The organism is Solibacillus sp. FSL R7-0668 (genome assembly GCF_038006205.1).
Classification (GTDB): Bacteria; Bacillota; Bacilli; order Bacillales_A; family Planococcaceae; genus Solibacillus.
Window position 1 is genome coordinate 2381419 of sequence record NZ_JBBOUU010000001.1, and the last position, 113692, is coordinate 2495110.

Sequence of the window (113692 nt, forward strand, 5' to 3'; positions counted from 1 at the left end):
AGCAAACTCGGACAAATGCACATAAGTATATGTAGAGCCACGTCCAATATCCTTATTGCCAGCAGTTACGGAACTAATACGAGAGCCATTTGCAAAGAATAATTCGTTGCGATTGTCTCGCCTTACTTTAGGGAATACATCGGGGAATTTACTACGAGGAATAGCATCGTTCATTAGTTTCAACTTTTCAAAGAGTGCTTTTGCTGAATCGCCTTTATATGAAACGATTAAAATATTTTCATTTGGTTTCGTTAATGCTCTCCATAATGCTCTAGCAAGTACAAACGTTGAAATTCCTGATTGTCGAGCCTTACCTATAATAACGAAACGATTATCTTTCATTAAATCATCTATCTCAAGTTGTGCATCGTTTAAGTCAAATTTTACGAATTGATTCTCGTTGTCTGTAATATAGATGAAATTCTTTGCAAAGAGTGGAAAAGATTCTAAAACTTTTTGTAATTTATCGTTGGCTGCCATTCATTACAACTCCAATTCATCATATGAATTAGATGTTTGCACAGGTTTAGAGGATTGATTGAATGATCTAACTTGTTTTTGAAGGTCTAAGAGCAACTTAATGCTCTTTTCATCCCCTTCAATTGCCTTTTCTGATACTACTTTATAAATTTTCTCTAAGTCAGTAGCCGTCTTAGATTCTATGTATAGATTGACTAACGCTAAATATTCGGGTGACTTTTCCCACTTCTTCATATAATCCAATGATTTAACATTTAACGTTTTGCAAATTTCTTCTTCTGTTTTACCTTTGACACGTACATTGAGATTAAATTTCCACAAGAAATATTCTTTCTTTTTCCATGTCAATTGATTTAATGCTTCATAAATACCCATTATTTTACCTCCTTAGCCAAATAAACGGCTCATTTCATCTGCTATCTCTTTACTTTGCTGTTCTTGCATCGCCTTATCTTTTTGGATTTGAGCGTTATATACATAATTAGGCTTAGTTAATTCCGTTTGCTTTTCTAGCAAGAACCAACTTGAAGGATTTACTCCATATCGGTTTGGCTCTAAATCATTTGCATTTACTTCTTCACCTTTTGCGTAAACTATGTATGTTCCTGAATGACAAGAAATAAGATTATATTGGCGTAATGCCTTGATGTATTTCTTTACAGTAGTTACTTTTAACCCTGTTTCACGTGCAAGACGTTCATAGCCAATGCCGTAAATCTCACCTTCTGTACAATCACATTTCCACTTTAAATATGAATATAAATAAAAACCTGTACTTTCTAAGTCAGAATTCGCCATACAGTACAGGAATGTTTTTACATCTAATTTTGTTGTGTTTGATAATTCAAAGAACGAGCCACCTTGATTGTTCAATGAAAACTCACCGTTAAATTTTTCATTTTCACCAACAAAAGCATATACAGGGAATTTGCAAGATTGATTCGTTTTGATGCCACGTTCTTTTCTCCATTGAGAACCGTAACCGCTAGTCATTTCATTAAAAGACGATAACATTGTAATTACAGGTTGGTTATCTTCCCATTCTTGAATTATTGGGAAATCAAAGATAGTTGAAGTCATACCCTCTTTATCAAGTAGACCACCATTTTTAATAATGTAATCTAATGCTTGTTGAGTCGGGCTATATCCTAACATTTCTTTGATTTCGCCTGTTTGTGGTACAAATTGGTCATACTTAGCGTAACGGAACATGTAATTTTGCAAATACAGATATGAAAAAGCAAATGAAATATGATTGTTTTTTAACTTTTTGGATTCTACTAATTTATGTAGCGTTGTAAAGTTACGATTGCTTAAATAAACCGAATCTTGACCTTTTATAAGATTGAATTTTGTTGCTAGTTGATTGAATTTTTCTTGATTAAACATAAATTGAACTCCTTTTAAGTGTAGTAAATTGAATTAAAATTGAAATTTATTATTGGAACTCTTTCTTTAAAGAATTCATCTTGTCCAATGCTTCAATAAGTGCCTGTGTACGCTCAAAATTGTACGAGAATACACCTTCCTTATCTGTCTTAAAGATAATAAAGCGTTGCCCTGTGAGCCAATGTAAGCCGTTTGCAAGTGCCTTATTACGAATTGAATAGTATTGTTTATCATTATTGTTTGTCATTATGAACCTTCTCCTTTTAATTGAAAAAGGTACACCTTGAAAGATGCACCTTAGTTAGTTTTTGAATTTAATACTGAATATTTAACGAAATTTTTAGAAGTAACCGCATAACACAATATGGATTCATCTCGACTAATATCATGTAAACGGTCTTTGCTACTTGAGTGTTCTGTAATTGGAAATAATAACCGAAACTTTTCTTCAGGAATATATAGTTTAAACCCAAAAATAGCCTCTACAAAATTACGGCTCTGTTCGTCATAAGTTACAAAACCATTCTCAAATTTAAGATTTTCCGAATATTGTTTTTTGAACTGCTCAAAATCATGCTTAGTATGACGTTCACAAAAATCAATTAATTCATCAAGCCCTAGTATTTTCATCCATTTAATCCATGTAGGCTTAAAGAAATCGTTATAGAATCCCATGTAAGCCGAATCAATGGATAATAAAAGCATTTTCCCTTCATCAGATTTAGGTAATTCTAAATTATAGAATGCCCACACCTGTAATGAAGTTGAAAATGCCATCTTTTTGCAATATGTACCGCCTGTTTGAGCGTTAATTTTGAAAATAGTATTTAGATTTGCACTATTAGGATTAAAATGAGAATTGGCATCAAGTCCCGTGACATGATTATCCCAACATAATTTTTCACCTGTCATGGCGAAATCTACCCCGATAAGTTTCTTTGCATTTTCTCTCTCAATCAATCCGATCCCTTCATGGAATGAAGCATAAGCATTGATATTATAGCCGTCCTGATAATGTAAGATTGTACACGCTAATACAGAATCTAAATCATGCGTCATGATTAAATCTCTATCTTGCTTTGTATGCGTCCATGCTGGGAATAAATCTTTTACTTGTTGATTATCTAATTGTTTAGTTTGTAATTTCATTGTTGTAGAATGAGTTCATCAATTCTACTTCAACTTTTTGGTATATTTGATTGCAGCAGGTCAATGTTACATTAACCTTAAATAAACATTATTTTAACTCTATTATTAGCGTCCACATTCTTATAGTAGTGAACTTCTCCTTTTACTCACGTGTTTACCAATTCACGGTTTAAAAGGAGAAATAGTTATATTTAATGCTCACTCTGTCACCTTCCATTTCTATAATTGATTAGTTGTCAGAATTGAATTGATAATTAATGATGAAGTTTTTATACTTCTCAACTTTTTTTACGTCCATATTGCACAGACCATGTTCCCATTTACTAATGAGTGATTGAGAACATTTCATGTATTCTGCAAGTTCACGTAATTTAATTTTTTTAGTTCTTCTCATTAAAAATAATTCTGTTTTATTCATTGTTATTTGCTCCTTTTACTCCAATTAAATTTTTGAATTAAAAAAATACCCTCCCCGAAATGGGGAGAGCATCTTAGTTATGTATTATTAAACTGTTAAAATTGCTACACCTTTTGGCGATGCAACCTTTAAAGAATATTCACCCACGATATGACCTTTTGTAGAATCGCCTGTTTTGGCTAATGCTTCGAATTGTGCTTCACGTAACGTTACCATATCAACATACTTGTCATTGAATAATACAATTTTATCGGCTGGTACATGCTTAGATAATACTAAATTTACTTGACCGTAGTTTGTATTGATTGTTTCAACTAAAAGACCGAAATTAGTCGTTTTGTGCTGGTATGAGTATGATGATTGGAAGTGAGTATCAATTTCTTCTTTGATGTCAGCATTAACAAATGCGTAGTATTGACCTTCTGATAAATCGTTGTCCCACATTTTACGCATACCCTGAAGTAACGCATCCACACCATTGCTTGCAGTTACAGCGTTAGCAGCGTCAGCCATTTCAATGATACCTGACATTTTACGGATGCCCGTAGTTGAGCCATCATCTTTTAAGCCATTGATTAAAGTTTTCTCAAGATTAATTTTTAATTCAAGTAAACGATCCGATACTTCTTCAGTGAATTTGTTACGTTGCATTGCTTCAGCAGTACCCGAAATTGATACGGCTTTCTTGAAGATTTGTAAAATATTATTCAATTCACGTTTAACTGATTCTTGGAAAACAGTAGTTTCCGAACCTTCCGCAAATGTAATATCATCCGTATTATCAATTGTTTTCTCGCGCCATGTGTACACCGTGCTCATTGCCTTTTCAACTGAACCTTTTGATAATAGTAAAGAAGTAAGAGGAGTCGCCTGAATACCTAATACCACCAATTCATTTGATAATGATAATTGTTCTGTTTCTAAAAATGTGCTTGATTTAATCATTTAATATTCCACCTTTTAATTTTATTTTTGTGTATATAAAAAGGACAACCCTAAATTGGATTATCCTAATTATTTCTTAAAAAAATTTGCTAATTTGAATCCTAGTGCCTTTTCAACGTTACCTTCATTAATTGCTTGAGTATATTGCTCTTGTTGTGCAACATTCGATGGCTGGTATGAGTGCTTAACTAAAATTTGATTGACTGCATTTTTGATAAATGCTACTTGCTCATTTACATCTGTAATTTCCAATAGACCATTGAATTCATTCAATTCTGCTTCAGCGAGTGCCGTTGTGAAGTTAGTACGTTCCATTGCCACATTAAGTGCATCCAACGTCTTGTCCTTCTCTTCAATGGATTTTTGTAACTCTGCTAATTGTGCATCAAGACGTGCAACCATTTCTTCATGAGTTTCCACCTGCTCGGCTTGTACCTCTTGTACTGAATCTACTGCTTGCTCTGTAACACCTGTTTCAACTACTACTTGTTCGTTTGTCATTTGTCTTTTCTCCTTTTTCTAATTGATTTTATATATTATAAAAGCCACGTATAGCAGCCATTACAACCAAAGTTGTTTTATTTTCTCCTTATTGCTATTTTATGTAATTACAAAATTTGAATAAAAAAATATAGCGTGCCAAATTAATGACACACTACATAAAAGGGGAGGCGAGCACCTAGAATAATCTAAGCACTCTAAATACATAATGTTTTGAAATTACATCAAAAAAATTAGCATTGATTAAAGGAGAAAAACTTTAATACTTGACAAAAGTAATTAAAATTTAAAGACACTAAACTTATCGGAATTTAGTGCCTTTATGATTTTAATTATTTTTTTATGTTTCTTCTATCATATACGTAATTGTACTCGACACCTCGCAAAGTCAATGGTATCAAGGGTGGTGAGGTGTGGGCTACGGTCGTTTCAATTATTTTTTATTTCTATCATATACGTTTTAAGATTGTATACCTAGCAAAGCCAATGGTATCAAGGGTTTGTAGAGTTGTCTGCTTTCTCGCTTTGTTTTATCTTCTACAATCCCACATATAAATCCATACAACGCTATTATAGCCACTTCAACTATCCACCTATCAAATACATATAAATATACTTAAAACCTCTGTACGAGCCTTGTACGACCTCACAGGGGTATATAGAGATGATTGTGAATAATAAGTAGAGCATTAGGAATTTCATTTCCTTCCTATAGGTGACACTTAAAACATTGTCATATCAAGGTTTGTAGATACTTTTTTGGAACATTTCTTGCAAAAATAGCCGTTTTCTGCAAATTTTCGAATGATTCATATGTTATCCACAGTGATAAATACCGTTTAAAATGATTACTTTTCATTTCCTTCCTATAGGTCTAACTGTAAATGTTGATATAGCAACGTTTGTGGTCACTTTTACTGCACTTTTTCTGCAAAAATAGCCGTTTTCTGCAAATTATTACTTGTACTTTAGTTTTATTCCTTTATTATAAATTCTTATAAAACGTATCAAAACCCTTATATATCAACGTTTTGAGAGTATCACACCCTTTGAAATATCGACTGTTTGTTGATACCAAGCATGTTTAAGGAATTAAAAATGGTAAAGTTTTAACAATTCTTCCTTTATTGTTTCAAGTGAGGAAATCGTCCACAAAGTCAATAGTATCAATGGTTTGCTAGTGATTTTAGTAAACCTTATTTCTATGTAATGTTATTAAAACAACCTTATCTAGCAGTCCAATTGTTTACATTTTATTTTCTTCCTTAGTAGGTTACACTACAAAAAACCTCGCAAACCTTACAGCCCCAACGGTTTCAAGACTTATGAAAAATTCAAATATGGCTCACTTGTTGATATATCAGTAGTTCAAAGGTTATTCAAAACGGTAGTTTATTCCTAAACTCTATTCATGCGCTCCAATTGGAAACATCAAATTTAATTAATCTGAATTGATTTTAGACGCTTTAGTATTCCACCTTACATTTCCCCTAGCAATATACTAAGTCCTCTAAAATCAATTGTATTTTAAGTCAGAATGGACGTTATTAATATTATGAATCCAATCCGATCACTACATGACCATATGCCCCAGCAGCAAGAACAGAAAATTATATTCATGTATACCCTACCTACTATACCAAATGTCATCGACTCTTGAAAGCCTTGTGGCTCTAAGGTTCATGAGGTGTGTCTGCTTTATAACCGATTCAAAATAATACCTCTTCCTACTATACCATTTGTCATCGACTCTTGAAAGCCTTGTGGCTCTAAGGTTCATGAGGTGTGTCTGCTTTATAACCGATTCAAAATAATACCTCTTCCTACTATACCATTTGTCATCGACTCTTGTATCCGTTGGGAGAGTAAGGTTTGAGCGGTGTGTCTGCTTTTCTTCCAACTGATATTCCACCTATTCATAACCATTTTCCTAGAACCATATATTTCTGACCTAATATAAACAAATGCTAATATTCATTATATTTCTATTCCTTCTACTTCTACTTCTACTTCTACTTCTACTTCTACTTCTACTACTTATAATATTAAATAGTAATAATATAGAATAGTAATATTTATTAAGAATTTTCACTATTGTTTATATTAGTTCGTATTTATATGGTTCTAGCAATTCCCCTTATATATCAAGGTTTCAACGTGCTTATAGTATTATTTACGCTCCATATTCAATTTATACTTGACATGTGATTGACGCTCTATTAAATATTTCGTATATACTGTAAATAATGCTTGACAAGTAGAACCACCTTTTCACCAGAATTGGCTTGAAGATAGGAAATTTGCTCGCAAAGTTGTTACCTACTATCTAGCAAACTAAATAAATAGTAAGTTAGATAATAAGTAACTACTCGATTTTCACCGTCATGGAATTGATGAGGTTTCTAGTCGTCTTGTTTTGTAGAAGGTTTTCACCTTTCACACTCTCACATTATTACAGTCCAATGTGTATGACTTATCAATAGTCAAATGAATGTGATTACCGTTGCCGCAACAACCCTGTAATCCACCATAGCCGTTCAATTGGTCGCTCTCACCATTCGGGGACACGCTAACAAGAAAGCGTCTGACTGTCTCCCTAGACTTATTTATTGCGTCGGCTAAGTCATAACCTGTCAAGTTTATTTTTGATTGGTGTTACTAGGTTTCCACCAAAGAGCAATTATGCGCTCATGCTACCTAAAAAAGGCATCAGCAAACACAACCTTTGACATTCTAATTTTTTTTAAGTAGAATGAAGGCATAATGACTCATATTTAGTTGTGAGTTACGCTATATGCTTGTGGGCAATTTTTAGCGTAGATATTTAATTGTAGAGGTCGTTAGTGTTCCACCACTAGCAACCTCTTTTTCTATTGGTCATTCAAATTTCATACAGTTCATAATTAACTTCTTGAAATGGCTGCTCCAATTCATCAAGTGAATATACACCGAAAAACTCTAAATAAATTTGCGTAATCATATCTAAATAACTCCTACAATTTGAGCATCGTATAGTTCACCTGTAATGTGATCTGATATTGTTACAGATGATAATTTAGATAATTCCTGTGCATTTTCGTCCGTAATAATCATTTCAGTTTCAGCGATATTATTAGTAAAAATTTCAACGCTTGCTACGTCTAATCCCAACAATGAACATTCATTTTCATAGCGTTCAAATGCTGTGAAATATTCCTTTTGATTGTCTGTTGTGATAATTGCCCCATTTGACATTTCATCACCTAATTGCGGATAACTGATTGCTGGTACTCCTGTGATTTTAAATGCTACTGTTTTCATATAAATTTCCCCCAATAATGCTTATATTTTTTTAATTGCTTTATTAATTTCATCTAAATCATGCTCATATTGGCTGTAATTACGTCCAACGGCTTTACAGTGTTCGATACGTTGCTCTAAATACAAACACGCATACGTAACACTATTAAGCATCACATCGTAATCTAGCGTGACTTTAATATCTTTAGTGCTTTTGACCATTTTTGTTTCCTCCTCAAATTTCAAGATTATTTAATGGGCTGTGTTTCTGATACTTACGTCCAATTTCCCTATCACTAAAGTCTAAATAGGCTTTCATTGTTGTTTCTACTGAAGCATGTCCTAGAATCCTAGATAGCGTTGCAAAGTCACCATTGTTCAATAAGTAATATTTTGCAAAGTTATTTCTAAGTAGGTGGGGATGAACATGTAATTCTACGGCTCTCCCTTTACGTCTTACAGTGGATTCAAAGTTTGTTACGGATAATTGCGTACCTCTTGACGTTGGGAATAGATATGGACTATCACTATATCTGTCTCGATGATAAAACCAACGTTTCAATTCGACTGATAATTTATGACCAAAATATACATAACGCTCATGACCATTTTTAGAATTACGAATCAGAATCGCTTTTGTTTTAAAGTCAACATCCTCGGGCATTAATGAACAACATTCACTTGCTCTAATGCCTGTATCAAGGATTAATCTAAGTTGTATCCATGTGCGGTACTCATGGAATAAAGTTAAATTAAATGAATTGAAGAACATTTTTAATTCCGCATCTGTTAGCAATTGTTTCTGCTTACGTTTCGGTTTAATTTTGTCTACATTGTCCATTGGGTTATCTTTAATCTCACGTTCCTTCTTCAAGAAGTTAAAGAACACTTTAATATTCCTTGTGTAATTCGCTATTGTGGTATCTGATATAGGCTTTTTAAAGTCATCTCTACGCTCGGGATAGTTTATTTCTAACGTCTTATCTCGAGCCGTTACAGTGTATTTGCCACGCTCACGTAAATATTGAATGTAGCGTCTAATATGCGATGACTTTACTTTTGCAGCATCATCAATATTTAATTCCTGTACTAAATAATTTTTGAACAGTGTTAACGTTTGCTCATAACTTTTTAAAGTTTTTACAGATAAATGTTTCGCATCGCAATAGAGCATGAAATTATCTATCTGTAAATCTAATTCAGTAATTTTACTATCAATGTTTGCACACAAAAAAGCACACCTCCATTTACTAGTTTTTTGTAAACCTAATAAATAAAAGTGCGCTTATTATTCACGCTTATTAATTTAGTTAATTATAGCCCTCAAAAGGTAGTTTATTGCTTAATACTTAGAATAGCAATTTATACCAATCACTTACAAACCCACTCACACCAACGTTTAACTCGCCACCATCTCAATACGAATCTTATCAGCAATCATGGCGATGAACTCTGAGTTGGTCGGTTTTGACTTCATATGGTGCACGGTGTAGCCAAATAATTCTGAAATGTTCTCATAGCTACCACGATTCCATGCCACCTCAATAGCATGACGAATCGCACGTTCGACACGGGAAGAGGTTGTATTGAATTTTTTCGCGATTTCTGGGTATAAAATTTTCGTTACCGAGCTTAATAATTCAATGTCGAAATACACCATTTGAATAGCTTCACGTAAATAGGCATAGCCTTTAATATGAGCCGGTACGCCGATTTCTTTAATAATCGCGGTAATTGTTGAATCAAGCTGACGCTGATCGATTTTTGCTCCCGTTGAAACCTTGCCAGCCGGACGCTTTTCTACCTCTAATGTTTTATTCGCACAATGCAAAATCTTTTGAACAAGTTGCTCAAATTCAAATGGCTTTAGCATGAAGTAAGATGCACCAAAGTTCACAGCTTGTTTCATCACATCTTCTTGACCGAAAGCTGTCAGCATGATGACTTGTGGATGGTCACGTTGATCATCGTTATATAGGGCTTCTAAAACGGCTAAGCCATCTAAATGTGGCATAATAATGTCTAATAATAATACGTCAACTGTATGCTCTTCTAACATTTTAATACACATTTTTCCATTAGCAGCAGTAGCAACAACTTCAATTTGATCATGGTTAGCAAAATAGGTTTCCATCATCTTTACTAATTCACGATTGTCATCTGCAATCGCAATCTTCACCTTTGTCAAACAAAATCCCCCTTTAAATTTGTCAAAATCGCTCTTCATTTTCATTTTCACTTTAATCATAACAATGATTCGCCATCGTTTCCACTTTGTGCCTAAACATTTGTGTGCAGTTTTAGTTATGTTTTGACATTTAATGAGGTTTCGACATAATCCAAAAAAATCCTTTTTATTCGGTAAAAATGAGTATCTAGTAGTATATTTTCTCTTTAAATCGACATAGATTTAGATGGAACCGGTTTTGTCGAATGATCTTTATGTATTATTTTATTAAGAAAAGTAAAAAAAGACTATACTTTTACGCAAAGTATAGTCAAATAGTTACTAACTAGGGCTTTTTTTCAGCATTTCGATAACAAGGATTCCTGCTCCTTTTGTCGGCTGTTCGACAAACATATGAGTAATTGCCCCAACAAATTGGTTATTTTGTATAATTGGACTACCGCTCATGCCTTGAATAATGCCACCCGTTTCGCGAATTAATCGCTTGTCTGAAACTTGAAACGTAAATGTCGTATCTGAAATTTCATCAATTTCGATATCGAATGTTTCAATTTTTTCGCCATCAATCGCCGTCAGCAATTGAGCGGTTCCTTTCTTTAATTGACCTTTATGCATAATTTCAAGCGGCTGATGCAAACTTTCTAGTAAAGGCTGCTCCCAATGTCCAAATATACCGTATAACTCATTACTATTGACTGTTCCTAAAGGTGTTGTTGCTTTATCGACAACAGACACTTTATAGCCTGGTTGACCGGGGATGCTTTTTTTCACTTGTGAGATGGATGCCTCAAAAATGGCACCGTTGTTGAATGTTGGCGGTTGCTTTAACGTGGAATCAATAATTTGATGACCTAATGCACCATATTCTAGTGTATTCGGGTCGATATAAGTTAACGTACCTACACCATCCGTCGCGTTTTTCACGAATGGTTTCAAGCGCTGTAATTGCTGCTTCGTCACGTTCAAGTCACGTGATTGTTCAGCATTTTCAACCGTTATTTGCGCTTGTTCATACTCAAAAAATTGTTCCAGATTTGCTACCGTTTTTCCGTTTATTTCTGTAATTCGATCTCCTTGCTTTAACCATTCCCCCGATTCAAGCAGTACATCATGCGACACATAGACGTAAGGCATTTCTAACTGAACGCCAATGGAATGCCCCATTGGAATCAGCTGCTTTGCGCTTACTTGTAGTGGAATACAGATCAAAAAAAGCATCACAACAATGGACCATTTTGCCTTCATAACTCACCTCCTCGATACCTTTACTATGTGGAGCTGTTACAGAATTATGAACGGTAAAATTTTGTTTGAATAGTAATTGAAATTTAAAAAGAGAAGTCTAATTTAACAGACTTCTCTTTCCATTACTTCATTGCGGTTTTGCGCTCATTTGCCAATTGAAGTAATTCTGAGGCATGCTGTAACGTTAAGTCCGTTATTTCTGCACCGCTCATCATACGACTAATTTCCTCAATACGTTCATGCTGCTCCATTTCCGTAATCGTTGTAAAGGTACGGTCATGTTCTACCTGCTTTTTAATGTAATATTGATAATCGGCCATCGCGGCTACTTGAGGTAAATGAGAAATACAAAGCACTTGGGAATTGATTGAAATGGCTGCAATCTTTTCGGCAATTGCCTGTGCCACACGACCACTTACGCCGGTATCTACCTCGTCGAAAATGATGGATGTAATACCATTTGACGAAGAGAAAATCGTCTTTAATGCAAGCATCATACGTGATAATTCTCCGCCTGATGCAACTTTCGGTAAAGACTTTGGCGGCTCTCCGACGTTTGTCGAAATATAAAAGGCTACATAATCCTTACCATTTGCATCAAAGTGGTCCAGCTGTTCAAAGTTCACGATAAATTGCGCTTTTTCCATATGTAACATGCGCAATTCATTCATAATCGCTTCACTTAGCTTCAGTGCATTTTGCTTACGAACGTCCGTTAATTGCTTGGCTAAGTCATTTAAATTTTCTTCCATCTGCGCCAATAATTGTTCATTTTTTTGCACCGCTTCATCACGATTTAGCAATTGGCCTAGCTCTTCTTCAATCTTTTCGTAGTAAGCAAGAATTTCTTCGACCGTCGTCCCGTATTTACGTTTCATATTTTGGTAAAGCGCCAGACGCTGTTCGACTTCGTTTAAACGTTCGGCATCATACTCTAGGTCATCTAATGCACTTTTCACTTGATAAGCTGCATCCTGTAGTGCATAAAAACTTGACGTTACAACTTCTGAGGATTCCTTAAACATCGAATCAAGGCGCATAATATCCTCTAAGGCATTCATCGCATTTCCGATATAATCTAAGCCATTGCCCTCACCAGAAATCGCTTCATATGCAAGATTCGCCCGCTCAAAAATTTTATGGAAATTCATGAGGCGTGTCCGTTCTTCAGAAAGCGCTTCTTCTTCATCTACGCGCAGTGCAGCCTGTTCGAGCTCTTGAATTTGAAATTGATATAAATCAATACGCTGTGCAGCACGTTGCTCATCAATACTTAATTCGGACACTTCTCGCTTTAATTGACGATATGAATCATACGCGTCATCATAGCTTGCTTTAATTGACTTTAAATCATGATGAGCAAATTGGTCTAATAATTGAATATGGAATTTTTCATCCATTAATTCTTGATTTTCATGCTGACCATGAATATCAATTAAGCTGCCACCAATTTCGCGTAAAACGGACAGTGGCACAAGCTTGCCATTCACTCGACAAATGCTTTTACCAGATTCATTTAAGTCTCGGCGTAAAATAATTGATCCTTCTTCTACATCGATGCCATGTTCTTCTAGCTTTAAATAAATCGGATGGCTTTCACTACTAATCTCAAAATGACCACCTAATTCGGCCTTTTTTTCACCATGGCGAATAAACTCCGTAGAGCCACGGCCGCCAGCTAAAATATGGACAGCATCAATAATAATCGATTTTCCTGCACCTGTTTCACCTGTTAAAACAGTTAAGCCTTCTGAAAAGCTAACAGTTAAATCATCAATAATTGCAAAGTTTCGAATGCTAAGTTCTTTTAACAATCGTTTCCACCTCGGTTTATAGCATATCTAATAAGCGATTTTTAATTTCTTCTCGGTCGTTTTCCGTACGACACAAAATTAAAATCGTATCGTCCCCACAAATCGTCCCGAGCACTTCTGTCCAATCTAAATGGTCTAATAATGAGCCAATCGCGTTCGCATTCCCTGGCAATGTTTTCATTACTAAAAAATGTGAGGCTCCATCCATTGACACAAATGCATCCGCAAGCAAGCGATGTAATTTTTGAATCGGATTAAAACGCTGATCTGCTGGTAAGCTATATTTATAACGACCATCCTGTAGCGGCACCTTCACTAAATGCAATTCTTTAATATCACGAGATACCGTTGCCTGTGTCACATTATAGCCTGCGCTTTTTAGCTGATCGACTAGGTCGTCCTGTGTCTCAATCTCATTATTTGTAATAATATCGCGAATGCGAATATGGCGTTGTCCTTTATTCACAAATGTCACCTCATCAAAGTATTTAATAATCTATGTATAATTACACTACCATTTGCATAAAAGAAATACAAGATAAAACCGTACATATGTTCAAAAATACCTTATTACCAACTTCCACCGAAGCCCCCACCATCCAATATGCCGATTATTTTATATCGTTAAGACTACTTCCTTAATGAATAATGATATTAAAAAAACGCAAAACAAAGGATTACCCTTGTTTTGCGTTTTTGTTATTTTAATAGCTCATGTGCTTCTTTGACAATGCGCTCAAACTCTGTAAATGCCGCTACTTCTTCGCCCTCATGTGGGTTGTAAAGATGGAATAAAAACTCAATATTCCCCTCCCCACCTGTAATAGGTGAAAATGAAGCATCCTTTACAACAAAGCCTACTTCACTCGCCATTTTTGCCGTTTCTTCTAATACGGCTAAATGTACTTTCGGATCGCGGACAATGCCCTTTTTGCCGACATTTTCACGTCCTGCTTCAAATTGCGGCTTCACAAGCGCCATCACATCCCCACCAGGCATTAATACCGTTTTCAATACAGGTAAAATTAACGCCAGTGATATGAATGACACGTCGATTGTCGCAAAATTCGGAAGCCCTTCTACCAAGTCTTCTGGTTTTGTATACCGGAAATTGGTTTTTTCCATTACGGTTACTCGCTCATCCGAACGAATTTTCCATGCTAATTGATTCGAGCCAACATCTAAAGCGTAGCAATGACGTGCACCATTTTGCAAGGCACAGTCCGTAAAGCCACCTGTAGATGAGCCAATATCAAGCATGAGCTTACCATCTACAGACATATTAAAAATTTGCAGTGCCTTTTCTAGCTTGAGGCCACCACGAGATACATATTTTAAATCGGAACCCTTTACTTGTAACGGTGCATCGATCGCAATTTTTTCGCCTGCTTTGTCAATGCGAATTTCATTGGAAAATACGAGCCCCGCCATAATGGAGCGCTTTGCTTTTTCACGCGTTTCACAAAGGCCACGCTCTACAAGTAATACGTCCACACGTTCTTTCGGTTGTTTTGTCATTTGTCTTTTAAACCCTACCTGACTGTTTTTTCGGTACAAGCTTTGTTATACGCTTTACCGCTTCATCTGCTGTTACATGAATTTCTGCAAGTAATAGGTCTACTTCACCGTGCTCAATAAATTCATCTGGAATACCGATGCGATCTAAGTTGATATTACGGTAGCCATGATCAAATGCAAATTCTATTACCGCGCTACCAAAGCCACCTTGTAGCATGGATTCTTCAATCGTTAAAATCGGCAATTCTGACTTCATAATGTCATGTAGCATCGCTTCGTCCATTGGCTTAATGAAACGAGCATTTACTACTCTTACAGAAATACCTTGCTCGGCTAATTGCTCGGCTGCATCCAGTGCCATACCAATTGTTGTACCAAATGTTAAAATAACAGCGTCGTTACCTTCACGTATTACTTCCCATGAACCAATTGGTAAAGCCTTCATTTCTACATCCATTTCAACGCCTAAGCCATTACCACGCGGATAGCGCATTGCGATAGGACCATCATTATATTCGAGCGCCGTTTTGACCATGTGCTGACCTTCATTTTCATCCTTTGGCATCATTAAGACCATATTTGGAATATGACGAAGGAATGAAATATCAAATACGCCTTGATGTGTTTCACCATCTGCGCCAACTAAGCCTGCTCGGTCAATACCGATGAAGACGTTTAATTTCGGTCGCGCGATATCATGGAGCACTTGGTCATATGCACGTTGCAGGAATGTGGAATAGATCGCTAAAAATGGCTTCATGTTTTGTGTTGCAAGACCTGCTGCCATTGTTGTTGCGTGCTGCTCTGCAATCCCTACATCAAAGAAGCGATTTGGGAAGTCTTTTTGAATCCCCTCTAATTTTGAACCGACTGGCATTGCTGGTGTAATCGTTGCAATACGCTCATCTTCTACCATACATTTGCGCACCGATTCGGCGACTAAGCTACTCCATGCTGGTCCTTTCGTAGCGGACTTAACAAAGGCACCTGTTTCCATTTTATATGGACCCGTACCATGCCATGTTCCTACTGTATCGTCTTCAGCTGGTTTGTAGCCCTTACCTTTTTTCGTCAGTACATGTACTAATACCGGCCCTTTAACTTTTTTCGCATATTCTAATGTTTTTTCGAGCGCCTCAAAATCATGTCCATCAATGGGACCTAAATATTTAAAGCCCATTTCCTCAAAAAACACACCTGAAACGACTAAATATTTTAAGCTATCCTTTACACGTTCAGCCGTTGCTGCTAATTTATCACCAACAACAGGGATTTTGTGCATTAATGATTCTAAATCTTCTTTTGCACGAGAATATTCCTTCGCTGTGCGCAGACGACCTAATACATCATGAAGCGCGCCTACATTCGGTGCGATGGACATTTCGTTGTCGTTTAAAATCGCAATCATATTTGTTTTTTCATGCCCAATATGATTTAACGCCTCTAATGCCATACCACCCGTTAACGCACCATCACCAATAATCGGTACAACAAAATTGCTTTCACCTTTTATATCACGTGCAGCTGCCATACCCATTGCAGCAGATAGTGAAGTAGAACTATGACCGGTTTCCCACATATCATGGTCACTTTCAACTAACTTCGGGAAACCACATAGCCCTTTAAATTGGCGTAGCGTATCAAATTGATCGGCACGGCCTGTTAAAATTTTATGGACATACGCTTGATGTCCAACATCCCACAAAAATTTATCCTTTGGACTGTTAAAAGCTTTATGCAAGGCAATCGTTAACTCGACAACACCTAGATTCGGCCCAATATGACCACCTGTTTTCGAGCATTTTTCGATTAAAAAGGCACGGATATCTCCAGCTAGTGCCTCCAGTTGCTTTTTATTCAAGTCTTTTAAAAAGGATGGACTAGAAATTTTAGTTAAATCCATCTCTACACACACCTTTTCATCAGTTTATTCACCGTTGTGTTTTTTCATTTAAGTGGTTTCAGAAGAATCCTCTCCCTGAACCACTCTCTATAGTTCCACAGGCCAACTTATACAGTTTTACTTATTATAGCAATGTCTAACACAAGACAAAAGTTTAACACACTTTAGTTAGTACGTCTCACAATATATTGGGCAAATTGCTGTAATAATGACGTATCAATACTTACTTTTTGTAATGCCTCCACAGCAAAATTATAGTGCTCATTCAATTTTTGTTTCGCACCATCTACTTTTAGAAGTGCAGGGTATGTACTCTTTTCTGCTGCCACATCTTTCCCTGCTGTTTTTCCTAATTGCTCGGATGTGCCCTCAATATCTAAAATATCATCTTGAATTTGGAATGCTAGGCCAATATGGTGTGCATATTCGACAAGTGCTTCACGGTCCTTTGTAGTTGCACCAGCTAACACAGCGCCGGCTTCAATACTAAAACGGAGGATCGCACCTGTTTTATTAACATGTACGGTTTCAAGCTCTTGTAAATTCAACAAGCGTTTTTCGCCATCCATATCTAAAATTTGTCCGCCAACCATTCCTTCGGCACCCGCCGCCACGCTTAATAAATGCACGAGCTCTAGCTTTTGCTCGGCTGATACATTTTCTAAACGTGCAAGAACACCAAATGCTAAGGTGTTTAACGCATCGCCTGCTAAGGTTGCCAGTGCTTCTCCATACACAACATGATTAGTTGGCTTGCCACGGCGTAAATCATCATCGTCCATGCAAGGTAAATCATCGTGAATCAGTGAATACGTATGAATCATTTCAACTGCCGAACCAACGATATAGCTTGCATCAAGTGATTTATTATACGCTTCACATACAGCCGCTACAAAAAGTGGACGAATTCGCTTCCCGCCCGCCTTTAATGAATAGAGCATTGACTCTTTCAAATGCGCTGGTGCTTCAATTTTTTCGACTAACTGATACATCGTCTCTTCGATTTTAGGTATATTTACATCAATAAATTGTTTTAAAGTTGCTTCCATTCCCTATTCGTCTCCGTTTCCTTGTTGGAAAGGCTTCTTTTCTCCATCTTCTCCAACGAGTGAAATTAATTGCTGTTCCGCATTTTGTAACGTATCATGGCAAAGCTTCGAAAGTTCCATGCCCTTTTTATAAAGATCAATGGCTTCTTCTAATGGAACGTCCCCTTGCTCTAATTTTCTTACAACATCTTCTAATTCTGTCATTGCTGTTGCAAATGTTGGTTTTGTCATTTCGCTTCCCCTTCCTTTTGCACATGCGTTTTGACAATTTTGGCCTCTGCAAAACCATCCTGGAATGTCATATTCACCACATCCCCTTTTTTAAGCTCATGCACTGATTTTACTACGTTTTGATCCTTATATGCCACACTAAACCCCTTGCTCATCAATGCGAGCGGATTTAATGCCTCTAGCATGCGTACCTGATTTTGGAACGCTAGCTTATTTTGGGCGAGCTGTTGCTTCATTGCCCGATGTAGCTGGTTATTCGTATGCTGTAATTGCTGTTTTGCCGCCTGTAGCTGATGTTGCGGCGAAAAGAGCTTCATTTTACTATCGACGGATTGTAGTTTTGCCTGCTGATTCAATAAATAAAGCTTTGTTGCATTTTGTAAATTGGCATCCACTTGTGCAAGTCTCTCTATAAAAGGACGATATAATCGCTCAGGTGTTGCAAGTGGATAAGAATTTTGTAATTTAGTTAAGCGACTGCGCTCAAAATTTAAACGCGATGTCATGACCTGATGCATAAAGGTTTGCTTTTGCAAAATTCGTTGAAATAGCTCTTGCTGATTCGGAACAGCGAGCTCAGCTGCGGCAGTTGGTGTTGGTGCACGTAGGTCGGCAACAAAATCGGCAATCGTTGTATCCGTTTCGTGTCCAACCGCACTGATGATTGGAATGCGGCTTTCAAAAATTGCCCGTGCGACAATCTCTTCATTGAACGCCCATAAATCCTCAATCGAGCCACCGCCACGCCCAACAATGAGCACATCACAAAGTGCTTGTCTGTTGGCCAAGTAAATATTTTCGGAAATATTCGGTGCAGCGCCTGATCCCTGTACTAATGTTGGATAGATTAAGATTTCGACTTGTGGGTAGCGTCGCGTGATGGTTGTGCAAATATCACGTATCGCCGCGCCAGTTGTGGCTGTCAGCACCCCAATCGTTTTCGGATATTGTGGAATAGGCTGCTTAAAATTAGGGTTAAATAAACCTTCTTTTTCTAAGCGCTCCTTTAACTGATTAAACGCGACAAATAGTCCACCAATTCCGTCTGGCTCCATCGTTTGTGCATATAGTTGATAGGCACCGCTTGCTTCATATATGTTGACATCACCGCGAATAAAGACCTTCATTCCCTCTTCCGGCTTGAATGATAATTTCGCAGCCTGATTGCGGAACATTGTTGCATTAATGCGCGAGCTATCATCTTTTAACGTAAAATAAATATGACCAGAGCTATGGATTTTAACGTTTGATAATTCACCTGTTACATAAACATCACGTAAATGTGGGTCGGCATCAAATTTTCGTTTTAAATATTTTGTTAGCGCTTTAACCGATAAATAGTTAGATGATGACAATGGCCCACCACTCCTTACGTACAAATAATAATTGGTTTATAAGCTAAAAATCACGATTTTGATCTACATCAAAATCGTGATTTTTGAAGTTAGATTATTTCCCTTGACGTTCTAACTCTTTTTCAGCTGCTTGTACAGTGTTTTCTAATAACATTGTAATTGTCATTGGACCTACGCCACCTGGTACTGGTGTAATATGTGAAGCCAGTTCGCTCGCTTCAGCAAAGTTCACGTCGCCTACTAATTTATTTTGTTCGTTACGATTAATCCCCACATCAATTACGACAGCGCCTTCTTTAATATGCTCTTTCGAAATGAAGTTTGGTCGACCAACCGCAGCGATTAAAATATCCGCTTGCTTTGTGAAAGATGGTAAGTCCGGTGTTTTTGAATGTGTATACGTAACCGTTGCATCTTTTTGTAATAGTAACTGCCCCATTGGTTTCCCAACGATATGGCTACGTCCTACGATTACCGCATGTTTTCCTGCGATTTCAATTCCTGAGTGTTCTAAAAGTTTCATCACCCCATAAGGTGTACATGGCAAGTACGTATCTTGTCCTAACATCATTTTCCCAACACTAATTGGTGAGAAGCCGTCTACATCCTTTTCTGGTGAAATGGCTTGGATGACCTCATCTTCATTAATATGTTTTGGTAATGGCAGCTGTACAAGGATACCGTGAATATCGCTACGTGTGTTTAATTCACGAATTTGTTCGAGTAAAGCTTGTTCTGAAATATCTTCTGGTAGTTTAATTAATTCTGAGAACATACCAATTTGCTCGCAAGATTTTTGCTTGTTTGCTACGTATGTTTTCGAAGCTGGGTTTTCCCCTACTAAAATAACGGCTAAGCCTGGGGTTACACCTTTCGCTTTTAATGCCTCTACACGAGTTGCTACTGCTCCTCGAATTTCTTGACCAATTTCTTTACCATTAATAATTGCACTTGACATGTTGTTACTCCTTCCAGTGATCACGACAATGTGGGGGCTATCATCCGTCCAAAAGAAAAAATCACCTTTGCGCGATAATAACCTTTCCAACTAAATCTTTTATATATTGTAAATCTTTATAGATGTAAATACATTGATTTTATTGCTCAGTAAATTTCGAAAGTACACCGTTAACAAATTTGCTTGATTTTTCATCGCCATACGTTTTGCATAGCTCGATCGCTTCGTTCATCACAACTTTATTCGGTGTGTCTTGTTCATGTAGTAATTCGTACACTGCTAAACGTAATACCGTTCTTTCAATTTTAGGTAGACGGCTCAGCGTCCATTTTTCTAACTTTTCTGTTAGCGCTGCATCAATTTCCGCTTGATTTTCAGTTGTTCCACGAACTAATTTGTTTAAAAAAGCATCTGACTTTTGTTCTTCCTCGAGAACATGACCAATTGCTTCTTCAATAGTAAGTTCTGTGCTGTCTAACTGAAACAAAGCTTGGAACGCTTTTTGTCGCGCTTCTGTTCGTTTCATCACTTTAAAGCTCTCCTTCATAAGTAGCATTAGTTCTTATCATAGCATATTTTTATTGTCATCGCACAGCTTGAATGAAAAATTTTCCGCGCAAATAACAATTAGTAGTACGGCTCCAATATGTGTTCATAAAAAAAACGACCGTTCAAATGAAACAATCGTTTTTGTACAAATTTTTTCTTGTGCTGCCAAATGATTTCACTGCAATTATTCGAAGCTAGTTATTCTGAAGCGGAATGATAATCGTACCAGTTTCGCGCTTGCCGTCTGTTGTTTCAGGGAACTCGAAAAGGTAGGTCGTTTCGGTTTTTGTTTCTTTTAGTACGACAAATTGGAATTGGCGTACATTGTGTAGAAAGTATTTAATGTCTTGCATCGCCATTAATTCTCCTACTGCTTCATAATGTGCTAATGCCTGTTCGAAATAGGCAATAATTACTTTCATGTCTTGTTCGTTCGCAATGCGAATAAAATCTTTACTCATAATGTCAAATACTCCTCAACTAGATTGCTTCTATTATAGCACAAAAGTAAAATACGCAAATTATTCACTTTCGCGCTAGTTACTTAAACACCTGAGCCGCCTTTACTGCTTTATGCCAGCCTTCAACTAATTGCTCGCGCTTCTTTTCATCCATTTTAGGCTGGAATTGTTGATTTAACTGCCAATGCTTTTGTACTTCTTCGATATTGTCCCAAAAGCCTACTGCTAAGCCGGCCAAATAAGCGGCTCCTAGTGCTGTCGTTTCATTAATGGCTGGGCGCTCTACGGGCACATTTAAAATATCGGATTGGAACTGCATTAAAAAGTCATTCATTACTGCCCCACCATCTACTCGAAGCGTTTTTAAATCGAGATTAGAATCTGACTCCATTGCTGCTAATACATCGCGCGTTTGGTATGCAAGAGATTCCAGGGTCGCACGAATGAAATGCTCCTTTGCTGTACCACGCGTTAAACCAAAGACAGCACCGCGCACCTCACTATCCCAATACGGCGTACCCAGCCCGACAAAAGCTGGCACTACAAAAACACCATCTGAGTCCGCTACACTTGTCGCATATGCCTCACTATCCGACGCCTTTCGAAACATACGAAGCCCATCTCGAAGCCATTGAATCGCAGAGCCTGCAACAAAAATACTTCCTTCTAGTGCATAGGTCACTTTTCCATCATAGCCCCATGCAATGGTTGTGAGTAAACCGTGCTCTGATTTTACCGCTTCCTCTCCCGTGTTCATTAGCATAAAGCAGCCGGTGCCATAGGTATTTTTCACCATTCCTTTTTCGTAGCAGCCTTGACCAAATAATGCCGCCTGCTGATCTCCCGCAATCCCTGCAATCGGAACTTGATGACCAAATAAATGCTTGCCTGCCAGTTCACCATAAATTTCCGAAGAAGGACGAACTTCGGGTAGCATCGATGCCGGAACCGTTAAGATTTCGAGTAGCTCCTCGTCCCATTTCAGCTCATGAATATTGAACATTAATGTACGGGAGGCATTCGAATAGTCTGTTACATGAACCGCTCCGTCTGTCAGCTTCCAAATAATCCACGTATCAATTGTGCCAAATAATAAGTCCCCCTTTTCGGCTTTTTCACGCGCTCCCTCTACATGATCCAAAATCCATTTAACCTTAGTTCCCGAGAAGTAAGCATCAATTAGTAGTCCTGTTTTTGCTCGAAATAAATCGTCATGACCCGCGTCTTTTAAGTCATTGCAAATATCGATTGTTTGACGTGATTGCCAAACAATCGCATTATATACAGGCTCTCCCGTTTTTTTATCCCAGACAACGGTTGTTTCACGTTGATTCGTAATGCCGATTCCTTCAATTTGTGTTGCCTGTATATTATTTTCCGATAACACCTTCGCAATGACCGACAAAATAGAGCTCCAAATTTCCTTTGCATTATGCTCTACCCAGCCTGACTTTGGGAAATGCTGTTTGAATTCCTGCTGTGCGGAAAATGCGACATCCCCCTTTTTATCAAATAAAATTGCCCGTGAGCTTGTCGTTCCTTGGTCTAATGCCATAATATATTTTTCCATGAAGCTCTCCCCTTTTCTAACGCATGCACCTTTATCACAAATATTATACGATTTTCACATCTTTGAGTGCTTTTTCGAGCCACTCGATTTGCTGCTGCTTTTCCTGATTTGACCATGATAAATAGCGTGCCATTTCCTCTATTACCAATCCTTTAAATTGCTCTACCAAATGAATATTGAAATATAACGCACCTGTTCTACGAATGAAAAAATCCGTTGCCGCACTCGCTGATTCATCATTCATCGCATAGTATAATTGACCATACACAATCGCTGGTAAATCACCCTTCGCCTGCGTGACATAGGCAAACACCTTATCCACATTTGTACCGTAATATTTGGCTAAATATCGGCTTTGCTCTTCTGATAAACCCATTTGTTGCCCCATAATCGTTCGCTTTTCAATAAAGCTTTCAAAAAATGTCGCGCCACTTATATCGCCGCCTGAAATCGGTAAGTGCTTCGTAATGGATTGGCCAAATTTTTTATTGAACTCTTGATTGAGCTGCTTGACGACGAGATCCACAATTTTTTCAGCCATTTTTCGATAGCCGGTCAATTTGCCACCAGCAATCGTGATTAACCCACTTTCTGCTTGCCATATTTCATCTTTACGTGAAATTTCAGACGGGCCTTTCCCTTCTTGATGAATGAGCGGACGCACACCCGCCCAAACCGATTCAATCTTTTCTAGCGTCAGCTTCAAATGAGGAAACATATCGTGAATAGCGTCAATCAAGTACCTTCTTTCTTCTAATGTTACCGTTAAATCCAAAGGGTCGCCATCAAAAAATGTATCCGTTGTCCCCACATAGGTTTTGCCGTCACGCGGAATGGCAAAAATCATCCGACCATCCTCTTTCGTATCAAAGTAAATCGCTTGCTGTAGGGGAAAATCCATTTCATCAAACACAAGATGCACCCCTTTTGATAACGTTAAGTGTTTTTCATCATCTGTCTGTTGGAATTTCCGTACTTCATCTACCCAAGGTCCAGCTGCGTTGACCACCTTTTTTGCTTTCACGATATAATTTTCGCCCGTCCATTGATCCTGCACTTCGATTTTCGAAAAGGCTAGGTTATTTGCTTGAATACCCTTTACCTTTAAATAATTGAGTGCTATAGCCCCATTCGCAACGGCTGCCTTCAGTACTTCAATCGTTAAACGCGCATCATCTGTCCGGTATTCCACATACATCCCACCGCCAAGTAGATTTTCCTTTTTTAGAAGCGGTTCCCTCGCGATCGTCTCATCCGCGGAAAGCATAAAGCGGCGCTCACTCTTTTTAACACCGGCTAATAGATCATAAATTTTTAAGCCGATTGAAGTTGAAAACGCACCGAATGTTCCCCCTTTATGAAAGGGTAACAGCATCCACACAGGCGTTGTGACATGTGGTCCATTTTCATACACAATCGCACGCTCTCGCCCTAGCTGTGCGACTTCTTTCATTTCAAATTGCTTCAAATAGCGTAAACCACCGTGCACGAGCTTGGTTGAGCGGCTACTCGTGCCTGCTGCAAAATCTTGCATTTCCGCTAGACCCACCTTCAAACCACGAGATGCCGCGTCTAATGCAATACCCGCACCTGTAATTCCCCCACCAATAATGAATAAATCAAATGTCTGCTCTTTTAATGCGCGATGCCTTTTTTCGCGCGATGCTGCTGAAAAATTCACCATCTTTTCTCCCTCCTTGCCAAACAAAGCTCATTCTTCTATACCCTTATTGAAGACCTTTTTTAAACACCTCTTATTGTGCCCAAATTTGGAAAGAAAAAAGGCCCTATTTCGTTTAACTACGAAATAAGGCTTCTTAGGATGATTATTTACTTATTCAGCTGTTGCTGTTTCGAATTGAATCCCTGTCACGTGAATATTCACTTCACTTGTTTCAATTGCTGTCATATTTAAAATAGCTTGGCGAATCGTTGACTGTACTTCTTTTGCTACTTTTGGAATCGCATAGCCGTATTTCACTGTACAAAATACATCAATCACAATCGTGCCTTCTTCTGACATTGCTGATTTAATACCTTTTGAGTGCACCTTTTTACCGAAACGCTCAACAACACCTGTTGTAAAGTTGCCGCGCGTTGCTGCCACACCCTCTACCTCTGTTGTGGCGATCCCAGCAATGACTTCGATCACTTCTGGTGCAACTTCAATTTTACCTAACTCTTCTTTACCAACTGGTGTTGGCTGCACAAATGCTACTGGTTGTTTTTCTGCCATGTTCCAAACATCCTCTCTTATGTAAACTAATCATTAAGGCTTACTGTTACCTAAGCTCAGTATACTACAATTCCCTACATCATGTCGGTTCAAAGCGCACTTTTTTTCGAAATAACAGCCAAGTAATCAATCATGCCAGTCAAATTGCGCCTGTGCTGGATCAACTTGTATCACTTCATATTCCTCGCAATAATGCTTCGCCACAAATAATATATCCTGACGCACTTGCAGCATAACCTCGGTATCATTCGTATTGACAAAATAACGTATTAACAAGCGGCATGCATTCGGTCGGATTTCGTCTACCGCCACATGGATAACCGTTTTGAGCGTTTTCGGATGTAAGGCAATTTGTTCACGTAAGGTTTCCACCAATTGCACCAGTTTTTCTTCGCTATTCTCGGTCGATAAAAATAAATAATGCTCCACTTTACGCTGTGTACGCTTTGATAAATTATAGATTGGACGGTTCACTAAATAGGAATTCGGCACATACACGAGCCCTTTATCCGATGTTTGAATGAGGGTGCTTCGTAAATTAATATCCTCAATGGTACCGTCAATTTTTTCGTCACCCGTCATGACCCAATCTCCAATTTGAAACGGTTTATCGAGCACGACACTCATACCACCAAATATATGCGCTAATGTATCACGTATACCAAAGGCAAGGGCAACTCCTGTTAAGCCAATCGCCGTTAAGAAACCATTTAAGTTAAAGTTCCAAAGCGATGCAATCGTAAACATCGCAATGACCATTACGACCACTTTGCTCATCCGTAAGAAAAAGGGCGTTAGTAAATCCTGATCCTTCCCCGTTTCAAAGCGCTCCGGATTTTTCAAATAAAAACTCAGCACATCATAAAGCGCTTTATATCCAAAGTACACATAGACCGAATCGATCAAATTACGTAATTTCGGATACGCAAACAAATCGACCTCTACTAAAGATGAGCAGGCAACGAGAAGCACAATGAAAATGAATGCATTACGCATAGAAGGAAAAATACTTTTCGTTATATCACTCATTACCGGATGCCCACGCTTTTCTAGCATCCGCGCGAATTTAAATACAATTGGTCGAATCACAAATTGGATGAGTAATAATCCAACAATTACAATTAGTAAAGCGGCTAACCCATCTGTCCACGTTGGCACTTGGACGGTTGGAATTAACCATTTTATCGAATCCCACAAAATCTTCACCTACTTTTTCACATTGCGAAAAAAATCATACCATGTGGGAATTTGTTTTGACTAGGGAAAGCATTAAAAACCACCCAAAATTTGCTTTTAGGTGGTAAATTCATTAGTGCGGTATATAAACAAGTTGTAATACAAATAAACATGCAAAAATATAAACGAGTGGATGTACATCACGGGCACGTCCTTTAAAAATCATGACAAGCGGATAGCTTATAAAGCCAAGTGCAATCCCTGTAGAAATACTTGAAGTGAGTGGCATCGTTAAAATAACTAAAAATGCTGGGAACGCATCTTCAATGTCATCCCACTTCATGTTTTTCACAACACCAATCATTAAACTCCCTACAATAATTAGCGCGGGAGAAGTGATCGCAGCAACACCGGATAACGAACCAACAAGCGGACCAAAGAATGACGCCACAATAAATAATACGGCTACTGTTAATGAAGTTAGTCCTGTACGACCACCAACGGCAACCCCAGAACCTGATTCCAAATAAGCTGTCGATGGGCTCGTCCCAAACATCGCACCAATAGTTGTTGCTAAAGAATCTGATAATAGCGCTTTTCGTGCACGAGGTAGCTTATCATTTTTCATCAAACCTGCTTGCTTTGCAACGCCAATCATCGTCCCCGTTGTATCAAATAACGTTACTAAAATAAACGAAAACACAACGCCATATAGTCCGTATTCAATCACTTCACGAATCGCATCCATTGGATTGAATACTAAAATCCCCTCTGGTAAATGCGGCATTGCCACGACTTTCTCAATCGTTAGTTGACCCGTCAGCATCGCAATAATCGCTGTGACAATCATCCCAATAAAGATGGCACCATTTACGTTGCGTGCCATTAACGCAACAGTAACAAATAAACCAATAATCGTAAGGAATGTCGCAGGCTCTGCAATATTACCTAGAGCCACTAAGTTTGAATCATTCGCAACAACGATACCTGACATACGCAATCCAATAAAGGCGATAAATAAACCAATACCCGCTGTAATGGCTAATTTTAAGTTTTCTGGAATGGCTGTAATTAATTTTTCACGAAACGGTGTCAAACTGATTAAAATAAAGATTAACCCCGCCACAAATACTGCTGAAAAGGCCGTTAAATACGTAATTTCTCCATTTGAAGCTAAAACAACGGTATACGTAAAATAAGCATTTAACCCCATCCCCGGTGCAACCGCGATTGGATAATTCGCACACAATGCCATCCATCCTGTACCAATCACCGCAGCAATAATTGTCGCCATAAATACTTGATCAATCGGCACGCCTGCATCTGCTAAGATAATCGGATTAACGATAATGACATACGCCATCGTTAAAAACGTTGTTAACCCTGCGAATAACTCACGCTTTACCGTCGTACCATTTTCATTTAATTGAAACATATTCATTCCTACTTTCAAAACACGAACATTATTTAAGAACTCAAATATAGTATTTGTTTTTCAGATGTAATGCAATCTATTTACCACGAATGCATCAATGTTATACTATTCCCTTTAGTCAGACTCTTTAGTAAACGAAAAAAATCCCTCAAACACCATGTGTTAGAGGGAAATAATTTTTGTATAGATTATGATTAAGCCTTAGCTTTCGCACCTAAAATATCATTTTCTTCAAGGAATTTCGTGTTGAATTTCGCTGATTGGAACACTTCATTGTTCATAAGCGCTTGGTGGAATGGAATGGTTGTGTTAATACCAGGTCCCGCTACTTCGAACTCAGATAAAGCACGGTTCATTTTTGCGATTGCTTCTTCACGAGTATCCGCGTGAACGATTAATTTTGCTACCATTGAATCGTAGTATGGTGGGATTGTGTAGCCTGCATATACAGCAGAGTCAACACGCACACCGTAACCACCAGGAACAACATAAGTTGCTACTGTACCAGCTGAAGGCATGAAGTTTTTGTATGCGTTTTCAGCGTTGATACGGCATTCAATAGCCCAGCCATTGATTTTAATATCTTCTTGCTTGAATGGTAGCTCTGCGCCAGAAGCGATTTTTAACTGTTGTTGTACTAAGTCAACGCCCGTAATCATTTCTGTAACAGGGTGCTCAACTTGGATACGTGTGTTCATTTCCATGAAGTAGAAACGGTCTTCTTGGTAATCATAGATGAACTCGATCGTACCAGCACCTTCGTAGTTACAAGCTTTTGCAGCTTTAACAGCTGCTTCACCCATCTCTGCACGACGCTCTTCAGATAATGCTGGAGATGGTGCTTCTTCCACAAGCTTTTGCATACGGCGTTGTACCGTACAGTCACGCTCACCTAAGTGAACAACATTGCCATGACTATCTGCTAAAACTTGAATTTCACAGTGACGGAAGTATTCGATAAATTTCTCTAAGTATACACCTGGGTTGCCGAAAGCCGCAGCTGCTTCTTTTTGAGTAATTTCGATGCCTTTTACAAGGTCTTCTTCTGTGCGTGCTACACGGATACCTTTACCGCCACCACCAGCTGTTGCTTTGATGATAACAGGGTAACCGATTTTGGCAGCCCATTCTTTACCTGTTTCGATGTCTGGAACGATACCAGTACCAGGAACTAAAGGAACGTTAGCCGCTTCCATTGTGTCACGTGCAACGTCTTTAATCCCCATAATTTTAATCGCATCCGATGAAGGACCGATGAATTTAATTCCCGCATTTTCACATGCCTCTGCAAATGCTGCGTTTTCAGCTAAGAAACCATAGCCTGGGTGAATCCCGTCAGCACCTGTTTTTTGAGCTACACCTAAAACAGCTGGGAAGCTTAAATAAGAATCTTTAGATAGTTTTGGACCGATGCAATATGCTTCGTCGGCTAATTTTACATGTAACGCTTCTGCGTCAGCTTCTGAATATACTGCAACCGTTTGAATACCTAGCTCTTTACATGCACGAATAATACGTACTGCAATTTCGCCACGGTTTGCGATTAATACTTTTTTCATTGGTATATGCGCTCCTTATTATTCAGCTTTAACTAAGAATAAAGGTTGACCATATTCTACTAATTGGCCATCTTTTACTAAAATTTCTACGATTTCGCCTTTAATTTCAGCTTCGATTTCGTTGAATAATTTCATCGCTTCTACGATACATACGATTGACTCATCGCCCACTTTATCGCCTACTTTTACGTATGCCGGAGATTCAGGGTTTGGAGCTTGATAGAATGTTCCAACCATCGGAGAAGTAATTTTATGAAGATCAGCTGTATCTGCAACAGGTGCTGCTGGTGCTGCTTCTGCTTTTGGTGCTTCTGCAACTGGTGCAGGTGCTGGAGCCGCTGCTACTGGAGCTGGTGCTGCTTCTGCTACTTTTTTAGGAGCTACAACTTCTGTAACACCGTTTTTCTTTTTAAGTTTAACTTTTGCCCCATCTGCTTCGTACACGAACTCGTCAATTGAAGACGCGTCCACTAATTTGATAATTTCACGGATTTCTTGAACTTTGAACATTCTTAACTCTCCCTCATTAAAAAGTAATTATGAATACAAACCCTATTTTATAATTTTTCCGACTATTTTGAAATACTTAATTTTATTTTTTAGAAAAAACGGTATAAAACACGACATTTCTATGTTAAAACAATGAATTTTTCTTCATACTGCTATATAACACATACAGGATTTTTGTATATTTATTGAATATTTTCAATTGAAAGGCTCGTAATTAACCGTTACTTTTACATCTTCATTCATTTCAGAGAGAACCATATAGACAATTTCATTGATCTGTTGTTTCGATACTTCATCTGACATCACGGTTACTTTTACATCCTGATCTTCCACTCGTACAAGTGCATCATCATAGCCCAAAGATTTGACGACCATCTCAAGCATGGCTTCTGAAGTTTCTAATTTTATTAGCTCTTCCATCTCATTAAATGCTTGATTTTTTTCTTCGGCTGTCAGTTCCGTTGAAGCCGCTTTTTGCGTTAATTGCTCACGAAGCTGGCTGCGTTTATTGCTTGCTTCTAAACGCATTTGCTGGAACATCTCACTTTCTGCTGTAACTGCTTGTGTGTCATTTTGACTGACGCCTAGGATTTCCGTTTCATCAATTGTATCATCGGTAAAAATCGATAATAAGTTAGGTGTATTGCGATCTTCCACAATATAAAACACAGAAATTACCGCCACTAAACTTGCTAATGTAAAGAACCATACTGTTCGTTTTTTTACTTTCACTTTGCTTCCTCCTTATGTTGCATCGCGACCACTTGTATACGATGCGTTGGTATTTGTAGCACATTGCCTACTGTTTGCTTCAATAACTGCTGAACATGTACATCCTGTGCACCCTGTGCAACAATAATGACACCAGCAATGTTTTGTTGTTGTGAAACAGCTAAAAATGATTTCTCCTTTTGCTGCTCATAATGAAAATAAACAAATACTTGTCCAACAGCCTCCATTTCACTTAGGATTTTTGCCAATTGTTGTTCGGGTATGTCCGTTTGTGCAGATTGACTACTCAAGTTCATTACCATATAAATCGACAGCACAACAATCAATACGAAAGCTATAAATAAAGGACGACTTGCTCGTGATTTATCCACATTTGTAAGCAACTACGCCCCCTTGCCTCATCGAATTCATCATAATGTATGAAGGTATACTGCTACTTATGCTAACAGCGATGCAATCGATGTAGTAAAAATTATAAATAATGCCAACTTCACATAGGTTTGCCATTCTCTTTCCTCAACAAAAAACAATAGACTACTTCCTAACAGCACAAATAAAAATAATTCAATCATGTACTCCCTCCAACGGACATTTGTGCAAAAAATATGCAGAGCAGTACAATGAAGACAATCGCAAAGCCTAATAATCCACTCACTGCACATGCCACAAATAACGTTTTTCCAACATCATCAAACAGGGCACTCATACGTGTATTGGTAAAAGGTTCAATGACAGCACCGATTACCTTAAAGGTGAGTGCATGTCCTAATAACATCATCGCTGGTGCAAATGCCGCACTAAAAACAACCGCTAAGAAAGAAACACCAATAAAGGATGAAACCATGGATTGCGATTTTTGAAAAAAAGACAAGCCTTCTACAATTAAATTTCCGATTAGTGGGATATTTTGCTCGATTAGCTTTTTGATGGGTGATTTGACCGCGTCATTAATTTGGATAAGTGCCGCTCCTGAAAACGTCAAAATCGATGTTAATGCTACAATTGCGGCAATGATAAAGCTTAAGACGGAGCTTCGAATTAAATCTGCCGCCTTTGCAAAGGATATAGTAGGAAAGATTTTAGTGGATATATCGAGTAATAGCGCTATGATCAGTGAAGGAATCAGCAGCTTGGTTGAGACAAATAATAAAAATTGAATGATAAAAATGACAATCGGATTCCAGGTTAGTAATGTAAAGACGGATTGCATCGTTAACAGCATCATCGAAAGAATCGGAATCACCGCGACAAAAAAGCTTTGCAAAACCGAAATCAATTCATAAAGCACGACAAATGCATCAATCACCTGCTGGCCAAAGCTTACAATAAACAGTAATACAAACAACTGCTCAATCATTACTATTTCGTTTGGCAATAGCGCAACAAATACTAAATAAACACCGACATAAAGCAAGCTTAACAATAGAATGGATAAAATGGATTGAAGTGGTGTGGCGAATAATCCTAGGAAATCTTCCATTACGATAGCCTTTCTAATAATTGAACAAAGGTTTGAAATGGTGTGGCAAGCTCATTCACCCAGTAAACAATCACAGTTAAGCGAATCGAAAGGGTTACTAACGATACATAAGCCTCATACTCCATCTGCTTCAAAAGTGCACAAAATAAGTCTTTACTTAAAAATAGCAGCGCCGTATAGAGTAATCCTTTACTATAGGGTACACTCTGAAACAATGTCGCCAGCTGCTGCCAAAGTGGATAAAGCTGTGTGCGAAAGATAAATTGCAAAATTACAAAAAAGAAGATGATGACGATAATGCTATGAAGCTGTTCAAATGATTGTTTCAGAAGAATGAGCAACACTAAAAAGACAATACTCGCAAATAAAATCATCATTAGCTAATAGCCGTTAACCACTGAAAAAATACGGCGATTTCTTGAAAAAAGAATTTCAAGAAACGAAGTAATTCAAGCGTCATATACAAATACGCAATAAAAAATAAAAAATAAGAAAATTCCTTTTTCCCTAGTTGTTCAAAAAATATATGAAGAAGTGCTATCACAATTCCCACACCTGCGACGCGTAGCACATCTTGTAGTTCCATTAAGCGCTCCTCCTTTACGACAAACTATATGCACCATCAAAAAATTTAAGACCAAAAAAAGCCGAATGAAAAGTTGATACCTTTCCATTCGGCTTACTCAATTCTGTTAAATGAAGCTATCAATAATTTCCTGTACCGATGCTTCCTTTGCTAAATAACTGTTTTCCCCCATCCAAAGTGATAAATATTCAGGTTTATTTTGAAGAACACTTTCTTTGCGAATATGTAAAGTTAAATAATGCTGAATAGGATAAGGCGCTACGACAGCATCTTGCAACTGTTCAGTAAATTTATTTTTTAGACCACGTGCATATTTACCGGTAAATGCTTTTGTGAGCGTTGTTGACTGCTGCTCAGAATTTAATACCGCCTGCTTATGTGCATTGCTTGCCTCACATTCAAAGGACGTTAGTAGAGCTGTACCAATCTGAACATAATCTGCCCCTAAGCTAAACATATGCTCAGCATGTGCTTTTGTCATAATCCCACCTGCAGCAATGACGGGGATCGTTACCTTGCCTTTTACCGCTGCGACAAGCTCAGCCGTCGTATTTAACTCAATGGACTCCGTGAATGAGCCACGATGCCCTCCTGCCTCACTGCCCTGTACGACAACTGCATTTAAGCCTGCCTGCTGAACAGCGATTGCTTCCTCTACTGTCGTTGCGGTACCAATCAAATACACATCCTCATCTTTTAAACGTGCAATCATCTCCGCAGCTGGCAATCCAAATGTAAAGGACACAATTTTGACACCCTCATCGATGATTGCTTGTACCTGTCCTTCAAAGACTTCTGTTGATACAACGCGCTGTGTATCTGGAATCCCTAGCTCTTCATAGATTGGCTGTAATGCTCCACGTGCCTTTTGTAACACATTAATATCAATACGCGGCTCTTCTTGTATAAATAAGTTGACACTAAAAGGCTTGTCCGTCAGTGCCTTTACTTGTTGGATAAAATGTTGTGTCTCTTCGCCATTTAAATAGCCCGCCCCAATGGAACCGAGCGCACCTGCTTCACTACATGCTGCAACAAATGCAGGCGTTGTAACCCCTGCCATCGGTGCTTGAATAATCGGTTTTGCTAATGAAAATTTTGTACGCATAGCTGCTTCACTCCTTTCTTTGATTATACTTAATTTCTCTATCATTTGCAGTCGTTCCCTCTATTTCGTCCCTATGACCTAAAAATTCCTTTTTCATTGCAAAAAAAAAGATAGAAATGCTGAATAAGACAGCATTTCTACCTTTCATTTCATTACGCACGTGATACGTAAGAACCTTCTTCTGTGTTAATGATTAATTTGTCGCCTTGGTTTACGAAGAATGGCACGTTTACCATTAAGCCTGTTTCCATTTTCGCTGGTTTTGTACCGCCTGAAGCTGTATCGCCTTTAATCCCTGGCTCTGTTTCAGCAACTTCTAAAACGACTGTGTTCGGTAATTCAATCCCGATTAACTCACCTTGGTAAGATTGGATGTGTAGCTCCATGTTTTCTAATAAGTATTGTAACTCATCTTCAATTTGAGCTTCTGCTAAAGTTGTTTGGTCATAAGATTCCATGTCCATGAATACATGCTCGTCACCTTGTGCATATAAATACTGCATTTTGCGGTTTTCGATCATTGCTTTTTCTACTTTTTCACCAGCACGGAATGTTTTTTCCGTTACGTTGCCGTTACGTAAATTACGTAATTTAGAACGTACGAAAGCTGCGCCTTTACCTGGTTTTACGTGTTGGAATTCAAGTACGCGGAATAAGTTACCTTCTACGATAATTGTTAAACCTGTACGGAAATCGTTTACTGAGATCATGAGTTATTTCCTCCAAATTATAAAATGATTAATTTTTTATCCGAATGATTTAAAATTTCATTACCTGTTTCTGTGATTAAAATATCGTCCTCAATTCGAACACCGCCAACGCCTGGAATATATGCACCTGGCTCGATTGTGACAACCATATTTGGCTCTAACACAACTTGCGAACGGAAATTCAGTCCAGGACCTTCATGCACTTCTAAACCAATCCCATGACCTAATGAGTGACCAAATGCTTCACCTAAGCCCTTTGTTTTCAAATAATCACGAGACACAGCATCTGCTTGTGCACCCGTCATACCTGGGCCTACTTTTTCTAATGCTAAAAGTTGTGACTCTAACACAGCGTTGTATATTTCCACTAGCTGATTAGAAGGTTGTCCTACAGCTACTGTACGTGTAATATCCGAAATGTAACCATTATAGTAAGCACCAAAATCAAGCGTTACAAAATCACCTGTTTCAATGATCTTATCTGTTGCCACTCCATGTGGTAACGCCGAGCGTAAACCACTTGCAACAATAATATCAAAAGATGAGCTTGTAGCACCTTGTTTACGCATGAAAAATTCTAATTCATTCGACACATCAAGCTCAGTAATACCTGGCTTGATGAAATTTAAAATATGTGTAAATGCATTGTCTGCAATTTCACATGCAACCTTAATAATATTAATCTCTTCTTGACTCTTAATCAAGCGAATTTTTTCAATTACACCTGAAAGTGGAACAAAATCAGCTTTTATGGCAGCTTTATACACTTCATACGTACCATATTGCATCGCGTCCTGCTCAAAGCCTAATGTTTTCACACCCATTGCGGCTGCTTGCTTTGCTACTTCCTCATAGATTGTTCCTTTATGTTGTTCAATGCGGAACTCCTTGACTTGTTCTGCCGCTTGCTCTGTATAGCGAAAATCCGTAATAAATACCGCATCATTTTGTGAAACGATGGCTACACCAGCCGTTCCAGTGAAGCCTGTCATATAACGACGGTTGTATTCATTAGTAATTAAAATGGCATCGACTTGATTGTCAATTAATGCTTGACGTAATTTTGCTAATTTCATATGTGCTTCTCCCCTTTTTTACGATTGTAAAAACTTGCGTAATGCTAACTCATAGCCAAAAGTTCCTAATCCACAAATTTGACCGATGCATTCTGCGGCTAGCTTTGATTCATGGCGGAAGCTTTCGCGTGCATGAATATTTGAAATATGTACTTCAATAACTGGTACATTCACCGAGGCAATGGCATCTCGTAGCGCAATACTTGTATGGGTATATGCACCGGGATTAAAAACAATGCCTGCAACCGCTGTATCTGCTGCCTCATGAATCCAGTCGATTAGCTGACCTTCATGATTGGATTGACGAAAATCGACGGTCGCCTCAAACTGTGCAACCAGTGCTTCACATTTATGTTTGACATCCTCTAGCGTTTCCGAACCATAAATTTCGGGCTCACGCTTACCTAAACGATTTAAATTCGGGCCATTTAAAACGAGATAGTTCATTTTTAGCGCTCCTTTTTACGTACTGACCTTTATTTTATCACAGAGTTTTCAGACTTCAATACTTTCGAATTACGAAATACTTATTTGCGAATCGAATGAGCCGTCTCCGTTAAAAAACGCATTACAATAAGGAGAAGGACTAGAAATGGCACGGATAGCTTTTTAATCGATGTCCATTCAATAGGAAGATTACGTACTTGCCATTCAACAAGGAATGCCAGAACAAGGCCAAAAACAATTGACACAACAAGCGGTGAACGAAAAATAGAAAGCTGAAATAGTGTTAATAAAACATACGCAACCGCCAATAAAATGAAAAATAAAACCATCCAGCAAGCAAGTGGTGTCCATTCTACTTTTTCTATTTTCTGTAAAAAATGAATCGGATTCCATTTTATTAGTTTAAATAAATGCAACCCCTTTAAACTGATGGTAAATACGAGCGCTGCCGCAACAGCCGTCATTAATTTTTGCATGATAGCTCCCCTTTCATAAAGATTAGTATGTTCACTTCAAAAAATCCTATGCCGATACGTAGTGCTTTTCTAGAAAATTTAGTACAATATGAAAATGAAACTTGCATAACAGACTTGAGTACCTTGCTGTGCAAAATAGATAAAGAGAGTGGTGTACGTAAAAGTGAGTAAAAACGCGCCAGTATATGGTGGACAGGCGCTTTTAGAAGGTGTTATGTTCACAGGACAAGATCATATGATTACCGCAATTCGTCGAAATGACAATTCCATTGATTATTTCCACGTGAAGAAAGAGAAAAAGCCGATCTATCAAAAGCTGAAGAAAATTCCTTTTGTGCGCGGTGTAGTAGCCTTGATCGAATCAGCAGGCTTTGGTTCACGCCATTTGCAATTTGCTTCCGATCGTTATGAGGTCGATCCTGGTGAGGAAGAAGATAATGCTGGTGAAGAGCCATCCAAATTGATGATGGTGCTAGGCGTTGCTGCCATTGGGGTATTATCCTTTTTATTCGGGAAATTCGTATTCACATTAGTGCCAATGTTTTTTGCTGAATTTTTAAAGCCTTGGTTCCCAGGAAAAACGACGCAAATTTTCATCGAAACCGGCTTTAAATTAATTCTATTATTAGCTTATTTACAAATAATCTCTATGACGCCACTCATTAAACGTGTCTTCCAATATCATGGTGCCGAGCATAAAGTAATTAACTGTCATGAGGCAGGACTAGAATTGACGGTCGAAAACGTGCAAAAGCAATCTCGCTTACATTACCGTTGTGGCTCAAGCTTTATTTTATTTACGGTGATTGTCGGGATGTTTACGTATTTCTTCGTACCCGTCGATCCGCTTTGGGTGCGCTTAGTTAGCCGTATTTTATTAATTCCTGTTGTCATTGGGATTTCATTTGAAGTGTTACAGGCAACAAATGCGGTGCGTGATATTCCGGGACTTCGCTTCTTAGGCTATCCTGGACTTTGGCTACAATTACTAACAACAAAAGAGCCAAAAGATGAAATGGTAGAAGTGGCCATCGCGTCCTTCAACAAGCTACATGAAGTAGAAAAAAACCCAGAAATCGCTCAAACATTAGCGCATGACTAATACAATGAAGGGAATGTACATCATTTGTGCATTCTCTTTTTTATTAGGAAATTTATTTAGCTACTCGAACTATTTTCATTGAGTTCGCAAAAGTGATTTGGCATAATAAAGTTAAAATTCAGTTTATTTTAAGGCAAGGAGTTTTATCATGAAAACCGTTTTTCAATTTGCATGGCGTTATAAATGGCCCGCGCTCATTGCATTTAGCCTCATGTTGCTAGAGCTTGCAAGTGATTTAATTCAGCCGCTTTTTATGGCGAATATTATTAATAAAGGACTATTAGAGGATAACTTCAACAGTGTGGCATTTTGGGGTGGGAGCCTATTTGTGCTTGCACTATTTTCACTGCTAAGTGGTGTGCTCAATTCGTTCTTCTCAGCACATGTTGCGCATAGCTTTGGCTTTGATTTACGAAAAGCACTTTATCGTAAAATTCAATCCCTTTCGATGGCGACGTATTTATCGTATCCCACATCTGGCTTGATAACCCGTTTGACAAGCGATGTGACGCAAACAATGAACATCGTCTTTATGATGCTACGAATCGCCATGAAGGCCCCCCTAATGGCAGTTGGTTCAATCATTATGGCCTTTGTCATCAATGCCAAGCTCGCCCTCATTTTATGCATTAGCTTCCCATTTTTAGTGCTATTTTTAGTTTGGATGGTCTCCATTGGCATTAAGCTATTTGCAAAAGTTCAAAACCGTTTAGATGGCGTCAACCGTCAGCTTCAGGAAGGCTTACAGGCTGTTCGTTTAGTCAAGGCGTATATGCGCGGGAATTTTGAGGCGAGTCGATTTCAACGTGTCGCTGAAGATTTAAAATTCGATACGGTAAAAGCAACACGCGTTATGGAGATTGCGCTACCAATTTTACAATTTGTTATGAATACTAGTTTATTGGTCGTCATTTGGGTCGGTGCGGATGCGATTCGAGCAAATGATCTTTTAGCGGGGGATTTAGCAGCCATCATTAATTACGCATTCCGCATGACTTCAGCGTTTTCGATGTTTTCATTTATCATTATTGCTTATGCCCGTGCAAAGGCTTCTGCTGAACGAATTGAGGAAGTGCTGATGATTGCAGATGGTACAGAAGAGATTGACGTATCTAGCCCCCCCTTTTTACCAAGCTTTAAAATTCGTTTCGACCAGGTATCCTTTCACTATCCAAATGCTACGGACGCAACATTACGCAATTTATCATTTACTATTGAAAGCGGAGAAAAAATCGCGATTATGGGGGCAACCGGCTCAGGGAAATCCACCATTTTACAGCTTGTTGAACATTTTTACGAAGCAACGTCGGGAGCTATTTTTATTAACGAGCAAAAAATTCAGGACATTCCCTTACAGCAGCTACGGCATTCCATTGCCTATGTCCCACAGCAATCGCTATTATTTTCGGGAACGATTTTAGAAAATTTACGCTGGGGACGTCAGGATGCTACTTATGAGGACATTATTGCTGCGACAAATAAAGCGCAAATTCATGAGTCTATTGAAGCCTTTGAGCATCAATACAACACAATAATTGGTCAGCGCGGCATTAACCTATCTGGTGGTCAAAAGCAGCGGTTAGCGATTGCACGTGCATTACTCAAGCCATCTGCGCTCTTAATTTTAGATGATAGTACGTCGGCACTTGATGTGAATACGGAGAAAAAACTATGGCAAGCATTGGACGAAGAGCGTCTCACAATGCTCGTTGTGACCCAAAAAATCCATACTGCGCAAACGGCAGACCGTATCATGCTCATTGATGAAGGAAAACTAAGTGGATTCGCTACGCATGAGGAGCTGTTGCAAACAAATGAATTATACAAGAAAATTGTCGCTTCTCAGCAGGAGGTGCTGGCATAATGAAATTTTTCAACTACAAACCGATTATTACAAAAGAGCAAATTAAACAAGCAAGCGGCAAAAAGAAAAAAGGCGCACGTGCCGAAAACTGGACATACACAATCAAGCGTATTTTAGATTTCGTCGCCGAGCAAAAGGCCTTATTAATCGTTGTGTTACTTTTAGTTGTGGCAAGCTCTCTCTTAGCACTCATCGGCCCATTTATTATCGGACGATTAATTGACCGCTTTATTGATGGTAGCTCTTTAAGCACGCTGGATTTATGGCTATACGGCTTAGCTGTAATCTATTTGCTGTACGGTCTTGCTAGCTATTTTCAAAACTATTGGATGGTCAGCATCGCACAGCAAACGGTATATCGTATTCGTACACAGCTATACGAGCATTTCTTTAAGCTGCCATTGCGCTTTTTCGATAAACGCAAGCATGGTGAACTGATGAGCCGCGCAACGAATGATATCGAAACAATTAGCTCCACATTAAACAGTGCGTTCATTCAAGTCGTTTCAAGTATATTAACGTTAACTGGTACGGTCGCTGTTATGCTTTGGCTAAGCCCACTGTTAACGCTTGTAACGATGCTTATTATTCCATTGATGTTTTATGGGATGCGCTGGATTACGAAACGGACTAGCTTGCTCTTCAAACAGCAACAAGCCGCCATTGGTGAGATGAATGGATTGATTGAGGAATCCATAAATGGGCAGCATGTCGTAAAGGCCTTTTCACAAGAGCAGGAAATGCTACGTCAATTCGATGAAAAAAATCAGCGCATTCGAACAGTAGGCTTTTGGAGTTTAACGTATTCGGGCTTCATACCAAAAGTGATGAACACATTAAATAGTTTAAGCTTTGCGATTGTGGCCTGTGTTGGCGGCGTTTTCGCGTATTATGGCCATATTTCTATTGGGACGATTGTTATTTTTACGGAATATGCCCGTCAATTCACCCGTCCATTAAACGATTTAGCGAACCAATTTAATACCGTGTTATCTGCACTAGCTGGCGCTGAACGTGTCTTTTTAATTTTGGATGAAAAGCCCGATCACGTGGCAGGCAATAACGTCCTCTTATCCGGTGATGTTCGATTTGATCAAGTATCATTCCAATACGATGCGGATGCGGTGAAGCCTACTCTTTCAAATGTTTCATTTACGATTGAATCGGGTCAATCGGTTGCGTTAATTGGGCAAACGGGCGCCGGGAAAACAACGATTATGCAGCTGTTAACAGGGCTCTATGAAAAGACTAGCGGACGGATTTTATTTGATGGTGTGCCCATTGAGGAAATTTCAAAAGCCCATTTACGTGAACAAATGGCCTTTGTATTGCAGGATCCATTTTTATTTGAAATGTCGATTAAAGACAATATCCGTTACGGTAAGCTGGATGCAACCGACGCGGAAATTATCGAGGCCGCTAAAAAGGCCAATGCGCATAGCTTTATTGAGCGATTGCCAAATGGTTATGAAACCATCATTTCAGGTGATGGCAGTCAAATTTCACAGGGACAAAAGCAGTTAATCTCCATTGCCCGTGCATTTGTCGCCAATCCGAAAATTTTATTACTAGACGAAGCGACAAGCAGCATTGATACCGTGACCGAGCTGCATATCCAGGCCGCGCTTGAAAAACTAATGCAAGGGCGAACAAGCTTTATTATTGCCCATCGCCTGAATACGATTTCGAAGGTCGATTATGTCATCGTACTCAATCAAGGAAAAATTGTCGAACAAGGCCCGCGTCATCAGCTCATTGAGGAGCAAGGGATTTTTGGACAAATGTTGAATGTTTAACGAAAAAATCGCTCATTTTGTGAATTAGGCAAAATGAGCGATTTTTTATTATACCTAAAGGTCGTTATTGTCTATAACTGTATCGATTTCTTGTCGTTTCTCTATATTTTGCAATGGATTTTTTAGTTGTTGGAACTGTTTATAATATTTTATAAGTAAGAATACAAGAATGAAAGATATGACTAAAAAGATAGCAACACTAATATACAATTCATGGCGAACCGCTTCTATTGTTGGTAAATCGACCGTAGTTGTTTGATTCGCATAGCAAAATTGAAGAAATGCTAGAAAATTGCTAAAACTATGTAAAAGGATTGGAACTACTATATTTTTTGTTTTTAAATATGCATAACCAAGCACACATCCTAACGCAAATGCGAATACAATATTAATTGGATTTAGATGAATAATACCAAAAATAACCGAAGAAATGATTATACTTTTTTGTGGACTCCATTTTAATGTGAATCGGCGTAATAAAATCCCTCTAAATAACAACTCTTCCCAAATTGGCGCGAGAATACAAATATTAATAAAAAATAAAACATAAACGATGAGCGGTGTATCCACAATCTCTAGAGAATTAAATTGAAATAAATCAAAAAATGAACGAATTTGCTCTTCAAATAATAGATAAAGAACGGATAATAATATAGTTGTTAAAACAACTGTGATAATTTGAAAACATGCGGTAATCGACAAATACCTTACCCAACGACCTTTAGACATCGTCATTTGGATGGTCTGCTCATTATAAGAAATATTCCATTTTTTTGTTTGAAACAAGATATAAGCTAAGCTGCAGATTGATACAATAAATGTAATCCATTCCTCACTTGCTGGTATTGTTAGAAAGAATAGCATTATAAAGCTTGTAATGAATATAACAATTGCAAATAGAACAAAATAACGTAATTTAAAATTCCTTAACTGTAAATAATCCATTTTGATGCACCTCCTAGTATTAGCATATCATGAATCAGAAAATTCAACCTAATATTTGGAAGTAAATTTTATTTCCTCTCTATCTACATAATGAATTGTATAATAATAGCCGAAATCATTAACGTTGCATAAAAATTTTTAACGTTTGTCAAAAGAGATAAAATACCTATTTAATATTAATTCCAGAATTTTCTGAACAATTGTTCTTCCTAGATTTTAAAAAAAGTCAACATGCGCATAAGCGGTAGCTCTTATCCACAAATTGTAAATTATTTACATCCGATACAGCTTAGAAAATTGGATCATACGTTAATTCGTCCAGATGTTCCACCTCTCTTTCGTGGAACTGTCTGACGATGTGCTGAAATTCTCTGTTCCAATCGTACTTTTTCCGTCCTTTTGATTTTCTGGTTGGCGCCCTAAATAGCGCTTTTATAAATACTTCAAATGGCTTAAAGAGTAGATTTTGGAGCGTTTCTTTTAAGTCTAAAAGAGGTCCATTATGGTTCAATTTCAGTTTTAATAATACCTGTAAGCAATACGTAATTAAGGCGATCCAAATTTGTGTATACACAGCGTTTTGACTTTTTCCGTAGAAGCTTTTGATTCTTAGATGTTGTTTCATCCATTTAAAAAACGTTTCGATTTTCCAACGATAGCGATAGAGGTCACCAATTTCTTTCGCCGATAAATCGAAACAACTTGTAAGAATGATAATTTCATTCCCTTCACTGTCCTTCGTTCGAATTAAACGTAGTGTATTCTGCATTTTCGTTCGGTTCTGCTCATCACCTAGAAAGACTTCTTGATCAGAAAAGATGTTATTTTCAACGTCTGGGACTTGTTCATTCAACACTTCGATTTTTGCATTTTTCTTCAGTCGTGTGATAAAACGAATTCCTCGATCGCAGAGTTTATCGTATTGTCGATAGTCCGTATAGCCTCGGTCAAACAGATGAATCGCATCGGAATCGACATCAATTAACTTGTTCATTTGCGTGCGATCTGCGTGTTTCGCTGGTAAAATGACCGCTTGATCAGGAAGTGTCACATCTTTTGTGACAACCACGCGCAAATGTAGACGAACGCCTGCCTTTGTTTTTCGAAACGTTGCCCAAGGATATTGGCTTAGACTCATCGACATCGTAGAAGAATCGATGACAAGTAATTTCCCAATATCACGAAGAAACGGTGAGTTTCCTTTCATTTTCACCTGAATGGAAACGGCGAGATGGCGAAAGACTTTTTCGAATATTCTAGGGGTGAGGCAGGATTGTTTACGCGAAAGCTGCGACGAACTAATGGCATCCATTTGAATAAATGTATGAAGTTCTTCGGTATCTTTCAGCTGTTTCGCTAATTTTTTAAGCGAACTTTTTTCATTCAATTGCGCAATGATGAACAGCTGAAGAAACTTATAAGCTGTCAACTTTTTAATGTAAGAGTCGAGATTTGAAACGTTCACAACTTTTAAAAATGTTTTCTCATCGAGTACTTTTAACAATTCATTTAATGTGGATTTTGTGGTATCCTTGTCCATGGGTAAGCTCCTTTAAATTGGGATTTGGACAGAACTACCAAACCTAATTATAAGGAGTTTTTTCGTGCAATGGAATACCTAATTTTGGGATATTTTTAGATAGAAAGACTCTTGATATAATGTGTTTTAAATTAATGCAATGTTAATGAGCCGAAATACAAATATTCCATGCATTCCGGCTATCTCAATTTGATTTTCCAATTACTCACGATTTCCGGATATAGTTGAATACACAACTTTCCAGCCTTGATCTGTTTTTGCAACTTTATATTGATTCACAATACTTTCAGACATCGGATCGGTAAATCGTAGCTTTGAGTTGTCTTTTGTTAACTGTGCAAAGCCCATTTCATAAATATCCTTTAATAAATGCTGCTTATTCGTCTTTGCAACCTGTTGCTGCCATTGTTCAAATGATGGCAATTCTTCTGTTTTGTCCAGTAATGCATACATCAATTGATAATCCTCTACATAATTTGCATATAAATACAAGCGGACAACTGTATTCACGGAGAAATTCTTTACTAATGCTTCCACTTTCCCCTTTGCGCGCTGTAATTGAGCAAATAATTGCAGCTCCTCGTCTGTTAATGTATTCGTTAGCTGTGTTAAGTCATAGCCCAGTACCTTACCGACCAATTGTTCTTTATTAATAATCCCCTGATAGGCATCACTTGCCCAGTTATCTGGAATAACAAGGAGCTCATCACGATTTGGTTTATCATATTTTTTCGACAGGCCTTTATAAATGCCGCTATCTCCGTCATATGTTGGCCACATGTAAAAGAGGCCGTCCAATTCTTGTAAATAATCTCCGTTAATCAGCGTATCATCGACTAAACTAATATTGCCATCGTCCGTTGCTAAAATACGACTAATTTGCAGCTTGCCTTCCTGTTCATATGCAATGACGTCCCCTATCCTATAGCTTTCCTGTGCATAATAATATGGATCAATGACAACTGGAAACTTTGTATATTCTTCATTGCCACGATGCATTGTAGGGTCCTCATAATGAAAAAGCTGTAAAGTATCAGCTATTGGTTCGATAATTGGCACAACCGAATCTACGCGGAATCGATGAGTTATTAAACGTGATTTCTTACCATCAATTACCTCGTACACTGGCTTTTCATACGTATCGACAAAACCAAACCATACACGTTCCCCTGCTTTCGATTCAACAATCGTTGCCTGCTCCTCTCCTAAATAAATTGCCTCTACTGCTGGATTGTCAATTATGCCAATTTTCAAATGGGCTGAGGAAACAACAAAACTCGTAGCTTTTGTCGAGAACGGTTCATTTAAAACCACTCGCTCATCCGTCCACCACCGCTGTTCTTTTTCATTATAATGTCCAAACGCAAAGTGAATCTCTTTTTCCTCGACAGTGTTTTCTTTCACAATAACAAACTCATCATTATTCGAACGGACATTGTGCTGCTCATATAGCACCTCTGTATTTTCCAAATGATTATCTTGGATAAACCTTTCGGCAAAGGATTCACGAATTTCCGGTTGCTCGGTTTCGGATGTGACAGGTTGCTCAGGTCCTTGTTCAATCAGTAGCAAAAATGAACTTGCCGCAACCACGCCTGCAAAAGTCGCGGCAGGAACCCATTTTTTTGCTTTCCGATTCGGTGCATGAACAGCTTGAATAACTGTACGTTTCCTGTCTTCACTTAATCCTTTTTTGGGCATTAGCTGCTTGCGTTCCTGTTGAAATTTATTCATGTAATAACTCCCTCCAATCCTCATTTGTAATATGTATCTTTAACCTTTCACGCGCTCGTCTTAATCGGGTCTTCACCGTATTGTCCGATAAACTAAGTAATATGGCGATTTCAGATGTCGTTAATTCCTCGTAATAATAAAGGATAATCATTTCCCGGTATTTCATCGGTAATTTCAGTACATATTGCATAACTTCACTTTGTTCCATAGGGCTTTGAATTTCATAACTAATCGGCTGCTTTAGTGTGATGAGCTTCATCAGCGTCCTTTTTCGTGACGCGAAGCTTCGTAAATCGTCATAGCATTTATGAATGGTCATTTTCGTTAAATATGTTTTTACACTTGCCCTTTGTTCGTATTGATCAAATGTTCTAAAAAACTGAATAAATACTTCCTGCACAATATCCTCTGCACGGCTCCAATCCTTTACATACATAAAGCTTAGCTGTAGCAAGTATGGGCTATGCGTATCCATATAGTGATGCATTTCTTCATTTGTTAGCATGCTTGCACCCCCCTTTTTTCACTACATAGACGAAAGTAAGCGCCCTTTCCGGTTCAAAATCTGTCAAACTTTCTTTGTATTTTTTTCAAATATCCACTACCATTAAAGCAAATGAAAGGCAGGGAATGACATGACGACTATTTTAATCGTTGAAGATGAACAACAAATCGCGCGTGTACTGCAGCTTGAATTATCATTCGAAGGCTACGAAACGATCGTGACACATACCGGAACAGATGGTCTACTTGCTTTTCATGAGCAGCCAGTCGACTTAATATTACTCGATGTGATGCTTCCTGAAATGAATGGCTTAGACGTATTGAAGCGTATTCGTAAACATAACGAAACGATTCCAATCATTTTATTAACAGCCAAAAGTGACATCCAAGATAAAGTAAATGGGCTCGATTACGGAGCGAATGATTATGTGACGAAGCCGTTTGAATTTGAGGAATTACTCGCTCGCATTCGTGTGGCGCTACGTTTTGCTACAAAGGCTGTCCCCCAGCAAGAGCAAGCACTCGTGTTTGAGGATATTACATTAAATGAACAAACGCGAGAGGTGTGGCGTGCGGGTCATTTAGTGGAGCTGACGGTGCGCGAATTTGATTTATTAACTCATTTTATGAAACACCCAAAGCTTGTGCAATCCCGCGAACAAATTTTGAATGCGGTATGGGGCTATGACTATTTTGGTGATACGAATGTTGTTGATGTGTATATTCGCTATTTGCGTCAAAAGCTTGACCAACCATTTCAGCTCCCATCGCTCCTCTATACAGTGCGCGGTATTGGCTATGTTTTAAAGGAAGCGACCCATGAAGCTTAACACAAAAGTAAATATTGTTTCGATCGCATTAACGATGATTATTTTAATTAGTAGCTTTACCGGTGTTTATTTTTTATACGAGCATTTTGCCATTACGACCGAGGCGGAGCAATTGCAAACACGCGCATTGGAACTTACAACAGCCATTAGTGCACTCGAGCAAACAGAAGGAATCGACACCGTATTACGTGCCTATATCCCTACAGAAGGTGCGATTATCGTGCGTGACGCAAACGACCAGCCCGTCACGCGTCTGCAAACAACGGCCGAAAAAATTGATATAACACTCCAGAAAAACGAGCTCTACACGGTCAAAATAATCGATGGCATTCCCTATATTGCAATGGGCACACCGATGATTTGGCCAGATGAGCAAATTGTCGAGGCAAAATTTATTCAACCATTACCGACCATTACCGAAAATTTAAATCGCTTATTCATCATTTTATTAGTAATGACTCTACTCGCCCTCATTCCGATTTATTTGGCGAGCCAATTACTCGTCAGCTTAATTGTTAAACCGGTTACAAAGCTTACAACAGCGATGGAGCGAAATATTCAGCAATCGAGTTTTGAGCAATTAGCCGTAAATAAGCGCTCAAAGGATGAGATGATGCAGATGACTGCCACATACAACCTATTAATGGCACAGCTAGAAGAATTACACGACAAGCAGCAGCAATTTATAGGCAATGCCTCCCATGAGCTAAAAACACCGTTAACCGTCATCGAAAGCTACGCCAAGCTATTAAAGCGGCGCGGCACCGAAAATGTAGCTGTTACAGAGGAGGCGCTGCAGGCTATCATTCAAGAAAGCGCGAATATGAAGCATCTAATCGAACAAATGCTCACACTTGCTAAATCAGCAGAAACAACAAAAATAACAGTTCGTTCATTTGAGCTCGTACCTTTTTTACAAGCGATTGCTGCCAATGTACAGACCGCCTATCACCGAGAAATTCATGTCAAAGCGCCTGATGCCGTTATTACAACGGATGAAGCAATGCTTAAGCAATTGCTCTTTATTTTTATTGATAATGCAAGAAAATATAGTGATGATGTCATTGAATTGCTCGCTACGATAGATGAGCAATTGCATATTCAAATTCGCGACCAGGGCATCGGGATACCCAAGCAAGATTTACCACATATCTTTAACCGCTTTTACCGCGTTGATAAAGATCGCAACCGAAAAACAGGTGGCGTCGGCATTGGATTATCCGTTGCACAGGAATTAGCACTGCACCTGCAAGCAACGATTGACGTGGAAAGCGAACTCGGTCAGGGAACGATTATTCGTCTATCACTACCACTTCATGGAGGACATTCACATGAGGCTTAAACCTATTTTACTAGTCGCTGCTATTCTTACACTAACGCTCGTTGTCATCCTTGCAGTAAAGCAATTGGCAACACCGCAGCAGCTCACCGTCGCTGAAATGAAGAAGCAAATCGAACAAAGCTATAACGCTGAAGTATTAACGCTTGTTGAAAAGTCTGAGCATTTCGTTGCCTCGTTTAAACAGAACGGCTCCATTTTTGAAGTGTCGATTGACGATGAAACCGGGCAATTATCCGAGCTCGTGCTTATTCAACAAAACAGTGCACCACCAGCCGAAAACAAGCCCGAACAGCAGGCGAGCCAGCCGCAACCCCCTACCGTTCTAACAAAGCAGCAGGCGATTGACATAGCACTGAAGGAAGTGTCTGGAGAAATCGATTCGGTTGATTTTGAGAATACGTCAGATGGCGGGTATTATTTTGTGGAAGTCGAGCAAGAACATCAGGAAATTACGGTTCAAATTCATGCCATTACCGGAAAAATTTTATCAATTCAATCGGATGATTAATTTTCTCATCAAATTCTAATTTACTTCTCATATTGTTCTCATCTTCATTTCTTATACTAAGCTTACAAACAAGTTAAGGAGCGGATGAAAATGAAGATGAACAAAAAATTAATAATTATTCCAGCATTATTACTCGCGATTGGCGGTGGGGCGGTACTTGCACAAACCAATTATTTTGAAGCAGCTGGATCCAATCCCAAAGTAACGGCTAGTGAAGCAAAGGCAATCGCTTTAAAGGAAATTGATGGTGAAATGATTAGTCTAGAATATGATGGCGATGATTTCAAGCCACATTATGAAATTGATATTGTTAAGGATCAAGAAAAAATCGAGCTCCACATCGATGCCAATAGCGGGGCTGTGAAAGTGACAGAGCGTGAAGTTATCTCGCAATACGTAAAATCACCGAATTCGACCGTTTTACCGACAACAACCGCTACGATCTCTGAGCAGCAAGCCATAGATATCGCGCTTGCTAAAGCTAATGGTACACTTACAGAAATTGAGCTAGATGATGAGGATAACACGCTCGTTTATAAAATCGAAATCCGCAACGGTAAGATCGAGTATGATTTCAAAATTGATGCTGCTAATGGTAACATTGTTGAATACAAAGAAGATTTAGAGGACTAACCCCTCCGTATTCTCTTATCCACTAAAGTAAAATAAGGCATGAATCGCAAGTACGGATTCATGCCTTTCTTTATGATGGTAGAATGGACTCAACCAATACTATGCTTTTAAGCTTGTGGAACTACTATCAAATGTGACACAGTCTCGCCCATTATGTTTGGAAATATATAAGCGCTGATCGGCTATCTCAATGAAAATCAGTTCATTCTCTACGTTGTCCTCTGCTGTTAATTCCACGCCTCCAATACTTATCGTCACAATTCCTTCCTTACGTCCTAAATGTTTGAATTGCGCCTCTTTTACGAGCAAACGAATCTCCTCAGCAATTTGCCACAAAGATTCCTTTGAATAATTGGGCAAAATAATAGCAAATTCCTCACCACCATAGCGGGCAAATTTCACATTCTGTGGTAAATTCGTTTGAATGAGCTGCACAATGTTTTTCAATAGCTCATCCCCAAGGACATGACCATAATAGTCATTATATTTTTTAAATTCATCCACATCAATCAATAATAAACCAAGCTGGCTATACGTCTTCTTTGCCTTGTAGAAATATTGATTCAGTAGCTCGTTAAACGTATGGCGATTATGAATGCCTGTTAACCCATCGATTAATGCTAATTCAGAAAGACGTTTATTCGATTCAGTTAGTTGCTGTGTTCGTTGCTGTACTTTATCTTCAAGCGTTTTATTCATTTCAAGCAATTCTTCATTTAGCTTTTTCACTAAAATCAACTGCTTTGCATGACGATAACCAATAAAAAATAAAATTAATAAGACATTTCCCGCAATCGTATACAGTGACATCGGTGGTGCTGTCATATAGCCCATCCCACTTAATAAATCAATAATTAAGCCTATAAAAACAAATATAACACCTAAAAATAACGGTTTCGCCAGCTCTAAATTGTGTTTCAATGCAAGGATAATAATACCCACACTATAAACGACAAATGCCAACATTAGAAACGAAGTACGGAAAAATAATGTTTGAAAAAATACCGGCTCCGTTACAAGAGAAATAATCGCTAATGTTGCTAAAATCGATACACTACCATAAATAATAACTTTTGATACAAGCTCTTTAAACAGCAAGTAAATAAACCAAACATAGAGTAAAAACACTAAATTCGTTGTCATATACTCCATTTTCGTTGCCCATATGTACGAAATATCAAACGGTAAATCATGATAAATAAATGGCACGCTAAATACCGAGCGAATGGCTACGCCCGTACAAAAAAAACCAAATGTCAACAATAGTTGTTGCCCTTTCGCCAATAAACCAATGACAAACGATAATACCCCAACAACTAATACAACGCCTGTTACAAATGAAACAACCATCCGTTCAAGATAATAAGCCTTGCTTAATTCATCCCACTCGCCTAACTTAAAGCCTTCTGAAAAACCACCTCGAATATGTTGGAAGCTTGATAGCTGTACAGCTAACGTGATTTGATGTTCGTTAAATGTCACTGGCAGTAAAAGTGGCTTTAAATCGGTGTCATGTTCGTTCGCAGACGTCCCTACTGTTCCAACCTCAGTTAGCAATTGCCCATTCGCATATATTTTCATTGCCCCGTATATGTATGGAATTTCAAGTGCAAGATTTTTACCTACATCTTGTTTAGAAATTGTAATTTCTTTCACAAAGGTTCCGTACGTCGAAACCTCCCCAGTGATTTCCTCAAATTCCACTGGTAAATCAACTATTGTATCTGCCAGCCTACCACCAGCCTCTGTTAATAATTGTTGGTCATAAAACTGCCAATCCGTATTGATTGACTCATAATCAATCCCCTTAGTAGCAGCATGTGTTTGCATAGGTAGTAACAGCGCAAAAATACATAGCGTGATGATAAATAGATAATCTAGTATTTTCACACAGCTAGCCCCCTGAGTATCAAGTAATTTATTTGTTCTACTAGTTTATTCATTAAATTTATTTCAGTATAGCATAACCTCTCTTTGCCTGTTACAAGCATTTTATAATATTTTCCATTATATTTAATTGCATCGTTTTTTGTTATGATGGTATGAGAACATATTAGAGGTGACATCATGATTTTAAAAAATAGCAATCGTTTATTTGTCGTAATCGGGCTCATCATTTTAATCATTGCTGGCCGTTACGTCATTATGAGCCAAGAAGTAGTGGAAATACCCACTGTACAGGTCGTAACGCAAACTGAGGTCATTCCGTCCGTTGCGGGGAGCTATTGTTGGCATTCGGCTGGTGAAGGAAAATGTGTAGATACAGCAGCGCCACACGAAATGATTGAAAGTAAGCAACTTCCATACGTAACTGTTGCACCAAACGAAACAATCGAATTTCAATATAGCCAAAAACCAACGAGTATTTCGGTACAACAATGGATAGAAGATTTTAACTATGAAGAAATTTCTACAAGCGCTCGCTTTACCGCCCCAAGCGAAAAGGGAACATACATCATTTCAAGCATAGCACGCTTTAGTAATGGAGACCGCACAGATTCGATTGCCATTGAAGTAAAATAACGATAAAAAGCATCACAGCTAGGCATAAAACCTAATTGTGATGCTTTTCGCTGGTGAAAAATAATTGTGTGCCTGAATAACAAGTGATTTTTTTCCAGCTAATTGCTTATTTGTATTGCAAAACTAAATAAACTAGCACAATGACAATTACTGTTGGTACAATAAATGTCATTAAGAAACGATAAACCTTATAGAAGCCCTCACCCATTTTACTGCCTTGTAATAGCTCCTTCTTTACGACTTGCTTATCCATAATATGAATAATGAAAATCGCAATGAGTAAGTTGCCAATAGGCAAAATCACATTCGACACTACAAAGTCTGTAAAGTCAAAAATATTACGCCCAAAAATCGATACATCCCCTAACGTACTATACGTCAACGTAGAAGGAATTGCCGCGATAAATACAAGCAGCCCGATGACCACTGTAATTTTGGCACGCGAAATGTTCCACTTTTCAACAACTGCCGCTACGATAATCTCGTACAAGCTAAATGAAGAGGTTAACGTGGCAAATAAAAATAAAACAAGGAACATCGCTAAAAATAGTTCACCAAATGGCATTTGTGAAAACGCAGCCGGCAGCACCATAAAGAGTAATGGTGGCCCACTTGTCACTTCCATATCAAAGGCAAACACGACCGGGAAAATGGCTAAGCCTGCTAAAAACGACACAAAAATACTTAAGCCAACGACAGAGCCTGCTGAATTCGGCAAGCTAACATCCTTCTTCAAGTACGAGCTATATGTAACAAGACATGAAAACCCGACTGCTAATGCGAAGAACGATTGCCCTAACGCATACAAAATCGATTCCCCTGTAATGTTCGAAAAATCAGGATATAGGAAGAACTTAATCCCTTCCATCGCCCCATCTAACGTAACCGCGCGCACTACTAAAATAAAGAACATAATGAATAATAGCGGCATCATAAATTTATTCGCTTTTTCGATTCCATTTTGAACACCTAACGCAATGACAATCACATTGGCAAGCGTAAATAACGCCAGTCCCATTAATGCAATCTTCGGTGTACCCGTCACTTGCCCGAAAAATACCCCGGGATCTACAGCTGGATCAATGACATTACCGACAACCGATACGCCACTATACACAATAATCCAGCCACCTACGACACTGTAAAACGAAAGCAGTAAAAAGCAACCGATGATGCCGAGCTTACCAATCCAAGCCCATGCTTTCGTATTGGGGGCTAGTATTTTATAAGCCGTTACCGCTTCCTTTTGCGCGGCACGTCCGATAATATACTCTGATAAGAGCATTGGTAAACCAATTACTAATGTTAATACGACAAAAATTAAAAAGAATGCCCCGCCACCGCTTTGACCGGCTACATAAGGCATTTTCCAAATCGCCCCAAGCCCAATCGCTGCACCGGCAGACGCTAATACAAACCCTAACTTACTTGACCACTGTCCTTTACTCTTCTCCATCAAACTCACTCCACTCAAACTGACTAATCTCTCAAGCATTTCGCATTAAGCGATTTGCTTTCTTCTACTATGTTGACCCGCTATTGCATTATTCAGCCAGAAAGCCAATCACTAAATTCAATCGCACTCCCACGCTGTTTTACCAGGCACTTGCAATAAGGTCGCCATCATTCTATAGTACCGAAAAATGATAATTAATCAATGTAAAATTATGATAGGGAGTGAAACCAATTTGACTAAATCCGGAATTTTAAAAAACAATTTATACATACCTTTTTAACTAAGGTGATTCATCACATAACAGCTTTTTCTCCCTGAAAATCTGTCAGTTCATTGCAGTTGAACTAGCAAATATAAATAAGTTGGAAGCATCAATGAAACATTTACAAAACGTAGCTTTCGCCAGCCGTTGTTATCATTTTGTTGCTCAATGAAAATATTCACAGCCATCATCACAAAGCTCACTACATAAATTCCTCCAATATGAATAGGTGCATTACCATTCATACCGCCAGCAAAAAGTAGAAATAGTACAAAAGCAAAACCAATTGTTACAATACTTTGTGTGTAATGTGAATGCATCGGTAGCTTTCGTTTCTTATCGCCATCGACTCGCATTTTCTTATCAATATATAGATTGCCTCCAAATAATAGGAAGAAAAGCAGCCCGAACAACGCATATTGCCATGGTTCCGAACGTGTTTGCTTAATCGGTATGATGTCAGAACCTTCTTGAACTTGATAATAGTTCCCAGTAGCAGCATCTTCATAATAAACTTTATTTCCCGCTAGATATTCATATAATACAAAGTCGGAACCATCGCTATAGGTAAAACGATACGATTTAAATACTTTTGGCTTTACGGATGGTTTATCAATGGGTTGCAAGGTATCAAGTATCGTTTGCATAACCTGTAAATCCTCTTTATCCGTAGTGCGACTAACACCTAAATAATAGATCGATTTCGGGTCGCCTTTACCATCTCGCTCTAAAATAGAGGTCAAATACGCATCTGAAGAAAGATGGACAGTTTTATCATAAACAGGCATCGTTGCAACTAAAAATAGCAAAAGCAGCACCATTGAAAAAGCAACAGCTGGTACTTGCCAATGAAATGGCTTTTTATTAAGGCGTTGTTCCATTTGTTCAAAATCAGCCTGTTTTTTATCATCACTAACTTTTATAGACTGCAAATTCTCTAGCTGCTTTTCATCAAACATCGCGTACCCCTCCCAATAACTCGCGTAACGCCCTTAAGCCACGCGCGGTATCATTTTTTACTTTGACTTCCGTTGTATTTAAAATCTCCGCCGTTTCTTTCACCGAATATTGCTCGATATAGCGTAAAATCACCACTTCACGGTAATTGGTTTTAATTTGCTGCAAAGCATGATAGAGCGCTTCATTATCTGCATTTTGAATCGTGACTTCTTCTGGTAGCTTTGCGGTAGCTATTGGCTCCTTTTTCAACGTAAAAAAACTGATTAATTTTTTCCTGCGATAATGATCGTACACTAAATTACGCGCAATTTTTAATAAGTATAGACGCTCATTTGTATCATAATTTTTTTGATAATAGCGGTAAAAGGTTTCTTGCAGTAAATCATGTGCTAAATGACGGTCATTTGTTAAGTAAAGTATGTATTTAAAAATCGCATCATAGTGCGTATCAAAGACGTCTCGTCGCAAAGTATCTCCCCCTCTCAGCTGTATAGACGAATGAGTGTAAGTTTGGAATCACTTTATTTGTGAAATTATGTAAAATAAAAACCCGAACATGGATTTCATGCTCGGGCAATTGGTTACACACCCATTTTACGGCGCGTATTACTTGTTTTCTTTGTTTGTTGGCTCTTCATTTTTTTCGTTGACGTATCACCTTTTAGATTGTTTTTACCGCCACCCGCATTGTTTTTCTTGGCTTCTAATTGCTGCTTTACAAGCTCTTGTAAGCTTAACTTTTTCTTTTCTGTTTGCTCAGACATTTGGCAAACCTCCTTTTAATTACATGTTCACTAAGTATAATGCAAAATACCTCGTTTTGTAAAAGGAATTCCGCGCATTTACACAGAAAAGCCCCCTACGAATTGTAAGAGACTTCCTGTGCTTTTTCATTAAAATAATAGCCGATGCCACTTTTAGTTTTTATCCACTTTGGTGAGCTTGGCTGTTCTTCAATTTTCTCTCGCAGTCTTCGAATATGTACATCGACTGTACGCTTATCGCCTTTCGTAAAATCAAGCATTTCTATAATTTCTTCACGAGACTTGATATCCCCCGGTTGTTCTAATAAGTGCAGCAACAGCTTAAACTCACGCTTTGTTAATGGAATCTCTACTTCTCCCTTATACACCTTGAGCATGACTAAATCCACTTTAAACGGACCAATCACTAGCTCTGATACACGTTCCTGTTGCTGTTGTGCTTTTTCATAGCGTTTTAAATGGATTCTTAAACGTGTCAAGAGCTCGCGAAATCCAATTGGCTTACGAATATATTCAGTGGCCCCCATCTCAAGAGCGAGCACCGCATCTAATTCATCTGTTCTCGAACTAATCATCATAATTGGGATATCAGATTGATAACGAATTTGTCGACAGATCTCGATTCCCTCTAGATCAGGTAATGTCCAATCGACTATGATTGCATCAGGTCCATATTGTACAAGCGCCTCTAATCCAAGTTTACCAGCTCTCTCGATACGCACCTCATAACCATCTTTGATTAAATATAGCTGCAATAAGCTCCCTAAATTTTTATCCTCTTCTACAACTAATATTTTTCTCGCCATTAGGGATTCCTCGCTTCTCTAGTTTAAGTCAAATTTTCTATCTCCCTTAACAATACCTGTCCTTTTTTAATATTCTGTACGAAATGTGTAAACTTTCTGTAAATTGTGAAGGCGGATTAGAATTTTGATACAACTAAATCGATTATTTTCAGAATGTTTAATCACATAGAGAATATTAGATTTTTTTGTACCTATCATGCAAATCCACGCTCAAATCTTGCCCTATTTCAAAATAATGATAGGTTCCTATTCCAAACACTTCATCATCGTTTTAGCTTCCTAGAAAAAGATATTTACATTACTTTTACAAAGTCTTAATTTCTATCCATTGGCGTCGTTTCCGTTATTGTTTTTTATTTCCATTACGTTATACTTAATTCTAAATCTTAAGTTAAGGACGTGAGCTTTATGTTTTATGCACCATTATTTGAACAAGACGTACCAGCGATTCTTCTTCCTTAACGGTTGAAGAAACTTTCTTCCGTTAGGCTCTACTTTTCAAAAAACGGAGGAATCAAGATGAATCAGAAACTATTAGGTGCTTTATTTTTATCAATTGCTGCTAGTATTTGGGGTGGCATGTACGTTGTTGTGAAAGTAGTAGTAGAGGTTGTACCACCATTCGAATTAGTTTGGATACGTTATTTCATTGCCGCGATTACATTAGCGATTATTGGGATTTTAACAAAACAAGTATGGGCAATTGCGAAAAAGGATTGGTGGATTGTATTTCTTGTCGCATTCATCGGGAATACGATTTCCATTGTCACACAAGAAATAGGGACGATGCTTTCCAGCGCTCAAATGGGGGCCATTATCACTTCGACAACCCCTGCCTTTATGGTATTATTCGCACGCTTTATTTTAAAAGAATCGTTAACATGGAAAAAGTGCTTTTCAATTGCACTTGCCACAATTGGCGTTGGAATCATTGTAGGAAGCAGTGGCATGGATCACGCTTTGCAATTGGGCGGTTTCTATTTACTGATTGCTGCGCTTACTTGGGCATTGATGTCCGTACTGGTGAAAAAAATTCCGACACAGTATTCACAAATTGTCGTGACAACGTACACTTCAAGTATTGCGGTTCTTTTATTAACGCCCATTGTTCTTCCAAGACTCGCCCAAGTAGACTTTCAAGCAATGCTGCACCCTTCGATTGGGGGCGGTATCCTCTATTTAGGTGTCATTTCAACGGCGTGTGGCTTTTTACTCTGGAATAAAGGGTTGCAGCTGATGAATGCGGCAAGTGGTGGGCTGTTTTTCTTTTTACAGCCAATTGTCGGGACATTTTTAGGCTGGCTGCTACTTGGCGAAACACTTGGCTGGTCATTTTGGATCGGCACCATCCTCATTTTTATCGGGGTCTTTTTAGTAATGAAAGAGGATGAACTTTAGTTGATGGGGGGTGTATCAATTGGGGATTTTATCATTTTTCTTACTTGCAATTTTAACGATTACTGCCATTTCCATTGAGCATGCAGTGAAGGACATCTCCAAGCAAAACGAACAAATTATTTCGCTACTTTCCAAAGATGAAGAGAACAAAAAACGCGCGGACATATGATCCACGCGTTTTTTCGTCTATTTGATTACAAGCCACATTTTAGCTGTGCGCCACAGTTTGTACATGTGTTACAGCCGCCCATTTCTTCTACCGTCCCTTGACGACATACTGGGCATGTGTTGCCGACCTCTGAACCGATTGTTACGTCTGTGTCTGTTAATGGTTTAATTGTATCCACTAATACGACTTGACGCTTCACCTGTTCTTCAGCTTGCTTTAATTCTTCAAATTCTAATTGTTCATCATTATTTGCTTCTTCAGCTTTTAGTGTTAATACTTGTGAATCACGAGAGCCGTCTACGTATACCGTACCGCCTTTTGCGCCGCCTTTGTATAGACGCTCATACACTTGCTGTACTTGTTCGACACCGTAGCCTTTTGGTGCATTCACTGTTTTCGAAATCGATGAATCAATCCAGTTTTGGATGATGCATTGTACATCGGCATGTGCCTCTGCTGAAAGCTCCATAGATGATTTGAACCAGCTTGGTAAATTATTTTCATCCGCTTCTGGATTCGCATCTAAATATTCCTTCACGATTTCCGCTTTTACTTCAATAAACTTCCCTAAACGACCTGAACGGTAATAAGTAAAGCTGAAGTAAGGCTCAAGTCCTGTTGCAACTCCGACCATTGTACCTGTGCTCACATTTGTTACTCTCTATTGAATAGAGGACGGGATTATTAGTACCCGTTCCATATGTCGCCATATGGGTCAGACTATATCATCAACCATTATTAGAATGTCTTTTTCTGTGACATGGATATTCACACAATGTAATTAAATTTGAAAGTTCATTTGCCTTTCTCCAGTCTCCTTTAAATTCTCTAAAAGGAGTTATATGATGTACAGAAAGTTGTTGTCCATATTCTTTCTCAGCGATTCCACAATCCTGGCAAGTATAGTGATCCCTTTTTCTTGCCTTTTTTCTTTGATTACGCCAATTAGGTCCATAATAGTCAATACTACCACCATTCCAGGTTCCACTTTTTTCACCTGTAAACAATTGGTTTTCAGCATAATAAATCGCCATGCATGCTTGTGAACAAAAGTTTAATTTTCTGAGAGTAGATGGTTTTTTTCAAATTCCTTAGAGCAGTGAATACAATTTAATTTAATTTGTTTTTTATATTGTATTTTTCCACGTTCACCGTTTGCTTTTCCCAAGCAACCTTTCGAACAATATCTTGCACTGTTTTCTCTATTTTTAGGAACCGTAAATTCTTGACTACATTGCTGACAAATTACTTTGACATCTTTTCTTAAATGCTGATTGATTAGATGCCCATTACTTAATTGGTATAATTTTTTGCACTCTACATTACAAAAATTTGTTTTGTTCACTGTAGATGGCTTTCTCGATATTGGCTGCTTACAATATGAACATTTCACTGTTACTTTTTTATTCATATCCTTCCAAAATTGGGGTGGATTTTTCTGCTGATAGTCTGTTTTACACGACCTTGAACAATACTTTTTCCGATCATACTGACTTGGCTTAACATGAATTTCTTTTCCACATTGAAGACAATTCTTTTTCATTTGAATCACCTCTGTCTGTTTTAATCATTATAAAACAAGAACAAATGTTCCTCAAATAAAATGGTTGCTCGGCATGTAGTCGTTGAGGGGTCAGCCACGACTTCCCTGCGGATTGTCTGGTAGGTTTTTAAACCAACACTTTTACATTTTTACCTTAATTAGCTGGCAAGGCTAGGTAGTAAAAGATACGCCAGGGTTTCCCGCATATAGCCAAGTTTACTCTACATTTTTACAAATATAGGGGGCAACTTGTTTACCCGTAGGTGCAACGGTTAATAAGTGTGAATTGCGAATACCACTTGCAATGACGCCTTCGCGAATATGCTGTGGCATTTTTTTCATGAAGCCCGTATGAATAAAGGCATCACGTAAACGCGCTGTTTCTGCTTCTGTTTCACCTTGTAAGAATGGGAAACTGCCGCGCTCTGTAGCTAATTCAATCGATTGTTCATAAGCGGCAATGGCAATTGTTTTAAAGATTTCATCAACAAGTGCATTCCCTTCATCTGAACCGTATTCTTTTTCACAGTAAATAAGTAAATCGGCAAGACCCATAACGCCAAGACCTACACGGCGTTCGCCAAGTGCTTGCTTTTTGTTATCTTCTAAGAAATATGGCGTTGCATCGATTACATTATCCTGCATACGTACGCCGACTTTCACCGTTTCACGTAATGCATCGTAATCCACTGTTTTTGTTTCCTTGTTTGCAAACTTCGCTAAGTTTACCGCAGCCAAATTACAAACAGAATATGGTGCTAGGGGTTGTTCCAATTTTTTGTTATCCTAAAGGCTTTTTATCCTCTAGTTCTTACACTTGTTTTTCGTGCAAGTTCAGCATACATTTTCATTGCATAAGTCTTTACAATGTCGCGGTCTCGTGGATCGATTATATTCTCAAATGATGAGGTTCACGATCTATGCGTTGCCCCTGTTAGTTCCTTTACTAACTAACTTCGGTTCGGATTGGCGTCTCAGCTTTCCCGCTTCATCCCGCGATTTTTAACGTGAGGCGAACTCCACCACACGGATTCGTCGCCACGACTTGCTGACCATATGCTTTAGCATTCGTCATGTCGTTGGCGTTATCAATGAAGAAAATTCCTGGCTCGGCTGCATAAGTTGCGCAAACATTAATTAAGTTCCACAGCTCTTTCGCCTTAATTGTACGATAGGTGCGCACTGGGTAGCCTAGCTTTTCCCACTCACGAACATCGCCAATTTCATGCCACTTTTCGTTATACTCAAGCATTTGTGACGGTGTGTAATTCGCCACATCTGGGAAACGTAACGGGAATTCCTCGTCATTTTCAACGGCTTTCATGAATTCTTTCGTTAATGTTACTGAAATATTCGCACCCGTTAAGAAATCTGGGTTATGAACAGAATACGTACCACCATCACGTAGCTTTGTTTCGGCATCGCGAATAATGGATTCATTAAAACCACCGAAGCCTTCGATGTTTTTATAATTGACAATCCCTTGATACATCGCTTCTTCTTGCTGCGATAAAGGCTTGAATTTTAACTTTTCTTTCGCTAGACGAATGATGGATTCATCGCTTGTATTTTCGATTAAATAACGTAAAATACGTGGATTTTGCATTTTTGAAATAATAAATTCTACAATATCCGGATGCCAATCTGCTAGCATGATCATTTGTGCCAATTTCCTTAGGCAGAGTCGTTACTTCCGCACTCTTTATGTCACCATAAAGTTGAGACCATATCTTGCGTATCTTTTACGCCCTCGCACTTCGGAGTGACTTCACCCCTACTCTACTCACTTCCGCAAAAAGCGTGTTTTCGATGGTCGTTGAACCTTCTCCTATACGGAGCTTGGCTGCTGATTGTCTTTGTCCCACTATCATTTTTAGGCATTCACGCTGACCATTTCTAGTTACGTTGTAGCTGATAGTGCATTTATAATACTTTTTTCAACAAACTCGAAATTATTCATAATGTCATCTTCCCAAAAACGTAATAATGTCATGCTCAGTTGCTTGGCTATTTCGTTTTTCACCAAATCTTTTGCACGAATACGCTTTTGTGTGTGATACCATTTAGTCTCATCTGGGTAGAACTTTGGATTTGCATGCCAAAAGTCTCCATCACATTCGATTAATATATTTGATTCCATTAAATAAAAATCAAATTGAACTTTATTTGTAATAAATGAATATTTATAAGGAATATTTTTTTCAATTAAAAACTTCTCAAGCCTTACTTCAATTCTTGTTTTGCGATAAGCTTCTAAACCTAATTGCTTTAGAGTAGCATTTCTAATTTTTGCAATTGTTTCTTCTGAATAAATACCCGTTTTCCCACTATTCCAAGAAGGTGTATTATTTTTTCTTCTTGTAATGGCGGTTTTCGAGATGATATTTTCAAAATGCTTAATTTTATCTTCTTCATTCATTTGATTGTGCCAATTTGATGTGTTTTTCGAACGAAGTATTTTTGCACATTTCTTGCTGCAAGTCTTCGTATTTCTATTCTTTTCATCAAATTTAGTCAAACAAACTTCACAAACTAAAGGAGTTCCTTTGCCACCACAGCTTATGGTGCAAAACAAATTCGGGATACCTCTTCGTAAGCTTACTTGTTTGTCACACAACTCATAACTACAAATTAGTTGTTTTTGGTCATAAAAGAATTGAATTAAATATTCATTTAAAGTTAAACCATGTTCATTTTTTAAATGTGAGGTAAATCTACCTTGCTTATTATGATTGATTTGAAAACCACATATTTCGCATGTTTGTTGAATTTTTGCATCATAAACTTTCATACGCCACCTCTTAATCAGTGTTCCATAATCCAGTTAAAGAGTTCCCAGCAATTCACGAGGTTTATTTAAAGACGAGGCACTAACAAATTTTACCACGTCTCGACCCACCCTGTTCCACAAGATGTGTCAGCTTTGCAATATCATCCAACCAGCTAACCGAGCCACTTGATTTACCGTTGACACCGCGCGCTAATGTGTTGCGGGGACGAAGCGTAGAACCGTTCGTACCAACACCACCACCACGGCTCATAATTTCCATTACTTGCTTACGGTGATCACTAATGCCTTCACGCGAATCCGCTACAAATGGCATTACATAGCAGTTAAAGAATGTTACTTCTGTTTCAGAGCCAGCACCATAAATAACGCGCCCTGCTGGAATGAAGTTCATCGCTACGAGCTGCTCATAAAATTTTTCAAACCATTCTTGACGTTTTTCTTCTGTCGTTTCAACAGAAGCTAAGCCTGTTGCATTACGCTTTGCAATTTGCTCATAATAAATTTCGAGTGGCTTTTCAATAATATCTAAAGAACGTTCAATTATGCCTGTCGTTTGCTCATCGCCCTCTAATACATGACGATAATCTTCTTCAATACGAATAGTGGCTGTTTTTTTGTCCTGATTAATAGCCTCGATAATCCCAAGGCCACGTGCCGGGAATTTTGGATCTTGTTTCACTGTTAAGACAACAAAATCTCCTGCTTTTAAAGTTTTCTTTTCCGTATCTTTAAAAGAATAACGGTCAATCATAACAAGACGTGAAACTCCTTTATGCGTAAGGTGCATATCCGATGTAATCGGGTGCACTTGCGGAAATAGTTCAATATCTTGATTGAGTTGATTGATTGGGATGGATTGCTCTATAACACTTGCCACCACTTAAGCCCCCTTTGAACGATTTAATAATATTAAAGTTCCCAACAAAAATGAGAATCAAACACAATATCTTGTGTTTGATTCTATAGGACTACCCCATATGTTGAGATGTTTTTATATACTTTTAAAAGATTACAACAAATTTTTTTTTCAAACAAGGGCTTGATTTTTTTAAAGTTTGAGTAAATGTAAGTATATCAACGTTTCGGGACCCAAAAAATTTTTTCAAAAAACTAAAACACATGTTCGTTTTTCACTTTTTATAATTCCACTCATCTGTATCATATTTATTTTTCATTAAATGTTCAACATATTGCTGTTGTGTTTCATTCAGTTTGTATGGCACCAGCTCAATATCAAGCGCTTCTTTAAAGCCATTTGAAAACGCATCAACACAATCCGCAATCGTAAAGGGTGTATCGACAAATTGATTCATCGCAACAGCCTTTTGAGGTAATTTTTTTCGCATTCGCTCTTTCGCTTCAGCCGATTCAAAATTAAACACCGACAGCAGTAGCTCCTCGTTCAAATCAAGCAATATCGCTCCATGCTGTAAAATAACACCCTTCTGACGTGTTTGTGCACTGCCTGCAACCTTTTTGCCTTCTACGACTAATTCGTACCAGCTAGGAGCATCAAAGCAAACCGCGCTTTTTGGTTTTTTTAAATCATCAAATTGCTCCTTCGTTTCTGGCACGCTAAAATACGCCTCTAAGCCAAGCTTTTGGAATCCTAGTAAAATACCTTCACTAATCACACGGTAAGCTTCTGTCACCGTTGCAGGCATATTTGGATAGCTTTCGGATACAATGACAGAATAGGTCAACTCCTGATCATGTAAGACAGCTCGCCCACCTGTAGGACGACGCACAAAGCCCAAGTTTTGTTCCTTTACGCTTTGTAAATTAATATCTTTATGTACCTGTTGGAAATAACCAATGGACAAGGTGGCAGGATTCCATTCATAGAAACGAATAACAGGAGGAATTTCGCCCACACTATGCCAATCTAACAACGCTTCATCTAATGCCATATTATATGCTGGGTGACACGGACCCGAATTGATAAAATACCATTGTTTTTTCAAAATTTCCTCGCCTCCAATTGTTCATTTTAACAAACTAGCTCGACTATCTCTAGTTCTTCTCTTATAATAGAAAGTACAGAAAGAAAGGGGCAATAACGCTGTGACAATTTTATACACCATTCTCGCAATCCTCGTTGTGATCGTTGCATATATCGTGATCAACTCGATGCGCTTAAAAAAAGCCGTAACAAATTTAACACAAGAACAGTTTATCGAAGGCTACCGTAAAGCACAATTAATTGACTTACGTGAACCAAAAGAATTCGAGGCAGGCCATATTTTAGGTGCTCGTAACATTCCGATGACGCAATTCAACACGCGCCATAAAGAAATCCGTCCAGACTTACCAGTATACCTTTACTGCCAAAACTCTGGCCGTAGTGCACGTGCAGCTTTAACATTAAAGAAAAAAGGCTACAGCCAAATTTACCAATTACAAGGCGGCTTCAAAACTTGGACAGGTAAAGTGAAATCTAAAAACTAACCTAACAAAGCTCTCTAGCAATTTAGAGAGCTTTTTTCGCGTTTCAAAATGAGTTTCTTCTATTATATAGTAAATATGTTAGAAGTCTTACCTCTGAATGTAAAAAAGAGCCAGTAGATATACTATCTGGCTCTTATATTAAATCAATTACGCCTCAGCGTAATTGCGTCCAGATTTTTTTCAAGCGCGCTTGAAAAACTCCTCTAAAAAATCTGTGACATCCGCCGGGGCATAATTTGATTCAGCTGAGGTTTGAATCATTACTGAATATAAATCGTATTGATAGCATTCATCCCCCACTTATAGTAGTAGGGGACTTTTGCTGAAGCAAATTATACTTCCTGTGCTACCGCTTCAGGCTTTGTGTAACGTAAAACTGGTGTACGTGCAGCACGTGTCTCATCTAAACGGTTAACAACAGTTGTATGAGGCGCTTCTTGTACGATTGCAGGGTTCTCAATTGTTTCCTGCGCAATTTGAATCATGGCATCACAGAATGCATCTAATGTTTCTTTTGATTCTGTTTCAGTTGGCTCGATCATAATCCCCTCTTCCACATTTAATGGGAAGTAAACTGTTGGTGGATGGTAGCCAAAGTCTAACAGACGTTTTGCGATATCCAGTGTACGTACGCCAAGTTTCTTTTGACGACGACCAGATAAAACGAATTCATGTTTACAATGACGGTTATATGGTAAATCAAAATGCTCCTCTAAACGACGCATCATATAGTTGGCATTTAATACCGCATATTCTGTTACTGCTTTTAAGCCGTCTGGACCCATTGAACGAATGTATGTGTAAGCACGAACATTGATTCCAAAGTTTCCATAGTAAGGCTTCACGCGTCCGATTGATTGTGGACGGTTGTAATCAAAGTGGAATGAACCATCTTCTTTTTTCACTAATACTGGCTTTGGTAGGAATGGAATTAAATCCGCCTTTACCCCTACAGGACCAGAACCAGGACCACCGCCACCATGTGGACCAGTGAATGTTTTGTGTAAGTTTAAGTGTACGCAGTCAAAGCCCATGTCGCCAGGACGTGCCTTAGACATTACCGCATTTAAGTTTGCGCCATCATAGTACACTTTACCGCCAACACTGTGTACGATTTCAGCCATTTCGATAATGTTTTCTTCAAATAAACCAAGTGTATTCGGATTTGTTAACATAAGTGCTGCTGTATCTTCACCAACAACGCGACGTAAATCATCTAAGTCAACTAAGCCGTCTTCACCAGATTTGATTGTAATTGTTTCAAAGCCTGCAACAGAAGCAGAGGCTGGGTTTGTACCATGAGCTGAGTCCGGTACGATGACTTTGTTACGGTGGCCTTCACCATTTGCTTCGTGGAATGCACGAATCATCATTAGTGCTGTCCACTCACCATGCGCACCTGCTGCAGGTTGTAATGTTACTTCATCCATACCTGTAATTTCTTCTAATGAAGTTTGTAAATCATATAATAATTCCATTGCCCCTTGAGCTGTTGACTCGTCTTGTAATGGGTGGAGGTTCGCGAAGCCAGAATAACGTGCAACCGCTTCGTTAATTTTTGGATTGTATTTCATCGTACAAGAACCTAATGGGTAGAAGCCTGAGTCTACACCGTGGTTACGACGTGAAAGTGCTGTGTAGTGACGCATAATATCTAATTCAGATACTTCTGGTAATTCCGCTACTTCCGTACGCACTAATTCTGCTGGTAATAGTTCTGTTAGGTCGAAATCAGGTACATCTAACGCTTCTAAATTATAGCCAACGCGACCTGGTTTTGTAATTTCAAAAATAAGTGATTGGTTTTCGTTAAGCATTGTAAGCCCCCATCTCCGCAACTAGTGCATCAATTTCTTCTTTCGTACGAATCTCTGTAACAGCGATTAACGCATGGTTTGCTAATTCTGGGTAAACGCGTCCTAAATCGAAACCACCGATAATGCCCTTTTCAATTAACTTTTTATTGATATCTGTAACGCTTGCAGTTGTTTTCACAACGATTTCGTTAAAATGTGCACCTTGATAAACGACTTCAAAGCCAGCCGCTTCAAATGCATTTTTCGCATAGCGTGTTTTCACGATGTTTTGCTTCGCCATTTCCTGTACACCTTGTTTACCAAGTGCTGTCATTGCCACAGAAGCTGCTAATGCCAGTAATGCTTGGTTCGAACAGATGTTAGAAGTCGCTTTGTCACGACGGATATGCTGCTCACGTGCTTGCAATGTTAATACATAACCACGACGGCCATCTTGGTCAACTGTCTCACCAACTAAACGTCCTGGCACTTTACGCATTAATTTGTTTGTCACGGCGAAGAAACCACAGTGGGGACCACCGAATGCTTCAGCAATACCAAAGACTTGTGCATCACCAACTGTAATGTCTGCACCTAATTTACCTGGAGGTGTTAATATCCCAAGTGCTAATGGGTTAGAAGAAACGATGAATAACCCTTTGGCATCATGCGTAATATCCGCTAATGGCTGTAAGTTCTCCACTTGACCAAAGAAGTTTGGATATTGAACGATAACACCAGCCGTTTGATCATCAACTAAGCCCTTTAATGCTTCGATATCTGTTACACCGTCTTTTGTTGGGATTGTAATGATTTCGATTGATTGACCATAGGCATAAGTCGCCACAACGTCTTTATATTCAGGGTGTACGGCACCAGAAACTAATAATTTTTTTCGACGTGTATGACCTGCCGCTAGCATACCTGCTTCTGCTAAAGCTGTACCGCCATCATACATAGAAGAGTTCGCTAAATCCATCCCTGTTAATTCAGCAATCATTGTTTGGAATTCAAAAATCGCTTGTAATTCCCCTTGAGAAATTTCAGGTTGGTATGGTGTGTAGGCTGTATAGAATTCTGAACGTGAAATGACATGGTCTACGATAATTGGTTTGTAGTGGTTGTATACCCCCGCACCAAGGAATGATACATTTGTCGCTGTATCTTTGTTTTTGGCTGCTAATTGTGCTAGCTCTTTCATTAAAGCAGCTTCCGATTTCGCTGCTTTAATATTGTATTGCCCTTTAAAACGTACTTTTTCTGGAATGTCTGCGAAAAGCTCATCGATTGTCGCAACACCAATCGTTGCTAACATTTCTTGCTGATCAAGTTCTGTCATTGGTAAATAACGATGTTTCATTACATAACCCTCTTTTCAAAAGTTTAATTTGGTGGATTGGAGCATATACATTTTCGTTAAAATCCACCTAAGAAAATAGACGATTCCGCGCTATTTTAGCACGAAATGGTATTTATGAACGTTTATAAAATGGCTTTTTCACAATTTGCGCTTTTGCAAGTTTTCCACGAATTTCAACTTCTATTTCATTTCCGACTTCTGCAAATTTTGCGTCAATTAAAGCTAAACCGATATTGCGTTTTGTCATAGGTGATTGTGTACCCGTTGTCACGATACCGATTTCTACACCGTCTTTAAAGACTTTATAGTCATGACGTGGAATCCCTTTATCAATCATTTCGATCCCTACTGACTTACGTGGCAACCCTTGTTCCTTTAAATCGATTAATGCTTGCTGACCGATAAATTGTGGATCTTTCGTTAATTTCACTGCAAAGCCGATACCTGCTTCAAGTGGTGTAATATCTTTTGATAATTCTTGACCATAAAGTGGTAAGCAAGATTCAAAGCGTAATGTATCACGAGCACCTAAGCCTGCTGCTACAACACCCTTATCTTTACCAGCATCTAATATTTTGTTCCACAGATCTGTGATAGCTGCCGGTGTACCGTAAATTTCAAAGCCGTCTTCCCCAGTATAACCAGAGCGAGATACAAGCACGGCATGGCCGCCAACTAGAACGTTCTCTTGGAAATGGAAATACTTAATCGTTGTTAAATCAGTATCCGTTAACGTTTGTAAAACCTCTTCAGCTAAAGGACCTTGCAATGCAATTTGAGCATAGTCATCAGATGCATTTGTTACGGTAACGTCACCTTCAACATGTTGTTGCAACCATTCGAAGTCTTTTTCAGTATTCGCTGCGTTGACGCAAAGTAAATAGCGATTGTCTGCTAAACGGTATGTTAATAAATCATCGACAACGCCACCGTTTTCATAGCAAAGCGCACTATATTGCGCACCACCAATTGCAATTTTTGAAATATCATTTGATAGCATTTTTTGTAAATAGTTTAGCGCATCTGGTCCTTCTACAAAAATTTCACCCATATGCGATACATCAAAAAGCCCTGCGCGATTTCGAACGGCATCATGTTCTTCTTTAATTGATGAAAATTGAACAGGTAATGCCCAGCCACCAAAATCAATTGTTTTACCACCATATTTTGCATATTCATCGAAAAGCGGTGTTCTTTTTAACTCATTTGTCATGTTCAAGTCCTCCTTATTGTTATGTATTTTTGCTAGGTTCATTCATTTTAAACCTCATGGAAAAACACTTTTGGTGCCAAAATAATGTTTTTCCTGTGGCTCGTAACATTCGCTATTTTATACCACAAAAAAAAGACAGACGAACCCCTTAGATAAGAGATTCTCTGTCCTTGCACCTGAAAGTTACACCGATTGTTGAATTCTGTTCACACAATTGGCTTTCCCCTTTGGTGGCTGCATTGTACTAATACAGCGCTCTCCAGAGTTGCGTCCAATACGAGTCTTTTTGCCTGAGAGATTCATAGCCCTTGCTATTTGCTCCTTCGGCGACGTGACTTCACGTTCTCTCCCCGTATCATCATCCGCGTTCACTATAATTCAATTATACATTAAGATTACTCTCAGCAATATCCTAACATTGAACACTATATAAACGCAATCTTTTTTTAAATTAAGTTAAAAGACGAACATTTTTTTAATAAAATTAATTTTCATTCGCCTTTCAGACGATTTACTTGGAACGCGATATACTCAACAACTTGGCGTAATGTACGACCCGCAGTTAAAACTTGAATATGGCCTGCCTCACGATAGTATTTCCGTCTGTTATTATACAGTTCCTCTAATTCTTGCTCAGTAGATTTTTGAACAATCGGACGATTTTTATCATGACGGATTCGCATATAAATATCTTCAAATTTTGCATCCAAAAAAAATACTAAACCTGAGCGACGCATAATTTTGCGGTTTACTTCATTGACCGCCACGCCACCACCAGTCGCAATAATGCATGCTTCATCACGAAAATTTCGTAAAAACTCTGTTTCAATTTCGCGGAATCGTGCTTCACCATATTTTTCAAATAGCTCAGGAATCGACATCCCCTGCTGTCGCACGATTTCATGATCCATATCATAATACGGCATTTTTAAGTAATAACTTAAACGTCTACCTATGGCACTCTTTCCGCAACCCATAAATCCTACTAAATATATTTTTCGCATGCCATTCACCTTCTTCTAATTACGACTACTCCATCTAATTTTACTCACTATTTAATATATTTATCGTAGCACGAACGTAAATAGATTCCAATGAATTATATATCTGAATTTGATTAGAAAATGTATTTGTATAGAATAAAGCAGCTCCTGTAACAATAAATAGCAAAAAAACGGCTAAAAGAAACAAAAAACCTCGTTCATTCACGAGGTAACGGACGAACAATAACCCTTTCTCGTAATTTCCCATCTTCTGTCACAACTTTCATAATAATCTCATTTCCGACTTGTTGATATTGGAAGCTTTGCACATTAGGAAGCATAATTTCATTCCCCCCTTTATTAGAACGTTTACGTACATGATTATGGGGCTGTTCAATAAAAAATGCGCGATTCTCTGGATCATTCGCTGCCTCAAACATTAATATTTTTGGCGACACCATTTCACCCGATAATGAATTTTCATTATATTGGTGCACATCATAAACAAAAAGTTCCCAATTCACATCTTGCTTGATATGATGAATATTTTGAAGTTCACGTAGCCAAATAATAATTAATAGACTAATCGAAGCAAATATTAGGAGCACAGCTAAATGAAACAAGCTTTCTAGTAACGTGAAGCCACGCTCATTTTTGATTTTAGAAATTAAATACATCTCTCCTTTATCACTCCATTTAGCTCATAGGTTACACAAATTTGCCCTTCGCTATAAATCCATGTATACAATGTTTCATTTATTTGCTGCTCACCTGAAATTTCCTCATAGCGCTTGTATTTTAAAGCAGCATTGAAGGCTACCTCTGCCGCATATGCCTGCTTTTGCTGAACGATAATCCTTTGCTCCATATTAAAGGTCAGCGGGATTATTGTGCCCGTTAGAAAGAACAAGATGACTACCGCTAGCAGCGTATCCACAAGAGTTAAGCCGGTCTGATTTTTCAATAACATCTTTCAATATATGCCTCCCTTTGCCCATATTAATTGTGAAGCGATATGCATAATCATTAAAATGATACATAATGGAACCACTACTACGAATATTTCCATTATTATTAAAAATGATTTTTGAATTTGTTGTTGATAAAAAAATCTCAATGCCCTCTGGTAATACTTGATCATAAAGGATTTCCTGACGATTCGAAAAGTTTCTGACCTTTATTTCACGGCAATTAAATACGCTAAATTCGTAATTTGATTTGGTCTCAATAGCCTTTACCTGCGCTAAGCGAATTAGCAGTTCCGTTTGGTCAATAAATTGCTCGTTTGTATAGTTCGTTAATTTTTCGGTTGTGAAAATCACGACCGTGGAACAAATAACGGTAAAAATTGCTAAAACAACTAGCATTTCGATTAATGTGAAGCCCCTCTCGTTTATTAAGTGATTCTTCATTGGTCTGTTTGCGACTTCGGTTTCGATTCCTGTTTTTCTGAAACAAATGCAATATGGTCACCGAAGCTGATTTCTGTATTATCAGGGCATTTAGGTGCTTCTTCTGTAATATAGTCCTTATCAAATAACTCCTGAAAGCCAGTCGGATACTTCCCTTCATTAATTCGATAGGCTTCAATTTGACCATTAAGCATTAACACATAGGAGTCACAGCCCTTCTTATCAATCGACGCAAAATGCTTGGACACATTTGGGATCGTGATCAATATTAAAACAGTAAATTTATAAGTTTTTCTTCTAAAACATTTCAATAAGTGTCAAAAGGGACTACCATTTATATAGGTAGTCCTTTGTTGTTTTACGATATAATAGAGCCGATACCAAACACGAATAATCCACCAACTGTTAGTATAATACCTAATATCATACCAATAGGTCCGAGAATACTTAAACCACCAACTACCGCGAGTGAGACCATCGAATAAATGGCACTTACGAAAATCATCATGAACCACGGCGATCCATCTTTAGCAAACTCGACGTACAAACCAATTTCGAAAATAATTACTCCTGCTAAAAATACTAATCCTACTATCCCTGACAGAATATCTTCTTGTGGTTCTTCTTGTACTTTCTTTTTCATCTCATTCACCCCTTATATTATTAATTTACAATATAAGGTTTTAAATCAAATAAAACAAGACCACTCAAAACGAAGTGGTCTTCTACTTTATTGGGCGTGAAATCGTTTAAATGCCGTTTGTTTACGCTCTTCGCTTATTTGTGCGTATCGCGCTGTAGTGTCGGCTTTTTCATGGCCCATCAGCGCTTGCAAATCAGCTAGTTCCATACCATTATCCAAACTCAACTGAGCAAATGTGTGACGCATTATATGCGGGTGCAGTGGCTTTTCAATATTAGCAGCTATCCGAATCTTTTTTATTTGATATTGTATTCCCTCATTGGTTAGCCTTCGAATCGGATGCCTTTGACTTACTATTAACGCTGGGCAATCATCAGTACGTTCTTTCAAGTACTTTCTTAAATAATACTTTGCCTTTTCGCTTAAGTAAACGCGCCTTTCTTTGCTACCTTTCCCGAATACGATTACACTTCCAGACTGCCAATCTATATCTTTAATATCTAATTTGCGCAATTCATCCAAGCGACAACCTGTGCTATAAAACACTTCTATCAAAGCTCTTTGCCGTGCATTTTTACACGCTGCACGGACCTTTTCTAGCTCTATTATGGTTAACCCTTCGCGTACCTTTTTCTCGGTTTTCGGGCGTTTAATTTTCAAACATGGATTTTTTAGAAGCTCCTCTTCTTTAACTAACCACCCATAAAAGCTTGATAAGATGTCCATTTTTGTCACTATGGTACTTGTTTTCAAATGACTATGCACCGATAAATATGCCCTAATATCTGCCGTGGTTGCCTGTAACAAGTTTTTATTCAAATAATTTTTAAAACGATCCAGCTCATATCGATAATTTTTAAGTGTATGGGCTGAATAATTTTCAATTTGCAATGAGCTTATAAACATGTGTACGTAGTCTGTATTATCGTTTTTAATCATTTCACTGTCTTTTGCTTCGATTTTGTAATTCGATAATAAGTCGTCTAAATAAAGTGCTAATTTAATTGGGTCATATTCAGCAGCTGCAACCATTTTTACAGTTGTTTCAATTTCATTTATTAAATGTAATTTACTCATGTTTTTCACTCCTATTCAATTTATTTGAATACCCTTTGCAATTCACTCAGATGATAAGCCTTTTCAACAGCTAATAACAGCTCACAATATTTCATGATACGAGCTAGACGCCTTGTGTGCTTATGAGCATCTGTGACCCGATTCAGTTGCTTCATTTTGATTCGAATGTACTCATTGCGTCGTTGAGTAGATTTCATGGAATTCTCCTTTCTGTATTTAAAAACTCAATCGCCGGCACTAAACTGGTTTAATACCAGCTGTTCAGTTTTTAAAGTTTGTATAAAGTTTTTTCTTTTAAGAATGTTTCAAGTTGTAAAGGTGTTAATTGGTGAATTCCCCAGTCAGGAAGGTCGTTGAAAGCACATGGGTATTCTTTATTATTGAAACGATCATTTAAGTTTCTTGCTTCTTCTTCGCTATCCACATATAGTACTCTGTCACCTTGTAAAAACATGCCACCCATTTCAATTCCATACTCTTCATCGATGTAAAATTTAATCATTTTTATTTCCTCCAATTAAATAATTTATTTGTTAAATTAATAATATATCTTTTATATAGATATGTCAAATAAAATATTGATTAAACAAATAAATTATATTAATATCTAATAAAAGGGGTTGATAATAGTGGAGTTAACAAAGGAAATTAAGAAAATGCTCGTAGAAAAGGATATGACAGCTACACAACTCGCTGAAAAAATCGGAATGTCACAGGGGAATTTGTCGACTAAAATGAAAAACGAATCATACAGCGTGCAAGATTTGATTAAGATCGCGGAAGCTACTGGCTACGAGTTGAAAATTAGCTTTGTAAAAGATGATATGGAAATTTAATTGCTTAAAACAAAATAAACCTTCCACCAATTTTAATAGTGGAAGGCTTTAATTCTGACTATACACGATGACTATTCCCCTTAATTCATTCTCCCTCTGACAAACTCAGATAATTTCAAAGGATTTTTTATTTGATCATAAAATTCTTTCGCCAGCTCTAAATTCGGAAACGCTTCAACGATGGCACTATTTTCGATGGCTTCTCTGAATTTCGTGAAGTCTGTTATACCGTCAAAATCAATATGCGCGTATACAATGCACACGTCATAATTACTTTTATCGAGACTGATGTTAATGAGTGTGGTGCCATTAACATCCGAATCCAATGTAACAGCTTCAAATTCTACTTCATCACCAAGTACCCATTTTTCCGTTTCAATTTTAATCATATTTCCACCTCCTGTTAACATTAAATTACAATAATTAACTTCACATGTAAATAGAATGTGCGAAACTGTCTATTTGGGCATGTATTCGACAATTCGACAAAATAAAAAAGCCACCCAATGATGAGTGACTTTTTCGTACATAATAAAAACGGTTTTTCAATCCACATCCCCACTGTTGAGAATGACATTAACGATTACATTATACCAAATTACCATATTGCTGCCACTATTTTTGTGTGATATATTAAAAGTGTCGCGAGAGCGTGGATTGAAACATATTATAGAGTATGCGTAATTGCATGACTACACAAAAAACCCACCAGGTATTAGCTTGGTGGGTTTTTGTTTTACTCATCTTGCTTCGCGAATTTGTTGCGCTGTACGCTCATGTAATAAGTGTACATATCCGATAAGGTAACGTTATATGCAATGTCCACATCAATAGTTGCTATACGTTCACCGATTTCGTCGATGTAGTACATAACATCATTTAGTTTATGTGAATATTGCGGTTCCAATGCGATTTTGTGAAGATATTCAAATACTTTAAAAGGCTCGCGTTTTAATTTTTGGTACAGGTTATAATTACCTTGTAAGCGCTGGCGATCATTGTCTAGTTTAAAAATCAGCATATCCACTAAAGCAATAGCCTCGGACAGATTACGCTCGACCATGTCGTAATACCAAGCTAGTTTTTCGGCTGTTTTAAGTTGGATTGCTTCAATTTTTGCTTCTCCTGACCAAATGCGTACAACTGTATTGTTAGGTATACCTGTTATTTTAGAGATGCGGTGAGCCACCGCACCCCACTCTATTAATTTTTGAATTTTTTCTGATGTAGTTAACATTAATTTTCCTCCTATTTGTTCGCTTGGCAATCGCCGTAGCAAAATTCACCACAGTGTTTGCAACGTAATGTTTCTTCTTTTTTCGCTGGCACCACAGTCTTTTCTAACGGACCAAAAACTTCTAGAGAAATTACTTCCGGCATTTCGATTTCAATTTTGCATTTTTTGCCCTTAAACTCGACTACACCCATACTTAACTTGTGTTCTTTGTACTTGCGATTTGTGTTCCAAGTACTGATTGATTCGCCGTTAAGTACTACTGATTCGATTTTTAAACCGTTTTCGATTGTTTCTACTAAATCGTCCATTGCGTTGCGAGTTTGTACTGCGCGAGACGTAGAATAAGTCATTTCAACTTGAGCGCCTTTTGATGTTGTCCATGATTTTACGATTGTATTTACCATTGCTTTGCTCTCCTCCCATGCGATTGAAAGAGATGAAGCTAAGTATTCGCGTACTTTACCGCCGAATTTTTTTACCCCTTGTTTAGCCAACGTCCAAGCACGTTTCATAATTTCCTTCATCATTTTCAATCGCCCCTTTTATTTTATAACCGTTAGCGGTTACTTGATAACTTTATTATATAACCGCCAACGGTTAATGTAAAGAGGTTTGATAAAATATTTTTAATTATTTTTATGTAAACGCAAAAAAGCCCGCCACTACTGCGATTAAACAGTAATGACGGGCTTTAAATTTGAAACTTTATCTATTAACCATATTATGAATCATCACAATAACTTCCTCACGAGTAGCTGGGCGCTTTAAATACGTACCATCCGATACGCCATTCGCTTTTGCCCATTCAACCGCTTCCTTTGCCCACGCTGCTGGTGCTGCATCTTTTTCGTAAGCTTCTTTTGCTATTGGTGTTTCCTCCTTATCACTTTTTAATTTATTCAAAGCATCTTGTATTCGTTGTTTAAATGAACCCCATCGTTTCTCATCTCGAATACGGTGAGGGCAATTTTTCTTGCTCCATTCATAATGCTGCTTTACGCGATCAATACCCCATCCATATTGATGAAGTAATTTAGCGATATATTGCACCGCATTTTCTTCCGCCGCTACGTACCGACTTCCACCACTTTTACTGTAGCAAATTTCGATACCAATTGATTTGCGGTTGCCATCACCTTGTCCATCGCCACAATGCCAGGCATTACGGTCAAATGGGATACACTGAATAGCCTCTTTGTCATCAATAGCCACATGATACGATACCTGGTTGTCATTGCGATTATGATATGCAGCCTCGTTAGCAGCAGAAGCATCATTCGCCGTATTGTGGACCGTAATATATTGCGGTGTCATTGCGTATGGACATTTAATTTTGTGCTTGTTAGCAGGCAACAAAACTCGTTTGAATGTGTAACTCAATTTGCACCCTCCTCATTTAATCCTGTTTTATCCTTAATGATTTTTAATAGATTTTTAACAAATGGCGGCATTGGCGCACCCATTTTAACGCCATTCTCTGTGATTGAAATAAACTCAATTGCAATGTATGCCCATGCAGCGCCGTCACCAATTGCACCGCCAAAAATATCAAACTCTGTATAGTGTAATGCTGCAAACTCAAGCGCATATACCATCCCGATTAAAACTAGTATATATAATTTACGTGCAAAGCCGTGCAGCCCAATACGGCTATTAAGCTCTCGATTGATGCCAGCTGCGACTAAGCCTGTGATGTAATCCACAAGCATAAATAAAATGAGGATAGACACCGCTACCCCCATTAGATCAAACATATACGATATAATTGCCCCTATTACTCCACTGATTAATGCTAATTTACTTTCCATTGCCCTCACCTCTACATAAAAAATAGCACTGCTCGGTACAGCGCGTTGCTGGTGTCTTGGTGTAAAAAATAACGCTAAGCCTATGCTTGCGTTTCTGTTTCCTCAATATAAGGTTCAGCGTATTGGAATAACCCGCGATTAAATAAAATCGAATCATTAAATAATATCCAATCTTGTTTATTCAATGAATCTGTTAAATCGGTAATTACTTTGTCGGTATCATCTACCGCAGTATAAAGTAATTCGTTATTTAATTTAACCACTACATTATTATCCTCAACCTCGATTGACTTTGCTTTTGCAATAAAACCGATAGTGTGTTTTGTAAAACTTTTATTACCGATTTTTACAGCAAATATATTATTTTTACTCATTAATGCCTTTAATTCAGGTAAATTTACATCTGTTGTCCAAAATTTAATGCCGTCTACTAATGAGACTAAATATTTTTGTTCCATTTTAAATTGCCCCTTTATGTTAATTTTACTTGTCCGATTGTTGTACCATTAACCTGTACATATAAAATACCACCCGATGTACTTATACCGATACCACTTGAATTAGCTCGAGCAACACCTTGAATACTATTTGCATATTGGAAGTTGACGTTACCGCCAATATTAACAGTCGACCCACTACCGCCTATAGTGGCGTTGGTATCTATTTTGACATTAGGAGCACTTAAAGTCATATTATACCCATCACTGACAAGACGTGCGATACCATCGAATATGACAGCTTTGGACCCACCTCCGTTAGGATTTAGATATATATTATTACCAATCGTAATGTCTCGTTGAACATTGATATTGGTTACTCCAGATATATCACCATTTACAATGACAGCACCATTCAAGTTAATTTTATCCGCTGAAATGGAAACGGCATATGGATCCTGGTTAATTAATGACGTAATTCGGCTACCTGTATAATCCGTGAAGGAGACGCGCTGCTGAATTTGGTTAGCCTGCTGCGTAATGCTGCTCTCTGCGCTCGATATGCGGGTACCCTGACTGCTAATAGTCATGTCATGGCTACTTACACGAGATTCAATTAATGATGCTGTTTGTGTAACGGACGACACGTCATTACGAATGTTTTGCATGTCCTTACCGATACTAGTCACACTTGCATTTACCTCACTACGGATTTGCTGGGCAGTTTGGCTAATGCTCGAATTGTATTCTGCCGTAATTTTGTTGTACTGTGCTGTGATGGACGTATTGATTGTCTCAACTTTTTGTGACATGTCTGTCCGTAATTCACGAGCACTCAATGAAATAGCGGCGTTGTATTCCGTAGTAACGGTTGTGTACTGATCTAATATTTTTTCTTCAGTCTCATGAAATTTAAAAGTCATATTTTTGTTAATGACTTCTTTCGTTTCATCGATTTTGTCTTTTGCATTGTTCTCGGTATCTTTTATTTGGTCCTGAAGCATTTCATCAGACGTTTTAAAAACGTAATTTCCTACAGTCGCGTCCGTTAAAATGAACTCCTCACCATTCCACTCATCTTTCATTTTTAAGATACGAGTTGTTATGGATAAATCATCTAAAGGTTCGTAAATCGTATGAATCGTTTCGCCCAGCTCGCAATCATTTCCGATTTGCGCAATGTCCAATTCGTACGATAAATCAATATCTTTAAATTCCCTCTCGGCACGCAAACGGGCTGTTTCATAATCCTCAATGCGTTCGTCATTAATGATGTCACCATAATAGGCACGTGCATAATTACTTGCTGTCGGACTTACAAATGTAGCAGTTTGACCATGGTCTTCTCCGTAATTAACAATAACGTGCGTCACTACGTCGATGGAATCGGATTTTTTGGTAACATTTTTTAGATTGTACGCATATCTATATTGCTTACCTTTGTCGCCACTCAAACGTTTTCGAAGTTGGATAATGCGACCAGGTAAAACTCTAAATTCCACCTTCAGTAATTCAGCAGCATCTTTTAAACATTTCCACCGATTTTTACGACCAAACTCTTTCAATAGCACGCTATCCAATCCTGTTTCATCCAAATCGAGAATAAATCCAGAACCATCAATAATAGTGGTTAATAAAGCTCTAGGTGTATAGTTACCGCTCAATAGCTCATTGAAAGGAACTCCTTCTAAATCCAATAAGATGTGCTGCGCATTCAAATTTTTGTAGTGCGACATTTCGGACTCTGCTTTAATACGCCACTCGTGCCCGTCTCCTGTAACGATAATTTCCTCTTCATTTAAAAAAGGATAAGCTGGATTGTTTTCTCGATTAATGACAATCATCGAAAGCTCGGGAATATCATTCACAGCAAACTCGCGCCGTGCTGATTTAATATGATTTACGGGATATTCCGTGCCACCACGTTTTACGGTTATCAATTTTTCACCCCCTTTTTAGTACAATAAAAGCACCCCCAATTATGAGAGTGCTTTAGTAAATATTTGGTGTTAAATTATTTTTAAGTTACTACGCATTTTGGAACTCACTACAAAAATGTAGATAAATGGCTATAAATCAACATTTATAGAGGTTTTTACACATTAATATTTACTTATGTGTAGTAACTTTTAAACTAGCACCCAATCCTCTGCAAGCATATCTGTTTGAGATGCCAACCAACCAATTACGATTGATCCATCAGCTGCTTTCATGTCGATGTGTGAGTTAATTTGAACGGTCTCTAGTGGTGAATCAGCAATTTGTAATGCAGCTTCATTACGTAAATTGCTCTTTGGAATATTGGTACCACGCACCAGGTAAATCCACATACCTTTACCGTTCCATCCTTTACGTGCCACCTTTTCTCCTTCTTTCAGGAAACTAATCGCCATACCGAAATCGAATTCAGCTTGCTGCTCCTTCATTTCTTCCGTTGTTAATCCGACAACACCTGCATCAACCATTGCTTGCTCACATTTTTCGCATAATTCGTATTCTACTGTTTCCATTTTCCATACCTCCAAAATTTTTGTATAGAAAAAAGCACCTTATTATAGGCGCTTTTTCTGTTCTTTCAATTCATCTAATAGCTTTTGGTCTTCGATAAATTCTTTCATTTGTGCATTGATCCACGTCGATAATTTAATTCCGTGACGAGAAGCATATTTACAAAACTGCTCGTACACTTCTGGCTCGATAGAAATATTTTGCCTTTTCATTGCTGCCAATGTAGTCAGTCCCTTCCAAAAGTTGCTAACTACATTGTCGAATAATGATAAATATTTATCAATACACATTCGTGTGTATTACTACACATTTTGTAACGATTGTTTATTTGTTTTTACGGCTATCAGGAATTAAATCACCGTATCCCTCAAGCTCTAAAATTACGTCCGTAGCATATTGGTATCGTTTGTATACGCTCACCTTGAAAATAGAGTTGTAGTCACGTCCATCGATAATTGATTGTGCAAAATATGCTGCCATATTAAATCATCTCCTAATCTGTAGTTGGTAATAATGATGGGATTACTTCGAAAAGTAATTCATCTATAATTGCTTGCTGTGAAGTTAATTGTTGCTTCAATAATTCTAATTCACTTGGTTGTATTATCGGATTATTAGCGTTAAAATCATCGATTTCCTCTTGCGTTAATCCTTCAATCCACTCACCGTTAACTAATACTTTTTTGTAAGCATTGAAGTTGTAATATTGTTGGTGCAACTCTTCACTAATCTCAATTGCATCAGTCGGTATCTTGTTTATATCATCGTTATAAAACCCGTTGACAGTGTTATCGTTATTTAAAACCACGTATTTTTTAACCATAATTACTTACACCCCTAACGCAAAAATCATGACATCGTGTGGATAGACTTTTGCACCTTCGTTATTTGTATAAATTCCGATAGTAGACAATGGAGTCGTGGGATTGAAGCTCGCACCAATCACACGTTCTTCACTAGTATAATTAATGGAATTACTTTGAGCAAAAACCACTAAAGATTGTTGCGTAAACGACACGGGTAAGAAGGTTGTATAAGCACCACCTGCATTAGTTGTAAATCCAGCCGGTATAGTCAACCATTGCAAAATCAGACCGTTAGGTAATTTTTGATATCCGTTACCGCTTAAATTCTGTACGAATTCGTCCAAATGCGTAGTAAGGTCGGTCTTAACTTGCTCAAGTGAATCAGAGAAAGTTGTTATATTTTTATCAAATGATTGCTTTGCTCTTTGAGGCGTCATGTACTTATCATTTGTGGCGCCAGCTTCCGCCTCCGCTTGTGTGGCCACTCCAAAGTTTTGTACATTACCTAGCGCTAACTGCTCAGCTGTAACTTGGTGAGGGTTGTCACCCGCTCCAATATGGTTATCTATAAGTGTTTTTAATACTTTACCAGCAGCAGCGGATAAACCTGCATCTGTCCGGTCGCTTGTTAAATTATTTATATAATCAATAATGAGCTGCACATTACCTAATTCATCCGGCTCAATTCCGTTAACCGTACTAACAGCACCGGACCCGTCAATTCCACCAGCTGCTAGTAATCGCCAGTTCACTCCGTCATCAGATGGTTGTACGCCTGATACTTCCTGCAATGCTACATAAGATGCGCGCCCAAAGCGGACAACATTAAAAGGCAAATAAATGCCAGCGGGATTGTACTCCCCCTTGAAATCTAACTGATCAAGCACCACAAGTAACTCCGCTAACTTTTGCTGACGAGTCTGTTCGGCTGCTTCTCGTGCACTTTCCGCTGTTGCTCGATTTTGTTCAGCTGTTTCTCGAGCTTGCTCTTTTAATACACGAGCCGCTTCATTTTCTCTGCGAGTAATTTCTTCTGTTCTACGTTCCGCCTCAGCTGACACCCGTTGACCTTCGTTTGTTACTCGTTGGCTTTCCGCTTGTACAATTCCGTTTAAATTGGTTTGTAGTGCTAGTAATTCCGTTTTTAAATTATTTAAAATCTGATTCATTTGGTCAGCATCGTCTGCAGCTGTTTCTGCTCGTTGCGCTGATGCATTTGTATTTGAAATTAAAATATCTAATTGCGCCAATGCGGAATTAATCTTGCCTGTTGCTGTTGTAGCATCTGACGTAGCATTTTCTGCATTCGTTATGGCTTCTTCAATTCTCGCCAATACTTCATCGATTTCTTCGCCACCAGCTAAGATTTTAATTTGTCCTTGCACCGCATTAAAATACCGCGTAATCCGATGCCAGTTTTCAAGCACTTTCAATCGCTCTTCTCGATCAAGAGGTGAATCGATATCATGCAATGGATATTTTTCCACCATTCAAAAACCTCCTTTACAAATAATAAAAAGGAATATCAAAACTAATTGATTGGACAGTACCGCCAGTCAACGAGAAATGATTATCCCCTTTTTTAATGGATATTAATTTTTTGTTTGTAGTGCCAGTAACGTGCTGATTGTTTTTTAGATAACTCACACCATCCAAAATGAAAGTATCACTAGCAGACATAGAGCCGTTAAACGTAACGGTATCGCCAGTGGAATTATTCTTTAAGGTGAAGCCAGATGGAAAAACACCTTTTATAATAATCTTCATTGGCATATGACGTGGATCTAATTTAACGTTTCCTAAATTTTTTATGGTAAATGAATTACTTGCAAATGTATATTGTGGCATAGCACCGTCCCACTCGAAACCTAGACCCCATGCCAATAACCCAATATCCCACGACTTTTCATTATTCTGCAAATCTAAACTTCTAAATGGTGTTTCACCAAATGGCAAATCGCTTGTTTCAAATTCAATAACACGCTTACCCTTTAACCAATTCCATTCGATTGCATCGTTATTGATACGTTCAACGCGCCATCGCTTGTACATGTGTGGTTTCCATTGCAATTGGTCAATAGCTTTTTTAAAGGAGCTCTCGCCCGGAATTTCGAAAGCAAGCCCTTTCGAAACCTGTTCATAAATATAAAAATCTTCTGCATCGTCCAATATTTCGGCTAAGCAATCACGCAGCATGATGGTATCCGTTTCATCAACTGCATCCAACAGAATTTTTAACTGCAGTTTACGAATACCATAATAACGAGTTGTTCGATTACGCCCAGCTCGTCCTTTAATATTTTCGGAATCGTATACAATGTCAACTGGCCCGACTTTAAGAATAGGAATGCCGTATTGCGTTAAATCAAAACGCTCCCCGTTCATTTTTTCGATGATGGTCATACGACATCACTTCCTTTTTTTAATGTTTAGTTTTGCTTTAGTTGCATCTGTTTCATCAATCCATGTTTTCACGGAATCGCCGTCCCACATTTGATTGACTGATACATTTACAGGTGCTTGAGCAAGTTCATTTTCGTTGTATAAAGAAGTATTTATTTTAGCGTTACCGTTAAACGATAGCTCCGGAACATTTGTAGTCGCGTTAAAATGCTCGCCCGAAAGGATACCCGACATCGAATTAGACACATCATTTACAATTCCTTGTAAAGTGGAATCTAACGAGCCTTTCATGGATTTGAAGCCGTCAATTAAACCTTGCATTGCCTTACGACCAATTTCAGGTAGAGTCGCTTCAAGATAATCAAATTCATCAACCGATCCATTAACCATTTCATCGATTTCTTTCAGCATTTCATTTTTCAACTTCTCTATTTCAACGATTGCATTTTCACGAAGTTTGATAATTTCATTTTCCATGTCTTCGCGGGCACTGGCTAATTCATTTGTTGCTTGAGCGCCAGCTAAATCCATTTTCGTTTTCCACAACTGCTCGTATTCGGATAATTGCTGCGACGACATATTTGCAAGTGCGTTAATTTCTGCAGCAGCTTTTGGGCCCATGTTCTGCAACTCTTTTAACAAAGCCTCATCAAGACCGAATGACTGCAACCTAAAGATGTCATTCATCCAATTGGACATAGTAGCGACTTGTTGGCGCATGTTGCCAATTAAATCGACTTGCTTATCAATCGACCCATCATCTTTATACGTAATCATTTCTGTGAGTTTAACCTCATCAAATAAGCCCCAAGTGTTCGCTAATGTTTCTTTACGAGCTTCGAACGTCTGTTGGTACTGATCGCGAAGTTTTTGCTCCTCGTCACCTAGCTTACTGTAAATATCCTGTACTTTGGATAAATAGTCAGAAGTAATATTTTTCAAATCTTCGTATAAAGTCTTTTTAGCGTTGTATAACTTTTCTTCGTACGCGACTTGTTGCTCGGTACCAAGTTTATACTGCGCCATATATTCTTCATACGCTTTTATCTGGTCGGCTAACGACATCATGCCGTACTCACGAGCCGCATCAATAAAGCTGATTTCGTTATTGAATTGCTCTTGCAAAATTTGCTGGTGAATATCGCTCGCATTTTTCAAGGCTTTATTTTTCGCGCCGGTACCGTCTTTTAAATACTTAGCTGCTTCTTGCCAATAACCATACTCCTCTTCAAGTGTTAAATCTGTCCACTTTTTATAGTCGGATAATGATTTTTCTAAGGCTTCGTAACGATCGGCTTGTTGCTTTTTGGACGTAGCTTTTACCGCATCTGACATGGTATTCATTAAGTTTTTAAAGACGGATGATGCTTTATTTACTTGCTTGCTATAGTCTAGCGTAACGCTATCCGACATCTTTTTAGCTGCTTCTTTTACTAAGTTAACATTGTCTAAAATTCCTTTAGCTACACCGGCGGGAATCCATTTTGACACGGCTGCCATCGTGCGCGAGGGACTAAAAATTTTCAACGGTCCTTTAAGCCAGTCAGGTATAAGGTTAGCAAGTTCAGATACTTTCTTTTTAACCCACTCGAAGCCAGAAGAGATTCCGTTAACAAGACCTTGAACGATGTTTTTACCAATAGTCGCTAAGTCGATACTCTCTAAGAAACTAGCGGCTTTATTCCATCCGTCGGTGATAGTTTTGAGGATATCCCCCATGAAACCGGAAATACCATCCCACATATCACCAAACCAGCCAACTACAGTGTCATAAATTCCAGCTACAGTAGTCGAAAAGAAGTTAGCAATTTTAGTCCAAATTGATTTAGCATAAGCCCAAATTTCATCCCAGTTTTTATAAAGTGCGATACCAATTGTAATTAGCGTTGTAATGATGGCAATAGCAATTCCGACCGGACCTGTAAGTAACGTAAATCCACGCATTAACAAAGGTAGTGCTTTGCTTGCGAGATTGGTAACGACGCCAATAAAGCGCATCACATCATCGATAATTACTCCGAAGTGAGGAGCTAATTTAGAAATGGCGGTTTGGACAGCACGGAAACCGTTATTCGTTTTTGTGATTGCATCTACAATTTGCTTTCCGAATAGTGTAACTAATCCTACAACTGGCGCCATCAACATCATAAAGCCGCCAATAAGTACAGGGATAATGCCAATAAGATTGCTGAACCACCCGTGCGTTTCCATCATAGCGTTCATCCATGCCAAGAATTTATTGACTAAATCCAAGATAATTGCACCAAATGGAGCCATTGCGATTCCAAGGTTAACAAGGAACTGCCATAAGTTTTTCAACAAGTCTAATACAGCAGGCGTAGATTCACGAATGAAATCTAAGAAACGTTGGAACGAATCGTTTTGATCTAATGTAGATGCCCATTCTCTAAAACCCTCTATAATTTCCGCAAGACTGACCATAAAATCACTAGCCATCCCACTGAATGCACTGAAAAACTCAACAATTCCAACAACCAAATCACCAAACATTTGGCTGATAAGTGGCATATGCTCTTGTACATATGAAATGAATTCTTGGAATTTTTCGCTTTCCGATAAACCTGCTGACCATTCAGCAAAGGATTCCATCATCAAGTTAAAATTCTCCGTCCATGCAGCGGCTGCAGGAGCTAACGCGGCAATCAAAGAACCTAATCCCGCTACCAAGTAACCGATGCCAGTAGTGAAGTTTTCAAAAATAGATGGACCGAATTCATTAAAGGCTTCAAAGATAGCTTGTATTGGCTCTGTATTAATCGAGCGATTGAACGAGTCCATTAATTTAGCTGCGCTATCTGCTACACCTAAAATCATAGGCTCAAGGGATTTTAAGATTTCCGATGCACCTTGCATAGCGCTTGTAAATGCACTTAATACGGCACTTTCTGTTTTAACGACCAATTCGTCATATACATCAATAAAGCCGTCCCACGCATCACGAGCGCGTTGCTGTTCTGCGGTTAGCTTAACCGTCTCGTCAAATAAATCTTTGATAGTCGGAATGGCAACTGCTGCTAGTCCTACGAAACCAATAGCAGCAATACTAAGTGCTGACGCCAATATTAAAAATTGCCCAGCTAGTACGCCGACCATTACACCTAGCGAACCAATCAAACCTACCAACGTACTGATAAGCTGTGAAAGAATAGGAAGCAAGGCAATCATTGCCCCAGATAATTGTGTTGAAAGGATTTCTCCCCAGTTTCGCATTTGGTTAGCAACACGAGCCATGTTGTTTTGAAACTCGTTATACTTCAATTTGACACTAACTAAAATTTCTTTTGCATCAAGTGTCCACAACCGTGCATAGATCATATAGAGAGCACGTGTAAATGCACTTGTATCTAAATCTACCTCTACATCCACATTGGTTCCGTCTAAGTCTTGCGCTAGTGCTCTGACACGTAACAGGTCGCGTCTGAAATCACCAATAATTGCTTCAATTTCAACGTCAATAACCGAATCGTCAAGATTTTCCGCCATTGCGTAAACTTCCATCAAATCACGCATAAATTCTTTCCATGCCAAATCGACTTGCACCGTTAAATCTTCGCGATCTAAATCAGCCATCTCGGAACGAACTCGTTGCATTTCTGCATGAAATTCGCCTGCCGCTAATTCTAAATCGACATCTACCCCTGTTGCCAATTGTTCAATTTCACGGTCTACTTCTCTCATTTTCCGTTGAAATTCTCGTATATTGGCACCGACGTGCGCTTCAAAGCGTTCTTCCACCATCTCACCTCCTGCTTACTTTTCTTTTGGAACAATTGCTCCACGCCAATCGAAATCTTTCAAACCATCCTTCATGCGATTGTATAGTGTAAAGTCTGCTTCTTTTTTAGGTTTACCACCTGAAAGAATTTGCTTACGTGCTTGCTTAGCGTCAAAGTATTTATCAGGTCCTTTAGGTCGCCCTTTTACTGGACGAGAAACAATACCACTCACCCAAGCAGCTTGTACGGCTAATTCATGTGCATCGATAACGGCTAAGTTAGCCCCTTGTATGCGGTTTAACCACTGTTTATATGTCCAGCTATACATTAACTGTTCATCGTACACACCTAGTAATCTAGCGGTTTCGCGTTCAAAATCATCGTAGCTTAATCGGTTGTCGTTTCGATTAGCGTTTTGCCCGTAATTTTCTGATAACCTGTGTTCAGACGCTTGATCATTAACTCCGCTTTTTGCTCGTCTAACTCGTCTGTACGCAGCTCTTTTACGAGACTCATATTCTCCACGAATTTCGCTAACTCGTTGCGTGAAAAAGCCGAGCTGTCGATAGCCTCAAATACTTCCGCAAAGATTTTTGTTGCGTCATCATCTTCATTCATTCGATTATCAATGGCTTCTAAAATGTCGTCAAAATTGCCCTTAAACTGCTTATCTTTCACGGCAATTTTATTAGCCATTTCAAACACTTGAGCTAAAGTTTCAACGTCCATTTCAATCAGCTGCGGCAATACCTTAGAAATACCGCCGGATAGTTTTTCTTTGCCTTTTTTCGCGTCCGCATCATCGTTATCTTTAATGAATTTATTAAGGACTTTATCCAGCATAATCGAAAACTTCAATTCAAATTCTGTACCTTTAATAGTTAAAACTGCCATGTATATATCAACCTTTCATATTTGGGATTTAAGATAAAAAGAGACGAGCATTAGCCCGCCCTTTAAAAAATATTTATTTTGTTGCTTACGGTCCTGGTGGTGCTTCGGCCTTTTTACGATTTAAATGGTCGCCAGTGTATTCACCTGGTGACTCAAATCCAAACTCAGCGAACTCTTCAAGACCATCGGGCAATGTATCAAATTGACCTTTAACCATCTTTATTTGAATAGCTAATTCAGATGAGATTTCTTCAACGCCCTCATAAGGATAAGTGAAAGAAAGCTCCCCAAGCACCGCATAGCCGAATGATGCATCGTACTTGTCGTCAGCGTTTTTCTCTGTATCGACAATCCAAATTTTCACCTCAAGCCCTTTTTCCATAGCACGGCGTAATTCTTCTTGTCCCTCGTCACCTTTCTTAAATAAAAATGACGCTGAAATTGTTTCAGCTAAAGTACCGATTTGTGTAAACGACCCCATTTTAGAGCCTTCTGTTGAATTCGAACGGCTCATTGAATGCTCTAAATCACGTTGTAAACCGGGCACCAAAGCATCTGCACCCAGTACATTGTCTACCGCTTGGATTAATAAGATTTTTTTACCCAAGAAAATTCCTCCTATACTTTTAATAGTTTGTAGGTACATGAAAGGACACCATGCTTTACATCAACATTGGTGTCCTCGAATATACGTTCATTTGTAATTTTCACTTGCATTACTTGATAGCTGGGCATTAGCAATTTGAAGCGTAACGCCTGTTTCACCGCTTGTAATAATAAGGCCGGTGTATGATTCCCATATTCACCTGTAAGCTGTTGATTGTGCCATATATGCAACGTTAGGCTTACGTCTACTAATGAATGCGGCGCAACGTAAACCTTTGAAATAACAGGTGCATCAATATGGATATATGGACTTAACGCATCCTCGGGAATGTAGTCATACAATCGCCGGTCTTTTTCTTCTGCTGCCATTAAATCAATCGGCATGAGGGCTAACAGGTCACTGTCGCTCGCTAATCGTTGCACAATGGCACTCTGTAATTCGAGTAATGGTGAACTCATACTGTCACCTTCCTAGCTTTCTCATTTCATTTTTAAAATAATCGCGTGCAATATCAACAGCAGGAAACCAAAATGGCTGGGCATGCATACCTTTTGTCCATATCCACAATGGTTGTCCATTTTCGTCAAGACGTCCTTTGGGATCTAAATAGCCCCACGGTGTTTTACGACCATTTCCTTTCACTGCGTAAATACCCGTGCCGAACTCGATATAAATCGCGTAATGAGCGCCAACTGTGACGATTGCCGTCAACCCATCAGCAAGAACGGTGACTTCAATTGACCGTTTCAAATCACCTGTATCATGTGGAGCTCTCGCAACTGCCTCTGTTTTCAAAAGTTCGGCCGTTTCAACAACTATTCTTTTAACATCAGCAATTATATTGTCTCCCCATCTATCAAGGGCTTTTGAAAGTTGCCTGTTACCGAATCTAGTAATACCCATCAGGTCACCTTCTTTAATGGGATGCGTAACACTTCATGCATGCCACCTTGGTCTTCTGTATCGCCCGACATGACATAGTCAATTCCTTCATATTCGATGCGCACTGTAGTCGGAATTTCTTCGCCGTATTCGCAATATAAATCCCGATGAATGGTGATGCCGAGCTTACTTGCTTCGACCAAACGGTTCGTTGATGGCGTATCTACAAAACAATCTACATTTCTTTCAGGTACCCATTTCTTAGTGACTCCGCCAGAACCATTAGGAACATTCTTTAGCACCTTCAATGTTACTTCATGCGGAAATTCATCGTACATACTACCACCGCACCTTTCTATAAGGCTTCAATGGCTTATAAATAATGGACGGGATTTCTTCTGCAAAAGAATAAGCCACGCTCCCCATTTTGCGGGAAACGAGGCCTACTTTTAATTCGTAATATTGAGCCGCTTTTGCAATGAACAATTTTACTGCTGATTGTTTTTTACGGTCGGCATCTGCTGCCATATCAAACAATTGATTACACCAGGCACAAGCAACGTCATATAGAACTGGTGCTAGCTCCGTGTAATGGGCTGTACGTTTAGCATTAGTTTTTTCACCGGCTAAAACGATTAAATGAGTGATATCTTCTTCATTCGGTTCCCACATCATCAACACCACCCAAAAGCAATTCAATTAAATCTGCTTCATTCATTCTGGAATAACCTTTTAAGCCGCGTTCTTTGCATAACTCTTTAAGCTCTTTTACGCTCATTTCAGCGATGGATGTGAACTTAGGTGAGTCGATTGGAACACCGTAGCCACGTGTGGTCGGTTTACGGTTATGATAGCGACGTAATAACATAATCAATCACCCCTTTAAGGTCCAGCAGTAATTTTTACAACACCATTATCGTTAAATAAATTGATGCCGTAATGAGCGTTTGCGGCTAATACATGTGTACGAGCTAAAATATCATAGTCCGTTTTTACATCAACTTTTTTCTTGTTAATAATTTCAATCGCGCCGATTTTTTGTAGGAAACTTGTTCCTTCTGTTAATCGCTTTGTTTTAACGATATCTTTAACACCAACTACCTCAGCGACTTGCCCTTTTGTGATGGCTGTTTCTTGCGTTTTACCACCCACCGTAAACAAGTTCTTCACTAGTTTTGTGTAGTCTTTTGGGTGGATAAATAACACTAATTCCGTTTCATCTTCATCGCCAAATACATCGATGGCATCTAAGATTGCTCCTGGTGTAGTAGGTGCACCTGTAAACGATAGTAGTGAGGTGTTTAATGCAGCTAAGTAATCGATTTCGATTTTATCGGACATAGCTAATTTCAATTGGTTTTCTGCTTCAGATAACGTACCAGTAACGTTTGTAATGATGGCGGTTTGAGTGACTTCGATAGCTTTACCCGCCTCTTTAACAGTCACTTGCGTAGTTGTCATAGACATTTTAGTTGTATCCATTGCCACACCTTCAACTAAATCTGCCGCTGCACCAACATAACCGTATTTCGGTCGTGTAATTGTGTCACCTGGTACACCAACTAAAGTATCGTCCATTTTGGCATATGGAGCAAAACGAATGGCTTGCGGTAATTTGGCTGAAATTTCATCAGCCATTACCTCGGGATTGATTAGATCCGACTTCTTTGTTTGGGCAAAGAATTGTAACCCGTGTTGTTTGTTTAATGGCAAAATTAAATCAATTGGTTCTGGTTTCATAAATTTTGGTTGTTTCATTTTCATTCTCCTATTCTGTAAGTGATTTATAAAGCTCGTAATTCGTGTTATAAAGTTCCGTTTTTTCAACGATGTTCATAGCAGCGAACTGTTCTTTTGTGATTGCCGGCTTTCCACCACCATCTGGATTAGGTGGAGTTTGACCACGTAATCCATCTTTAACAAATAAATAATCATCAGACGCTTTAAGGGCAGTTAATTGCTCATCCAATCCGAGCAATTTGTCACCATCTAATTTAATGGCATCCAAATCAAGATTGGCTCGTACACCTTTAATGTTTCGTGCTTTTGCATCACGTAAAGCCCCATCAAGTGCATGGTCAAAATCGCGTTGTTTTAGCTGGGCTTCATACTCTGCTTTAGCTGTTTCATTAGCGGTTTGTAAATCAGTGATTGTAGTTTGAAGCGCTTTTACGTCTACCTTTTTAAGTGCTTCTAGCTGGGTATCTCGGTCAGCTAATTGCCCTTTTAAATCATTTACCTCCTGAATCTTTGTATCAAGGCGAGATTTGGGGATCATTTGACCATAGCCCTCAATTACTTTATCTGCTTGCTCATCCGTTAAACCCATTTCGACTAACTGCTCTTTTGTAAACATATAAATTCCTCCTATTTCGCATTATCGTAGTACGCACGATAGGTTTTTCACCCATTCTCTTAACGTCTACAGGTGTCCAAAAGACGAAAATAAAAAGCCGTATCGCTACGACTCAAAAATATCGTTGTATAGCTGTTGTGTAGCTTCTTGCAAGGTTTGCGTTAATTTTTGTTCAGCTTCCTCACCTAAATCCTCTGTAAGCTTTGCAATTTTATACTGCAAAAACGCTAGTTCGCTCGGTGTCAAAGTTGTTTCAATTTCAGAAATATTCATCCCCACTAACGCTGTTGCTAATAGAATTAATTTTTGGGTTTCATTCACGTTTTTTCACCTCTCCTAACCTGTCATTTTCTTATACCAATCTTCATAACTGATATAGCTGTCAAAAACAACGGACGGCGCATTAACATTCTTGTCAGCTTTAGCAAGCGCCTGCGCAAACGTTAAATCTTCATCATCCATGTATTTCTTAACCATATCTTTAAATCGTTTTTGATAGTTTGGATCGTTAAAATTACGTCCTCTCCGTACAGTCGGCAACATCCCATTAACCAAATGGATCACCATACAGCGGCAATTAATATCCATATCTGCGCGCATCCACATCATCGGACCTTTTGCTTTCAACTTTTGGTAATGGAAATAACCGTCTTTATCTGCACGTTGGCCATCCAACTTTCTATGAGATGAACGTACACGAAAATCTAATGAGCTCGCCCACATTTTTCCCATTGTTGCATATTTACTAGCTTGCTCCGATGCCTTTTCAGCTGCAACAGACTGGGCTCGTCCAGCTTCAGTACGTGCTACAGTAATTGCTTTAGTTCGGCTAAATCCCATCTTTCTTTCGATTTCCCTCGCGATATCCCAATAGCTATCACCGCGGATAAGAGACTGTGTAATTAATATCTGCAAATCATGAACAATTTGATTGCGATGATTTGTGAGCACTTTAGGTAGCGATAAAAATTCAATTGGATTAACTAACGCAGCATTAATAACATTAATGGACGGCACTTGGAAACCCATATCGATGGACGAAAAAACCTCGAACAAATAAGCATGCTGCAAATAAGTCTCGAGGTATACCGTTTTTCTCATATCTGCTATTTCTTTGATGATCACCTTGTATTCATCAGATGCCAATTCCGTAATGCGCTCAAAAAGGCTGTGCATACGATTGTATTTATTTAGATCAGTGTAAGAGAGCTCACCCTTCACCTGATATTTCTTATACATTTTTTCGATGTCGCTAAGAACCTCTTTCAACATCTTTGCAAAGACTAAATCTAGCTTTGTTTCTGCATCAGCGATTAATTTATTGACCTGCTTGCGAATCTCTAATTGATTCATAATTATTCACCGTCTTCAAAATCATTATCGAGTGGTGGGAGGCGTGAATTAAATTCATCTTGTTCACGCTTCAAACGCTCCTGTTCTTGCGCTGTATCTTTTACCCAAGGGTGATTTTCGCGAATCGTTTCGTTGGAAATGATGCCGACAGAATTATTAGCCATCTCAATGATTTCTTTTTCATTCGTGAGCAACATTTTATTAAATGTGTACGTAACATCACGAGAATCAAAGTCACCCACATTTGCCTCTTTGCAATAAACCTCAACAAAAAACATGAACTCTCGCAATGCAAGCGTAAATTTGCGCTCAAGCATTGAAGCCTTCATGTCCAATAAGCTGTATAAATGTTCTAATGCAACACCGCTTGGAGCATCACCGATAACGTCAGGACTTGGGTCAACGCCTTGTCCAGACGTAATGATATTTTTACGCAGCATTTCGGCTTGCAAAGAATAGGCATCGGTCGGTACCTGCGCGTTGAATGTTTTAATATCGCCATCATCATCTAATTTAACGGTTTTGAAGCGCTTCAAATTGGTACGGTACTCTTGCAAGTTCGTTCCTTCATAGCCAACAAGTGCCGTAAACACTTCAGGCATATCAGACAACGTATTTTGTGCATCGCTCACAAGTAGCTCAAATGCATCAATAGCACGCTTGTTAAAATGCAAATCGCTCAATTCCTCTGCATTGTTCGCAAATTTAATAAACGGTACTTTACCCCATGATTTCCCCTGAGCACCGTCAGCACTATAAAAATGCGCAGCTGGATTAATTTCTTGCTCGGCATCCAAATAAATCTTATCGTCAATGATTTCGTAATAAGTGACATCATCAGCTGTCCACAATTCAAGCTTAATTTGCTTTTCGCCAACATGATAAAAACGGATAACGCCAACTAATTTGTTGCGCTGCTTGTTATCGTATAGTGGGATAACATTTTCAGCATCAGCAATCATGTAATCAAACTCGCCATCTTCATTGACGAAAGGGTGAAGCCATTCAAGCCCTTTGTTCGATGCATTTTTAATCAATTCGGGTAACGTATCTTCCCAGCGCTCTCCGATTAAATCCTTTAGTAGTTCCAGTTGCTTGGCGTTATCGCTATTGCTGCCGAATACCATCGGCTCCCCGGCTAAATAAGCAACCTTTTGATCAACTAGAATCTTATGCAAGCCACTCGGAATCTTTTCGTTAGTTGCATCTGGATCATTAACTTTTACCTCATCGATATACGTGTAAATAGGACGGCTTAAAATATCGGATTCATTTTTGTAGTAGCGTGGACCTTGTAACATCTTGCTACTGTCAAAAGCATCGTAAATCTTTTTAATTTCATCGGTAACTTTTGGGGCATTTTGTTTAATATGCTCCACTAATTCATCTGTGTGCATTCTCATGCGGCACCTCCTTATGTTAGGAACGAAAGCCCCTTCTTATTCTTCATATCTTCCTCAAACGCATAGCGCGTGGCGTCAATCGTATGATTATCCTTATCCTCTAAACGCGGGATAGGATTGCCATCACGGTCTGTCTGATAATCAATATTTTCGAACTCCCTCGCAATATTTGGCGTGCGTAATGGGTCAATGTAAATGGCGTCTAAATCATCTAACCATTCCTCACCGTACTCCACCGAGTCAGGGCCTTTTTTAACTGGATAAATCTTTTTAATGCCTAGTTCATTCTTTAATTCTGCATTCGATTTCGGCTCGGCGCTCTCAGCTGCAATACGGTCATTCTCATAGCCCTTTGCATGTAACTTTTTAGAAAGTTCACGGTTACTAATCTTAACGCCATACACTTCATCAATCGCAAAGATAGCATTTTTCTTCTTGTCGTAATGCCAGCGCACGAATGCAAGCGGGTCCGTAGCATATCCATAGTCAATCCCATTCCGGATATTATCAAAGGCTGCTACCATTTCATCTGTAATAGAGCCTTTTTCAATGGCCAAATTATCAAATGGTACAACACCCGAGCCGATTGCTTCGCCAAGATATTCCCAGCGGTAACGTAATTCATTACGCTCTTTAGCCGCATTCGCTTCCTCGATAAACTGTTTTGAAATGAACGGGTTATCGAGATACGTTGAATGGTGAACAAATGTATTCTTAGGCTGGAACGAGCTCTCAAACTTTTTATTTACCCATGATTGCCTACGTTTCGGTGGATTGTAACTGTAAAAGAACTTATAAAAAAGACCATCATCCAATTCGCCACGTAATAACGAGTTAGTGATAGTCGTAATTTCATCTTCTGTTTTAAATTCAGCCATTTCCTCAATCCAACCAAGTGTAAACGGAAACTGTGCACTTTTTAATGATTTAATTCGCGCTGGGTCCTGTGCACCTCGGAAAATCATATAGTTACCACGTGGAATGTAAGTAATACGCATAGGTGACTTGTTGATTTTGAACAGATGCGAAACACCTTGCTCATGAATGGCCCATTTCATTTGCTCGAAAATAGAGCCTTCAATGGTATTGTCCACCTTACGAATACCCACTGCATTTACTGGGTAACGCATAAGTAACTGCGTAATTATGTGCGCTATATCTGATGATTTACCACTACCACGACCACCCTTACAGACGATGTGAAGGATTTCTTCTGCTAATGCAGCTTTCCAAATTGGGTGGAAGGCTTTTGGTAATAGTTCTGAAAGCTTTTTAACTGCCATTGTTATCACCGCTTATATCGTCTACGAAAATAGGTGTGACATTGGCATTGATTTCTTGCTTGTCTGTGAAAAGAGCGTATCGTTTCCCGATCAATTCAGCTGCACGGATGCGCTCAGTGGTTGTTGGTGGCATGTATTCTTCAATCACTTGCGCACCCTCACCGATACCACGCAGAACCGCAGAACGAGCTTCACCACGTAAAACAGAAGTCAATAGCTCCATCACTTCTTCCTGGTCAGCGATACGTTGAGATTGGATTTCTTTCATCCGATTTTCTATATAAGCAGAAACATTAGTATTTTTTAGTAATTTGTCTGTATTCTGCGCTGCGTACTTTTGGCTATATCCAGCCTTTTTTGCAGCTTCTGTCGCATTTCCTAACTCAATATAGTAGTCAGCAAAAGCCTGCTGTTTTACTGTTAATTTACGTTCAATCAATGGCATCACCTCATTATGCTAATTGCTGAATATAGTAAAAGAGCCTCACTAATTACAGCGAGACTCTAACTTTAAGCGTTTATTATACTTTTTATTTCTTCTGCAGTTAAGTTATCATTATATCTGTCTGCAGTATCTTTCCATAACATCACCATTCGACTATACTTTTCCACTCTGTTGCTATGAGAGTTATAACTAAAAGATTCGTTTTCTTTTAATTCTCCGAAACGGTTATAGTCATCTAAAAAGAATTGTGCGAAAGAATAATATTTTCCTTCTTCATTTCCATCGAACCCTTTGAAAGCAACGTCGAAATCTGTAATATTCTCTTTATCTTCAAGTTGTTCATATGAAGTATTTAAAACCCTATACATTTGAAGTACATCAATCACAAAACCCCCTTGTTCACTACTCATAGGTTCCGATAAACGATTGCTAATCTCTGAATATAAAACTTCATATCCATTCGCTAAAATATCCCTACATTTCGAATAGTAGTTATCTTCAGGATCTAATTTCGAAAGTATGTCATATTGATTTAACAATAATAATCTTTGTTCATCATTCATTTCCTCACCTCCCATCCGTTAATATTGTAAGATAAATGGAAGGTAAAGAACATCATACAATTTTGACATAACAAAAGACCACACTCAATTAAGAATGTAGCCTCATGCGAAAGGAGGTTATTCAAAATGCCCCGCGATAGCTCTCTGCAAAACTATCACACTAACATCATATAACGGATTTGCAATAGGTTCATTAATTTCATTTTGATTTAATTAAAGTGAAATTAAAAAATCTCAGAGAAATATTTGATAGTTTTCATCAGTGCCGCATGTCTATTGTAAATTGTCCCTTTTGCGTATCCCGTTTGGTCTGCAATGTCATCAAATGATTTTTGTTCAATGTATCTCAAGTATAATATTTGATTATCCAGCCCTTTGAATTTGCTCACAGACTTTTTAAAATCATCCATCTCATTCATCTTGTACGCAAGCTTATATTCTAATCCTTCAATAATTTCTTCAACCTTAGCACCTCTACTTTCAGGTGTTAAAGAGTACCCGCCTAGATCATTTACATTCAGCCATCGACTTAATTCTTTTTTGCTTCGTTCTAATTCGAATTCAATTTCATCAACTTCTTGCTCTAATCCGCAATAATCATCTACCCACTTGAAACGCGTCATTTCTTCACCGCCCTTTACTGTGTTTTCTTCGTATCTGCATAAACATCTTCCAGCCATAGGAACAGCATCACCAACTGCTTATTAACCAATTGATTGTTGCCGTATTTTTTTGAAAGCTCTCCAATCGAATCCGAAACCCACTTCCAAAATACTTGGCTCTCCATTGAATGCTGCATGGCCATCTGGTTACATTGTTCAATCCATGTAGCGACTTCATTAAAAAAAGTACGATAGTCCAATCAAATCGCCTCAATTCGAATATAGATGCCGGGAATCTTTGCCCAAAACTTTTCGACAATCTCAGAAGCTACTAAAGCATCATCTTCCCAGTATCCACAATCTGTCATGCAATCCTTTAACAATTTTTGAAGGTTGTCGGTATCAGGCTTCGTATATTTGTATTCGCCATCATGGTGATCCGCAGTAATAGGAAAACACCACTTCACCATTAAACGTAAAGTCGAATTATATTTTAAAGCTGGTGTATGTTGGCCAAGGTGTCCCATTAACTTTGCACGTGCTGCCTTTAATTCTTCTGGCTCATAAAATGCCGGCTTACCATTTCGAACAGTCACTTGCTTTTGCTGGTGCGTAGTAGTTGGTGGTTTCATTGGCATAAAAAATTCAATCGTCATTTACTCACCTCATTAGCAACGGGTCTTGTTCCAATCCCTTGTACCTTAGTGCCACGATATTTAATTGCACAATCTGCATGTTGTAATCGCCATGAACCGTAACTTCTTTCGAAATGCCCTTCGCCCTTTTCAACAAAAGTTCCGCATCTGTAGCAATAACCAGGATATTTATTTCTCACTCATCATCATCCTCCCAATAGACGCCCTGCCATTTTCCTGTAGTTGCATCGTAAATAATTTCACCTTTGTTCTTAGCCTGATCATAAACATATTCAATCAATGCCGGTCTTTCGGCTAACCACTTTAGCACTTCACTTTTACCACGGTTGAATTCTTCACTTGGTAATGTGTGGTATAAAGGTGGCATATTTGCAGCAGTCATTAATTTTGCATTTCTATTTTTCGGCTTTCTATTTTTTCTTACCATTTTTGCATTCCCTTCTTTTTTTATTTTTTTACGCGCGCCTATCGTAGGTAAGAGAAAAATGGTGTGGCGGGCAAAGCTTAAGCCCACCACTTTTTTTCTCTACGATTTACCGATTAGGGAAATTCTAATATTATAGGAGATAATATTACCCTGTTTCCCTGTGAAATTGTCGAGAATTTCCCGAGAATTTCCCTACCTTAGTGAGTTAGTAAGGATTGAAGGAAATGAAGGAAATTTACCGACTTTTTCCCTGTGAAATGAAATCGACTTTTTCCTTCTTTCCCTATGAAAACGGATTATTACCTACTTGTTTAGTATGGAAAGGAAATTCTCGATAAAACTACTTTTCCTTCCTTGTAACGTTCCCTTCATTAATATCGAATTCCCCGTGCTCTTTAATTCGATTTCGAACGGTCCTTTCTGTTATCCCCATATATTCTGCCATTGCCTTTATGGTAATTTCTTCATCTATACTGCAAGCTTCATAGGCTGCATCGACTGCATCATTACGTGCTTTTTTGGCTTCTTCAGGTGACTTCTTCTTGTCAAAATTTTGTTTCCAGCTCGGTTTGCTTGGCTCATCTAGCTTAATATCTTTCAAGATGCCCGTTTCATCAATCCGATGCACCGGATACTGGAACCACATATTAACAGCTTCAAACTTTGGATATTCACGTAGCGTACCCTCCACGCGCCAAGCTGAACGCATATTGATTGTTTGGACGGCTCGACTAATTTCGGCTTCGGCTCGTGCTGCAATCGCTGGATCTGTTAAAATACGTTTCGCATGAGTATACATTTGGGAAACGCTCTGCTCATCATCTGGCCCAACATTCTCGTCAAAATAATTGAAATTCACTTGCTTAATCGCATTGCTATAAACCTCGCATGTTACTTTTTCAGCCTGCTGCTTTAAAATATCTTCACTTAATTCTAGCTCTACTAAATCAATAATCGCGTCTGGGTCTCGTGCAAATACACCTGAACCAGAAGAACGGTCCATCGATTTTTTACCGCCCTGCCCACCTTTAGAATGATGGTGACAATATATAACGCTAGCGCCTAACTCTGTTGCAACTTTGTCGAATTGATTCGTGAAATGGGCCATTTGCTCTGCACTGTTTTCATCGCCTGTTAAAACTTTATAAATCGGGTCAATGATTACAGCAGTAAAGCCTTTTTTCTGCGCGCGACGGATTAACTTAGGAGCAAGTTTGTCCATTGGTACTACCTTCCCACGCAAGTTCCAAATATCGATATTGCGAATATTATTTGGTCGTAAGCCCATCGCCTGGTATACATCTTTGAATCGATGCAAAGCACTTGGGCGATCTAGCTCAAGGTTGACGTATAATACTCTGCCTTGTGTACATTGCCAATTCAGCCACTTAACGCCCTCAGCTATGGCAATTGATAAAGCAATAAGCGAGAAGGATTTGCCCGCTTTTGATGGTCCAGCAATTAACATCTTGTGGCCTTGTCGAAGAATGCCTTCAATAATTGGTGGTGAAAGCTCAGGTAAATTTTCAAATACATCCTCTAGGCTCTCGATATCTGGTAAGTCATCGTTTAAATCCTCAATCCATTCGTGCCACTCTTCCCAGTCGGCTTTACCAATATTCGTATCAATGATGAACTGCTTTTTACCGTTGCGAACAATACCAGGCAAACGACTTAATCGAGAAGGATTTCGATTTTGATTATCTAAGCTCAGACCATTCTTTTTACACACGTTATATAAATAGTCCACTCGTTTACGATATTCGTCATAATTCGGAGCATCTACACGCACGATTGCGTGAATACTACGTTTTCCACTGTGGACGAGTACAGCAATAGGTAGCTCTAATTCTCGTAAAATTGCATTCTGTTTATCAATGGCCATATTGTCAGATTCAACTAATGCATACCGAAAATCGGATACGTTCTCATTTTTCACGCCTTTTCCATCTAAAGGATTGAAACGGATCCAGGCGCCGGCTTCCTCTTTATAGTCACCAAGGACAGAACCGATATCACCTTCACATTTATTTAATGCCTCAATTAACTGCCCAGCCGTTCTGTCCGAAGCCCCTTTTGTTGGCTTATAAATACTTTCGCCAGTTTCCTCATCTGTTATTGCATACGTTTCAGTTACATAGCCCACGTTGTCAGTAGACTGGAACAGCGCTTCTAAATAACGGGTAATTTCACTAACGGGATTCCAATGAACCGGTTCAACAATTTCCTTGCCTTCAATCCAGTTTTTATCAATGAACTTATAATCTGCATCTGCACTGATTTCATCATTCCAATCAAGCTCATGAGCATTTTCATCGCTTAAATACTTTGGCTGCCATCCGTTATCCTTGGCCATTTGCGTAATAGTTGCACCGGTAATGCCATTACCCTCGAATGTTGTCCATTTTTTGAAGCATTCGCCCGTTTTATAACGGCTATCTGAAACACTCCAGCTATCCCAATCAGCTGCGGTATAGCCCTCTGTTTTGAGAGCCATACCGACATTTAGCCATTCCTGATAATCGAGCATTGCAGGATCTATATATTTAAGAAGAGGAATTAAATCCATTTTATTTTCCAAATAACTCACCAACTTTCCCTTGCGTTAATTGCTTATAAATCGCTTGATTTAACGAATACGCCATTGACCATTTGACCAGTGCGCCCCTTAATTTCGTCGTAAGCGCATTGCAAGCATTCATGTAACGTTAGATTATTTTGTTGTGCAAGAATGATTAGTGTTACAACCACATCACCGATTCCATCTTTTAATGCATCTTTGTCATTGCGAGCCAATGCAGCTGCAACCTCACCAACTTCCTCTGTTACTTTTAAAAATTGTTTACTGGAATCAGCTTGGTGTAAACCTTTCTCGATTGACCATTGCCCGACTTGTGATACTAATTTATCCATTAACTTATTTCCTCCTCGTCATTTTCCAAGATTTCTAAGATCATGGCATTTTTACTATTTTCAACTTTTCGTTCATATGATGGTGTGCGCATAAATTTCAGCGCCCCCATCGTTTTACCTGTCTGTTCTGCGATATCTTCGAGGGAGCCAATTGCTAGCAAATTATCACCCTTGTATAATGCGTATTCGACATTTTTATAACTTCGCTTTGGCATAACACTTTGAGTAGCTGCGCGTTTGTAATCCCATTTCAAAGATTTAACACGAACTAAAAATGTTGTTGTTGGTATGCCGTTATTTTTAGCGATTGCAAGCCATTCATGGTGATTTCGATATTCCGCCAACTCTTTCATAGTCTCTACCTCCACAATTTTATTTACTACTCATAATGTTCATTGTGTTTAATAGACCTAAGCTCGTACATCCAAGCGCATTGCTTTTATTAATCGTTTTGATATACCGTTGGCATAGGCATCCATGCCAATACCTCACTTACATCAGGTAACAAGATATTGCCAATCTCTCCAAAATGAAATGCATATCCCTCGGCATAAGGCATTTGTATATAATAAACAGGGTATCTTAATTCTAAACGACCTCTAATATGATCTTGTACCGTGCATATAATACATTCCCCGAGCGGTGGTGATTTTTCATTTATCGGTGTCCAATCATTCATTTTTATTCTTCCTTTCTACGTATAATTGTTCAATATAATCCATTCAGTTCATACCAAAATTTAACCTCAACCTCTTTTTCTTGAATTAATCCGTACCGCTTGGCAACTTTATATTGCGTGGAATCGCGATTTAAACTAACCACATACCCAGCAATAATCTTTCTCCAGGATTCTAAAGGCATTGAATGCTTGTTAATATTACAAGATGCACATGCTGGAACTAGATTGCCTTCGTTATCTCGCTCCGGGAAATGAGGTTTACCTGTAACTAAATTTCTCACTACTGGCTCGAAATGATCAGCATGCCAACCTTTTTCACCTAATTGACAACCGCAATACCAACAATGCCCGTTCGACTTGTCCCAAATTGCTTGTCTCTTTTTATTCATCGCCATCCATTAGCACCTCCCCTTCCTACAAAAAATTGTTCTATAATGAACAAAATGCTTATTCTTCAACTTTAAAATAATCGTCAACGTCAATATCATCAACATCTGCATTACGACAAGCATCTGACCAATCAATGGCTGCATCTAATATTTCATTTTGCTTTTTCCAACTTAAAGCTTCCCATTGTTCTTCGGTATAATTAACTGAAACAGAGTAATTTACTTTTAAAGTAGCTGTACCTTCAACTTTGATTTTTGGCATCGTTAATTCTCCTTTACTTTGCTGAAAAGTTTATTAATTTGGACCGCAATTAAGCCGCTTGAGCCGCATTTTGGACCGATAAAAATGGCTGCATGATAAAAAGTGCAGCCATTTTTATCCTATCCTTTGTACTCAGCAGGATTAATCCCATCTGGAATGCGCCAACCGTTTGCGGCAATGCGGTCAATTAAACACTTAGCATTATCAAATGACCACGTTCCTACATGATTGAAGCCACGGCTTTCTAAGAAACGAATTTGTTTTGGTGTAGTAAGCCCTTGTTCACGACGCTTTTCAATGCGGTCTAATAATTTACTTGCTTTACCGGCATTATCAATTTGGTCAGGGAAAATGCCCATTTTCTCCAGCTTCTTAATTTGCTGATCGCTCGCTGGTCCCATTTCCCAACCAAATGAAGGAACGTAATTGGCTAAGTCTTCTGCTTGGATGCTCATTTCGAATTGCAAAGGGTCTACTAAAGCACGTTTTCGCTTCTTCATTTCAGCTAGTTGCTTTGCTAATGCTTCCTCACGTTGAGCAACTGCATCTTCAGCAGCTTGTTGCTCGACAACTTCTAAATCTAAGGGGATGCCAGCTTCTTCAATTTGCTTCGTCATCAATTTAGCCACTTCATCATTTTGTGCAATTAAATGGGCAGGATGACATAATTCATGGCGCTCTGTATGCCATAGGAAATCGAGCAATAATAAATCTTCTTTACCAGGATGTAACCGGGTACCACGCCCAACCATCTGGCTATATAATGCTCGTACTTTTGTTGGTCGTAATACAACAACACAATCAACAGAAGGACAATCCCAGCCTTCAGTGAGTAGCATAGAATTACAAAGCACGTTATATTTATCATTATCAAAATCTTCAAGTATTTCTGCACGGTCCTTGGATTCACCATTTACCTCAGCTGCACGGAAACCTTTTTGATTCAAAATTTCTGTGAACTTCTGGCTCGTCTTTACTAATGGAAGAAAGACGACAATTTTACGGTCTTTCGCAACTCGTATCATTTCATCTGCGATGGATTCTAGGTATGGATCTAGCGCTGAACCTAATTGACTTGTACTAAAATCACCTGCTTGCTGTCCGACTCCAGATAAATCTAATTTCAGTGGAATTGTTAGTGCCTTAATCGGACTTAAATAGCCACTTTTGATTGCCTTTGGTAAGGTGTACTCAAAAGCTAAACTTTCAAATACTGTACCTAAATTTTTCATATCGCCTCGGTCTGGTGTAGCTGTTACACCTAGAACATTAGCTTGATCAAAATAATTCAATATGCGTTGATAGCTATCTGAAATACAATGATGAGCTTCGTCAATGATAATTGTGTCAAAGAAATCCTTTGGAAAGCGCTCTAATCGGCTTTCACGCATCATTGTCTGCACACTACCCACCACAACACGGAACCAACTGCCAATAGACGTTTCTTGTGCTTTTTCTGTAGCTGTTTTAAGTCCGGTTGATTTCTCTAACTTATCTGCTGCTTGCTCGAGTAACTCTCCTCGATGCGCCAATACAAGAACGCGCTCGCCTAATTTCACACGATCTTCAATAACCTTACTAAATACGATAGTTTTACCACACCCAGTAGGTAGGACAAGGAGCGTCTTTTTGACGCCCTCTGCCCATTGTCCATGAATGGCTTCACGTGCCTCTTCTTGATAATCACGTAACTGCATAACCTACCTCCTAAAACTGTCCTGGTGTAAATCCGCCGCCACCTTGTTGTGGTGGATTTGTTGGAAATGGCTGTTGATACTGCTGTTGTTGCATTGGTTGTTGCTGATACTGCTGCTGAGGTGGCGCTTGCTGATATTGTGGAGACTGTTGCACTGGTTGTTGAGATGGCTGACCTTGACCTACCATGTCTTCAGCAGAATAAAACTTACCGACTTGATTGTTCGTTTTTTCTGTATTGTCTTTCCCCATATAACGATTGATTTCAAGCTTCAACCGTCCTTTTGCGCCGATGACAGCATTCCAATTCATGCGTAACTTCTCACCTTTTTTCTTTTGACCAATTCCTGCAAAGAAGTTAGAAAGTAATCCCTCTGTTTTTGTATGCAGGAATAAATTGTGAAAAATTGTAACGTCACCGTGCTCGGGTGAATGTACTGTCAGTTCTAATTTTGCTTGGTTACAAGCTGGCATTTTCACACTTCCTTGGAAGCGAGCACGTTCAAATTTAGCAACTGTAAAATCGTAATCTCCTTCAGGGAGCAGTATAAAGTCACTACCATCCTTTTCAATTTCGTCTTCCCAACCTAATTCGCGTTCATTCATTTTTGTTTTCCTCCTAAAATTTTATTAAAATGGTAGATTTGCTTCACGAAGCTCTAATACCATTCCGTATACTTGCTGCCATGCAGCCACTAATACACCATCAATAAAGCCTGGATCATAATTCATGATTGGTGTGCCCATTGGGTAATAGCCTTTATTGCTAACCACCGCTTGAATCTCTGCTTCAGATACATTATTCGGAATCATTAAATCCTGTAATGCTTTTGGAATAGCTGGATTTAATTGCACCGGTTGTGGTTGCTGAACAGGTGGCTCCGATTGCGTTGGTGCTTGTTGTTCTGGAACCGGTTGTGGAACTGTTTGTTGTGGCTGCTCTACATGTACCGGTGGTAATGAAGACCACGTTTGTGTTACTTGTGCCGGTTGTTGCTGTTGCACATTCACCTCAAAAATATGGGCAATTTGTGCATAATCTAATGGCAACTCATCTGGTAAACCATGACGATTTTTAGCGTCCCAAGCTGGGTGATGCGTTGTATACATTGTGCGTGTACCACCTTGCGCTTTATGCTTGCGCCCTTTATCGTCTGTAGCCACGCTGTACGTTTTGTAATTAATGAAAAGAACCATATCAGCCCATTCTTTTACTAGTGATGATGTACGTGCTGACGTCTTTTTACCGAGCTTCAATTCGTAACGATCATACGCGCCCATTTCGTCGGGCTGCTCAAATTTACGAATTTGTGCGTGAGCAGTTAAAACGATGTTAATACCTTGGTCTACGATGTCTTGTAATAAGTTAAGGAAGCGGCCCATTTCCTCTTCTAATTTGATATAACCCGAACCATAGCCGAAATCTTCAATACTTGTTTTTTGATTGATATTACAAATATGTTCAATTGCCATGCGTTCCGCCCAATCGACTGTATCAATTACTAAAGTTTTAAATGGTCGATTTTGCTTTACGTAATCAAGCTGTTGCAACATAAACGACCAACTTGTCGGCTTGTCAAATCGAGCTACATCCATATTTCCAGTACTACCTTCAGTATCGATAAAGCCAGGTTCCGGAAATTGAGCCGCTAATGAGGATTTTCCAATACCCTCAGGCCCGTATAAAACAACTTTTTGCGCAGTGGCAACTTTACCTCGCGTAATATTCATTGATAATCCTCCTTTTAAAATTCACCTGGTGTCCATTTAGGTGATTCTATAACTGGTGCTTGTTGCATTGGCTCAGTGAATGCTGTGCTATTTTGACCAGCTACATAGCCATCTTCAATAATGATGCTGCATTCTTCCCCAGTGCTTACACGTGTTGCGATTGCTTGTAAGCCCTCTTGCTCCAGCCATTGACCAAACTCCTGTAATGTCGCCATATCCATTTGCTCAAGCTTGTCCAATAAAATGAAGCCACAATCCGGCTTGAGCTTACGGACAATTGCTGTCGATACTTTTAACTGTTCTGCGCCCGACATGTTATCCCAACGTTGGCCGTTATAAAGAAGATCACCTTCAGCAACTGATAATCCTGGTAGTGGTAAATCTGCATTACTTAAAAGTTCTGACTTTTGGTGTCGTACTTCCTCAATACTTGCCGTTAATAAGTCGTACTGCTTTACGTACTCTTGCGCATCCATTTCAGCTTTATCTTTATCAAGATTTGCACGTACACGACGATTAATCTCATCGTTTTCTTGGATATTTGCTTCAAGTTCTTCCGTTGATTCATCAAATAAATCGAGCGCTGTTTTTTTAGCAATCTCCAAATCTTGTGCCGTCTTCGATAGAGCCATTTCAGCATTAGCCAACTGTTGCTTTAATCGTTCAACCTCCTGCGCCTGGAACGTATACTGACGTTCGTAATTTGCAAGTTGCTCACGTTTACGTTGATTTTCACCGTTGCGGGCTAGAATTGCCTGTTGTTGCTGAAGCAATTCAGAAATAGAAACAGGCTCTTTCGGTACATCTGGAAAATACGGCTGCTCTAGTGCGAATTTTTTCTTTTGGTCGGCAATACGTCCAATAGCGAGACGCTCGTTATAGAACTCTTTTTCCTGTTGTTCTAATTGATGTAATTGCTGACCTACACCAATAATTTGAAGGAGAATATTCGCCTTTTCTTTGCTTGTAGAATTCATAAATTTAGGTAAATTAATGGCCAACTCTTCTACGAAACTATCAAGGAGCTGTTGACCAGCCTTTTGTCCATTTGGATCCGTAACTTTTAAATCTGAATTCTTACCTTTACGCTCGACGATTAAGCCATTCGATAACGTAATTTGTAAATTTGGCGGAATGAGAGAACCTTCACGCGTTGCCTGTGATGGCTTATATTTATTGCCGCCTAGCGCCCATGCGATTGCATCTAACACACTTGTTTTCCCTTGGCCATTATTACCACCAACAATCGTTAACCCGTTTTGTGTTGGCTCAATTTTTACAGCTTTTACACGCTTCACGTTTTCGATTTGAAGCTTATTAATCTTAATTGTCATTATTGTCCTCCTCGTATTTTTAACCCCTGTCGTGCTAAGGCATGAATTTTTTCATAAGTAGGATTGAAGCTAGTCAATCCATTAGTAATCGACTCAATTTCTTTCAAAGTATCTAACAATTCAATGAGTCTACTTTTTGGAATCGTTACAGTTTCAACTTCTTTTTCAGCCATTGTCATTAACACCTCTTTTCGTGGTATAATGGCTTTGAAATTTGTTATTTTGAGAGCCTAAACCGGTGCAACGGTAAGGGCTCTTATTTTTGTTGTAGGGCTCGGCGTGCGATAAATCCACCGTCCGCATGTACTGATGAACGTGCATGCATATCAACTACAAAATGATTGTTTTCATTTGCATAAAACTGAAGCGCTTCACGTAATACATTGTTTTGGAAGCTTAAATCATAAATTTTTGCTAACGCTTGAAAAATGCTACTCTTATGAATTTGTTCAATTTCTGCATGCAATCTATTAAGCTCCTCATTGACGATATGAAACAATACTTCATCAACGCGCTCGCCCTTTTCCTTGTACTCGTTAAGCGCTGTACGTGCATCCATTCACTTCACCTCGATTCCGATAAGACCTAATTGAAAATCACGGACAAACTGATGGAATTCCCACCCTTTACTTATAAAACCGTTATCAACAAATACATCCCCTAGCCAATCCAGTAACGCGTCATTCATAAAATCACCTCACTTAATTAATTTGATAGCGCGTGCAATCGCCTCGGCCTCGTGAGGACTTTTCACATTATCCACAAGCTCTTTTAATACATTAATCACTTCCTGCTTTTCCGTGTCCGGTTGATATTTTTGCAGAACGATTTGGTTGTCATTGATGAAAATTTCTAAACCGTCCTTTTCTGCAATTCCCAAATTACGGCGTAATTCGATTGGTAAAACCACACGTCCTAGCTCGTCAACTTTGCGTACGATACCTGTTGATTTCATTGTTTTCTCTCCTTTTTTATTTTTATTGGTTCAGGTAAAATCGTTGAACCTAACGCTCCCTTTGAAACTTTCAAATTACACTTTTTGTACAAGTATGAAGGGAACTTTCCGTTTAATACCCTAATGCATTCTGCACGACTACCACTTGCATAGACAGTTTGAGTTTCTTGTCCAATTGCATGAAACACCTCGTTAACCACCTTTACCAATTTTTATTAAGGTTTTTATAAAAATCATATAAACCGCGTTTGCGTAAATCGAACACTTTTGTACGAATGGTATGTTCTGTTTTTCCGATAGCAAATGATATTGTCCTAATTTCATCAATTTCATAAAATTTGCAAATGTACTCTAAATCAGATTCGGTAAATGACTTACCATGTGAAAAATGAAAGTCTGGATGAAATTGCATGCGACCGAATCTGTCATAAGTGATATCTTGGTCGATTACTTCCATAAATCCACATTCACCCCTTTGTCAGCTGCATAAACAGATCCTTATTGCCTGTTACTAACGACTGATCAATTAAATGTTGACGGTTAGCTTCTTCCATTTCAGCCACCAACTTAACAGTATCTGGGGCTAAAAATATGCCGTCTTCTTCCACATAGCCGTGATATTCTACTGCAATAGTTCGTACTGTTGATAAAATGAAAGCCTTAAATGAATCCATGTTTAATCCTCGCTTTCCTCATAAATTTTCACTTCAAGGTCAAACTCTGGATTTTCAACTTCAAGCTCGTCTGCAATAATTTCTTCGACTTCACTTACTGGACGTAGTTGGCCTTTGTAGTAAATTTCTTGCTCTTCGCAAGCAGCGAGTAAAGCCGTTAAACTTGCTACTAAAATAAGCGTGCTTTTCTTCACTTAATTTCACCCCCTCTCGGCATTAATGCCATCAATTTTTACATTAAGAGCTAACAACGCGTAACGTATGCCCGCTTGCATACCCTCTTGGTAACCTTCCCAATGTGATGACGGGGCTTTTTGGTGATATAGCTTAACCAGGGCATCAATTAACACTGGATCGTGCTCAACTGAAGCTTGCCCCTCAACTTCGAAATGAATCATCTTTCTTTCACCACACTTTTCATTGCATCTGGAACGTATTCCATTAATAACTTGACCCGTTCGTCCGCTGACATGCTGCGCCATTGGTTTAAGTTGATTTTCAACTGATTGCCCCCTTTTTGAGCAATGAAATTCCTTGGGCTTCAAGCTTCGCGATGATAAGCTCTAACTCCTCATTCAACTTCATTGCGTAATCTGCACCGAAATGTTGTTCGTTCTTATTTAACATGACTTTTAAATAAGTACTTAATTGCATATTTTCCTCAAGTGTGAAGTTACTCATATGCTTTACTCCCCAATCCGTCATGCACCGCTGCCCACAATTCTCGCAAATTCTTTTTACCATCACCCCACTCACGTAAGAGCTGCATTGCCAACGATTCGTTAACACGTGATAGTTCTGATAATTTTTCCGGCAAGAACGCGCGCATTTTAACCAGTTCCATATTGATGGTTTTTTCTAGCATGAAAATTGCTCCTTTCCTTTTGATGCATGCAAGGTATTTCTAGTCCATTTCCTTGCGCCCCGTTGATGGGAATGATGTAAAGACACTTTTGATTAAATCGTGCATGTTAATTCGTTAAAACTACAGAATTTCTGTACTTGACCCGCAAAAAAAATAATACTATCAAATGGGACATTAACATTTTTGGCAAATTCATATCCCTGATCCATGCGTAAAATTCGTCGATACTTTTCATATTGAATATACGTTTTTTCTGACATGTTCATTTTCTCTGCCATTTCAATTTGAGTTAAACCTGCTAAAATTCTAGCTTGCTCCAATGTATATCGCATAGTAGCTCACCTCCTGAAAATAGAATACTACAGAATTTCTGTAGTTACAAGTGATAAAAACAGATAATCTGTATTTTTAAAAGTATTTGAATCAAAAGTTTCAGTTTTACTGTACAAAATTACAGATTAACTGTACAATGAAAATATAAGGAGGTGAAATCATTTTGAGTGTTGGACAAAAAATAAAGGCCTTAAGAAAAGAAAAAGGGCTTACGCAGAGTGAACTAGCCAATAAACTTAATGTAGTATCTACCGCTGTATCAGCATGGGAGAGAGATGCAAATAAACCAATGATGGATAAACTAACGATAATGTCAGAATTGTTTAATGTTCCAATTTCACATTTCTTTGATGTAGAGATTCCATCAAACATAATCCCTTTACAACCAAACATAGTACAAGTTCCTATCATTGGGAAAATAGCCTGCGGAGATCCGATCACTGCTGTGCAAAACATTGAAGGATATACTTATGAGTTTGCTGATTTTCTGCCTAAAGGTGAAATTTTCGCTTTAATCGCTAAAGGTGACAGTATGGAACCTACTATTGCAAACGGATCTAAGGTACTTGTAAGGGCACAATCAGATGTAGAAAATGGTGAATTGGCAGCCGTATTAGTAAACGGTGATGAGGAAGCAACTTTAAAGAGAGTGAAGAAACAGGGCGACACCATATTACTAATGCCCGACAACCCAGCCCATGAGCCGATTGTTGTCACTGAAAGTAATCCAGCACGAATCATAGGAAAAATAGTAAGAGCAATAATGGATTTTGATTAATTAGCGCTAATCAATCAAACACGAAAAAGAGCTGGCCCATTTGCCGCTCTTTTTTACTACTAAAATGAAAGGAGAATACAAATGGCTCAGGAAATCAAAGCAAGAAACGTATTGTGTGTAGCGATTTACATTCGCGTATCCACTAAAGGCCAAGAAGACAAATACAGTTTAGCTGCACAAGAACACGAATTGACACTTTATGCAAAATCGCAAAAATGGACAATAGTAAAGATATTTAAAGATGTAGATAGTGGAGCTAAATTTGATAAAAAAGGGCTCAACGCTTTACTGGATTGTGTAGACGATGGACTTGTGGATATTGTACTTGTAGCTGACCAAGACCGCCTATCTCGCTTGGACACAATAGACTGGGAAATTCTAAAAGATGCACTTCGCGAAAATAAGGTTAAAATTGCCGAACCTGGAACAATCATTAACTTAGAAAATGAAGATGATGAATTTCTATCGGATTTGAAAAATATTCTTGCGAAGCGTGAACGAAGAAAAATCAGACGGCGATATATGCGTGGTTTACGTCAATATGTACGTGAAGGTGGAATCTATGGACGTATCCCCTATGAATATCTTTACAATAAGCAAACGAAAGAGTTATCGATAAATGAGCAATTTGCGTGGGTTATACCATTCATTGACGATTTATTTTTACAAGGTTTCGGGACATCCAGCATTGCAACAGAGTTAAATAAAATTTCACGCACACCTGGTGGCGCCAAATGGCATGCTAATACGGTTTATCAAAGGTTGCGTAATCCTGCTTATTGCGGTGATTACAGTGTGACTTTCTCAAATGGCGAAACAATTGTTAATAAAGAAAAATATCCGCAGTTGCGAACAGTAGAAACGTTTGAACGTATAAAATACTTGATTGAAACCAATACAAAACCATTTCCCACAACTCGCAAAAACCATCACCCATTGGCGAGACTGCACATCACATGCGCTGAGTGTGGACGCAAAATAGCATTACAACAAGGTGAGAAATCCCAGTACGGTGGCTATCGATGGTATTTAGCACATAATTTCGGACTAGCAACTCCATGTCCATTAGACCAAAAGTATAATGCTGTACGTATTACGCGTCCGCTTGTATTAGCTGTTAAAAATATTTTATTAAGTGAGGACACAGCGAAAAATTATCTTGATATTGAATTTAAAGACGAATCACAAATCGCTCTGCTCGAGCAAAAAATATTAAATTTGCAAAAAATGATAAGTGATAATAACGGTAAAATCGACAAGTTGCTGGATTTATATTTAGATACTAAGTTAACGAAAGATAAATACGAAGAAAAAGTAAATTCGATAGAAACTGAAAACAAAAGTTTAAAAGTTAATTATGATGAGATAAATACAAAAATCGAATTGATGAAGGCAGAAAAATATAGCTATGATGCTCTAATTGAAAATTTAGCTGTAGTAGAAGAGCACCTTTCGACTATCCATCGAATCGATACCGAATACAGCGAGAAAGATAAAGAAGATTTGATTGCAGCGTTATTTGAAAACGCGCTTCTTTCACCTGCAGATAATACGATTACTTTTAAATTCACTACGTTTAATAATTTTCCTATCGATTTAACGGTTGCCATCGATGAAACGAATCAGGAATATGAAGAACGTTTATTACAACAGCAAAAAGAACGCTACAATTCCACACAAGCGATTTTGGATGCCCAGCCTACCCCAATTAGCTTTATGGAGTTAAAACGTCTTACTGGATTAAATGCACAGACATTACGGTTAGATGAAGAACGCTTTGGAACATATCGAAATATGAAATTAGGTAAAGGCAGCCCTGAAAGAAAAGCCGAAATTGTAAAAGGTATTAAAAGGCTGATTTCAAAGAATCCAAACATAACGAGCTTAGATATTGCGAAGGAATTAGGTAGTTCTCAAGGAACAATTCTAAAATATATTAAAGAGAACAATTTGCGCGAAGGTAGACAACGCAAGGGTTAAGGGCGTATCATGCGCCCTAACACTCATTGATATGATAAATGTTTTAAATTTATATATTCTCAACGGATATGATAAAAAGTACCACCAACATCTCTACTAAAGTAAATCCATTTTCGTTTTTCATGATTTTCACCTCGTCAAATAAATTCAATTACATCATACATTGGTAATAAAATGCTTAAATAGGCAGCGATTACACATACAGCAATGATTAAAAATAACAAAGGCTGAATGATGGCTAATGATTTGGCAATAATGCTTTCTAATTTTTCGTCTAGCAAATCACAATATAAAACAAGCTCCCTCCCCAACAAGCCACTAGCTTCACCATGTGCAATAAAATGCTCGAATTTCGGATAAAAATAACCCACGATTTGGACTGCATTGGCTAAAGTATCACCAAATATAAGCCGCTGCTGTAAGATGTGCGCAATATAGGCAATCTGCTCTTGGTGCTGCTGTGATTTTAATTGCTCGAATGCCTGTTGCAAAGACAGGCCCGCCAACAATAAGTTTCCAAGATTTCTCGAAAACTGCCGCGTTAAAACCAATCGCCAAAATAAACTAAGAAAAGGGATTCGAAATAATAAATTTAGTTGTAAATCCACACGCTTCTTTTTTACATAAAGAGCAAAACCGAGCAAGGAAAAGATTATGACCATACTAAAAATCACAATGAAATCAGGGATGTGTAAGAAAAATGTAGACCACTCGATGCTTGTTGTTGCGGTTTCAGTAGCTCTAGAGGAAATGACTGAGGACATATTCGGTAAGAAATACGTACGAAATGCTAGAAATAGCAGCACCAAAAATCCAAACAATATTAAAGGATAAGTTAAAACTTTCAAGAGCTTGGCCTTTGCTTGCTGTTGAAAGGTGAGCTGCTTGGCCACAATGTGAATCGTTTCATTTAATTGACCCGAAAC

140 protein-coding genes, 3 pseudogenes and 2 riboswitches (2 of these 145 running past the window's edge) are annotated in these 113692 nt (G+C 38.5%); of the genes and pseudogenes, 14 read left to right on the plus strand and 129 right to left on the minus strand.

Features of this window, described 5'->3' with window-relative positions; translation table 11 throughout:
* The 42 genes from MKX47_RS11780 to MKX47_RS11985 all read right to left on the minus strand — a co-directional run.
* Positions 1–480, minus strand: the start of a protein-coding gene (locus MKX47_RS11780) for a terminase large subunit domain-containing protein (RefSeq protein WP_340774331.1). It extends 1107 nt beyond the left edge of the window; 480 of the gene's 1587 nt are visible here — the first part of the coding sequence; it begins with the start codon at positions 478–480; its stop codon lies off the left edge, out of view.
* A gap of 3 nt (positions 481–483) precedes the next feature.
* Positions 484–855: a hypothetical protein gene (locus tag MKX47_RS11785; RefSeq protein WP_340774333.1), complete on the minus strand. Its 372-nt coding sequence runs from the start codon at positions 853–855 to the stop codon at positions 484–486.
* Positions 856–867: 12 nt separating this feature from the next.
* A complete protein-coding gene (locus MKX47_RS11790; protein ID WP_340774335.1) occupies positions 868–1869 on the minus strand; it encodes a hypothetical protein in 1002 nt (333 codons plus the stop codon).
* A gap of 49 nt (positions 1870–1918) precedes the next feature.
* Positions 1919–2116, minus strand: a complete 198-nt coding sequence (locus MKX47_RS11795) for a hypothetical protein (RefSeq protein ID WP_340774337.1) — start codon at positions 2114–2116, stop codon at positions 1919–1921.
* Positions 2117–2166: 50 nt separating this feature from the next.
* Entirely contained in the window at positions 2167–3018 is an 852-nt protein-coding gene (locus tag MKX47_RS11800) for a hypothetical protein (protein ID WP_340774339.1), read from the minus strand.
* Between the two features lie 229 nt (positions 3019–3247).
* A complete protein-coding gene (locus MKX47_RS11805) occupies positions 3248–3436 on the minus strand; it encodes a helix-turn-helix domain-containing protein (protein ID WP_340774341.1) in 189 nt (62 codons plus the stop codon).
* Positions 3437–3523: 87 nt separating this feature from the next.
* Positions 3524–4381 carry an SU10 major capsid protein gene (locus MKX47_RS11810; protein WP_340774344.1) on the minus strand — a complete coding sequence of 286 codons (858 nt, stop codon included), beginning with the start codon at positions 4379–4381 and terminating at the stop codon, positions 3524–3526.
* A gap of 69 nt (positions 4382–4450) precedes the next feature.
* Positions 4451–4882 (minus strand): hypothetical protein, encoded by a 432-nt coding sequence (locus tag MKX47_RS11815; protein WP_340774346.1) that lies wholly within the window; start codon positions 4880–4882, stop codon positions 4451–4453.
* A gap of 1627 nt (positions 4883–6509) precedes the next feature.
* The gene (locus tag MKX47_RS11820; RefSeq protein ID WP_340774347.1) at positions 6510–6782 is read right to left on the minus strand and encodes a hypothetical protein; all 273 of its coding nucleotides are present in this window, start codon (positions 6780–6782) and stop codon (positions 6510–6512) included.
* A gap of 1082 nt (positions 6783–7864) precedes the next feature.
* On the minus strand, positions 7865–8182 hold the full coding sequence (locus MKX47_RS11825) for a hypothetical protein (protein WP_340774349.1): 318 nt from the start codon (positions 8180–8182) through the stop codon (positions 7865–7867).
* A gap of 21 nt (positions 8183–8203) precedes the next feature.
* Positions 8204–8383, minus strand: coding sequence for a hypothetical protein (locus MKX47_RS11830; RefSeq protein ID WP_340774352.1), 180 nt, complete (start codon positions 8381–8383; stop codon positions 8204–8206).
* A 13-nt stretch (positions 8384–8396) separates the two neighbouring features.
* A complete protein-coding gene (locus tag MKX47_RS11835) occupies positions 8397–9368 on the minus strand; it encodes a tyrosine-type recombinase/integrase (RefSeq protein WP_445683613.1) in 972 nt (323 codons plus the stop codon).
* Positions 9369–9560: 192 nt separating this feature from the next.
* Positions 9561–10388, minus strand: a complete 828-nt coding sequence (spo0A, locus tag MKX47_RS11840; protein ID WP_340777800.1) for a sporulation transcription factor Spo0A — start codon at positions 10386–10388, stop codon at positions 9561–9563.
* Between the two features lie 282 nt (positions 10389–10670).
* The gene (locus tag MKX47_RS11845) at positions 10671–11594 is read right to left on the minus strand and encodes a SpoIVB peptidase S55 domain-containing protein (protein ID WP_340774354.1); all 924 of its coding nucleotides are present in this window, start codon (positions 11592–11594) and stop codon (positions 10671–10673) included.
* A 122-nt stretch (positions 11595–11716) separates the two neighbouring features.
* Positions 11717–13408 (minus strand): DNA repair protein RecN, encoded by a 1692-nt coding sequence (recN, locus tag MKX47_RS11850; RefSeq protein WP_340774356.1) that lies wholly within the window; start codon positions 13406–13408, stop codon positions 11717–11719.
* Positions 13409–13424: 16 nt separating this feature from the next.
* On the minus strand, positions 13425–13874 hold the full coding sequence (gene ahrC, locus MKX47_RS11855) for a transcriptional regulator AhrC/ArgR (protein ID WP_340774358.1): 450 nt from the start codon (positions 13872–13874) through the stop codon (positions 13425–13427).
* Positions 13875–14107: 233 nt separating this feature from the next.
* Entirely contained in the window at positions 14108–14926 is an 819-nt protein-coding gene (locus tag MKX47_RS11860; RefSeq protein WP_340774360.1) for a TlyA family RNA methyltransferase, read from the minus strand.
* A 7-nt stretch (positions 14927–14933) separates the two neighbouring features.
* Complete coding sequence (dxs, locus tag MKX47_RS11865; protein ID WP_340774362.1) at positions 14934–16829, minus strand: 1-deoxy-D-xylulose-5-phosphate synthase; 1896 nt, start codon at positions 16827–16829, stop codon at positions 14934–14936.
* A 164-nt stretch (positions 16830–16993) separates the two neighbouring features.
* Entirely contained in the window at positions 16994–17878 is an 885-nt protein-coding gene (locus MKX47_RS11870; RefSeq protein ID WP_340774366.1) for a polyprenyl synthetase family protein, read from the minus strand.
* 3 nt (positions 17879–17881) lie between these two features.
* Complete coding sequence (locus MKX47_RS11875; protein ID WP_340774369.1) at positions 17882–18109, minus strand: exodeoxyribonuclease VII small subunit; 228 nt, start codon at positions 18107–18109, stop codon at positions 17882–17884.
* Positions 18106–19464 carry an exodeoxyribonuclease VII large subunit gene (gene xseA / locus MKX47_RS11880; RefSeq protein WP_340774371.1) on the minus strand — a complete coding sequence of 453 codons (1359 nt, stop codon included), beginning with the start codon at positions 19462–19464 and terminating at the stop codon, positions 18106–18108. Before xseA ends, MKX47_RS11875 begins: the two co-directional genes overlap by 4 nt.
* A 94-nt stretch (positions 19465–19558) precedes the next feature.
* Positions 19559–20422, minus strand: coding sequence for a bifunctional methylenetetrahydrofolate dehydrogenase/methenyltetrahydrofolate cyclohydrolase FolD (gene folD / locus MKX47_RS11885; RefSeq protein WP_340774373.1), 864 nt, complete (start codon positions 20420–20422; stop codon positions 19559–19561).
* A 139-nt stretch (positions 20423–20561) separates the two neighbouring features.
* Positions 20562–20948 carry a transcription antitermination factor NusB gene (nusB, locus tag MKX47_RS11890; protein WP_340777803.1) on the minus strand — a complete coding sequence of 129 codons (387 nt, stop codon included), beginning with the start codon at positions 20946–20948 and terminating at the stop codon, positions 20562–20564.
* Between the two features lie 217 nt (positions 20949–21165).
* Positions 21166–21432 carry an aminopeptidase gene (locus MKX47_RS11895; protein WP_340774375.1) on the minus strand — a complete coding sequence of 89 codons (267 nt, stop codon included), beginning with the start codon at positions 21430–21432 and terminating at the stop codon, positions 21166–21168.
* A 79-nt stretch (positions 21433–21511) separates the two neighbouring features.
* Positions 21512–23002, minus strand: a complete 1491-nt coding sequence (gene glpK / locus MKX47_RS11900) for a glycerol kinase GlpK (RefSeq protein ID WP_340774377.1) — start codon at positions 23000–23002, stop codon at positions 21512–21514.
* Between the two features lie 43 nt (positions 23003–23045).
* Positions 23046–24686: a glycerol-3-phosphate dehydrogenase/oxidase gene (locus MKX47_RS11905; RefSeq protein ID WP_340774379.1), complete on the minus strand. Its 1641-nt coding sequence runs from the start codon at positions 24684–24686 to the stop codon at positions 23046–23048.
* 150 nt (positions 24687–24836) lie between these two features.
* Positions 24837–25238: an Asp23/Gls24 family envelope stress response protein gene (locus MKX47_RS11910; RefSeq protein ID WP_340774381.1), complete on the minus strand. Its 402-nt coding sequence runs from the start codon at positions 25236–25238 to the stop codon at positions 24837–24839.
* A gap of 126 nt (positions 25239–25364) precedes the next feature.
* Positions 25365–26444 (minus strand): mechanosensitive ion channel family protein, encoded by a 1080-nt coding sequence (locus tag MKX47_RS11915; RefSeq protein ID WP_340774383.1) that lies wholly within the window; start codon positions 26442–26444, stop codon positions 25365–25367.
* A 103-nt stretch (positions 26445–26547) separates the two neighbouring features.
* Positions 26548–27849, minus strand: coding sequence for an NCS2 family permease (locus tag MKX47_RS11920; RefSeq protein WP_340774385.1), 1302 nt, complete (start codon positions 27847–27849; stop codon positions 26548–26550).
* A 194-nt stretch (positions 27850–28043) separates the two neighbouring features.
* Complete coding sequence (gene accC, locus MKX47_RS11925) at positions 28044–29408, minus strand: acetyl-CoA carboxylase biotin carboxylase subunit (protein WP_340774387.1); 1365 nt, start codon at positions 29406–29408, stop codon at positions 28044–28046.
* 18 nt (positions 29409–29426) lie between these two features.
* A complete protein-coding gene (accB, locus tag MKX47_RS11930) occupies positions 29427–29918 on the minus strand; it encodes an acetyl-CoA carboxylase biotin carboxyl carrier protein (RefSeq protein WP_340774390.1) in 492 nt (163 codons plus the stop codon).
* A 195-nt stretch (positions 29919–30113) separates the two neighbouring features.
* Complete coding sequence (locus tag MKX47_RS11935) at positions 30114–30650, minus strand: SpoIIIAH-like family protein (protein WP_340774394.1); 537 nt, start codon at positions 30648–30650, stop codon at positions 30114–30116.
* Complete coding sequence (locus tag MKX47_RS11940) at positions 30647–31033, minus strand: hypothetical protein (protein ID WP_340774396.1); 387 nt, start codon at positions 31031–31033, stop codon at positions 30647–30649. The genes MKX47_RS11935 and MKX47_RS11940 overlap by 4 nt, the downstream gene beginning before the upstream one ends.
* Before the next feature lie 54 nt (positions 31034–31087).
* A complete protein-coding gene (locus MKX47_RS11945; RefSeq protein ID WP_340774399.1) occupies positions 31088–31222 on the minus strand; it encodes a hypothetical protein in 135 nt (44 codons plus the stop codon).
* Positions 31219–32130, minus strand: coding sequence for a stage III sporulation protein AE (locus MKX47_RS11950; protein WP_340774402.1), 912 nt, complete (start codon positions 32128–32130; stop codon positions 31219–31221). Before MKX47_RS11950 ends, MKX47_RS11945 begins: the two co-directional genes overlap by 4 nt.
* Positions 32130–32507: a pyruvate formate-lyase gene (locus MKX47_RS11955; protein WP_340774404.1), complete on the minus strand. Its 378-nt coding sequence runs from the start codon at positions 32505–32507 to the stop codon at positions 32130–32132. Before MKX47_RS11955 ends, MKX47_RS11950 begins: the two co-directional genes overlap by 1 nt.
* A complete protein-coding gene (locus MKX47_RS11960) occupies positions 32507–32716 on the minus strand; it encodes a stage III sporulation protein AC (RefSeq protein ID WP_340774405.1) in 210 nt (69 codons plus the stop codon). The genes MKX47_RS11955 and MKX47_RS11960 overlap by 1 nt, the downstream gene beginning before the upstream one ends.
* 106 nt (positions 32717–32822) lie before the next feature.
* On the minus strand, positions 32823–33824 hold the full coding sequence (locus MKX47_RS11965) for an NAD(P)H-dependent flavin oxidoreductase (RefSeq protein ID WP_340774406.1): 1002 nt from the start codon (positions 33822–33824) through the stop codon (positions 32823–32825).
* A gap of 152 nt (positions 33825–33976) precedes the next feature.
* Complete coding sequence (gene efp / locus MKX47_RS11970; RefSeq protein WP_340774407.1) at positions 33977–34534, minus strand: elongation factor P; 558 nt, start codon at positions 34532–34534, stop codon at positions 33977–33979.
* 17 nt (positions 34535–34551) lie between these two features.
* On the minus strand, positions 34552–35610 hold the full coding sequence (locus MKX47_RS11975) for a M24 family metallopeptidase (RefSeq protein ID WP_340774409.1): 1059 nt from the start codon (positions 35608–35610) through the stop codon (positions 34552–34554).
* Between the two features lie 18 nt (positions 35611–35628).
* Positions 35629–36057, minus strand: a complete 429-nt coding sequence (gene aroQ, locus MKX47_RS11980; RefSeq protein WP_340774413.1) for a type II 3-dehydroquinate dehydratase — start codon at positions 36055–36057, stop codon at positions 35629–35631.
* Positions 36058–36137: 80 nt separating this feature from the next.
* On the minus strand, positions 36138–36533 hold the full coding sequence (locus MKX47_RS11985; RefSeq protein ID WP_340774416.1) for a DNA helicase: 396 nt from the start codon (positions 36531–36533) through the stop codon (positions 36138–36140).
* Positions 36534–36747: 214 nt separating this feature from the next.
* Between MKX47_RS11985 and MKX47_RS11990 the strand changes: the two genes are divergently transcribed.
* From MKX47_RS11990 to MKX47_RS12000, 3 genes are all read left to right on the plus strand, one after another.
* Positions 36748–37635: a DUF1385 domain-containing protein gene (locus MKX47_RS11990; protein WP_340777805.1), complete on the plus strand. Its 888-nt coding sequence runs from the start codon at positions 36748–36750 to the stop codon at positions 37633–37635.
* Positions 37636–37783: 148 nt separating this feature from the next.
* Positions 37784–39499 carry an ABC transporter ATP-binding protein gene (locus MKX47_RS11995; RefSeq protein ID WP_340774419.1) on the plus strand — a complete coding sequence of 572 codons (1716 nt, stop codon included), beginning with the start codon at positions 37784–37786 and terminating at the stop codon, positions 39497–39499.
* Entirely contained in the window at positions 39499–41295 is a 1797-nt protein-coding gene (locus tag MKX47_RS12000; protein WP_340774421.1) for an ABC transporter ATP-binding protein, read from the plus strand. The genes MKX47_RS11995 and MKX47_RS12000 overlap by 1 nt, the downstream gene beginning before the upstream one ends.
* A 54-nt stretch (positions 41296–41349) precedes the next feature.
* Here MKX47_RS12000 and MKX47_RS12005 read toward each other — a convergent pair whose 3' ends face one another.
* The 4 genes from MKX47_RS12005 to MKX47_RS12020 all read right to left on the minus strand — a co-directional run bounded on the left by MKX47_RS12005 (position 41350) and on the right by MKX47_RS12020 (position 46019).
* Entirely contained in the window at positions 41350–42240 is an 891-nt protein-coding gene (locus MKX47_RS12005; RefSeq protein ID WP_340774423.1) for a CPBP family intramembrane glutamic endopeptidase, read from the minus strand.
* 289 nt (positions 42241–42529) lie between these two features.
* Positions 42530–43780, minus strand: a complete 1251-nt coding sequence (locus MKX47_RS12010) for an IS4 family transposase (RefSeq protein ID WP_340770139.1) — start codon at positions 43778–43780, stop codon at positions 42530–42532.
* 201 nt (positions 43781–43981) lie between these two features.
* Positions 43982–45514: a hypothetical protein gene (locus MKX47_RS12015; protein ID WP_340774425.1), complete on the minus strand. Its 1533-nt coding sequence runs from the start codon at positions 45512–45514 to the stop codon at positions 43982–43984.
* Complete coding sequence (locus MKX47_RS12020; RefSeq protein WP_340774428.1) at positions 45507–46019, minus strand: sigma-70 family RNA polymerase sigma factor; 513 nt, start codon at positions 46017–46019, stop codon at positions 45507–45509. Before MKX47_RS12020 ends, MKX47_RS12015 begins: the two co-directional genes overlap by 8 nt.
* 130 nt (positions 46020–46149) lie before the next feature.
* On the opposite strand from MKX47_RS12020, the gene MKX47_RS12025 reads away from it, so the two are divergent.
* The 4 genes from MKX47_RS12025 (at position 46150) to MKX47_RS12040 (ending at position 49331) form a co-directional block, all read left to right on the plus strand.
* Entirely contained in the window at positions 46150–46848 is a 699-nt protein-coding gene (locus MKX47_RS12025) for a response regulator transcription factor (protein WP_340774430.1), read from the plus strand.
* Positions 46838–48190: a sensor histidine kinase gene (locus tag MKX47_RS12030; RefSeq protein ID WP_340774431.1), complete on the plus strand. Its 1353-nt coding sequence runs from the start codon at positions 46838–46840 to the stop codon at positions 48188–48190. Before MKX47_RS12025 ends, MKX47_RS12030 begins: the two co-directional genes overlap by 11 nt.
* On the plus strand, positions 48180–48698 hold the full coding sequence (locus MKX47_RS12035; RefSeq protein WP_340774433.1) for a PepSY domain-containing protein: 519 nt from the start codon (positions 48180–48182) through the stop codon (positions 48696–48698). The genes MKX47_RS12030 and MKX47_RS12035 overlap by 11 nt, the downstream gene beginning before the upstream one ends.
* Before the next feature lie 90 nt (positions 48699–48788).
* A complete protein-coding gene (locus tag MKX47_RS12040) occupies positions 48789–49331 on the plus strand; it encodes a PepSY domain-containing protein (RefSeq protein WP_340774435.1) in 543 nt (180 codons plus the stop codon).
* Positions 49332–49430: 99 nt separating this feature from the next.
* Here the strand turns inward: MKX47_RS12040 and MKX47_RS12045 are convergent, their stop codons facing one another.
* On the minus strand, positions 49431–51221 hold the full coding sequence (locus tag MKX47_RS12045; protein WP_340774438.1) for a sensor domain-containing diguanylate cyclase: 1791 nt from the start codon (positions 51219–51221) through the stop codon (positions 49431–49433).
* A 177-nt stretch (positions 51222–51398) separates the two neighbouring features.
* Between MKX47_RS12045 and MKX47_RS12050 the strand changes: the two genes are divergently transcribed.
* A complete protein-coding gene (locus tag MKX47_RS12050) occupies positions 51399–51854 on the plus strand; it encodes a cAMP-binding protein (RefSeq protein ID WP_340774441.1) in 456 nt (151 codons plus the stop codon).
* Between the two features lie 106 nt (positions 51855–51960).
* Here the strand turns inward: MKX47_RS12050 and MKX47_RS12055 are convergent, their stop codons facing one another.
* The 5 genes from MKX47_RS12055 to MKX47_RS12075 all read right to left on the minus strand — a co-directional run bounded on the left by MKX47_RS12055 (position 51961) and on the right by MKX47_RS12075 (position 56102).
* Positions 51961–53310: a sodium-dependent transporter gene (locus MKX47_RS12055; RefSeq protein ID WP_340774444.1), complete on the minus strand. Its 1350-nt coding sequence runs from the start codon at positions 53308–53310 to the stop codon at positions 51961–51963.
* 330 nt (positions 53311–53640) lie between these two features.
* Positions 53641–54531, minus strand: coding sequence for a hypothetical protein (locus tag MKX47_RS12060; protein ID WP_340774445.1), 891 nt, complete (start codon positions 54529–54531; stop codon positions 53641–53643).
* Positions 54524–55000, minus strand: coding sequence for an RNA polymerase sigma factor (locus MKX47_RS12065; RefSeq protein ID WP_340774448.1), 477 nt, complete (start codon positions 54998–55000; stop codon positions 54524–54526). The genes MKX47_RS12060 and MKX47_RS12065 overlap by 8 nt, the downstream gene beginning before the upstream one ends.
* A gap of 113 nt (positions 55001–55113) precedes the next feature.
* Positions 55114–55296, minus strand: coding sequence for a hypothetical protein (locus MKX47_RS12070; protein WP_340774450.1), 183 nt, complete (start codon positions 55294–55296; stop codon positions 55114–55116).
* A gap of 95 nt (positions 55297–55391) precedes the next feature.
* Positions 55392–56102: a response regulator transcription factor gene (locus MKX47_RS12075; RefSeq protein ID WP_340774452.1), complete on the minus strand. Its 711-nt coding sequence runs from the start codon at positions 56100–56102 to the stop codon at positions 55392–55394.
* Between the two features lie 519 nt (positions 56103–56621).
* Between MKX47_RS12075 and MKX47_RS12080 the strand changes: the two genes are divergently transcribed.
* Together MKX47_RS12080 and MKX47_RS12085 are read left to right on the plus strand one after the other, a co-directional pair.
* Positions 56622–57500 (plus strand): DMT family transporter, encoded by an 879-nt coding sequence (locus tag MKX47_RS12080; protein WP_340774454.1) that lies wholly within the window; start codon positions 56622–56624, stop codon positions 57498–57500.
* A gap of 19 nt (positions 57501–57519) precedes the next feature.
* Positions 57520–57669: a hypothetical protein gene (locus tag MKX47_RS12085; RefSeq protein WP_340774456.1), complete on the plus strand. Its 150-nt coding sequence runs from the start codon at positions 57520–57522 to the stop codon at positions 57667–57669.
* Between the two features lie 25 nt (positions 57670–57694).
* Here the strand turns inward: MKX47_RS12085 and MKX47_RS12090 are convergent, their stop codons facing one another.
* From MKX47_RS12090 to MKX47_RS12125, 8 genes and pseudogenes are all read right to left on the minus strand, one after another.
* A complete protein-coding gene (locus MKX47_RS12090; protein ID WP_340774460.1) occupies positions 57695–58318 on the minus strand; it encodes a response regulator SirA in 624 nt (207 codons plus the stop codon).
* A 79-nt stretch (positions 58319–58397) separates the two neighbouring features.
* Positions 58398–58703, minus strand: coding sequence for an HNH endonuclease (locus MKX47_RS12095; RefSeq protein WP_340774462.1), 306 nt, complete (start codon positions 58701–58703; stop codon positions 58398–58400).
* Between the two features lie 20 nt (positions 58704–58723).
* Positions 58724–59212: a hypothetical protein gene (locus MKX47_RS12100; RefSeq protein WP_340774464.1), complete on the minus strand. Its 489-nt coding sequence runs from the start codon at positions 59210–59212 to the stop codon at positions 58724–58726.
* Between the two features lie 216 nt (positions 59213–59428).
* Positions 59429–59983 (minus strand): annotated as a pseudogene (locus MKX47_RS12105) (vitamin B12-dependent ribonucleotide reductase); the annotation flags it as partial.
* 250 nt (positions 59984–60233) lie between these two features.
* A pseudogene (locus MKX47_RS12110) lies at positions 60234–60887 on the minus strand (vitamin B12-dependent ribonucleotide reductase); the annotation flags it as partial.
* A 225-nt stretch (positions 60888–61112) separates the two neighbouring features.
* Positions 61113–62003, minus strand: coding sequence for a hypothetical protein (locus tag MKX47_RS12115; RefSeq protein ID WP_340774465.1), 891 nt, complete (start codon positions 62001–62003; stop codon positions 61113–61115).
* 91 nt (positions 62004–62094) lie between these two features.
* A pseudogene (locus tag MKX47_RS12120) lies at positions 62095–62880 on the minus strand (ribonucleotide reductase N-terminal alpha domain-containing protein); the annotation flags it as partial.
* Positions 62881–63133: 253 nt separating this feature from the next.
* Positions 63134–63913, minus strand: a complete 780-nt coding sequence (locus MKX47_RS12125; protein ID WP_340777807.1) for a lipoate--protein ligase family protein — start codon at positions 63911–63913, stop codon at positions 63134–63136.
* Between the two features lie 154 nt (positions 63914–64067).
* On the opposite strand from MKX47_RS12125, the gene MKX47_RS12130 reads away from it, so the two are divergent.
* On the plus strand, positions 64068–64451 hold the full coding sequence (locus MKX47_RS12130; protein WP_340774467.1) for a rhodanese-like domain-containing protein: 384 nt from the start codon (positions 64068–64070) through the stop codon (positions 64449–64451).
* Between the two features lie 332 nt (positions 64452–64783).
* On the opposite strand, the gene gcvPB is transcribed toward MKX47_RS12130, so the two are convergent.
* From gcvPB to MKX47_RS12185, 11 genes are all read right to left on the minus strand, one after another.
* On the minus strand, positions 64784–66268 hold the full coding sequence (gene gcvPB, locus MKX47_RS12135; RefSeq protein WP_340774469.1) for an aminomethyl-transferring glycine dehydrogenase subunit GcvPB: 1485 nt from the start codon (positions 66266–66268) through the stop codon (positions 64784–64786).
* Positions 66261–67607: an aminomethyl-transferring glycine dehydrogenase subunit GcvPA gene (gene gcvPA / locus MKX47_RS12140; protein ID WP_340774471.1), complete on the minus strand. Its 1347-nt coding sequence runs from the start codon at positions 67605–67607 to the stop codon at positions 66261–66263. The genes gcvPB and gcvPA overlap by 8 nt, the downstream gene beginning before the upstream one ends.
* 112 nt (positions 67608–67719) lie before the next feature.
* Positions 67720–68820: a glycine cleavage system aminomethyltransferase GcvT gene (gene gcvT / locus MKX47_RS12145; protein ID WP_340774473.1), complete on the minus strand. Its 1101-nt coding sequence runs from the start codon at positions 68818–68820 to the stop codon at positions 67720–67722.
* A 162-nt stretch (positions 68821–68982) separates the two neighbouring features.
* Positions 68983–69085, minus strand: a riboswitch (glycine riboswitch).
* A gap of 3 nt (positions 69086–69088) precedes the next feature.
* Positions 69089–69182, minus strand: a riboswitch (glycine riboswitch).
* A 129-nt stretch (positions 69183–69311) separates the two neighbouring features.
* Positions 69312–69824: a shikimate kinase gene (locus MKX47_RS12150; protein WP_340774475.1), complete on the minus strand. Its 513-nt coding sequence runs from the start codon at positions 69822–69824 to the stop codon at positions 69312–69314.
* A 197-nt stretch (positions 69825–70021) separates the two neighbouring features.
* Complete coding sequence (gene comGF, locus MKX47_RS12155) at positions 70022–70480, minus strand: competence type IV pilus minor pilin ComGF (RefSeq protein ID WP_340774477.1); 459 nt, start codon at positions 70478–70480, stop codon at positions 70022–70024.
* Positions 70471–70671, minus strand: coding sequence for a hypothetical protein (locus MKX47_RS12160; RefSeq protein WP_340774481.1), 201 nt, complete (start codon positions 70669–70671; stop codon positions 70471–70473). Before MKX47_RS12160 ends, comGF begins: the two co-directional genes overlap by 10 nt.
* Before the next feature lies 1 nt (position 70672).
* The gene (comGD, locus tag MKX47_RS12165) at positions 70673–71215 is read right to left on the minus strand and encodes a competence type IV pilus minor pilin ComGD (protein WP_340774483.1); all 543 of its coding nucleotides are present in this window, start codon (positions 71213–71215) and stop codon (positions 70673–70675) included.
* Positions 71212–71463 carry a competence type IV pilus major pilin ComGC gene (locus MKX47_RS12170; RefSeq protein ID WP_340774485.1) on the minus strand — a complete coding sequence of 84 codons (252 nt, stop codon included), beginning with the start codon at positions 71461–71463 and terminating at the stop codon, positions 71212–71214. Before MKX47_RS12170 ends, comGD begins: the two co-directional genes overlap by 4 nt.
* A gap of 110 nt (positions 71464–71573) precedes the next feature.
* Complete coding sequence (locus MKX47_RS12175; RefSeq protein ID WP_340774487.1) at positions 71574–71858, minus strand: hypothetical protein; 285 nt, start codon at positions 71856–71858, stop codon at positions 71574–71576.
* 87 nt (positions 71859–71945) lie between these two features.
* Positions 71946–72935, minus strand: coding sequence for a tyrosine-type recombinase/integrase (locus tag MKX47_RS12180; protein ID WP_340774489.1), 990 nt, complete (start codon positions 72933–72935; stop codon positions 71946–71948).
* A 268-nt stretch (positions 72936–73203) separates the two neighbouring features.
* Positions 73204–73437: a hypothetical protein gene (locus MKX47_RS12185; protein WP_340774492.1), complete on the minus strand. Its 234-nt coding sequence runs from the start codon at positions 73435–73437 to the stop codon at positions 73204–73206.
* A 127-nt stretch (positions 73438–73564) separates the two neighbouring features.
* On the opposite strand from MKX47_RS12185, the gene MKX47_RS12190 reads away from it, so the two are divergent.
* Positions 73565–73771, plus strand: coding sequence for a helix-turn-helix domain-containing protein (locus tag MKX47_RS12190; protein WP_340774494.1), 207 nt, complete (start codon positions 73565–73567; stop codon positions 73769–73771).
* An 80-nt stretch (positions 73772–73851) separates the two neighbouring features.
* Here MKX47_RS12190 and MKX47_RS12195 read toward each other — a convergent pair whose 3' ends face one another.
* The 56 genes from MKX47_RS12195 to MKX47_RS12470 all read right to left on the minus strand — a co-directional run bounded on the left by MKX47_RS12195 (position 73852) and on the right by MKX47_RS12470 (position 110007).
* Positions 73852–74160: a hypothetical protein gene (locus MKX47_RS12195; protein ID WP_340774497.1), complete on the minus strand. Its 309-nt coding sequence runs from the start codon at positions 74158–74160 to the stop codon at positions 73852–73854.
* A gap of 347 nt (positions 74161–74507) precedes the next feature.
* Positions 74508–75008: a hypothetical protein gene (locus MKX47_RS12200; RefSeq protein ID WP_340774500.1), complete on the minus strand. Its 501-nt coding sequence runs from the start codon at positions 75006–75008 to the stop codon at positions 74508–74510.
* A gap of 11 nt (positions 75009–75019) precedes the next feature.
* Complete coding sequence (locus MKX47_RS12205; protein WP_340774503.1) at positions 75020–75535, minus strand: hypothetical protein; 516 nt, start codon at positions 75533–75535, stop codon at positions 75020–75022.
* Positions 75536–75713: 178 nt separating this feature from the next.
* Positions 75714–76388 carry a peptidoglycan recognition protein family protein gene (locus MKX47_RS12210; RefSeq protein WP_340774505.1) on the minus strand — a complete coding sequence of 225 codons (675 nt, stop codon included), beginning with the start codon at positions 76386–76388 and terminating at the stop codon, positions 75714–75716.
* Positions 76385–76816, minus strand: a complete 432-nt coding sequence (locus tag MKX47_RS12215) for a phage holin family protein (RefSeq protein ID WP_340774506.1) — start codon at positions 76814–76816, stop codon at positions 76385–76387. Before MKX47_RS12215 ends, MKX47_RS12210 begins: the two co-directional genes overlap by 4 nt.
* An 80-nt stretch (positions 76817–76896) precedes the next feature.
* Entirely contained in the window at positions 76897–77274 is a 378-nt protein-coding gene (locus tag MKX47_RS12220) for a hypothetical protein (protein WP_340774508.1), read from the minus strand.
* A gap of 14 nt (positions 77275–77288) precedes the next feature.
* Positions 77289–79193, minus strand: a complete 1905-nt coding sequence (locus MKX47_RS12225; protein WP_340774511.1) for a phage tail protein — start codon at positions 79191–79193, stop codon at positions 77289–77291.
* Between the two features lie 189 nt (positions 79194–79382).
* Positions 79383–79763: a DUF2829 domain-containing protein gene (locus MKX47_RS12230; RefSeq protein ID WP_340774513.1), complete on the minus strand. Its 381-nt coding sequence runs from the start codon at positions 79761–79763 to the stop codon at positions 79383–79385.
* A gap of 42 nt (positions 79764–79805) precedes the next feature.
* Positions 79806–79982 carry a hypothetical protein gene (locus tag MKX47_RS12235; protein ID WP_340774515.1) on the minus strand — a complete coding sequence of 59 codons (177 nt, stop codon included), beginning with the start codon at positions 79980–79982 and terminating at the stop codon, positions 79806–79808.
* Positions 79983–80085: 103 nt separating this feature from the next.
* Positions 80086–80241 carry a hypothetical protein gene (locus MKX47_RS12240; protein WP_340774517.1) on the minus strand — a complete coding sequence of 52 codons (156 nt, stop codon included), beginning with the start codon at positions 80239–80241 and terminating at the stop codon, positions 80086–80088.
* Between the two features lie 13 nt (positions 80242–80254).
* Complete coding sequence (locus MKX47_RS12245; protein ID WP_340774518.1) at positions 80255–80584, minus strand: hypothetical protein; 330 nt, start codon at positions 80582–80584, stop codon at positions 80255–80257.
* Between the two features lie 6 nt (positions 80585–80590).
* On the minus strand, positions 80591–82057 hold the full coding sequence (locus MKX47_RS12250) for a gp53-like domain-containing protein (RefSeq protein WP_340774521.1): 1467 nt from the start codon (positions 82055–82057) through the stop codon (positions 80591–80593).
* Between the two features lie 13 nt (positions 82058–82070).
* A complete protein-coding gene (locus tag MKX47_RS12255; protein ID WP_340774523.1) occupies positions 82071–82970 on the minus strand; it encodes a phage tail domain-containing protein in 900 nt (299 codons plus the stop codon).
* 6 nt (positions 82971–82976) lie between these two features.
* A complete protein-coding gene (locus tag MKX47_RS12260) occupies positions 82977–86726 on the minus strand; it encodes a phage tail protein (protein WP_340774527.1) in 3750 nt (1249 codons plus the stop codon).
* A 15-nt stretch (positions 86727–86741) separates the two neighbouring features.
* Positions 86742–87035 carry a hypothetical protein gene (locus tag MKX47_RS12265; protein WP_340774530.1) on the minus strand — a complete coding sequence of 98 codons (294 nt, stop codon included), beginning with the start codon at positions 87033–87035 and terminating at the stop codon, positions 86742–86744.
* Between the two features lie 59 nt (positions 87036–87094).
* On the minus strand, positions 87095–87601 hold the full coding sequence (locus tag MKX47_RS12270; RefSeq protein ID WP_340774533.1) for a tail assembly chaperone: 507 nt from the start codon (positions 87599–87601) through the stop codon (positions 87095–87097).
* An 85-nt stretch (positions 87602–87686) separates the two neighbouring features.
* On the minus strand, positions 87687–88208 hold the full coding sequence (locus MKX47_RS12275; protein ID WP_340774536.1) for a phage major tail protein, TP901-1 family: 522 nt from the start codon (positions 88206–88208) through the stop codon (positions 87687–87689).
* Between the two features lie 11 nt (positions 88209–88219).
* Positions 88220–88666: a tail completion protein gp17 gene (gene gp17, locus MKX47_RS12280; protein ID WP_340774538.1), complete on the minus strand. Its 447-nt coding sequence runs from the start codon at positions 88664–88666 to the stop codon at positions 88220–88222.
* Between the two features lie 4 nt (positions 88667–88670).
* On the minus strand, positions 88671–89111 hold the full coding sequence (locus MKX47_RS12285) for an HK97-gp10 family putative phage morphogenesis protein (protein ID WP_340774540.1): 441 nt from the start codon (positions 89109–89111) through the stop codon (positions 88671–88673).
* Positions 89111–89428, minus strand: a complete 318-nt coding sequence (locus tag MKX47_RS12290) for a phage head closure protein (protein ID WP_340774542.1) — start codon at positions 89426–89428, stop codon at positions 89111–89113. Before MKX47_RS12290 ends, MKX47_RS12285 begins: the two co-directional genes overlap by 1 nt.
* Position 89429: 1 nt before the next feature.
* The gene (locus MKX47_RS12295; protein ID WP_340774545.1) at positions 89430–89762 is read right to left on the minus strand and encodes a hypothetical protein; all 333 of its coding nucleotides are present in this window, start codon (positions 89760–89762) and stop codon (positions 89430–89432) included.
* Positions 89746–89958 carry a Rho termination factor N-terminal domain-containing protein gene (locus MKX47_RS12300; RefSeq protein WP_340774547.1) on the minus strand — a complete coding sequence of 71 codons (213 nt, stop codon included), beginning with the start codon at positions 89956–89958 and terminating at the stop codon, positions 89746–89748. The genes MKX47_RS12295 and MKX47_RS12300 overlap by 17 nt, the downstream gene beginning before the upstream one ends.
* A 14-nt stretch (positions 89959–89972) precedes the next feature.
* Positions 89973–90848, minus strand: coding sequence for a N4-gp56 family major capsid protein (locus MKX47_RS12305; protein WP_340774548.1), 876 nt, complete (start codon positions 90846–90848; stop codon positions 89973–89975).
* A 10-nt stretch (positions 90849–90858) separates the two neighbouring features.
* The gene (locus tag MKX47_RS12310; RefSeq protein WP_340774550.1) at positions 90859–91446 is read right to left on the minus strand and encodes a phage scaffolding protein; all 588 of its coding nucleotides are present in this window, start codon (positions 91444–91446) and stop codon (positions 90859–90861) included.
* 105 nt (positions 91447–91551) lie between these two features.
* Positions 91552–91767, minus strand: a complete 216-nt coding sequence (locus tag MKX47_RS12315; RefSeq protein WP_340774552.1) for a hypothetical protein — start codon at positions 91765–91767, stop codon at positions 91552–91554.
* Between the two features lie 15 nt (positions 91768–91782).
* Positions 91783–92799, minus strand: a complete 1017-nt coding sequence (locus MKX47_RS12320; protein WP_340774555.1) for a phage minor head protein — start codon at positions 92797–92799, stop codon at positions 91783–91785.
* Between the two features lie 2 nt (positions 92800–92801).
* Complete coding sequence (locus MKX47_RS12325; RefSeq protein ID WP_340774557.1) at positions 92802–94202, minus strand: phage portal protein; 1401 nt, start codon at positions 94200–94202, stop codon at positions 92802–92804.
* Between the two features lie 11 nt (positions 94203–94213).
* Complete coding sequence (locus MKX47_RS12330; protein ID WP_340774559.1) at positions 94214–95485, minus strand: PBSX family phage terminase large subunit; 1272 nt, start codon at positions 95483–95485, stop codon at positions 94214–94216.
* Complete coding sequence (locus tag MKX47_RS12335; protein ID WP_340774561.1) at positions 95475–95930, minus strand: terminase small subunit; 456 nt, start codon at positions 95928–95930, stop codon at positions 95475–95477. Before MKX47_RS12335 ends, MKX47_RS12330 begins: the two co-directional genes overlap by 11 nt.
* A gap of 65 nt (positions 95931–95995) precedes the next feature.
* On the minus strand, positions 95996–96493 hold the full coding sequence (locus MKX47_RS12340; protein WP_340774563.1) for a YfbU family protein: 498 nt from the start codon (positions 96491–96493) through the stop codon (positions 95996–95998).
* A gap of 224 nt (positions 96494–96717) precedes the next feature.
* Complete coding sequence (locus MKX47_RS12345) at positions 96718–97116, minus strand: hypothetical protein (protein ID WP_340774566.1); 399 nt, start codon at positions 97114–97116, stop codon at positions 96718–96720.
* A 14-nt stretch (positions 97117–97130) separates the two neighbouring features.
* Positions 97131–97355: a hypothetical protein gene (locus MKX47_RS12350; RefSeq protein WP_340774569.1), complete on the minus strand. Its 225-nt coding sequence runs from the start codon at positions 97353–97355 to the stop codon at positions 97131–97133.
* Positions 97356–97751: a RusA family crossover junction endodeoxyribonuclease gene (locus tag MKX47_RS12355; RefSeq protein ID WP_340774572.1), complete on the minus strand. Its 396-nt coding sequence runs from the start codon at positions 97749–97751 to the stop codon at positions 97356–97358.
* Positions 97752–97926: 175 nt separating this feature from the next.
* Positions 97927–98265, minus strand: coding sequence for a hypothetical protein (locus tag MKX47_RS12360; protein ID WP_340774574.1), 339 nt, complete (start codon positions 98263–98265; stop codon positions 97927–97929).
* 253 nt (positions 98266–98518) lie between these two features.
* Entirely contained in the window at positions 98519–100759 is a 2241-nt protein-coding gene (locus MKX47_RS12365) for an AAA family ATPase (protein ID WP_340774576.1), read from the minus strand.
* A 32-nt stretch (positions 100760–100791) separates the two neighbouring features.
* Positions 100792–101091 (minus strand): MazG-like family protein, encoded by a 300-nt coding sequence (locus MKX47_RS12370; protein ID WP_340774578.1) that lies wholly within the window; start codon positions 101089–101091, stop codon positions 100792–100794.
* The gene (locus MKX47_RS12375; RefSeq protein WP_340774579.1) at positions 101091–101444 is read right to left on the minus strand and encodes a hypothetical protein; all 354 of its coding nucleotides are present in this window, start codon (positions 101442–101444) and stop codon (positions 101091–101093) included. The genes MKX47_RS12370 and MKX47_RS12375 overlap by 1 nt, the downstream gene beginning before the upstream one ends.
* 89 nt (positions 101445–101533) lie before the next feature.
* Positions 101534–101770 carry a hypothetical protein gene (locus tag MKX47_RS12380; RefSeq protein ID WP_340774582.1) on the minus strand — a complete coding sequence of 79 codons (237 nt, stop codon included), beginning with the start codon at positions 101768–101770 and terminating at the stop codon, positions 101534–101536.
* A gap of 29 nt (positions 101771–101799) precedes the next feature.
* Entirely contained in the window at positions 101800–102165 is a 366-nt protein-coding gene (locus MKX47_RS12385) for an HNH endonuclease (protein ID WP_340774585.1), read from the minus strand.
* A gap of 52 nt (positions 102166–102217) precedes the next feature.
* Positions 102218–102421: a hypothetical protein gene (locus MKX47_RS12390; RefSeq protein ID WP_340774587.1), complete on the minus strand. Its 204-nt coding sequence runs from the start codon at positions 102419–102421 to the stop codon at positions 102218–102220.
* A 119-nt stretch (positions 102422–102540) separates the two neighbouring features.
* Positions 102541–104118, minus strand: coding sequence for a DEAD/DEAH box helicase (locus MKX47_RS12395; protein ID WP_340774589.1), 1578 nt, complete (start codon positions 104116–104118; stop codon positions 102541–102543).
* A gap of 10 nt (positions 104119–104128) precedes the next feature.
* Positions 104129–104722 carry a hypothetical protein gene (locus MKX47_RS12400; RefSeq protein WP_340774591.1) on the minus strand — a complete coding sequence of 198 codons (594 nt, stop codon included), beginning with the start codon at positions 104720–104722 and terminating at the stop codon, positions 104129–104131.
* Between the two features lie 24 nt (positions 104723–104746).
* On the minus strand, positions 104747–105847 hold the full coding sequence (locus MKX47_RS12405; RefSeq protein WP_340774594.1) for an ATP-binding protein: 1101 nt from the start codon (positions 105845–105847) through the stop codon (positions 104747–104749).
* A gap of 14 nt (positions 105848–105861) precedes the next feature.
* Positions 105862–107181: an AAA family ATPase gene (locus MKX47_RS12410; protein ID WP_340774596.1), complete on the minus strand. Its 1320-nt coding sequence runs from the start codon at positions 107179–107181 to the stop codon at positions 105862–105864.
* Positions 107181–107354 carry a hypothetical protein gene (locus tag MKX47_RS12415; RefSeq protein ID WP_340774598.1) on the minus strand — a complete coding sequence of 58 codons (174 nt, stop codon included), beginning with the start codon at positions 107352–107354 and terminating at the stop codon, positions 107181–107183. Before MKX47_RS12415 ends, MKX47_RS12410 begins: the two co-directional genes overlap by 1 nt.
* An 83-nt stretch (positions 107355–107437) precedes the next feature.
* Entirely contained in the window at positions 107438–107740 is a 303-nt protein-coding gene (locus MKX47_RS12420) for a hypothetical protein (RefSeq protein ID WP_340774600.1), read from the minus strand.
* Positions 107741–107869, minus strand: a complete 129-nt coding sequence (locus tag MKX47_RS12425) for a hypothetical protein (RefSeq protein ID WP_340774602.1) — start codon at positions 107867–107869, stop codon at positions 107741–107743.
* Between the two features lie 9 nt (positions 107870–107878).
* Positions 107879–108136, minus strand: coding sequence for an AbrB/MazE/SpoVT family DNA-binding domain-containing protein (locus MKX47_RS12430; protein ID WP_340774604.1), 258 nt, complete (start codon positions 108134–108136; stop codon positions 107879–107881).
* The gene (locus tag MKX47_RS12435; protein WP_340774606.1) at positions 108133–108324 is read right to left on the minus strand and encodes a hypothetical protein; all 192 of its coding nucleotides are present in this window, start codon (positions 108322–108324) and stop codon (positions 108133–108135) included. Before MKX47_RS12435 ends, MKX47_RS12430 begins: the two co-directional genes overlap by 4 nt.
* Before the next feature lie 14 nt (positions 108325–108338).
* Positions 108339–108593: a DNA-entry nuclease gene (locus MKX47_RS12440; protein WP_340774608.1), complete on the minus strand. Its 255-nt coding sequence runs from the start codon at positions 108591–108593 to the stop codon at positions 108339–108341.
* Between the two features lie 10 nt (positions 108594–108603).
* Entirely contained in the window at positions 108604–108810 is a 207-nt protein-coding gene (locus MKX47_RS12445; RefSeq protein WP_340774610.1) for an IDEAL domain-containing protein, read from the minus strand.
* Positions 108811–108812: 2 nt separating this feature from the next.
* Positions 108813–109004, minus strand: coding sequence for a hypothetical protein (locus tag MKX47_RS12450; RefSeq protein WP_340774612.1), 192 nt, complete (start codon positions 109002–109004; stop codon positions 108813–108815).
* A 6-nt stretch (positions 109005–109010) separates the two neighbouring features.
* The gene (locus MKX47_RS12455; protein WP_340774614.1) at positions 109011–109208 is read right to left on the minus strand and encodes a hypothetical protein; all 198 of its coding nucleotides are present in this window, start codon (positions 109206–109208) and stop codon (positions 109011–109013) included.
* A 100-nt stretch (positions 109209–109308) separates the two neighbouring features.
* A complete protein-coding gene (locus MKX47_RS12460; RefSeq protein ID WP_340774616.1) occupies positions 109309–109491 on the minus strand; it encodes a hypothetical protein in 183 nt (60 codons plus the stop codon).
* Complete coding sequence (locus tag MKX47_RS12465) at positions 109484–109675, minus strand: hypothetical protein (protein ID WP_340774619.1); 192 nt, start codon at positions 109673–109675, stop codon at positions 109484–109486. Before MKX47_RS12465 ends, MKX47_RS12460 begins: the two co-directional genes overlap by 8 nt.
* Positions 109676–109767: 92 nt before the next feature.
* On the minus strand, positions 109768–110007 hold the full coding sequence (locus tag MKX47_RS12470) for a helix-turn-helix transcriptional regulator (protein ID WP_340774621.1): 240 nt from the start codon (positions 110005–110007) through the stop codon (positions 109768–109770).
* A 164-nt stretch (positions 110008–110171) separates the two neighbouring features.
* Here MKX47_RS12470 and MKX47_RS12475 point away from each other — a divergent pair, with 164 nt between their 5' ends.
* On the plus strand, positions 110172–110786 hold the full coding sequence (locus MKX47_RS12475) for a LexA family protein (RefSeq protein WP_340774623.1): 615 nt from the start codon (positions 110172–110174) through the stop codon (positions 110784–110786).
* Between the two features lie 81 nt (positions 110787–110867).
* A complete protein-coding gene (locus tag MKX47_RS12480; RefSeq protein ID WP_340774625.1) occupies positions 110868–112766 on the plus strand; it encodes a recombinase family protein in 1899 nt (632 codons plus the stop codon).
* Positions 112767–112815: 49 nt separating this feature from the next.
* Here the strand turns inward: MKX47_RS12480 and MKX47_RS21445 are convergent, their stop codons facing one another.
* The gene (locus MKX47_RS21445) at positions 112816–112890 is read right to left on the minus strand and encodes a prepilin-type N-terminal cleavage/methylation domain-containing protein (protein WP_445683614.1); all 75 of its coding nucleotides are present in this window, start codon (positions 112888–112890) and stop codon (positions 112816–112818) included.
* A gap of 13 nt (positions 112891–112903) precedes the next feature.
* Positions 112904–113692, minus strand: the 3' portion of a protein-coding gene (comGB, locus tag MKX47_RS12485) for a competence type IV pilus assembly protein ComGB (RefSeq protein WP_340774628.1). 288 nt of this gene lie beyond the right edge of the window; only the last 789 of its 1077 coding nucleotides appear in the window; its start codon lies beyond the right edge, outside the window — the gene reads right to left on this strand; the stop codon is at positions 112904–112906.

Bases quoted from the DNA above. Each gene is read 5' to 3' on its own strand.
- MKX47_RS11795 (WP_340774337.1), bottom strand. From the start codon at position 2,116: ATGACAAACAATAATGATAAACAATACTATTCAATTCGTAATAAGGCA.
- MKX47_RS11895 (WP_340774375.1), bottom strand. From the start codon at position 21,432: ATGAGTAAAGATTTTATTCGCATTGCGAACGAACAAGACATGAAAGTA.
- MKX47_RS12400 (WP_340774591.1), bottom strand. From the start codon at position 104,722: ATGAATGAACGCGAATTAGGTTGGGAAGACGAAATTGAAAAGGATGGT.
- efp (WP_340774407.1), bottom strand. From the start codon at position 34,534: ATGATCTCAGTAAACGATTTCCGTACAGGTTTAACAATTATCGTAGAA.
- MKX47_RS11965 (WP_340774406.1), bottom strand. From the start codon at position 33,824: ATGCGTACAAAATTTTCATTAGCAAAACCGATTATTCAAGCACCGATG.
- MKX47_RS12185 (WP_340774492.1), bottom strand. From the start codon at position 73,437: ATGATTAAATTTTACATCGATGAAGAGTATGGAATTGAAATGGGTGGC.
- MKX47_RS12025 (WP_340774430.1), top strand. From the start codon at position 46,150: ATGACGACTATTTTAATCGTTGAAGATGAACAACAAATCGCGCGTGTA.
- MKX47_RS12375 (WP_340774579.1), bottom strand. From the start codon at position 101,444: ATGAAAGAGTTGGCGGAATATCGAAATCACCATGAATGGCTTGCAATC.
- MKX47_RS11960 (WP_340774405.1), bottom strand. From the start codon at position 32,716: ATGGAACTACAAGATGTGCTACGCGTCGCAGGTGTGGGAATTGTGATA.
- MKX47_RS12035 (WP_340774433.1), top strand. From the start codon at position 48,180: ATGAGGCTTAAACCTATTTTACTAGTCGCTGCTATTCTTACACTAACG.
- MKX47_RS12180 (WP_340774489.1), bottom strand. From the start codon at position 72,935: ATGAGTAAATTACATTTAATAAATGAAATTGAAACAACTGTAAAAATG.
- MKX47_RS11830 (WP_340774352.1), bottom strand. From the start codon at position 8,383: ATGGTCAAAAGCACTAAAGATATTAAAGTCACGCTAGATTACGATGTG.
- glpK (WP_340774377.1), bottom strand. From the start codon at position 23,002: ATGGAAAAATATATTATGGCATTAGACCAAGGAACGACAAGCTCACGG.
- MKX47_RS12370 (WP_340774578.1), bottom strand. From the start codon at position 101,091: ATGGATAAATTAGTATCACAAGTCGGGCAATGGTCAATCGAGAAAGGT.
- MKX47_RS12010 (WP_340770139.1), bottom strand. From the start codon at position 43,780: ATGGACAAGGATACCACAAAATCCACATTAAATGAATTGTTAAAAGTA.
- MKX47_RS12255 (WP_340774523.1), bottom strand. From the start codon at position 82,970: ATGACCATCATCGAAAAAATGAACGGGGAGCGTTTTGATTTAACGCAA.
- MKX47_RS11805 (WP_340774341.1), bottom strand. From the start codon at position 3,436: ATGAATAAAACAGAATTATTTTTAATGAGAAGAACTAAAAAAATTAAA.
- MKX47_RS12220 (WP_340774508.1), bottom strand. From the start codon at position 77,274: ATGGAACAAAAATATTTAGTCTCATTAGTAGACGGCATTAAATTTTGG.
- MKX47_RS11810 (WP_340774344.1), bottom strand. From the start codon at position 4,381: ATGATTAAATCAAGCACATTTTTAGAAACAGAACAATTATCATTATCA.
- MKX47_RS12075 (WP_340774452.1), bottom strand. From the start codon at position 56,102: ATGGCGAGAAAAATATTAGTTGTAGAAGAGGATAAAAATTTAGGGAGC.
- MKX47_RS12380 (WP_340774582.1), bottom strand. From the start codon at position 101,770: ATGAATGATTGGACACCGATAAATGAAAAATCACCACCGCTCGGGGAA.
- MKX47_RS12410 (WP_340774596.1), bottom strand. From the start codon at position 107,181: ATGACAATTAAGATTAATAAGCTTCAAATCGAAAACGTGAAGCGTGTA.
- MKX47_RS12200 (WP_340774500.1), bottom strand. From the start codon at position 75,008: ATGTTAACTACATCAGAAAAAATTCAAAAATTAATAGAGTGGGGTGCG.
- MKX47_RS12460 (WP_340774616.1), bottom strand. From the start codon at position 109,491: ATGAGTAACTTCACACTTGAGGAAAATATGCAATTAAGTACTTATTTA.
- aroQ (WP_340774413.1), bottom strand. From the start codon at position 36,057: ATGAACTATCTCGTTTTAAATGGCCCGAATTTAAATCGTTTAGGTAAG.
- MKX47_RS12100 (WP_340774464.1), bottom strand. From the start codon at position 59,212: ATGAAAAAGAATTGTCTTCAATGTGGAAAAGAAATTCATGTTAAGCCA.
- MKX47_RS11800 (WP_340774339.1), bottom strand. From the start codon at position 3,018: ATGAAATTACAAACTAAACAATTAGATAATCAACAAGTAAAAGATTTA.
- gcvT (WP_340774473.1), bottom strand. From the start codon at position 68,820: ATGACAAATGAGTTAAAAAGAACACCGCTTTTCGATGAATATGCAAAA.
- MKX47_RS11860 (WP_340774360.1), bottom strand. From the start codon at position 14,926: ATGACAAAACAACCGAAAGAACGTGTGGACGTATTACTTGTAGAGCGT.
- MKX47_RS12285 (WP_340774540.1), bottom strand. From the start codon at position 89,111: ATGGGTATTACTAGATTCGGTAACAGGCAACTTTCAAAAGCCCTTGAT.
- dxs (WP_340774362.1), bottom strand. From the start codon at position 16,829: ATGGATTTAACTAAAATTTCTAGTCCATCCTTTTTAAAAGACTTGAAT.
- MKX47_RS12050 (WP_340774441.1), top strand. From the start codon at position 51,399: ATGATTTTAAAAAATAGCAATCGTTTATTTGTCGTAATCGGGCTCATC.
- gcvPA (WP_340774471.1), bottom strand. From the start codon at position 67,607: ATGAAACATCGTTATTTACCAATGACAGAACTTGATCAGCAAGAAATG.
- MKX47_RS12420 (WP_340774600.1), bottom strand. From the start codon at position 107,740: ATGGATGCACGTACAGCGCTTAACGAGTACAAGGAAAAGGGCGAGCGC.
- MKX47_RS12245 (WP_340774518.1), bottom strand. From the start codon at position 80,584: ATGGTTAAAAAATACGTGGTTTTAAATAACGATAACACTGTCAACGGG.
- MKX47_RS12440 (WP_340774608.1), bottom strand. From the start codon at position 108,593: ATGGAAGTAATCGACCAAGATATCACTTATGACAGATTCGGTCGCATG.
- MKX47_RS12150 (WP_340774475.1), bottom strand. From the start codon at position 69,824: ATGCGAAAAATATATTTAGTAGGATTTATGGGTTGCGGAAAGAGTGCC.
- MKX47_RS11975 (WP_340774409.1), bottom strand. From the start codon at position 35,610: ATGAAATTAGCAAAATTACGTCAAGCATTAATTGACAATCAAGTCGAT.
- MKX47_RS12320 (WP_340774555.1), bottom strand. From the start codon at position 92,799: ATGAATCAATTAGAGATTCGCAAGCAGGTCAATAAATTAATCGCTGAT.
- MKX47_RS12265 (WP_340774530.1), bottom strand. From the start codon at position 87,035: ATGTATAGCTGGACATATAAACAGTGGTTAAACCGCATACAAGGGGCT.
- gcvPB (WP_340774469.1), bottom strand. From the start codon at position 66,268: ATGCTTAACGAAAACCAATCACTTATTTTTGAAATTACAAAACCAGGT.
- MKX47_RS12070 (WP_340774450.1), bottom strand. From the start codon at position 55,296: ATGTCTGAGCAAACAGAAAAGAAAAAGTTAAGCTTACAAGAGCTTGTA.
- MKX47_RS12095 (WP_340774462.1), bottom strand. From the start codon at position 58,703: ATGGCGATTTATTATGCTGAAAACCAATTGTTTACAGGTGAAAAAAGT.
- accC (WP_340774387.1), bottom strand. From the start codon at position 29,408: ATGAAAAAAGTATTAATCGCAAACCGTGGCGAAATTGCAGTACGTATT.
- MKX47_RS12425 (WP_340774602.1), bottom strand. From the start codon at position 107,869: ATGAATGACGCGTTACTGGATTGGCTAGGGGATGTATTTGTTGATAAC.
- MKX47_RS11785 (WP_340774333.1), bottom strand. From the start codon at position 855: ATGGGTATTTATGAAGCATTAAATCAATTGACATGGAAAAAGAAAGAA.
- MKX47_RS11845 (WP_340774354.1), bottom strand. From the start codon at position 11,594: ATGAAGGCAAAATGGTCCATTGTTGTGATGCTTTTTTTGATCTGTATT.
- MKX47_RS11945 (WP_340774399.1), bottom strand. From the start codon at position 31,222: ATGATTGAATTATTTTTATTTGTGCTGTTAGGAAGTAGTCTATTGTTT.
- MKX47_RS12005 (WP_340774423.1), bottom strand. From the start codon at position 42,240: ATGGATTATTTACAGTTAAGGAATTTTAAATTACGTTATTTTGTTCTA.
- MKX47_RS12160 (WP_340774481.1), bottom strand. From the start codon at position 70,671: ATGGAGCAAAGGATTATCGTTCAGCAAAAGCAGGCATATGCGGCAGAG.
- MKX47_RS12060 (WP_340774445.1), bottom strand. From the start codon at position 54,531: ATGTTTGATGAAAAGCAGCTAGAGAATTTGCAGTCTATAAAAGTTAGT.
- MKX47_RS11920 (WP_340774385.1), bottom strand. From the start codon at position 27,849: ATGTTTCAATTAAATGAAAATGGTACGACGGTAAAGCGTGAGTTATTC.
- MKX47_RS12000 (WP_340774421.1), top strand. From the start codon at position 39,499: ATGAAATTTTTCAACTACAAACCGATTATTACAAAAGAGCAAATTAAA.
- folD (WP_340774373.1), bottom strand. From the start codon at position 20,422: ATGTCAAGTGCAATTATTAATGGTAAAGAAATTGGTCAAGAAATTCGA.
- MKX47_RS12385 (WP_340774585.1), bottom strand. From the start codon at position 102,165: ATGGCGATGAATAAAAAGAGACAAGCAATTTGGGACAAGTCGAACGGG.
- MKX47_RS11955 (WP_340774404.1), bottom strand. From the start codon at position 32,507: ATGATGATTTTATTTGCGAGTATTGTCTTTTTAGTGTTGCTCATTCTT.
- MKX47_RS12335 (WP_340774561.1), bottom strand. From the start codon at position 95,930: ATGCCATTGATTGAACGTAAATTAACAGTAAAACAGCAGGCTTTTGCT.
- nusB (WP_340777803.1), bottom strand. From the start codon at position 20,948: ATGAAACGAACAGAAGCGCGACAAAAAGCGTTCCAAGCTTTGTTTCAG.
- MKX47_RS12445 (WP_340774610.1), bottom strand. From the start codon at position 108,810: ATGGATTCATTTAAGGCTTTCATTTTATCAACAGTACGAACTATTGCA.
- comGD (WP_340774483.1), bottom strand. From the start codon at position 71,215: ATGAAGAATCACTTAATAAACGAGAGGGGCTTCACATTAATCGAAATG.
- MKX47_RS12205 (WP_340774503.1), bottom strand. From the start codon at position 75,535: ATGATGAAGGAAATTATGAAACGTGCTTGGACGTTGGCTAAACAAGGG.
- MKX47_RS12300 (WP_340774547.1), bottom strand. From the start codon at position 89,958: ATGTTATTACGTCGCTATCATAACCGTAAACCGACCACACGTGGCTAC.
- MKX47_RS11910 (WP_340774381.1), bottom strand. From the start codon at position 25,238: ATGGCAGAAAAACAACCAGTAGCATTTGTGCAGCCAACACCAGTTGGT.
- MKX47_RS12020 (WP_340774428.1), bottom strand. From the start codon at position 46,019: ATGCTAACAAATGAAGAAATGCATCACTATATGGATACGCATAGCCCA.
- MKX47_RS12355 (WP_340774572.1), bottom strand. From the start codon at position 97,751: ATGACGATTGAATTTTTTATGCCAATGAAACCACCAACTACTACGCAC.
- MKX47_RS12310 (WP_340774550.1), bottom strand. From the start codon at position 91,446: ATGTTTACAAAAGAGCAGTTAGTCGAAATGGGTTTAACGGATGAGCAA.
- MKX47_RS12480 (WP_340774625.1), top strand. From the start codon at position 110,868: ATGGCTCAGGAAATCAAAGCAAGAAACGTATTGTGTGTAGCGATTTAC.
- gp17 (WP_340774538.1), bottom strand. From the start codon at position 88,666: ATGAGTTCACCATTACTCGAATTACAGAGTGCCATTGTGCAACGATTA.
- MKX47_RS11870 (WP_340774366.1), bottom strand. From the start codon at position 17,878: ATGGAAGCAACTTTAAAACAATTTATTGATGTAAATATACCTAAAATC.
- comGF (WP_340774477.1), bottom strand. From the start codon at position 70,480: ATGTATTTAATTTCTAAAATCAAAAATGAGCGTGGCTTCACGTTACTA.
- MKX47_RS12305 (WP_340774548.1), bottom strand. From the start codon at position 90,848: ATGAAACAACCAAAATTTATGAAACCAGAACCAATTGATTTAATTTTG.
- MKX47_RS12325 (WP_340774557.1), bottom strand. From the start codon at position 94,202: ATGAGAATGCACACAGATGAATTAGTGGAGCATATTAAACAAAATGCC.
- MKX47_RS11995 (WP_340774419.1), top strand. From the start codon at position 37,784: ATGAAAACCGTTTTTCAATTTGCATGGCGTTATAAATGGCCCGCGCTC.
- MKX47_RS11990 (WP_340777805.1), top strand. From the start codon at position 36,748: ATGTTCACAGGACAAGATCATATGATTACCGCAATTCGTCGAAATGAC.
- MKX47_RS12415 (WP_340774598.1), bottom strand. From the start codon at position 107,354: ATGGCTGAAAAAGAAGTTGAAACTGTAACGATTCCAAAAAGTAGACTC.
- MKX47_RS12215 (WP_340774506.1), bottom strand. From the start codon at position 76,816: ATGGAAAGTAAATTAGCATTAATCAGTGGAGTAATAGGGGCAATTATA.
- MKX47_RS12115 (WP_340774465.1), bottom strand. From the start codon at position 62,003: ATGAAAGTTTATGATGCAAAAATTCAACAAACATGCGAAATATGTGGT.
- MKX47_RS11815 (WP_340774346.1), bottom strand. From the start codon at position 4,882: ATGACAAACGAACAAGTAGTAGTTGAAACAGGTGTTACAGAGCAAGCA.
- MKX47_RS11825 (WP_340774349.1), bottom strand. From the start codon at position 8,182: ATGAAAACAGTAGCATTTAAAATCACAGGAGTACCAGCAATCAGTTAT.
- MKX47_RS12405 (WP_340774594.1), bottom strand. From the start codon at position 105,847: ATGAATATTACGCGAGGTAAAGTTGCCACTGCGCAAAAAGTTGTTTTA.
- MKX47_RS11905 (WP_340774379.1), bottom strand. From the start codon at position 24,686: ATGGTGAATTTTTCAGCAGCATCGCGCGAAAAAAGGCATCGCGCATTA.
- MKX47_RS11790 (WP_340774335.1), bottom strand. From the start codon at position 1,869: ATGTTTAATCAAGAAAAATTCAATCAACTAGCAACAAAATTCAATCTT.
- MKX47_RS12430 (WP_340774604.1), bottom strand. From the start codon at position 108,136: ATGAAATCAACAGGTATCGTACGCAAAGTTGACGAGCTAGGACGTGTG.
- MKX47_RS11950 (WP_340774402.1), bottom strand. From the start codon at position 32,130: ATGGAAGATTTCCTAGGATTATTCGCCACACCACTTCAATCCATTTTA.
- MKX47_RS12330 (WP_340774559.1), bottom strand. From the start codon at position 95,485: ATGGCAGTTAAAAAGCTTTCAGAACTATTACCAAAAGCCTTCCACCCA.
- MKX47_RS12290 (WP_340774542.1), bottom strand. From the start codon at position 89,428: ATGTACGATGAATTTCCGCATGAAGTAACATTGAAGGTGCTAAAGAAT.
- MKX47_RS12340 (WP_340774563.1), bottom strand. From the start codon at position 96,493: ATGAATGATGAACAAAGATTATTATTGTTAAATCAATATGACATACTT.
- MKX47_RS12175 (WP_340774487.1), bottom strand. From the start codon at position 71,858: ATGAAAAAGAAAGTACAAGAAGAACCACAAGAAGATATTCTGTCAGGG.
- accB (WP_340774390.1), bottom strand. From the start codon at position 29,918: ATGTTCAAAGTTCAAGAAATCCGTGAAATTATCAAATTAGTGGACGCG.
- MKX47_RS12395 (WP_340774589.1), bottom strand. From the start codon at position 104,118: ATGCAGTTACGTGATTATCAAGAAGAGGCACGTGAAGCCATTCATGGA.
- MKX47_RS12390 (WP_340774587.1), bottom strand. From the start codon at position 102,421: ATGCCAAAAATCAAAGTTGAAGGTACAGCTACTTTAAAAGTAAATTAC.
- MKX47_RS12030 (WP_340774431.1), top strand. From the start codon at position 46,838: ATGAAGCTTAACACAAAAGTAAATATTGTTTCGATCGCATTAACGATG.
- MKX47_RS11985 (WP_340774416.1), bottom strand. From the start codon at position 36,533: ATGCAAAAATTAATGACGGCTGTTGCGGCAGCGCTCGTATTTACCATC.
- MKX47_RS12270 (WP_340774533.1), bottom strand. From the start codon at position 87,601: ATGGCAGTTTTAACTATTAAAGGTACAGAATTTGAATTGAAGTTTTCG.
- MKX47_RS11875 (WP_340774369.1), bottom strand. From the start codon at position 18,109: ATGACAAAACCAACATTTGCAACAGCAATGACAGAATTAGAAGATGTT.
- MKX47_RS12080 (WP_340774454.1), top strand. From the start codon at position 56,622: ATGAATCAGAAACTATTAGGTGCTTTATTTTTATCAATTGCTGCTAGT.
- MKX47_RS12015 (WP_340774425.1), bottom strand. From the start codon at position 45,514: ATGAATAAATTTCAACAGGAACGCAAGCAGCTAATGCCCAAAAAAGGA.
- spo0A (WP_340777800.1), bottom strand. From the start codon at position 10,388: ATGAAGAGCGATTTTGACAAATTTAAAGGGGGATTTTGTTTGACAAAG.
- MKX47_RS12195 (WP_340774497.1), bottom strand. From the start codon at position 74,160: ATGATTAAAATTGAAACGGAAAAATGGGTACTTGGTGATGAAGTAGAA.
- MKX47_RS12455 (WP_340774614.1), bottom strand. From the start codon at position 109,208: ATGATTCATTTCGAAGTTGAGGGGCAAGCTTCAGTTGAGCACGATCCA.
- MKX47_RS12240 (WP_340774517.1), bottom strand. From the start codon at position 80,241: ATGGCAGCATATTTTGCACAATCAATTATCGATGGACGTGACTACAAC.
- MKX47_RS12125 (WP_340777807.1), bottom strand. From the start codon at position 63,913: ATGGCATTAGATGAAGCGTTGTTAGATTGGCATAGTGTGGGCGAAATT.
- MKX47_RS12250 (WP_340774521.1), bottom strand. From the start codon at position 82,057: ATGGTGGAAAAATATCCATTGCATGATATCGATTCACCTCTTGATCGA.
- MKX47_RS12345 (WP_340774566.1), bottom strand. From the start codon at position 97,116: ATGACGCGTTTCAAGTGGGTAGATGATTATTGCGGATTAGAGCAAGAA.
- MKX47_RS12295 (WP_340774545.1), bottom strand. From the start codon at position 89,762: ATGTGGGAACCGAATGAAGAAGATATCACTCATTTAATCGTTTTAGCC.
- MKX47_RS12465 (WP_340774619.1), bottom strand. From the start codon at position 109,675: ATGCTAGAAAAAACCATCAATATGGAACTGGTTAAAATGCGCGCGTTC.
- MKX47_RS12470 (WP_340774621.1), bottom strand. From the start codon at position 110,007: ATGCGATATACATTGGAGCAAGCTAGAATTTTAGCAGGTTTAACTCAA.
- MKX47_RS12055 (WP_340774444.1), bottom strand. From the start codon at position 53,310: ATGGAGAAGAGTAAAGGACAGTGGTCAAGTAAGTTAGGGTTTGTATTA.
- MKX47_RS12040 (WP_340774435.1), top strand. From the start codon at position 48,789: ATGAAGATGAACAAAAAATTAATAATTATTCCAGCATTATTACTCGCG.
- MKX47_RS12230 (WP_340774513.1), bottom strand. From the start codon at position 79,763: ATGGAAACAGTAGAATACGAATTATGCGAAAAATGTGAGCAAGCAATG.